115 protein-coding genes, 1 tRNA gene and 1 pseudogene (1 of these 117 running past the window's edge) are annotated in these 115,343 nt (G+C 32.9%); 71 read left to right on the plus strand and 46 right to left on the minus strand.

The genetic code is table 11. From position 1 onward, the window contains the following. Positions 1–25: 25 nt before the first annotated feature. The 20 genes and pseudogenes from pseA to CIGNP103_RS00540 all read left to right on the plus strand — a co-directional run. Positions 26–1,017, plus strand: a pseudogene (gene pseA, locus CIGNP103_RS00445) (pseudaminic acid biosynthesis protein PseA); the annotation flags it as partial. A 141-nt stretch (positions 1,018–1,158) separates the two neighbouring features. Further along, on the plus strand, positions 1,159–2,385 hold the full coding sequence (locus CIGNP103_RS00450; RefSeq protein WP_086232118.1) for an argininosuccinate synthase: 1,227 nt from the start codon (positions 1,159–1,161) through the stop codon (positions 2,383–2,385). 17 nt (positions 2,386–2,402) lie between these two features. Then, complete coding sequence (locus CIGNP103_RS00455) at positions 2,403–3,464, plus strand: tyrosine-type recombinase/integrase (RefSeq protein WP_086268387.1); 1,062 nt, start codon at positions 2,403–2,405, stop codon at positions 3,462–3,464. A gap of 9 nt (positions 3,465–3,473) precedes the next feature. Further along, positions 3,474–4,661 (plus strand): FtsW/RodA/SpoVE family cell cycle protein, encoded by a 1,188-nt coding sequence (locus CIGNP103_RS00460; protein WP_086235366.1) that lies wholly within the window; start codon positions 3,474–3,476, stop codon positions 4,659–4,661. Beyond that, positions 4,658–5,674, plus strand: a complete 1,017-nt coding sequence (locus tag CIGNP103_RS00465) for a UDP-N-acetylglucosamine--N-acetylmuramyl-(pentapeptide) pyrophosphoryl-undecaprenol N-acetylglucosamine transferase (protein ID WP_086268388.1) — start codon at positions 4,658–4,660, stop codon at positions 5,672–5,674. Before CIGNP103_RS00460 ends, CIGNP103_RS00465 begins: the two co-directional genes overlap by 4 nt. Positions 5,675–5,825: 151 nt before the next feature. Then, the gene (locus CIGNP103_RS00470) at positions 5,826–6,122 is read left to right on the plus strand and encodes an HU family DNA-binding protein (RefSeq protein WP_086224560.1); all 297 of its coding nucleotides are present in this window, start codon (positions 5,826–5,828) and stop codon (positions 6,120–6,122) included. A 100-nt stretch (positions 6,123–6,222) separates the two neighbouring features. Next, positions 6,223–6,468, plus strand: coding sequence for an RNA-binding S4 domain-containing protein (locus tag CIGNP103_RS00475; RefSeq protein WP_086224676.1), 246 nt, complete (start codon positions 6,223–6,225; stop codon positions 6,466–6,468). Next, entirely contained in the window at positions 6,452–6,850 is a 399-nt protein-coding gene (tsaE, locus tag CIGNP103_RS00480) for a tRNA (adenosine(37)-N6)-threonylcarbamoyltransferase complex ATPase subunit type 1 TsaE (RefSeq protein ID WP_086232114.1), read from the plus strand. The genes CIGNP103_RS00475 and tsaE overlap by 17 nt, the downstream gene beginning before the upstream one ends. Then, entirely contained in the window at positions 6,843–7,571 is a 729-nt protein-coding gene (lptB, locus tag CIGNP103_RS00485) for an LPS export ABC transporter ATP-binding protein (protein ID WP_086224558.1), read from the plus strand. The genes tsaE and lptB overlap by 8 nt, the downstream gene beginning before the upstream one ends. Then, positions 7,571–8,809, plus strand: coding sequence for an RNA polymerase factor sigma-54 (locus CIGNP103_RS00490; protein WP_086268389.1), 1,239 nt, complete (start codon positions 7,571–7,573; stop codon positions 8,807–8,809). The genes lptB and CIGNP103_RS00490 overlap by 1 nt, the downstream gene beginning before the upstream one ends. A 50-nt stretch (positions 8,810–8,859) precedes the next feature. Beyond that, positions 8,860–9,894 carry a 3-dehydroquinate synthase gene (gene aroB / locus CIGNP103_RS00495; RefSeq protein ID WP_086235364.1) on the plus strand — a complete coding sequence of 345 codons (1,035 nt, stop codon included), beginning with the start codon at positions 8,860–8,862 and terminating at the stop codon, positions 9,892–9,894. After that, entirely contained in the window at positions 9,891–11,444 is a 1,554-nt protein-coding gene (locus CIGNP103_RS00500) for a mechanosensitive ion channel family protein (RefSeq protein WP_086268390.1), read from the plus strand. Before aroB ends, CIGNP103_RS00500 begins: the two co-directional genes overlap by 4 nt. Next, the gene (gene mtaB, locus CIGNP103_RS00505) at positions 11,441–12,685 is read left to right on the plus strand and encodes a tRNA (N(6)-L-threonylcarbamoyladenosine(37)-C(2))-methylthiotransferase MtaB (RefSeq protein WP_086268391.1); all 1,245 of its coding nucleotides are present in this window, start codon (positions 11,441–11,443) and stop codon (positions 12,683–12,685) included. Before CIGNP103_RS00500 ends, mtaB begins: the two co-directional genes overlap by 4 nt. Beyond that, positions 12,672–14,345, plus strand: coding sequence for an AAA family ATPase (locus CIGNP103_RS00510; RefSeq protein WP_086268392.1), 1,674 nt, complete (start codon positions 12,672–12,674; stop codon positions 14,343–14,345). The genes mtaB and CIGNP103_RS00510 overlap by 14 nt, the downstream gene beginning before the upstream one ends. Then, positions 14,335–14,862 (plus strand): molybdopterin adenylyltransferase, encoded by a 528-nt coding sequence (gene mog / locus CIGNP103_RS00515; RefSeq protein WP_086268393.1) that lies wholly within the window; start codon positions 14,335–14,337, stop codon positions 14,860–14,862. The genes CIGNP103_RS00510 and mog overlap by 11 nt, the downstream gene beginning before the upstream one ends. 79 nt (positions 14,863–14,941) lie before the next feature. After that, positions 14,942–15,346, plus strand: a complete 405-nt coding sequence (locus CIGNP103_RS00520; protein WP_086238365.1) for an HAD-IIIC family phosphatase — start codon at positions 14,942–14,944, stop codon at positions 15,344–15,346. Then, the gene (locus tag CIGNP103_RS00525; protein WP_086268394.1) at positions 15,343–16,872 is read left to right on the plus strand and encodes a hypothetical protein; all 1,530 of its coding nucleotides are present in this window, start codon (positions 15,343–15,345) and stop codon (positions 16,870–16,872) included. Before CIGNP103_RS00520 ends, CIGNP103_RS00525 begins: the two co-directional genes overlap by 4 nt. A gap of 4 nt (positions 16,873–16,876) precedes the next feature. After that, positions 16,877–17,593 carry a glycosyltransferase family 2 protein gene (locus tag CIGNP103_RS00530; RefSeq protein ID WP_086268395.1) on the plus strand — a complete coding sequence of 239 codons (717 nt, stop codon included), beginning with the start codon at positions 16,877–16,879 and terminating at the stop codon, positions 17,591–17,593. A gap of 16 nt (positions 17,594–17,609) precedes the next feature. Next, a complete protein-coding gene (locus CIGNP103_RS08245) occupies positions 17,610–19,535 on the plus strand; it encodes a hypothetical protein (protein WP_086268396.1) in 1,926 nt (641 codons plus the stop codon). Between the two features lie 112 nt (positions 19,536–19,647). Next, positions 19,648–20,580: a hypothetical protein gene (locus CIGNP103_RS00540; protein ID WP_086268397.1), complete on the plus strand. Its 933-nt coding sequence runs from the start codon at positions 19,648–19,650 to the stop codon at positions 20,578–20,580. Positions 20,581–20,607: 27 nt separating this feature from the next. Here CIGNP103_RS00540 and CIGNP103_RS00545 read toward each other — a convergent pair whose 3' ends face one another. From CIGNP103_RS00545 to CIGNP103_RS00585, 9 genes are read right to left on the minus strand one after another with little or no spacing between them, the layout of a single operon-like run. Next, entirely contained in the window at positions 20,608–21,624 is a 1,017-nt protein-coding gene (locus CIGNP103_RS00545) for a bifunctional 3,4-dihydroxy-2-butanone 4-phosphate synthase/GTP cyclohydrolase II (RefSeq protein ID WP_086268398.1), read from the minus strand. 1 nt (position 21,625) lies between these two features. Next, positions 21,626–22,504, minus strand: coding sequence for a GTPase Era (era, locus tag CIGNP103_RS00550; RefSeq protein WP_086224545.1), 879 nt, complete (start codon positions 22,502–22,504; stop codon positions 21,626–21,628). Further along, on the minus strand, positions 22,501–23,823 hold the full coding sequence (hslU, locus tag CIGNP103_RS00555) for an HslU--HslV peptidase ATPase subunit (RefSeq protein ID WP_086268399.1): 1,323 nt from the start codon (positions 23,821–23,823) through the stop codon (positions 22,501–22,503). The genes era and hslU overlap by 4 nt, the downstream gene beginning before the upstream one ends. 3 nt (positions 23,824–23,826) lie before the next feature. Then, positions 23,827–24,363: an ATP-dependent protease subunit HslV gene (hslV, locus tag CIGNP103_RS00560; RefSeq protein WP_086224543.1), complete on the minus strand. Its 537-nt coding sequence runs from the start codon at positions 24,361–24,363 to the stop codon at positions 23,827–23,829. Beyond that, positions 24,363–24,806, minus strand: a complete 444-nt coding sequence (rplI, locus tag CIGNP103_RS00565) for a 50S ribosomal protein L9 (protein ID WP_086233174.1) — start codon at positions 24,804–24,806, stop codon at positions 24,363–24,365. Before rplI ends, hslV begins: the two co-directional genes overlap by 1 nt. A gap of 39 nt (positions 24,807–24,845) precedes the next feature. Further along, positions 24,846–25,592: a 4-(cytidine 5'-diphospho)-2-C-methyl-D-erythritol kinase gene (locus CIGNP103_RS00570; protein WP_086233175.1), complete on the minus strand. Its 747-nt coding sequence runs from the start codon at positions 25,590–25,592 to the stop codon at positions 24,846–24,848. Then, positions 25,589–25,816 carry a carbon storage regulator CsrA gene (csrA, locus tag CIGNP103_RS00575; RefSeq protein WP_086224540.1) on the minus strand — a complete coding sequence of 76 codons (228 nt, stop codon included), beginning with the start codon at positions 25,814–25,816 and terminating at the stop codon, positions 25,589–25,591. The genes CIGNP103_RS00570 and csrA overlap by 4 nt, the downstream gene beginning before the upstream one ends. Then, positions 25,804–26,631, minus strand: coding sequence for a tRNA pseudouridine(55) synthase TruB (gene truB, locus CIGNP103_RS00580; protein ID WP_086268400.1), 828 nt, complete (start codon positions 26,629–26,631; stop codon positions 25,804–25,806). The genes csrA and truB overlap by 13 nt, the downstream gene beginning before the upstream one ends. Next, on the minus strand, positions 26,628–28,676 hold the full coding sequence (locus tag CIGNP103_RS00585) for an ATP-dependent helicase (RefSeq protein WP_086268401.1): 2,049 nt from the start codon (positions 28,674–28,676) through the stop codon (positions 26,628–26,630). The genes truB and CIGNP103_RS00585 overlap by 4 nt, the downstream gene beginning before the upstream one ends. Positions 28,677–28,861: 185 nt before the next feature. Between CIGNP103_RS00585 and CIGNP103_RS00590 the strand changes: the two genes are divergently transcribed. Further along, complete coding sequence (locus tag CIGNP103_RS00590; RefSeq protein ID WP_236846210.1) at positions 28,862–29,728, plus strand: LysR family transcriptional regulator; 867 nt, start codon at positions 28,862–28,864, stop codon at positions 29,726–29,728. Here the strand turns inward: CIGNP103_RS00590 and CIGNP103_RS00595 are convergent. The 3 genes from CIGNP103_RS00595 to sstT are packed head-to-tail and all read right to left on the minus strand — an operon-like array spanning position 29,715 to position 33,112. Continuing rightward, entirely contained in the window at positions 29,715–30,188 is a 474-nt protein-coding gene (locus tag CIGNP103_RS00595; protein WP_236847401.1) for a hypothetical protein, read from the minus strand. The two genes, CIGNP103_RS00590 and CIGNP103_RS00595, sit on opposite strands and share 14 nt — an antisense overlap. Beyond that, a complete protein-coding gene (locus CIGNP103_RS00600) occupies positions 30,166–31,878 on the minus strand; it encodes a M3 family oligoendopeptidase (protein WP_086268402.1) in 1,713 nt (570 codons plus the stop codon). Before CIGNP103_RS00600 ends, CIGNP103_RS00595 begins: the two co-directional genes overlap by 23 nt. A gap of 1 nt (position 31,879) precedes the next feature. Then, on the minus strand, positions 31,880–33,112 hold the full coding sequence (gene sstT, locus CIGNP103_RS00605; protein WP_086268403.1) for a serine/threonine transporter SstT: 1,233 nt from the start codon (positions 33,110–33,112) through the stop codon (positions 31,880–31,882). Between the two features lie 317 nt (positions 33,113–33,429). Between sstT and metK the strand changes: the two genes are divergently transcribed. From metK to CIGNP103_RS00665, 12 genes are all read left to right on the plus strand, one after another. Further along, positions 33,430–34,623, plus strand: coding sequence for a methionine adenosyltransferase (gene metK / locus CIGNP103_RS00610; RefSeq protein WP_086244610.1), 1,194 nt, complete (start codon positions 33,430–33,432; stop codon positions 34,621–34,623). Between the two features lie 4 nt (positions 34,624–34,627). Beyond that, positions 34,628–36,400 (plus strand): protein-disulfide reductase DsbD, encoded by a 1,773-nt coding sequence (gene dsbD / locus CIGNP103_RS00615; protein ID WP_086243689.1) that lies wholly within the window; start codon positions 34,628–34,630, stop codon positions 36,398–36,400. 10 nt (positions 36,401–36,410) lie between these two features. After that, entirely contained in the window at positions 36,411–36,797 is a 387-nt protein-coding gene (locus CIGNP103_RS00620; protein WP_086267814.1) for a rhodanese-like domain-containing protein, read from the plus strand. After that, complete coding sequence (locus CIGNP103_RS00625) at positions 36,794–37,111, plus strand: hypothetical protein (protein WP_086268404.1); 318 nt, start codon at positions 36,794–36,796, stop codon at positions 37,109–37,111. The genes CIGNP103_RS00620 and CIGNP103_RS00625 overlap by 4 nt, the downstream gene beginning before the upstream one ends. Then, positions 37,104–37,718: an HAD family hydrolase gene (locus CIGNP103_RS00630; protein ID WP_086268405.1), complete on the plus strand. Its 615-nt coding sequence runs from the start codon at positions 37,104–37,106 to the stop codon at positions 37,716–37,718. Before CIGNP103_RS00625 ends, CIGNP103_RS00630 begins: the two co-directional genes overlap by 8 nt. A gap of 111 nt (positions 37,719–37,829) precedes the next feature. Next, positions 37,830–39,506 (plus strand): acetolactate synthase large subunit, encoded by a 1,677-nt coding sequence (locus CIGNP103_RS00635; protein WP_086268406.1) that lies wholly within the window; start codon positions 37,830–37,832, stop codon positions 39,504–39,506. 2 nt (positions 39,507–39,508) lie between these two features. Beyond that, positions 39,509–39,973: an acetolactate synthase small subunit gene (gene ilvN / locus CIGNP103_RS00640; RefSeq protein ID WP_086224528.1), complete on the plus strand. Its 465-nt coding sequence runs from the start codon at positions 39,509–39,511 to the stop codon at positions 39,971–39,973. Further along, positions 39,973–40,920 (plus strand): UDP-3-O-(3-hydroxymyristoyl)glucosamine N-acyltransferase, encoded by a 948-nt coding sequence (gene lpxD / locus CIGNP103_RS00645; protein ID WP_086244614.1) that lies wholly within the window; start codon positions 39,973–39,975, stop codon positions 40,918–40,920. Before ilvN ends, lpxD begins: the two co-directional genes overlap by 1 nt. Before the next feature lie 15 nt (positions 40,921–40,935). Then, the gene (locus CIGNP103_RS00650) at positions 40,936–43,026 is read left to right on the plus strand and encodes an RNA degradosome polyphosphate kinase (protein ID WP_086241311.1); all 2,091 of its coding nucleotides are present in this window, start codon (positions 40,936–40,938) and stop codon (positions 43,024–43,026) included. A 418-nt stretch (positions 43,027–43,444) separates the two neighbouring features. Beyond that, positions 43,445–45,706 carry a 5-methyltetrahydropteroyltriglutamate--homocysteine S-methyltransferase gene (metE, locus tag CIGNP103_RS00655; protein WP_086268407.1) on the plus strand — a complete coding sequence of 754 codons (2,262 nt, stop codon included), beginning with the start codon at positions 43,445–43,447 and terminating at the stop codon, positions 45,704–45,706. A 52-nt stretch (positions 45,707–45,758) separates the two neighbouring features. Next, on the plus strand, positions 45,759–46,709 hold the full coding sequence (locus CIGNP103_RS00660) for a methylenetetrahydrofolate reductase (protein WP_141031695.1): 951 nt from the start codon (positions 45,759–45,761) through the stop codon (positions 46,707–46,709). Between the two features lie 341 nt (positions 46,710–47,050). Beyond that, on the plus strand, positions 47,051–47,443 hold the full coding sequence (locus CIGNP103_RS00665; RefSeq protein ID WP_086241309.1) for a replication initiation protein: 393 nt from the start codon (positions 47,051–47,053) through the stop codon (positions 47,441–47,443). A gap of 38 nt (positions 47,444–47,481) precedes the next feature. Here CIGNP103_RS00665 and glnA read toward each other — a convergent pair whose 3' ends face one another. From glnA to CIGNP103_RS00680, 3 genes are all read right to left on the minus strand, one after another. Beyond that, positions 47,482–48,909, minus strand: a complete 1,428-nt coding sequence (gene glnA / locus CIGNP103_RS00670) for a type I glutamate--ammonia ligase (RefSeq protein WP_086224523.1) — start codon at positions 48,907–48,909, stop codon at positions 47,482–47,484. Between the two features lie 88 nt (positions 48,910–48,997). Continuing rightward, positions 48,998–49,777 (minus strand): histidinol-phosphatase, encoded by a 780-nt coding sequence (locus CIGNP103_RS00675; protein ID WP_086241307.1) that lies wholly within the window; start codon positions 49,775–49,777, stop codon positions 48,998–49,000. An 85-nt stretch (positions 49,778–49,862) separates the two neighbouring features. After that, positions 49,863–49,939, minus strand: a tRNA-Arg gene (locus CIGNP103_RS00680). A gap of 157 nt (positions 49,940–50,096) precedes the next feature. Between CIGNP103_RS00680 and CIGNP103_RS00685 the strand changes: the two genes are divergently transcribed. Genes CIGNP103_RS00685 through CIGNP103_RS00725 form a run of 9 tightly spaced genes read left to right on the plus strand, consistent with a single transcriptional unit; the run spans position 50,097 to position 57,274 of the window. Further along, a complete protein-coding gene (locus CIGNP103_RS00685; protein WP_086224521.1) occupies positions 50,097–50,834 on the plus strand; it encodes a chemotaxis protein in 738 nt (245 codons plus the stop codon). Continuing rightward, positions 50,831–52,102: a peptidase U32 family protein gene (locus CIGNP103_RS00690; protein WP_086268408.1), complete on the plus strand. Its 1,272-nt coding sequence runs from the start codon at positions 50,831–50,833 to the stop codon at positions 52,100–52,102. The genes CIGNP103_RS00685 and CIGNP103_RS00690 overlap by 4 nt, the downstream gene beginning before the upstream one ends. Next, a complete protein-coding gene (gene purE / locus CIGNP103_RS00695; RefSeq protein WP_086224519.1) occupies positions 52,103–52,609 on the plus strand; it encodes a 5-(carboxyamino)imidazole ribonucleotide mutase in 507 nt (168 codons plus the stop codon). It begins immediately after the preceding gene. Continuing rightward, positions 52,606–53,091: a DUF3972 domain-containing protein gene (locus CIGNP103_RS00700; RefSeq protein WP_086227032.1), complete on the plus strand. Its 486-nt coding sequence runs from the start codon at positions 52,606–52,608 to the stop codon at positions 53,089–53,091. Before purE ends, CIGNP103_RS00700 begins: the two co-directional genes overlap by 4 nt. Beyond that, entirely contained in the window at positions 53,088–53,942 is an 855-nt protein-coding gene (gene glyQ, locus CIGNP103_RS00705; protein ID WP_086227033.1) for a glycine--tRNA ligase subunit alpha, read from the plus strand. Before CIGNP103_RS00700 ends, glyQ begins: the two co-directional genes overlap by 4 nt. Then, entirely contained in the window at positions 53,943–54,668 is a 726-nt protein-coding gene (locus CIGNP103_RS00710) for a Nif3-like dinuclear metal center hexameric protein (RefSeq protein WP_086232091.1), read from the plus strand. It begins immediately after the preceding gene. A gap of 13 nt (positions 54,669–54,681) precedes the next feature. Then, positions 54,682–55,395: a zinc ribbon domain-containing protein gene (locus CIGNP103_RS00715; protein ID WP_086238342.1), complete on the plus strand. Its 714-nt coding sequence runs from the start codon at positions 54,682–54,684 to the stop codon at positions 55,393–55,395. After that, a complete protein-coding gene (waaA, locus tag CIGNP103_RS00720; RefSeq protein ID WP_086268409.1) occupies positions 55,392–56,507 on the plus strand; it encodes a lipid IV(A) 3-deoxy-D-manno-octulosonic acid transferase in 1,116 nt (371 codons plus the stop codon). The genes CIGNP103_RS00715 and waaA overlap by 4 nt, the downstream gene beginning before the upstream one ends. A gap of 2 nt (positions 56,508–56,509) precedes the next feature. Beyond that, positions 56,510–57,274, plus strand: a complete 765-nt coding sequence (locus CIGNP103_RS00725; RefSeq protein ID WP_179187530.1) for a pseudouridine synthase family protein — start codon at positions 56,510–56,512, stop codon at positions 57,272–57,274. A gap of 155 nt (positions 57,275–57,429) precedes the next feature. Here CIGNP103_RS00725 and tgt read toward each other — a convergent pair whose 3' ends face one another. The 6 genes from tgt to hsdR all read right to left on the minus strand — a co-directional run bounded on the left by tgt (position 57,430) and on the right by hsdR (position 65,656). Beyond that, positions 57,430–58,557, minus strand: a complete 1,128-nt coding sequence (tgt, locus tag CIGNP103_RS00730) for a tRNA guanosine(34) transglycosylase Tgt (RefSeq protein WP_086268410.1) — start codon at positions 58,555–58,557, stop codon at positions 57,430–57,432. Between the two features lie 291 nt (positions 58,558–58,848). Then, entirely contained in the window at positions 58,849–60,030 is a 1,182-nt protein-coding gene (locus CIGNP103_RS00735) for a restriction endonuclease subunit S (protein WP_236847402.1), read from the minus strand. A 38-nt stretch (positions 60,031–60,068) separates the two neighbouring features. Next, positions 60,069–60,353 carry a hypothetical protein gene (locus CIGNP103_RS00740; RefSeq protein ID WP_086268412.1) on the minus strand — a complete coding sequence of 95 codons (285 nt, stop codon included), beginning with the start codon at positions 60,351–60,353 and terminating at the stop codon, positions 60,069–60,071. Positions 60,354–60,484: 131 nt separating this feature from the next. Further along, complete coding sequence (locus tag CIGNP103_RS00745; protein WP_086235335.1) at positions 60,485–61,615, minus strand: Fic family protein; 1,131 nt, start codon at positions 61,613–61,615, stop codon at positions 60,485–60,487. A gap of 8 nt (positions 61,616–61,623) precedes the next feature. Further along, complete coding sequence (locus CIGNP103_RS00750) at positions 61,624–63,114, minus strand: type I restriction-modification system subunit M (protein WP_086268413.1); 1,491 nt, start codon at positions 63,112–63,114, stop codon at positions 61,624–61,626. An 88-nt stretch (positions 63,115–63,202) separates the two neighbouring features. Further along, entirely contained in the window at positions 63,203–65,656 is a 2,454-nt protein-coding gene (hsdR, locus tag CIGNP103_RS00755) for an EcoAI/FtnUII family type I restriction enzme subunit R (RefSeq protein ID WP_201790322.1), read from the minus strand. 289 nt (positions 65,657–65,945) lie between these two features. Here hsdR and CIGNP103_RS00760 point away from each other — a divergent pair, with 289 nt between their 5' ends. From CIGNP103_RS00760 to trmA, 3 genes are read left to right on the plus strand one after another with little or no spacing between them, the layout of a single operon-like run. Next, positions 65,946–67,367 carry a COG3400 family protein gene (locus CIGNP103_RS00760; RefSeq protein ID WP_086268415.1) on the plus strand — a complete coding sequence of 474 codons (1,422 nt, stop codon included), beginning with the start codon at positions 65,946–65,948 and terminating at the stop codon, positions 67,365–67,367. A 9-nt stretch (positions 67,368–67,376) separates the two neighbouring features. Then, positions 67,377–68,123: an SDR family NAD(P)-dependent oxidoreductase gene (locus CIGNP103_RS00765; protein ID WP_086252464.1), complete on the plus strand. Its 747-nt coding sequence runs from the start codon at positions 67,377–67,379 to the stop codon at positions 68,121–68,123. Positions 68,124–68,132: 9 nt separating this feature from the next. Next, entirely contained in the window at positions 68,133–69,230 is a 1,098-nt protein-coding gene (trmA, locus tag CIGNP103_RS00770) for a tRNA (uridine(54)-C5)-methyltransferase TrmA (RefSeq protein ID WP_086252465.1), read from the plus strand. An 860-nt stretch (positions 69,231–70,090) separates the two neighbouring features. Here trmA and CIGNP103_RS00775 read toward each other — a convergent pair. The 19 genes from CIGNP103_RS00775 to rpe form a co-directional block, all read right to left on the minus strand. Further along, complete coding sequence (locus CIGNP103_RS00775) at positions 70,091–70,570, minus strand: hypothetical protein (protein ID WP_086252466.1); 480 nt, start codon at positions 70,568–70,570, stop codon at positions 70,091–70,093. Positions 70,571–70,800: 230 nt separating this feature from the next. Continuing rightward, the gene (gene acpS / locus CIGNP103_RS00780) at positions 70,801–71,151 is read right to left on the minus strand and encodes a holo-ACP synthase (protein ID WP_086233198.1); all 351 of its coding nucleotides are present in this window, start codon (positions 71,149–71,151) and stop codon (positions 70,801–70,803) included. Continuing rightward, the gene (gene fliL / locus CIGNP103_RS00785) at positions 71,148–71,663 is read right to left on the minus strand and encodes a flagellar basal body-associated protein FliL (RefSeq protein ID WP_086252467.1); all 516 of its coding nucleotides are present in this window, start codon (positions 71,661–71,663) and stop codon (positions 71,148–71,150) included. The genes acpS and fliL overlap by 4 nt, the downstream gene beginning before the upstream one ends. A gap of 55 nt (positions 71,664–71,718) precedes the next feature. Further along, on the minus strand, positions 71,719–72,588 hold the full coding sequence (locus tag CIGNP103_RS00790) for a fumarylacetoacetate hydrolase family protein (protein WP_086252468.1): 870 nt from the start codon (positions 72,586–72,588) through the stop codon (positions 71,719–71,721). Next, positions 72,585–73,739, minus strand: coding sequence for an aminotransferase class III-fold pyridoxal phosphate-dependent enzyme (locus tag CIGNP103_RS00795; RefSeq protein ID WP_086268416.1), 1,155 nt, complete (start codon positions 73,737–73,739; stop codon positions 72,585–72,587). The genes CIGNP103_RS00790 and CIGNP103_RS00795 overlap by 4 nt, the downstream gene beginning before the upstream one ends. A 3-nt stretch (positions 73,740–73,742) precedes the next feature. Then, positions 73,743–74,366 carry a trimeric intracellular cation channel family protein gene (locus tag CIGNP103_RS00800; protein ID WP_086224500.1) on the minus strand — a complete coding sequence of 208 codons (624 nt, stop codon included), beginning with the start codon at positions 74,364–74,366 and terminating at the stop codon, positions 73,743–73,745. Between the two features lie 24 nt (positions 74,367–74,390). Next, positions 74,391–74,876 carry a flavodoxin domain-containing protein gene (locus tag CIGNP103_RS00805; RefSeq protein ID WP_086268417.1) on the minus strand — a complete coding sequence of 162 codons (486 nt, stop codon included), beginning with the start codon at positions 74,874–74,876 and terminating at the stop codon, positions 74,391–74,393. 122 nt (positions 74,877–74,998) lie between these two features. Then, positions 74,999–75,553: a 2-oxoacid:acceptor oxidoreductase family protein gene (locus CIGNP103_RS00810; protein WP_086268418.1), complete on the minus strand. Its 555-nt coding sequence runs from the start codon at positions 75,551–75,553 to the stop codon at positions 74,999–75,001. Further along, positions 75,550–76,395 (minus strand): 2-oxoglutarate ferredoxin oxidoreductase subunit beta, encoded by an 846-nt coding sequence (locus CIGNP103_RS00815; protein WP_086224497.1) that lies wholly within the window; start codon positions 76,393–76,395, stop codon positions 75,550–75,552. Before CIGNP103_RS00815 ends, CIGNP103_RS00810 begins: the two co-directional genes overlap by 4 nt. Positions 76,396–76,397: 2 nt before the next feature. Further along, positions 76,398–77,519 (minus strand): 2-oxoglutarate synthase subunit alpha, encoded by a 1,122-nt coding sequence (locus CIGNP103_RS00820; RefSeq protein WP_086224496.1) that lies wholly within the window; start codon positions 77,517–77,519, stop codon positions 76,398–76,400. A 9-nt stretch (positions 77,520–77,528) separates the two neighbouring features. Beyond that, entirely contained in the window at positions 77,529–77,834 is a 306-nt protein-coding gene (locus tag CIGNP103_RS00825; protein ID WP_086224495.1) for a 4Fe-4S dicluster domain-containing protein, read from the minus strand. 197 nt (positions 77,835–78,031) lie between these two features. After that, entirely contained in the window at positions 78,032–78,931 is a 900-nt protein-coding gene (locus CIGNP103_RS00830; RefSeq protein WP_086268419.1) for a lactate/malate family dehydrogenase, read from the minus strand. A gap of 3 nt (positions 78,932–78,934) precedes the next feature. Beyond that, a complete protein-coding gene (locus CIGNP103_RS00835) occupies positions 78,935–81,127 on the minus strand; it encodes an NADP-dependent isocitrate dehydrogenase (protein WP_086252472.1) in 2,193 nt (730 codons plus the stop codon). A gap of 98 nt (positions 81,128–81,225) precedes the next feature. Further along, on the minus strand, positions 81,226–81,711 hold the full coding sequence (locus CIGNP103_RS00840; protein ID WP_086252473.1) for a SixA phosphatase family protein: 486 nt from the start codon (positions 81,709–81,711) through the stop codon (positions 81,226–81,228). Further along, positions 81,708–82,496 (minus strand): ferritin-like domain-containing protein, encoded by a 789-nt coding sequence (locus CIGNP103_RS00845; RefSeq protein WP_086241284.1) that lies wholly within the window; start codon positions 82,494–82,496, stop codon positions 81,708–81,710. The genes CIGNP103_RS00840 and CIGNP103_RS00845 overlap by 4 nt, the downstream gene beginning before the upstream one ends. Further along, positions 82,493–83,020 (minus strand): rhomboid family intramembrane serine protease, encoded by a 528-nt coding sequence (locus CIGNP103_RS00850; RefSeq protein ID WP_086224487.1) that lies wholly within the window; start codon positions 83,018–83,020, stop codon positions 82,493–82,495. Before CIGNP103_RS00850 ends, CIGNP103_RS00845 begins: the two co-directional genes overlap by 4 nt. 9 nt (positions 83,021–83,029) lie before the next feature. Then, positions 83,030–83,650 (minus strand): NlpC/P60 family protein, encoded by a 621-nt coding sequence (locus CIGNP103_RS00855; protein ID WP_086268420.1) that lies wholly within the window; start codon positions 83,648–83,650, stop codon positions 83,030–83,032. 1 nt (position 83,651) lies between these two features. Continuing rightward, positions 83,652–84,464 (minus strand): 3'-5' exonuclease, encoded by an 813-nt coding sequence (locus CIGNP103_RS00860; RefSeq protein ID WP_086268421.1) that lies wholly within the window; start codon positions 84,462–84,464, stop codon positions 83,652–83,654. Positions 84,465–84,479: 15 nt separating this feature from the next. Then, positions 84,480–85,121 carry a ribulose-phosphate 3-epimerase gene (rpe, locus tag CIGNP103_RS00865; RefSeq protein WP_086224482.1) on the minus strand — a complete coding sequence of 214 codons (642 nt, stop codon included), beginning with the start codon at positions 85,119–85,121 and terminating at the stop codon, positions 84,480–84,482. Between the two features lie 129 nt (positions 85,122–85,250). On the opposite strand from rpe, the gene rseP reads away from it, so the two are divergent. Together rseP and CIGNP103_RS00875 are read left to right on the plus strand one after the other, a co-directional pair. Then, on the plus strand, positions 85,251–86,357 hold the full coding sequence (gene rseP / locus CIGNP103_RS00870; RefSeq protein WP_086268422.1) for an RIP metalloprotease RseP: 1,107 nt from the start codon (positions 85,251–85,253) through the stop codon (positions 86,355–86,357). A gap of 1 nt (position 86,358) precedes the next feature. Continuing rightward, positions 86,359–86,979: a YggS family pyridoxal phosphate-dependent enzyme gene (locus CIGNP103_RS00875; protein ID WP_086268423.1), complete on the plus strand. Its 621-nt coding sequence runs from the start codon at positions 86,359–86,361 to the stop codon at positions 86,977–86,979. 50 nt (positions 86,980–87,029) lie between these two features. On the opposite strand, the gene CIGNP103_RS00880 is transcribed toward CIGNP103_RS00875, so the two are convergent. Then, complete coding sequence (locus CIGNP103_RS00880) at positions 87,030–89,603, minus strand: ATP-dependent Clp protease ATP-binding subunit (protein ID WP_086268424.1); 2,574 nt, start codon at positions 89,601–89,603, stop codon at positions 87,030–87,032. 165 nt (positions 89,604–89,768) lie between these two features. Between CIGNP103_RS00880 and CIGNP103_RS00885 the strand changes: the two genes are divergently transcribed. From CIGNP103_RS00885 to CIGNP103_RS00920, 8 genes are read left to right on the plus strand one after another with little or no spacing between them, the layout of a single operon-like run. Further along, on the plus strand, positions 89,769–91,046 hold the full coding sequence (locus CIGNP103_RS00885) for a S41 family peptidase (protein WP_086229038.1): 1,278 nt from the start codon (positions 89,769–89,771) through the stop codon (positions 91,044–91,046). Between the two features lie 11 nt (positions 91,047–91,057). After that, the gene (gene purC / locus CIGNP103_RS00890) at positions 91,058–91,771 is read left to right on the plus strand and encodes a phosphoribosylaminoimidazolesuccinocarboxamide synthase (RefSeq protein ID WP_086227971.1); all 714 of its coding nucleotides are present in this window, start codon (positions 91,058–91,060) and stop codon (positions 91,769–91,771) included. A 20-nt stretch (positions 91,772–91,791) separates the two neighbouring features. Beyond that, positions 91,792–92,022, plus strand: coding sequence for a phosphoribosylformylglycinamidine synthase subunit PurS (purS, locus tag CIGNP103_RS00895; protein WP_086227970.1), 231 nt, complete (start codon positions 91,792–91,794; stop codon positions 92,020–92,022). A 2-nt stretch (positions 92,023–92,024) separates the two neighbouring features. Next, positions 92,025–92,690 carry a phosphoribosylformylglycinamidine synthase subunit PurQ gene (gene purQ / locus CIGNP103_RS00900; RefSeq protein ID WP_086241278.1) on the plus strand — a complete coding sequence of 222 codons (666 nt, stop codon included), beginning with the start codon at positions 92,025–92,027 and terminating at the stop codon, positions 92,688–92,690. Beyond that, positions 92,684–93,838 (plus strand): hypothetical protein, encoded by a 1,155-nt coding sequence (locus CIGNP103_RS00905; RefSeq protein WP_086241277.1) that lies wholly within the window; start codon positions 92,684–92,686, stop codon positions 93,836–93,838. Before purQ ends, CIGNP103_RS00905 begins: the two co-directional genes overlap by 7 nt. Further along, positions 93,822–94,505 carry a lysophospholipid acyltransferase family protein gene (locus CIGNP103_RS00910; protein WP_086268425.1) on the plus strand — a complete coding sequence of 228 codons (684 nt, stop codon included), beginning with the start codon at positions 93,822–93,824 and terminating at the stop codon, positions 94,503–94,505. Before CIGNP103_RS00905 ends, CIGNP103_RS00910 begins: the two co-directional genes overlap by 17 nt. A gap of 7 nt (positions 94,506–94,512) precedes the next feature. Then, on the plus strand, positions 94,513–95,115 hold the full coding sequence (locus CIGNP103_RS00915) for a DedA family protein (RefSeq protein ID WP_086235312.1): 603 nt from the start codon (positions 94,513–94,515) through the stop codon (positions 95,113–95,115). After that, positions 95,112–96,017: an AEC family transporter gene (locus tag CIGNP103_RS00920; protein WP_086268426.1), complete on the plus strand. Its 906-nt coding sequence runs from the start codon at positions 95,112–95,114 to the stop codon at positions 96,015–96,017. Before CIGNP103_RS00915 ends, CIGNP103_RS00920 begins: the two co-directional genes overlap by 4 nt. On the opposite strand, the gene fliP is transcribed toward CIGNP103_RS00920, so the two are convergent. From fliP to CIGNP103_RS00935, 3 genes are all read right to left on the minus strand, one after another. Then, complete coding sequence (gene fliP, locus CIGNP103_RS00925; protein ID WP_236844796.1) at positions 96,010–96,735, minus strand: flagellar type III secretion system pore protein FliP; 726 nt, start codon at positions 96,733–96,735, stop codon at positions 96,010–96,012. The genes CIGNP103_RS00920 and fliP overlap by 8 nt on opposite strands. A gap of 180 nt (positions 96,736–96,915) precedes the next feature. Beyond that, positions 96,916–99,285 carry an endopeptidase La gene (lon, locus tag CIGNP103_RS00930; RefSeq protein WP_086241273.1) on the minus strand — a complete coding sequence of 790 codons (2,370 nt, stop codon included), beginning with the start codon at positions 99,283–99,285 and terminating at the stop codon, positions 96,916–96,918. A gap of 8 nt (positions 99,286–99,293) precedes the next feature. Beyond that, positions 99,294–99,941 carry an outer membrane protein assembly factor BamD gene (locus CIGNP103_RS00935; RefSeq protein WP_086227963.1) on the minus strand — a complete coding sequence of 216 codons (648 nt, stop codon included), beginning with the start codon at positions 99,939–99,941 and terminating at the stop codon, positions 99,294–99,296. Between the two features lie 156 nt (positions 99,942–100,097). Here CIGNP103_RS00935 and fliW point away from each other — a divergent pair, with 156 nt between their 5' ends. From fliW to CIGNP103_RS00965, 6 genes are all read left to right on the plus strand, one after another. After that, positions 100,098–100,487 carry a flagellar assembly protein FliW gene (gene fliW, locus CIGNP103_RS00940; protein ID WP_086229044.1) on the plus strand — a complete coding sequence of 130 codons (390 nt, stop codon included), beginning with the start codon at positions 100,098–100,100 and terminating at the stop codon, positions 100,485–100,487. Between the two features lie 34 nt (positions 100,488–100,521). Further along, positions 100,522–101,079, plus strand: coding sequence for a hypothetical protein (locus CIGNP103_RS00945; protein ID WP_086224455.1), 558 nt, complete (start codon positions 100,522–100,524; stop codon positions 101,077–101,079). Next, the gene (locus tag CIGNP103_RS00950; protein WP_086268427.1) at positions 101,076–101,921 is read left to right on the plus strand and encodes a type II secretion system protein; all 846 of its coding nucleotides are present in this window, start codon (positions 101,076–101,078) and stop codon (positions 101,919–101,921) included. The genes CIGNP103_RS00945 and CIGNP103_RS00950 overlap by 4 nt, the downstream gene beginning before the upstream one ends. Further along, positions 101,918–102,385, plus strand: coding sequence for a type IV pilus modification PilV family protein (locus CIGNP103_RS00955; protein WP_086268428.1), 468 nt, complete (start codon positions 101,918–101,920; stop codon positions 102,383–102,385). The genes CIGNP103_RS00950 and CIGNP103_RS00955 overlap by 4 nt, the downstream gene beginning before the upstream one ends. 48 nt (positions 102,386–102,433) lie before the next feature. Next, on the plus strand, positions 102,434–102,961 hold the full coding sequence (gene hpf, locus CIGNP103_RS00960; protein ID WP_086227074.1) for a ribosome hibernation-promoting factor, HPF/YfiA family: 528 nt from the start codon (positions 102,434–102,436) through the stop codon (positions 102,959–102,961). 91 nt (positions 102,962–103,052) lie between these two features. Then, positions 103,053–104,222 (plus strand): N-acetyl sugar amidotransferase, encoded by a 1,170-nt coding sequence (locus tag CIGNP103_RS00965; RefSeq protein WP_086268429.1) that lies wholly within the window; start codon positions 103,053–103,055, stop codon positions 104,220–104,222. 458 nt (positions 104,223–104,680) lie between these two features. Here CIGNP103_RS00965 and CIGNP103_RS00970 read toward each other — a convergent pair whose 3' ends face one another. Beyond that, entirely contained in the window at positions 104,681–105,949 is a 1,269-nt protein-coding gene (locus CIGNP103_RS00970; RefSeq protein WP_086268430.1) for a M20/M25/M40 family metallo-hydrolase, read from the minus strand. A gap of 64 nt (positions 105,950–106,013) precedes the next feature. Between CIGNP103_RS00970 and CIGNP103_RS00975 the strand changes: the two genes are divergently transcribed. From CIGNP103_RS00975 to CIGNP103_RS00985, 3 genes are read left to right on the plus strand one after another with little or no spacing between them, the layout of a single operon-like run. Beyond that, the gene (locus CIGNP103_RS00975; RefSeq protein WP_086224448.1) at positions 106,014–106,193 is read left to right on the plus strand and encodes a hypothetical protein; all 180 of its coding nucleotides are present in this window, start codon (positions 106,014–106,016) and stop codon (positions 106,191–106,193) included. Beyond that, complete coding sequence (cmoB, locus tag CIGNP103_RS00980; protein ID WP_086268431.1) at positions 106,186–107,028, plus strand: tRNA 5-methoxyuridine(34)/uridine 5-oxyacetic acid(34) synthase CmoB; 843 nt, start codon at positions 106,186–106,188, stop codon at positions 107,026–107,028. The genes CIGNP103_RS00975 and cmoB overlap by 8 nt, the downstream gene beginning before the upstream one ends. Positions 107,029–107,037: 9 nt before the next feature. Beyond that, positions 107,038–107,523, plus strand: a complete 486-nt coding sequence (locus CIGNP103_RS00985) for a PaaI family thioesterase (RefSeq protein WP_086227078.1) — start codon at positions 107,038–107,040, stop codon at positions 107,521–107,523. Positions 107,524–107,586: 63 nt separating this feature from the next. Here the strand turns inward: CIGNP103_RS00985 and CIGNP103_RS00990 are convergent, their stop codons facing one another. After that, positions 107,587–108,177, minus strand: coding sequence for an MBL fold metallo-hydrolase (locus tag CIGNP103_RS00990; protein WP_086268432.1), 591 nt, complete (start codon positions 108,175–108,177; stop codon positions 107,587–107,589). Between the two features lie 87 nt (positions 108,178–108,264). Here CIGNP103_RS00990 and CIGNP103_RS00995 point away from each other — a divergent pair, with 87 nt between their 5' ends. The 7 genes from CIGNP103_RS00995 to CIGNP103_RS01025 all read left to right on the plus strand — a co-directional run. Next, positions 108,265–109,005: an NAD+ synthase gene (locus tag CIGNP103_RS00995; RefSeq protein WP_179186946.1), complete on the plus strand. Its 741-nt coding sequence runs from the start codon at positions 108,265–108,267 to the stop codon at positions 109,003–109,005. Positions 109,006–109,019: 14 nt separating this feature from the next. Continuing rightward, positions 109,020–110,153, plus strand: a complete 1,134-nt coding sequence (locus CIGNP103_RS01000; protein WP_086229051.1) for a DegT/DnrJ/EryC1/StrS family aminotransferase — start codon at positions 109,020–109,022, stop codon at positions 110,151–110,153. Next, positions 110,146–111,120 carry a tetraacyldisaccharide 4'-kinase gene (locus CIGNP103_RS01005; RefSeq protein WP_086240009.1) on the plus strand — a complete coding sequence of 325 codons (975 nt, stop codon included), beginning with the start codon at positions 110,146–110,148 and terminating at the stop codon, positions 111,118–111,120. The genes CIGNP103_RS01000 and CIGNP103_RS01005 overlap by 8 nt, the downstream gene beginning before the upstream one ends. Next, positions 111,114–111,956, plus strand: a complete 843-nt coding sequence (gene argB / locus CIGNP103_RS01010) for an acetylglutamate kinase (protein ID WP_086241264.1) — start codon at positions 111,114–111,116, stop codon at positions 111,954–111,956. The genes CIGNP103_RS01005 and argB overlap by 7 nt, the downstream gene beginning before the upstream one ends. Before the next feature lie 290 nt (positions 111,957–112,246). Beyond that, the gene (thrC, locus tag CIGNP103_RS01015; RefSeq protein WP_236845163.1) at positions 112,247–113,683 is read left to right on the plus strand and encodes a threonine synthase; all 1,437 of its coding nucleotides are present in this window, start codon (positions 112,247–112,249) and stop codon (positions 113,681–113,683) included. Then, on the plus strand, positions 113,680–114,408 hold the full coding sequence (kdsB, locus tag CIGNP103_RS01020) for a 3-deoxy-manno-octulosonate cytidylyltransferase (protein WP_086224431.1): 729 nt from the start codon (positions 113,680–113,682) through the stop codon (positions 114,406–114,408). The genes thrC and kdsB overlap by 4 nt, the downstream gene beginning before the upstream one ends. 89 nt (positions 114,409–114,497) lie before the next feature. Further along, positions 114,498–115,343 carry the 5' portion of a GGDEF domain-containing protein gene (locus tag CIGNP103_RS01025; RefSeq protein ID WP_179187527.1) on the plus strand. 126 nt of this gene lie beyond the right edge of the window, so the window shows 846 of its 972 coding nt (coding positions 1–846); its start codon is at positions 114,498–114,500; its stop codon lies off the right edge, out of view.

A 115,343-nucleotide genomic window follows, 5' to 3' on the forward strand; every position in this document is an offset into this window, starting at 1 on the left:
AAGTAGAAAAGCTGAATTATTATAGATTGTCAAAAAACATAAAAAGCACCCAATTTATGATTGTGTGATTGGCGTAAGTGGTGGCAAGGATTCTACTTTTCAAGTTTTAACAATGTTAAATTTGGGTCTTAAACCACTTTGTGTATGCTTTGAGCCGACTATTCCAACAAAAGTAGGTCGCAAAAATTTAAAGAATTTAAATAGCATAGGTGTAGATATCATCCATATAAAAAGAGATCCAAATGTCTATAAAAAACTGGCCAAAGCAGCTTTTAAAAAAACTGGAGATAATGAGTGGCAAAACCATCTTGGGATATTCTCTTGTGTGCCACGCATTGCTGTGAGTTTTGGAATTCCATTAATAATCTGGGGCGAAAGTCCGCAATTAGAGTATGGTGGCCCAGCTTCATCAAAGGATAATAATATCTTAGATAAGGCTTGGCTAGATAGATTTGGCGGCTTTTAGGAAGTAGTATAGAAGATATGATAGGTGTAGATGGCCTTACGCAAAAAGATCTATATTTTTACACTTATCCAAGTGATGACGAGTTAAAAAGGGTAAATGTAACTGGTGTATTCTTAGGATATTATGTAAAATGGAATTATAAAGAGAATTTAAGAATTGCCAAAGAGCATGGCTTTAGCTGTTCTGATCGCCCAGTAGAGACTACATATGAAAATTTTGAGAATTTGGATTGCTATTCTAATCATCTACATGACTATTTAAAATATTGCAAATACGGCTTTGGTAGAGCTACTGATAATGCGTGCATTGATATTAGATTGGGTTATATAGATAGAGAAGAGGGCGTAAGATTAGTAAATAAATATGATGGCAAACCACCTAAAAAGGCTATTAAAAAATATCTTGAGTATAGCGGATTTAGCGATGATGAGTTTTGGGAAATTGTAGATTCATTTACCAATAAAGATATATTTAAATGTGATGAAAATGGTAAATTTTTGCGTGATATAGATGGCTCATTAATCCGCAAAGAGAATACAATACTCAAATAATTTTATAAATTTGGAGCAACTCTAGCTCCAAATTTAACCAAGCTTCATAATAACTTAAATTCAAAATAACCAAATCATATAAAATATCAAATTTTAAGCATATTTTAGCTACAATACCCCATTTTATTTAAGGGAGCAAAGATGAAAGCAAAAGATGTCAAAAAGGTAGTTTTGGCCTATAGTGGCGGACTTGATACTAGTATAATTTTAAAATGGCTACAAGATGAGTATAAATGCGAAGTTGTTACATTTACAGCTGATATCGGTCAAGGAGAAGAGGTAGAACCAGCAAGAGCAAAAGCGATTAGCCTTGGTATAAAACCTGAAAATATATTTATTGAAGATCTTAAAGAAGAGTTTGTGCGTGACTTTGTATTTCCTATGTTTAGGGCAAATGCTATATATGAAGGTGAGTATCTTTTAGGCACATCGATTGCTAGACCATTAATAGCTAAAAGACTTGTAGAGATAGCAGCAAAGACTGGGGCTGATTGTATCAGCCATGGTGCTACAGGTAAGGGAAATGATCAAGTTAGATTTGAGATTGGAGCTTATGCTCTAAATCCAAATATCAAAGTTATTGCCCCTTGGAGAGAGTGGGATCTAGATAGTCGTGAAAAACTTCTAGCTTACGCTGCAAAACATGGTATAGATATTAGCAAGAAAAAGGGTAAATCTCCATACTCAATGGATGCGAATTTGCTTCATATATCTTATGAAGGGTTGATTTTAGAAAATCCAAATAACGCACCTGAAGATGATATGTGGCGTTGGACTACAAGCCCAAAAGATGCTCCAAATGAGAGCGAAATTATAGAAATTACATACAAAAATGGCGATCCAGTAGCACTAAATGGCAAAGAGTTAAATCCTAGCCAAATGCTTCAAGAGCTAAATAGACTTGGTGCTAAGCATGGTATTGGCAGACTTGATATAGTCGAAAATCGCTATGTAGGGATGAAAAGCCGTGGCTGCTATGAAACCCCAGGCGGGACTATAATGCTAAAAGCTCATAGGGCAATTGAGAGTATAACCTTAGATAGAGAGGCAGCGCATTTAAAAGATGAATTAATGCCAAGATATGCTAAATTAATCTACAATGGATATTGGTTTTCTCCAGAAAGAAAGATGCTTCAAGCTGCTATCGATGAGAGTCAAAAGCATGTAAATGGCGTAGTAAGAGTAGAATTATATAAAGGCAATGTTATAATAATCGGTAGAGATAGTAAGAGCGATAATCTATTTAACGAGGCTTATTGTACCTTTGAAGAAGATAGTGTATATGACCAAAAAGATGCAAATGGATTTATCAAACTAAATGCTCTTCGTTTTATCATCGCTGGTAAAAATGGTAGAAAAATTGATTAATAGAATTTAACCAAGCTATGAAGTATAAGTTAGATTGTAAAGATAATTTCAAAAACTCTATGCTATTTTGGCTTGGTAGGTTTGTAAAGTATAAGTTAAATTCTTTATCAAATAAAGAATTAAAAGATCCTAAAGCCCTAGCTAGTATCAATTTAGCTCTATCAAAGAATATAGATAATATTGATGAGCTTGATATTTTAGCAAAGGCTGCTAGAAATGCAGGATTAACAGGGATAAATACATATTTTAACCCACTGAAAAAAATTTACGAAACGCTATGTTATTATGAATTAGAAAGCATTACACAGATTGATGAGGATTTAATCAGTGAGGTGTTAGCTAGTTGCACTGGCTCACTAAGCGATGCAAGCAAGAAAAACTATAGAATAGCAGCTATAAATTTCTTTGGCTATTTAAGCAAACAAAATGAAGAAAATGGCAAATCTCATATATTTGATATTGAGCTTAAAAATTGGGGTGGAATTAGCGGAAGGCGTGGTGCTAAGCTACCTGAATTTATGGGTGAAGATGAAGTAAAGAGATTTATAGCGGCTATTGATACGGCTGAATTTAAGAGTAACACGCATAGAAATAGGCTAATTATAAAGATTATTATTTTTACTGGAATGCGTGTGAGCGAAGCTATAAATTTAAAACGAAAAGATATTAGCCAAGAGGGTGATTTGTATATTATTAGGATACGAGGTAAGGGTAATAAATATAGAGTTGTGATGGTCAAAAAGCATCTGATAGATACGCTTTTGGACTCTATAGCTATCAACTATATAAATCAAGATGGATATATATTTGTCAATCGCAATGGTGGGAAATTAACCCAAGCTTATGTGAGTAGAATAGTGGAGCAAATTTTGTTTCAAGCTGGCATTAGAAAGGGCAAAAATGGCGCTCACATGCTTAGGCACACATTTGCCACAATGCTATATAAAAAGCAAAAAGATCTAGTCTTAGTCCAAGAAGCGCTAGGTCACGCTAGTCTAGACACATCTAGAATTTACACACATTTTGATAGTGATAAGCTCAAATTAGCCGCCAAAGTGGCTGAAGAGTTAAATGATTAGGAGAGCTAAATGTATGAGGTAGATTCTAGGCTATTTTATGCTTGTATTGTGCTAATTGCTATTGGAATGATATTTTCGCTCTCATTGCCAGCTTTTACTGTGCTTTATTACGATTATTCTAGTTATCACTTTTTCCTTAGGCAGTTCGTGGTTGGATTTGTGGGGATTTTTATTATGTGGAAGCTCTCACAAATAGACCCAGATAAGCGTTGTATTGGTTCGCTTACAACATTTGAAGTAATTGGTTTTACGCTATTTTTTGGTTCATTTTTAGCAATGATTGTGATGCAATTTTTACCCACATCGCTTGTACCAGTTACTGGTGGGGCAAAGCGTTGGATACGGCTTGGTCCAATTTCTCTCTCTCCGGTTGAATTTTTTAAAATCGGTTTTGTGTTTTTTTTAGCATGGAGTTTTACACGTAAACTAGATCACAATAAAAAGCGTTTAAAAGATGAGTTTGTCTTACTTTTTCCATATTTTATTTTATTTGCTATTGCTGTTTTTTTGATCGCAATTTTACAAAAAGATCTAGGTCAAGTGGTGGTTTTGGCACTAACTTTGATAGTTTTGGCGACATTTGCTGGGACTAGTAAGAGATTTTTTGGTTTGTTTGGTTTAGCTGGGGTGATTTTAGTGTTTTTTGCTATTATAACCCAAGAGCATAGGATTAGGAGATTTCAGTCTTGGTGGGTAACAAATCAAGATTTTGTATTGTCATTTTTACCTGCTAGTATGGCTGATATTTTAAGAGTTAGCGGAGCAGAAGAGCCATATCAAATAGGCCACTCACTAAATGCAATTTATCATGGTGGGTTTTTTGGTGTGGGGCTTGGTAATGGGACTTTTAAGCTTGGATTTTTAAGTGAGGTTCACACAGATTTTGTGCTTGCTGGGATTGCTGAAGAACTTGGATTTATTGGTATTTTTTGTATTACTTTGATGATGATTTATGTAATTTTTAGAATACTTAAGATCTCTTCAAGAAACAAAAATAGAGTATATCATCTATTTGGGCTAGGTGTTGGTACGATTATTACTATGGCATTTTTGATTAATTCATATGGTATTACATCAATTACGCCAATTAAAGGGATTGCTGTTCCGTTTTTAAGTTATGGTGGTAGCTCTATTTTAGCACTTTGTGTAGGAATTGGAATGGTGCTTATGATTAGTAAAAAGGCAGATTTATCATGATTGCTATAACCGGTGGTGGAACTGGCGGGCATTTGGCTATTGCTAGAGCGCTTGGACGTGAGCTAAATTTGCGTGGCCTTAAAGCTATTTTTATTGGTTCAAGTAGTGGGCAAGATAGAATGTGGTTTGAAGATTCAGATATATTTGAAGCTTGCTATTTTTTAGATAGTAGTGGTGTAGTAAATAAACGTGGATTTGGCAAGGTATTATCTTTAGTTAATATTTTAAATTTAGCATTTAAATGTAAGCATATTTTTGATACTCATGGTATTAAAATGATAATTAGTGTAGGCGGATATAGTGCAGCACCTGCGGCTATTGGAGCGATTATATATAATAAAAGGCTATATATTCACGAGCAAAATGCAATAATTGGTAGATTAAATTTATTGTTAAAACCGTTTGCTAAAGGATTTTTTAGCTCATATTTTAAGCCAAAATTTGATTATCCAGTGGATGATAGATTTTTTAAAATTGCTAGAATTAGGCAAGATTTTAAAGTAATTTTATTTTTAGGTGGTTCACAAGGAGCTAATTTTATTAATACTTTAGCATTAAATTTAGCTCCAAATTTAGCTCAAAATGGTATAAAAATTATTCATCAATGCGGCCAAAAAGAGTATGATGCAATGATACGTAAATATCAAGAACTAAATATAAAAGCTGAAGTTTTTGCTTTTAGTAAAGATATTGAACATTATATGAATAGAGCTGATTTTTGTATTAGCAGGGCTGGAGCTAGTACTATTTGGGAGCTTTGTGCGGCTGGGTTACCTACGATTTTTATTCCATTTCCTTATGCGGCTAATAATCATCAATTTTATAATGCAAAATTTTTGTGCGATCAAGGTGCTGGAATGATTGTAAGTCAAGATGAGTTAAATTTAGATAGTGTAAAAGAGATGATTTATAGTGCAAATTTAAAAGAAATTTCTCAAAAACTATTAAATTTAATAGATAAAAATGGCTCAAAAATTATCATTAATGAGATTTTGAAAAATTGTAAAAAATAGTGATTTTATGGCTATTTATTTAGAAGTTTTAAATTTATATCAAAAAATTGTGTAAAATGGCTTAATTTTTATGTAAAAATGGTCTAAACCCTTGAATTTAGCGGTAAAATAGTGTAGAATTAGAATGTAAATTTCCACATAAGGATTAACAATGACAAAAGCAGAATTTGTAGGCCTAGTAGCTGCTAAAGCCAGCTTAACTAAAAAAGATGCAGAAGCTGCACTTGATGGTGTGCTTGAGACAATCAGCGAAGTGCTAACAAAAGGTGATAGCGTAACTTTTGTTGGTTTTGGTACTTTTAGTATATCAGAAAGAGCTGCTAGAACGGCTAAAGTTCCAAGTACTGGTAAAGAAGTTAAAGTTCCAGCTAAAAAAGTTGTTAAATTTAAAGTTGGTAAAAATTTAAAAGATGCAGTTGCTAGCTGCAAAACTTGTAAGAAAAAATAATCTTCTCCCTCTTCACTTGAAGAGGGCTTTATGTTATATTCCATCGTAAAATTTATAAATTAAAATCAAAATTCAGCCAAATTTAGCTAAAATAACTCTTATGAGAGTAGATAAATTTTTAAATACAGTTAATATTACTAAGCGTAGAGCCATTAGCGAAGATATGTGTAAAAGTGGCGTTGTGAGTATTAATGGTATTGTAGCAAAACCTAGCAAAGATGTTAAAATTGGCGATAAGATTACGATTAAATTTATTGCTAAAGAGGTGAGCTATGAGGTTGTAGCTATTCCAGCAACTAAATCAATTCCAAAAAGCGATCAAAATAGCTATGTTAAAGAGATTTAAGTTAGGCTTAAATGAGCTAGATGCTCTTATAAATGAGTTACCAAATAGTGGAATTATTGCCCTTAGAGGTAATCTAGCCAGTGGCAAAACAACACTTAGTAAAGCTATCATAAATAAGAATAATCCAGCTATTGTAACCTCTCCAACTTTTAGTATAATGCAAGATTATGGTCAAATTTACCATTATGATATTTATCAGGGCGGATTTGAGGCTATTAAAAGAAATGGTCTGTATGAAAATTTATATGAAGATGGTTTACATATTGTTGAATGGGCCGATGATGAGCTGCTTAAATTTGCTAACAAAAATGGGTTAGACATCTGTATTGTGGATATTATAGTTAGTGGCAATGAGAGAGTTTATGAGGTAAGATATGCATAGATTAGAAGTCTTAAATTTAAAGAAAAATATTAAAAAAACAAATATTATAAACGGTGTTTCGTTAGAGATTAAAAGCGGTGAAGTCGTAGGACTTTTAGGGCCAAATGGTGCTGGTAAAACTACGACATTTTATATGATTTGCGGATTAATCTTGCCTAGTAGTGGACAGATTATGCTAGATGGTAAAGATATAACGTCTAATCCATTACATAAAAGAGCTATGCAAGGTATTGGCTATTTACCTCAAGAAAGTAGTATTTTTAAGGATTTAACAGTTGAAGAAAATCTAACTTTAGCAGCACAAATAGTATATAAAGATAGCAAAAGCATCGATGCAAAGGTTGAAGAGATGCTAAATTTGCTAAATATAGAGCCGATTCGTTCTAGAAAAGGGCTTAGTCTAAGTGGCGGTGAGAGGCGAAGATGTGAAATTGCTAGAAGTTTGATGATTATGCCTAAATTTTTACTACTTGATGAGCCTTTTGCTGGGGTTGATCCAATTGCAGTAGCTGATATCCAAAGTATTATAAATGATTTAAAAAAGCTAAATATTGGAATCTTAATCACTGATCATAATGTGCGTGAAACTTTAGCAATCTGCGATAGGGCTTATGTAATAAAAAGTGGAACGCTACTAGCTAGCGGAAGCGCAAACGAGGTGGCAAATAATCAGCTTGTTAGAACCCATTATCTGGGTGAAGAGTTTAGATTATTAGACTAATGAAACTCTCTCAAAAGCTCACTACTAAAGCTAAATTAAATCAGACTCTACGTAGCTGGTTGCCAATTTTACAGGTTGCTAGTGATGAGTTAAAGGAGACTTTAGAACCATTTATCGAGAAAAATCCATTTGTACAGCTTGAGCCAAATCCAAAAAGTAGATCGTTAAATTTCTACAGCGATATCTATAAAACAAGTATTAGCGATACTATAGAATCTAGTATCATTTATAAAGAAAGCTTGTATGAAAAGCTAAGTTCGCAAATTGATGATAAATTATTTCCATCTAAAAAATCCAAAGAGATTGCAAATTTGATTATAGAGTGTATTAATAGTGAGGGTTATTTTGAGTGGGATGATGGAATTTTTATAGGATTTAGTAAAGATGAAGTTGAGCGAGTTCGTGCTAGATTTGCCTATTTAGAGCCTGTGGGTGTCGGAGCTGTGGATTATAAAGAGAGCTTTATATTTCAGCTTAATGATCTTTGCGATGATGATGAGATATATAAACTTTGTGTTGAGATTATTGAAAATTTTGAAAATATTAGTAAATTCACAAAACGCAAAAACTATGATATCGCTATGAATATAATCAAAAAATTTAAAAACCCTCCAGCTATTGAGTATATGGATAATGAGATGTTGGTAATACCTGATATATTTGTCTATGATAGTGATGGAGGGATTGAAGTAGCTATAAATGATGAATTTTATCCAAATATTCATATAGATATTGAAGGTATAGATGAAAAAAGTGAATTCGTCTCAAGTAAAATAAAAGAGGCAAAAGATCTAATTGATGCTTTAGAGATGCGTAAATCCACACTTCACAAGATTGGCTTAATGATAATAGAGTATCAATATGACTACTTTTTTGGTGGGGATATAAAGCCGATGAAATTAAAAGATATTGCTGAGGATTTAGGTAGAAATCCATCTACAATTAGCCGTGCTATCCAAAATAAATATCTAAGCTCAAAGCGTGGAATCGTCCCGCTTAAAAACTTCTTTGCAGCTGCAGCGTCTCAAGAGGTTTCAAATGCTGCTATTAAGGAATTTTTATTAAATTTAATTAAAAATGAAAATAGGGCTAAGCCACTTAGTGATGAGGCGATTTTGGCTAAGATTGAAGATGAATTTAATATCAAGCTAGTTAGAAGAACAATAACCAAATATCGCAAAATGCTAAATATCGCTAGCTCAAGCGAACGCAAAAAATTATACGCAATTCAAGGATAATTAAAGAGTAATTAAAGGTGAGTTGGATAAAATCAAAAAAAGGATAAAATATGCAAATTGATATAAATTTAGACAAAAATAGCTACAAAGTATATATAGATGAGCTTAATAAACTCAAATTTAAAGGCAAAGTCGCAATCATCACAAATTCCAAAGTCGGTGGATTATACCTAAATGATATCTTATCAATAGTTGAAGCTGATGAAAAGTATGTAATCACTATAGCAGATGGAGAAGAGTATAAAAATTTAGCTACAATCGAAGATATTTTAGAGCAGCTTTTTGTAAGTAGATTGGATCGCTCTAGCACTATAATTGCTCTTGGTGGTGGGGTAATTAGCGATATGAGCGGATTTACGGCTAGTATTTATGAGCGTGGGATTGACTTTATTACTATCCCTACTACTCTTTTGGCTCAAGTTGATGCTAGTGTGGGTGGCAAAACTGGGGTAAATAATAAATTTGGTAAAAATCTAATCGGTAGTTTTTATCAACCTAAGGCGGTCTATTGTGAGAGTAGATTTTTAAAGAGTTTGCCTAAGCGTGAATTTGCCGCTGGGATCGCTGAGGCGATTAAGATGGCTATTATGTTTGATAGAGAGTTTTTTGAATTTTTTGAGAGTTGTGATATAAATAATCAAGATGATTTAACCAAAATTATCAAACGATGTGTTGAGTTAAAAGCTATGGTAGTTAGCCAAGATGAGCGTGAAAAGGGGCTTAGAGCAGTGTTAAACTACGGACATACCTTTGCTCATGTGATAGAAAACGAGCTAAATTACAAGGGGCTTTTACATGGCGAAGCGGTGGCTATAGGGATGAATATGGCAAATAGATTAGCTCTAAATTTAGGGCTTTTGAGTGTTAAGGAATTTGATAGGATAGAGAATTTATTAATCAAATTTGATCTACCAACAAAGTATAAAATCAAAGATGAAAATGCATTTTATAACGCATTTAGTCTAGATAAAAAAAGTGAAAATAGCGTGATTAAATTCATCCTACCTAATGGAATTGGCAAAAATCTTATAAAAAGTGATATTTCTAAAGAGCGAGTATTAGAAGTTTTAGGGCTATTTAAATGAGTAAAATTATAAAAATTTTGCTATTTTTGGCTCTTGCTTTAATGGCTGAGGAGAGTCAAATTTCGATACTAAATGAGAATATAAATAGATTAGACGCAACTCTAAAAGGCAATATCTGGCTGATAAAATATGCCAATTACAACACATATCAAAATCTTCTTTTGGAGTTAGAACAGGCTCAAAATCAATTAAAAAATGGTAAATTTGAACAAAATAAAGATGAATTAAATAGCAGAGTTTCAAGCTTAAAAGAGCAGATTGAGTTATTAAAAGAGTATGAAAAATCTCCATTTCAAAGTATGCTAGCTGTACCAGATGTAGAAGAGGAGTATAAGATCACAAATCCGATTGCTATAATCGGTGGATTTTCGTATCTTAAGAGATTAAAAGGACAAAAAAGTGAGTATTATAGTCGCTTAGCTCAGCTTGAAGTAGCTGTAGATATTCTTAGCAAGAAGCAAAATTTGCTTCAAGAGCTATATGATTTAAATAAAACAGCAGCAAATTACGCAAATTTAGTTGAGATTAATAGAACTTTAAATGAATTTAATATCGCCAAAGAGATTGCCACAACTACATTTGGAGTATATCAGACTAGATTAGATGAGACAATTAGCCGTGCTACTGATAGCCTAACTTCACAGATCAAAGAGACATTAACTATATTTTTTACTATTATTATTGTGGTTTTGATTGGATTTTTACTTAAATTTACAGCCAAAAAATATGTAATTGATAATCAAAAATTCTACACTATAAATAAATTTATAAATGTTATAAACTTTACTATTATTATTTTTATTTTACTTTTTGCATATATAGAAAATGTTAGTTATATGGTTACGATTCTTGGTTTTGCCTCTGCTGGTTTAGCAATTGCTATGAAAGATATGTTTATGAGTTTACTTGGGTGGAGTGTGATTATATTTGGTGGGACATTTCATGTGGGCGATAGAATTCGTGTAAGATATCAAAATGGAGATTATGTAGGTGATATTATAGATATTAGCTTACTTAGAATGACAATTTATGAAGACATTACACTAACGACATATAAAGTAAATCGCAGAAGCGGCAGGATTATATTTATACCAAATAACTATATATTTACAGAGTTAATAGCTAATTATACTCATAGCGGTATGAAAACCGTATGGGATGGGATTGATATAATGTTAAGTTATGATAGCAACCACAAAAAAGCGATGCATATTATTAAAAATATTGCAAGAAAGTATTCAAAAGGCTATACTGATATAGCTAAGCAGCAGATGAATAAATTACGAGATCAGTATAATATCAAAAATACAAATGTTGAACCTAGGATATTTAGTTTTTTTGAGCCTTATGGGATTAATATTAGTGTTTGGTATATGAATAATTCTTATGGTACATTAGCTCTTCGTAGTACTATTAGTGCTGAGATTATAGAGGCTTTAAATGCTGAAAATGATATCAAAATCGCTTATCCGACTCAGACGCTATTTATGGGAAGACATACTGGTAAAATCGAGCAACAATTAGAATTAGATAAGGAAAATTTAGATTGAAAGTATATTTTAAAACATTTGGATGTAGGACAAATATCTATGATACTGAGCTTTTAAAAAGTTATGTTAAAAACTATGACATAACTAATGATGAGAGTATAGCTGATATTATTGTGGTAAATTCTTGCACAGTAACAAATGGTGCAGATAGCGGAGTAAGAAACTATATAAATAGTATGCGCAATAGCGGCAAAAAAGTAATCTTAACTGGTTGTGGAGCAGTTAGCAAAGGTGATGAATTATTTAAAAGTTCAGCTATTTTTGGAGTTCTTGGTGCTAGCAATAAGAGTAAAATCGATGAAATGCTAGGCAAGAGTGAGCCGTTTTATGAGCTAGGAGATCTAAATTTTATCGATAAAAATATAGTAAGTAACTATGAAAATCACACCAAAGCTTTTATTAAAATTCAAGAAGGATGCGATTTTGCCTGTAGCTACTGTATTATTCCAAGTGTTAGGGGATTTAGTAGAAGTATAGATGAGGATATAATATTAAAAGAGGCTAAAATTTTAGCAAGTAATGGCTATAGCGAGATAGTATTAACTGGTACAAATATCGGTAGCTACGGCAAAGGTGTTGGAACTAGTCTTGGCAGATTAGTAGCGCATTTGGGTAAAATTAATGGAATTAAGCGAATTCGTCTTGGAAGTATTGAACCAAGTCAGATTGATGAGAGTTTTAGGGAAATTTTACACGAGCCATGGTTAGAGAGACATCTGCATATAGCACTTCAGCATACCAGTCAACAGATGCTTACTATAATGAATAGAAGAAATAGAGCCTTAAGAGATTTAGATCTATTTTGTGAGCTAAGCTCAATGGGGTTTGCGCTTGGGACTGATTTTATCGTAGGGCATCCAGGTGAAACGCCGCAAATATGGAATGAAGCTATAGAGAATTTTAATAAATTTCCATTAACGCATATTCATGCCTTTATCTTTAGCCCACGAAATGGCACCAAATCAGCCACAATGCCTATGGATGTTGATTCTCAAATTGCTAAAGAGCGGCTAAAAACGCTTCAAAATATCGTAGCACAAAATAATCTAAAATTTAGACAAAACAATGCCGATAGACCGCTAGATGTGTTAGTAGAGAAGCAATCAAATGGAGATATCTATGAGGGTTGGGATCAATATTATAATAAAATCAAAATTAAAAGTTCTAAAAATATAGCAAAAGAGTGGATACATATAACAGATTATGAAATTATGCAGGAATCTAATTATGCTCAAATTTAGCCAAATAAAGCTACCTAAATTTAATAAAAAATCAGCCATAATCGCAGCTAGTATTGTTTTAGTATTGCTATTTGTAATTGCTATTTTTCGCTCGATGCCTAGTAAAATTACCCTATTAGAGTATGATAATTTTTTGCAAGCCGGAGCTATTCAAAATGCTATAATAGATGGCGATAGTGTGATAATTAAAGCATTAAATAGAAGTTATATAATTCCAAAAGAGATGATAAGCTTAAGCGAGTTAGGTCAAAGGGTCGCAGTAGAGAGTAGTGGCGATGGTGGCTTGATTTGGGTAATTTTGATTTTAATGCTTTTAGCTGTAGTGGTATTTGTGGTTATTAAATTTACACCATTTATTAAGGTGGCAAAAAAACCACAAGAAAAAAGTGAGTCAGCCAATCTACTTGAGGGTGTATCTAATCAGATAACTCCAGTAGTCTCAGATATCTCATTTAACGATGTTGCAGGGATTAAAGATGTAAAAAGTGAGCTAATTGAGATAGTAGATTTTTTAAAAAATCCAACTAAATATTCAAATTTAGGCATTAAAATGCCAAAAGGCGTGCTAATGGTAGGCCCTCCAGGTGTTGGCAAAACACTAATAGCCAAAGCAGTAGCCGGAGAGGCAAATGTGCCATTTTTTTACCAAAGTGGAGCAAATTTTGTCCAAATTTATGCTGGTATGGGGGCAAAGCGTGTCAGAGAGCTTTTTAGTATGGCTAAAACATATGCACCAAGTATAATCTTTATTGATGAGATTGATGCAGTAGGCAAAGCTCGTGGCGGCAATAGAAGCGATGAGAGAGAGGCTACACTAAATCAGCTCTTAACTGAAATGGATGGGTTTTTAAGCAGTAGCGGTGTAGTTGTAATAGCAGCAACTAATAAGATTGAGATGATGGACGAAGCTTTATTGCGTAGTGGAAGATTTGATAGGCGTATATTTGTAGGAATGCCTGATATTAGCGATAGAAATGATATACTTAGTATATATTTGCAAGGCAAAAGACACTCAGTAGATATTGGTTTTGTAGCTAGAAGTACAACTGGATTTAGCGGAGCAGCACTTGCAACACTAGTAAATGAAGCAGCCATAAATGCATTAAGAAATGGCAGAGAGATTATAAATAATGATGACTTCAAGGCAGTGGAAAATAGGGTAATTGATGGTAAAAAACATCTTCATAGTCTAAGTCAAAACGAAAAGAAAATCCAAGCTATTTATCAATCAGCTAAGGCGCTAATGGCTGAGTTTTGCGGTATTAATTTTAATCAAATTTCACTTTTAAATGATAAATTTGGTGCTAGCGATACATTTTTAAGCTCAAAAAGTGATCTTTTGGGGCTTATTAAAGTTCATTTAGCTGGTATTTGTGCGATGAATTTAATCACTGGTGAACTATATACTAATTCCAAAAATGATATAAAAATAGCTAAAAATATCGCTAGGGAACTAGTAATGGAGTATGGAATGGGGGATAGGATTATGCCTAGTGATGATGAGACTAGAGAGCTTTTAGAACGAATTCGCAGCGAAGTAAATGAGCTAATAGATAAGATGAGATCTGAGATAGATGCCTTGGCTAAATTTTTACTAGAGAATGAATTAGCAAGTAGAGCTGATGTAATAATGATAATACAAAGGATAAATAATGGCTAAAATAGGAGTATTAACACTAAGCGATAGAGCAAGTGCTGGAGTCTATGCAGATGAGAGCGGTGTGGCGATTCAAAATATACTAAAAGAGTGGGTAATAAGCGATTTAGAATTTATTTATAGGGTTATACCTGATGATTATGAGTTAATAGTAAATAGTCTAAAACAAATGTGTGAGCAAGGTTGTGATATAGTATTTACTACTGGCGGGACAGGGCCAGCACCTAGAGATGTAACACCTGAAGCAACTGAGGCTGTATGTGAGAAAATGCTACCAGGATTTGGTGAATTGATGCGAAGTAGTAGTTTAAAGTATGTTCCTACAGCTATTTTATCTCGCCAAACAGCCGGCATTAAAGACCAGAGCTTAATAATTAATCTACCAGGTCAGCCAAAAGCGATTAAAGAGTGTTTGGAACCTATTTTCCCAGCAATTCCATATTGTCTAGACCTAATTGGTGCGGCTTATATTGAGTGCGATGAGAATATTATGAAAGTATTTAGACCAAAGAAGAAATAGGTTATATTAAATAGTTTAAGGTAATTTATTATACAATCGTGTATAGAATTTTATAATAAATTACAATGTTAGGGTCATAATGAAGAATATAGTAATAGATTTAGATGGAACGCTTACTATAGATGATGAATCTGATTATAAATGTAAGCCAGCAAATGTAGAGATTATTAATCAATTAAAAAAATATAGAGCAATGGGATTTAAAATCACTATATTTACAAGTCGTAATATGAAAACATATAGTGGTAATATAGGTCAGATCAATGTGAAAACCTTACCAACTATTATAAAATGGCTTGATCAACACGATGTGCCGTATGATGAAGTTGTAGTTGGTAAGCCTTGGTGCGGAAATGATGGATTTTATATTGATGATAGAGCTATAAGACCAAATGAATTTGCTAATTTAAGCTATAATGAGATAAGAGATTTATTAGGAATTTCCTCAAGTAAAGAAGTAAATGGGGGGGGGTATAATCAATGATATTGATTACATCTGCCAAATATCTTCCCATAGAATTTCAAATAGAATTAGGAAAACTTTCTCCAGCATTTGTACCAATTGGCAATAAAAGATTATACGAATATCAAGTTAAATTATTTAATTCTTTAAATGAAAAAATAGTTTTGTCTTTACCGCAAAGTTTTGCGTTAGAACAAGCTGACAAAGATAGACTAAAACAATTATCTGTAGATATAATTTTTGTGCCAGACAATATAAGTCTTGGTGAGTCTATAATATATTGTTTAAATATGTTAATGCCACTCAATGAAAGTATTCGTATTTTACATGGGGATACATATTTTAATAATTTAGAATTTTATGAAAATTGTTTAGTTGTAAGTCAAATAGAGAATAATTATGATTGGGAATTTTTAAATAAAGGTTATCATTTTAATAATAATTTTATCTATAATGATAACACAGTCTTATCTGGATATTTTGAAATTGCTAAACCATATGATTTTATTAAATCAATTTTAAAATCAAATTTTTCATATACTCAAGGACTAAAACTTTACTCAAAACAATATCCTTTTACAATAGTAGAAAATCATAATTGGATAGATTTGGGGTCAGTGACTAGTTATTTTCATTTCAAAAAAAATATCACAACTCAAAGGGCTTTTAATGATCTAAAAAAAGAAAATGGATATTTTATTAAAAGTTCAGATATGCAATTAAAAGTACAAGGAGAAATTAATTGGTTTACAAATTTCCCATCGCTATTGGACTTAAAGTTGCCTAGATTTATTGCTTTAGATATAAATTCATATAAAACCGAATATCTTTATTTAAATACGCTTTCAGAACTTTTTGTATTTGGCAAATTATCAAGTTTTGTTTGGAAAAAGATATTTAATACTCTTAATAATTTTCTAGTTCAATTGCATTTTTATCGATCAGATAAAGAAAGTAAATTTGATTTTTTAACAAAAACTATATATAGGCTTCAAGATTTTATCTGTGACAAAGATTTTGATATGAAAACAATATGGAAATTTAAAGATATTGAGATATCACTAGACCAAATGTTAAAAGATCTAAATTTAGCAATTAAGCCAAATTTGGCTAATTCCTTTATTCACGGTGATTTTTGTTTTAGCAATATTATGTATGATTTTAAATCTGAAGATATTAAAACATTTGATCCTAGAGGAATAGATTTTGATGGCAATATAACTCCTTTTGGTGATGCTAGATATGATTATGCCAAGCTTTTTCATTCTTGTATAGGTTTATATGATTTTATTATTGCTGAATATTATGAGTTAGATATAATAGATAATAGAATTAATTTTTACATCAAAGCTCCAAGTTCAATTAGTTCAATACAAGATGAATTTTTAAATATATTTTGTAAAAGTAATAAAAAAGAACTTTATGCGATTACAATTCATCTATTTTTATCCATGCTTCCATTGCATTCTGATAATAAAAATAGACAAATGGCTTTATTTGCAAATGCATTTAGATTGTATAGAGATTTTTTAAATTTAAGGAGCTAAAGTTTTGATTATAATATTTCCTATGGCTGGATTAAGTAGTCGTTTTACAAAAGCTGGTTATGAGCTACCTAAATATATGCTTGATATTAATGGAAAATCTGTATTTTACCATGCTGTTAATAGTTTTAATAAATATTTTGATAATTGTCAATTTTTATTTATATATAGAAATATTAAAAATACAAAAACTTTTATCAAAAAAGAGTGTGAAAATATGGGTTTGAGATTCTACGATATGGTTGAATTAGAATTTCAAACCCAAGGTCAAGCTCATACTGTGGAGTTAGGTCTCCAAAAATCAAATTTAAACTTAAACGATAGCATTTTGATATTTAATATAGATACTTTTCGCCCAAATTTTACTTTGCCAAATACTTTTGATATTTCAAAAATTGATGGATATTTAGAAGTTTTTGAAGGTGAAGGAGATCAATGGAGTTTTGTAATGCCAAAAGGTATAGATGATGTGGCTAAAACAACCGAAAAAGATAGAATATCCTCTCTTTGCAGTAGTGGTTTATATTATTTTGGTTCAGCAAATGATTTTATGAATATATTTAAAAAATCATTTGAAACCGATAAAAGAGATAAAGGGGAATTTTATATTGCACCTTTATATAATGAACTTATTGCTCAAGGTAAAATTGTTAAATATTTTAAAATAAAAATAGATGATATTATATTTTGTGGCACCCCACAAGAGTATGAGAGATTAGTTTAACAACAGAAAGATTACAATGAAAGAAATTTATAGTTTAATTGATAATTTTGATATATGGTCAGCATTAGAGTTGTGCCAAGAAAAACATCCAGTTTATTATCAAAATATGTTGTTTGAATGTGGATTGTTAAATGAGCTGGTTTCATATTTGCATAATTCAAATTTAAAGCATCAATTCGAGAAAGAAAATATGGAGGTGGTAGATTATAATATACTCAAAAATCTAATAAAAAGCAAGATAAGTTCAATAACTAATAACAATATATTTTCTAAAATTCCTAAAGAAATTATAGAATTCTATATCATTAATTATAAAATCAACAATAAAATACTATCTATAGATGAAGCTATTAAATTTTTAGATAATATCCGTATTAATTTTGATAAATATAGTAGAAATTCTATTATATTTATTTTTGTTGAGATGTTTGAATATTTTGAAAGTCTTAATGAATGGAATTATTTTGCAAGAGCAAGGAGTAATATAAACCATATTTTAAAAGTGAGATTCGTTAATAATATTGGCTCACAAATTTATTATAAAAAATTCAGTCAAATATATAATAGTTATTGTTCAAAAGATATCAAAGTTGCCATCATGATAGTTGGAGCTTTTAGGGGGCATTATAAACATTGTTTAAGAGCGGCCATGAACTTGGCTGAATATATTAATGCAGATATATTTATTTCTTCATGGGATAAGGTATTTTGCTATCCAGGGCTTGGTGGAGCTGCAGGTAATTATGTAGATAGAAATTTCGCAAGCATAAAAAACAATTGTCCTGATTTTATAAATAATAAAGCCAAACTTCGTCAACATTTCCCAAATGTTTTTGCAGTATTAAATCAAGAGTATAATGAATCTTTAAATAAAAATCAATTTTTAAAATATAATAGCATTATTAAGGATTCTATATTGGAAAATGACGAAGATTTTCAAAGAGATATTGTAGATAGATATATAAACAAGATTAAAAACATCACAAAAGATCAATTAGATAATCATTTTGATGTTTATTTTACAAATGTATGCAAACAATTTTACTTGCTTGATAAGTGTTGTCAAATAATTAGAAATTATGAAAAGAAACATCATTTTAAATACGATTATATTATTAGAATTAGACCAGATTCTATTCCAAAGCTATTACACGCAAGTGAGCTATTAAAAGTTAAATCAAATGAAATAGCTCTTAATTGGATGGGGCAAACTGAAGTCGATGATCGGCTTATGTATGGTCGTAGAGATGAAATGTTAAAGTTTTTTAGCATCTATGATTTTAATAAAAGACAAAATTTTAGTTATTTTCTAAATATAGCTAATATGGGATGGGTTCATGGAATGCTTTCAAATTGGGTAATGCTAAATAATTTAAGTCCTGTTTCAATGAGATTGCAAGCGCCAGTAGAAAGTAAATATCATATATCTTATTTGCCAAATTTTGATCAAGAATTACAAAGTGATATTAAAAAATCTAAGTTAAATGAAGAACAGATTAGAATTTGTATTGCGTTTTTTGATCAAATGAAAAATCTAATCGATCAAAATAATATATATATGGAGCAACAAAATGATATAGGCAATAATAATGCCCAATTTCGCATTAAAAACCAACTCTCTTATAAACTAGGCCAAGCTATGATAGCAAACTCTAAAAGCATATGGGGATATATAAAAATGCCTTTTATCCTTGCAAATATTAGAAAAGAACATAAAAAAGAACAAATAGCCTATAATGAAAAAATTAAAGCTAATCCAAGCTTAAAACTCCCACCACTTGAGTCATATCCAGATTACAAAGAAGCCTTAAAAGAAAAAGAGTGCCTAACTTATAAACTCGGAGAAGCACTGATACAAGCTGATAAGAACTGGTATAAAGGTGGATATATCAAGCTATTTTTTGATATTAAAAAGATTAAAATGGAAAAAATGATAAAATAGGCGAAATTTGGTTATTATTGCTTTATTGCATGTGATTCAAATGAGAGAAATACGATATTTACATAGATCGATTAAAATTGATTTGAATATTTTTATATTTTAAGGAGATAAGATGAAAAATGCGTTGATGATACCTATACATACAAAGAAACTAAATTGGCTTAATTTATGTTTAAATTCCTTGTCAAATTGCAATATGGGGGGGGGGATAGATTTTGATATTGTTCTTTTGGTTAGCAACTTAGATGAAGAGATTATAATTTCAAGGGCAATTGAGTTTATATTTAAAACATCAGGTATTTCTAAAATATCACATCAATACAATATAATGCATAATATTAAATTTTTAAATATTCAACAATATATTAAAATTAATATGTGTAATGATAATTTATTAAAAAGATATAATGAAAATCAAGAACGATGCATTGTAAATTTAAAAAAATTTTTAGGATTATATTGGGCAAAAGATTATTACGATTTTATACTTTGCGTAGATTGTGATATTATTTTTTTAAATAATCTAGAGTTTATATTTAAAAAAGCATTAAAAAATTATAATAAAAATATTTATTTTGCAGGTTTTAGACCAAATCCAAGCGTATTCTCGGATATTTTACAAAATTGCGCATCTTTTATTGATAATTTTTCTTTATTAAAATTTCAGAAGAATGATGTAATTAAAAATAATACAAAAGATTTTACTCTATATCCTTGGTTTTTTGATATTCCAGCTTATAAGAGTAGTGATTTGGTAGATTTTTTCAAATATGTTGGTAATTTTTATGAGAAGATTACATGGCATTCTTTTGAACATATAATATTTATATTTTGGCGTATTGTAAAAGAAGATTCAAAATTAATTGATTATACTACAGAGTTGGGTATTACAAATGGTTCTGAAGGGCTAACCGCAAATGATATTTTAAATATCAATCTTAAATATGATTACACACCACTTTGGATTAGTTATAGAAGACTTTTAACTACAGATTGTCATTTGTGTTATGACATACCTATGGCCTTTCATGTTGATAGAATTTAAAAAGTAAAAAAAAAGGGGGGGGGTAATTTACCCCTTTTGCCAAAGAATATTTAACCCAAATCCACTAATAGCTACAAACTCTTTAAATTCGCTCGAACTTAAAATCTCAATATCGCTAGCACCGAAGTATTTTAAAATCTGCGCTCCTATACCATAGTTTTTAATAAGTCCGCTATCATCTTCATTGCCGGCTAAAAATATCAGTATTCCACCTTCACTATCTAGTAGTTCTATGTGAGATAAAAACTCATTAAATTTATATGAATTTAAAAGTTCTATATCATCTTTTATCTTATGAAATTTTACATTTGTTTTAGAAGCTATTTGACCAAAAATAAAGGCGTAATGTTTATTTCCAAGGTGATCTATTATGCTATACTTGATTGCTTTTTTACCAGCTATTTGCGACTCTCCTAGCTCATCAACACTAATTAATTTTTCATGATGTAGGCGATACTCTATAATCTCGGCTATGCTTACCATATTTAGATTAAATTTATCGCAGAATTTTTCTAAATCATCGCGTCTAGCCATCGTACCATCATCATTTACTATCTCGCAGATTACAGATACTGGAGCAAGACCAGCCAATCTACATAGATCTATACTGCCTTCAGTATGTCCAGTTCGCTCTAACACGCCACCACTTTTAGCAATTAGTGGAAATATATGACCTGGACGGACAAAATCATCAGCCTTTGTAGCACTATCTACTAACATTTTAATTGTCATATCTCTTTCATATGCGCTTACTCCAGTGGTCGCCTTTTTAGCATCAATGCTAATAGTAAATGCTGTCTCATGAGAGCTAGTATTTGCTCCAACCATAGGATATAGATCAAATTTATCAGCTAACTCTTTACTAAGTGGGGTACATAAAACACCTCTAGCGTGAGTGATCATAAAATTGACTTTTTGCACATCACTAAATGCTGCAGCAAATACTATATCACCCTCATTTTCTCTATCTTCATCATCTACCATGACTATCATTTTGCCATTTTTTATATCATCTATAGCTTGCAAAACTCTCTCAAAAGCCATTTTAATTTCCTTTTAAATCTAAATATTTTTTAATGCTATTTTCATTAGTATGCCAGTTTTTATCTATCTCTACATTTAATTTAATAAATACTTTTTGATTATTAAATTCACTTATAATTTTGCGAGCCACGATTCCAATACGCTTAATAGTAGCACCATTTTTGCCTATTAAAATTGCCTTATGGTGGGTATTATCTGTTATAATTTTAGCCTCGATTTCTAAGATATCGCTCTTTTGTTTTACCTTTGATACAATCGCATCAGAACTATATGGCACCTCTTGACTAACACACTCAAATATAGCCTCTAATATAAAATCTCTATAAATATCTTTTTCATTTGTTGTGGTGATAAACTCTGGATCATAGTAATGAGGATGCTCTGGAAGCAGGGGGGTAAGAGCATCTAAAAAAATCTTTCTATAGGCTTGTTTTTTAATAGTTATTGGGACTATAGCTTGAAAATTATTTGAGTATTTTTGATACTCATTTAACTTTTGAAATAGCTTATCTTGGCTCGCTTCATCTATCTTTGTAAGTGCGATTATATGAGGTAAAGTAGTATTTAAGCTTAAGAACTTTTCGTAATTTTCTAAACTATCAAAAATACTAGCTACAAATACTACTGCATCTGCATCACCTAAAGATTTAATAGCGCTTTGAACCATTAGTTTGTTTAATGTCTTAGCGCTATCATGAAGACCTGGGGTATCTATAAAGATTGCTTGGTCTTGCTCATTCATTACAATGCCTAAAATTTTTCGTCTTGTAGCATTTTGCTTATGTGAGACCATTGATATTTTTTGATCAAGCAAGTAATTTAAAAGGCTACTTTTACCAGCATTTGTTCTGCCTATTAAGGTTACAAATCCGCTTCTCATAATATATATTTTGCCCTATCTTCATCTTGGCAAATTTGCCCTAATTTTTCATCAACTAACTCTTTTGTTATGCTAAATTTCTGGCCTTTATATTCATCAGCATTAAAGCTAATATCCTCAAGTAGTTTTTCGATAACAGTATGAAGTCTTCTAGCTCCGATATCTTCTACTTTTTGATTGGTACTTTGAGTTAGTTTAGCAATTTGCCTTAAAGCATCATCACTAAATTCAAGTTCTACACCCTCTACATTAAGTAAGGCTTTATATTGATTTAAAAGTGAATTTTTAGGTTTTGTTAGAATTTCATATAGGGCATCTTCATCTAAGCTATCAAGACTTACACGCAGTGGAAATCTACCTTGAAGCTCAGGAATTAGATCGCTTGGCTTTGAGATATGAAATGCTCCAGCAGCTATAAATAGTATATGATCAGTTTTAATAGTTCCAAATTTAGTAGATACATCACTACCTTCTACAATAGGCAATAGATCTCTTTGGACTCCTTCTTTGCTAGGGTCTTGGCGAGATGAACCAGCACTACTTACAGCAACTTTATCTATCTCATCAATAAATATTATTCCTTCATTTTGAGCTCTTCTTAATGCTTCGGCTTTAATGCTTTCCATATCTAATATTTTCTCGCTAGCTTCGTTTTTTAGGCTCTCTTTTGCGTCTTTTACTTTTAGCTCTTTTTTTACTTTTTTATTTGTGATACCTATAACTTTGATAAAGCTTTCTTGCATAGCAGCCATATCAGGCGGTAAATTTGATCCAGCTTCAAAGCTTGCTTGGTCGATTTCTAGCTCAATAGTAAGGTCGTCAAGCTTGCCATCTTTTAGTTTTTGTTTCATCTTTTCATAGCTGATTTGATATTGCTCTTTTTTCTCATCAGTTGCGCCATTTGGTAGTGGTGGGAGGAGCTTTTCTAGAATTCTCTTTTCTATATACTCTTCTATTTTATCGCTATTTTTCTCACGATGTTCTTGCTTGACTAAATTTAGCGCCGCCATTGCAAGATCTCTAATCATAGATTCTACATCTCTACCTACAAAGCCAATTTCTGTATATTTACTAGCTTCGACTTTGATAAAAGGCAACCCAAATAGTTTTGAAAGGCGTCTTGCTATCTCAGTTTTACCTACGCCTGTTGAGCCTATCATTAAGATATTTTTAGGCACTATATCATCTTGAATATTGCTTGGTAATTGCATACGCCTATAGCGATTACGAAGTGCAATAGCGATAACTTTTTTAGCATCATTTTGACCAATTACATAATCATCTAAAAATTTTACTATATCTTTTGGTGTTAAGTTCATATTTTAATCCGTTAATGTATAAGTTTTTATATTTGTATTTGTATAAATACAGATCTCTCCGGCTATTTTTAGACTCTCTTTTACCAATTCCTCACTACTAAGAGATCCAAATTTATCTAAAGCCCTAGCAGCTGAGAGTGCGTAATTACCACCACTTCCGATAGCAGCTATCTTGCCATCTTCTGGTTCTACTACATCTCCAGTTCCACTTAGTAAAAATATATGATCACGATTTAGTACTAACATCATAGCCTCTAATTTTCTTAATACTTTATCTTTTCTCCACTCTTTGCTAAATTCAATTACAGCCTTAAGTAAATCACCCTTGACTCCATCAAGAATTCTCTCAAACATATCAAAAAGATTAAACGCATCAGCAGTAGAACCAGCAAATCCGGCTAAAATTTTCCCGCCATAAAGCTTTCTTATCTTAACAGCATTGCCTTTTAAAATTGTAGAACCAAAGCTTACTTGACCATCACCACCTATTACAGCAGCATCTTTGCCTCTATAAGCTAGTATAGTAGTAGCATGAAACATTACTCACCTACTACTTCTATTTTAAATTTAGCATGAATTTGGTGAGTTAATTTAACTGAAATTTCATGTTCGCCAATAGCTTTTATATTATCACATTCTAAAGATTTTTTATCTATTTCATAGCCTTTTTGCTCTTTTAATGCTTTTGCTATTTCATCTTTGGTAATGCTACCAAATGGAGTTCCATTGGCTCCTAACTTTGTTTTTATAGTGATTTTAACTCCAGCTAATTCATCTTTTAGCTTTTCATTTTGGCTAATCTCATACTCTTTGATTTGAGCTTCATTTCTTTTGGCTGCTTCCCATTGTCTTAGCACAGCGTCTGTAGCGGCCTTGGCATATCCTTTGCCTATTAAAAAATTATTGCCATAGCCATCTTTTACCTCTTTTACTTCACCAGCCTTACCTAGACCTTTTACATCTTTTATTAGTAGTACTTTCATTACTTTTCCTTTAAATTTGATTTGGGTTATTTTACTTTTTTATGTTAAATTTTTGGTTTTAAATTTAGTGCTTCCACTTCCACTTAAAAACTCATCGTTAGCAATATCTAGCTCACGATAAATCTGCTGACATGGTTTTAAAAGATCATTTAACTGTATATTTGTAAAATTTACTAAAATTTCGCTACTTTTTAGCTTTTTTAAATCTCTAGCTAAATTCTCATTAAATCCATTAAAATTAGCTCTATATTGGTTAAAAACTTTTGGAGTAGAGCAAAAAATAGAGCTAGTGATAATATCTAAATTTGGTATATCATCATCAAATTCTTCTACAATCTCGCCAATTCCACTTACATTTGCAGCTTTAAATTTGCTTACAAAAAATGCTACATCAGCACCAATTTTATGAGCTATTTGCATTAATTTTTTTTGTGAAATATTTAAATTTAATGTATCATTTACTAAGTGTAAAAAGGTTGCTGCATTACTGCTACCACCACCTAAGCCACCACCAACTGGAATATTTTTAATTAGACTTACTTGATGGAATTTAAAAAACTCTTCAAGCTGTTTGCTAAAACCAAGCGCTACTAAAGCATCATAAGCCTTAAAGATAATATTATCGCTAAATGGATTATCTATAATAAGACCATCGCTTATTCGTTTAACTAGTTCAACCTCATCATATAACCAATCACAAATAATAAATCTAGAGCTTAGTTCATGATAGTTCCCACGAAATCCAGTAATTTTTAAGAAAATATTAATCTTAGCAAAACTTCTCATTTAAATATCTTTTTGGCTAGAATTTCTAGCAAATTTTGCTTTGGCTCGCTAGCAACTGTGTTATTATCGGCAATCTCTCTTACTAACTCTTTGCGTAGAATTAAGATATCTTTTGGTGCTTGAATTGCTATTTTTACATTTTGTGTACCAATACCTAAAATTGTAATTTCGATATCATCTCCAATTTTGATTGATTCTGTAACTTTTCGTGTTAATATAAGCATTTTTCCATCCTATTTATCATATATTTTACTTCTTGATTTTCTATTTTAATTATGCTAAAAGTATCATCTAATTCAATTAGATACTCCCCATCGCTACTAGTTTCAAAATCACTACATTTAAGTTTTTTACCTAAAACTATATCTAAAATATCGCCTTTATAGCTATTTTTAGTTAAATTTAGATATTCTAATGGATTTAGTGGAGTTTCGTTTTGAAATTTAAATTTTCCTTCACTGATTCTTTCAAGCGCACTTAATGTACCTATTAATCCTAAATTTTTTGCTAGAATTTGTGCATAAGAGCGTATATATGACCCAGCTGAAACTGCTATATCAAATGTGATAAATGGGTGGCAATAGCTTATAAATTTAGTACTAAAAACTTCCATTTGACACTCTTTTAACTCAAATTCACTCCCAGCCCTAGCTAACTCATAAGCTCTTTTGCCATCAATTTTTTTAGCACTAAATTTTGGTGGTGTGTAGTTTATTTTGCCTTGAAGATTTTGTAAGGCGTTTTTTATCTGTGTTTCATCTAGAGTAGGTGGAAGGTGAATTTGGTTGATATTTTCATTATCTCCACTATTTGAACTAGCCCCTAGCCAAAGCGTAGCTCTATAAATTTTAGGTTCTAAGTTTAAGTAGTTAAAAAGTTTTGTATATGCCCCAAATGCTACAATCAAGCAACCACTCGCAAATGGATCTAAAATCCCAGAAAATCCAGCCTTTTTGACTCCATATTTTCGTTTAAGTATGCTTAAAAAGCGGTTTGATACCATACCTTTTGGCTTATACGCTACAAATAGCCTATTCATACAACCTTCTCTACAAAAGATGAGATAATATCTTTGATATTTCCACCAAAATTTATTTTTAGTTTAAATTCATTTTTGATTTTAGCCACCTCTACAACTCGCCCAATACCAAAAATTTTATGCTTGATTAGATCGCCTTTTTTAAACTCATTTTGGCTCTCTATCTTTAAAGAGCCTTCACAAAGGCCAGCTTCACTTAGAAATCTTGATCTATTTAGCCTTGATCTTTGGCCTTTGTAAAACCGTGAATTTGAGTATGATAAATTTAATCCCCTTTTAGCCCTAGTGATGGCTACATACGCTAGGCGTCTCTCTTCTTCTATATCGCTTCCATCGCCAAGAAGCGGGAAAAATCCCTCTTCAAGCCCAATTACAAATAGATGCTCAAACTCAAGCCCCTTGCTAGCATGCACACTCATAATAGATATAGCATCATCGCTAATTCTATCTTGCTCGCTCTCAAGCGCAAGCTCATTTAAAAACTCTTCTAAATCGAAATTCTCCGTATTTAATATATGATCTTTCAATAAAGCATAAAATTCATCAATATTTATAACCCTCTCAGCTCCATCAGGCAGACTCTCATAATATGCCTTTATCCCAAATATAGAGTCAAATCTACTTATCAAATCGTATGGTGCTAGAGTTGATAGCTCTTTTATATTGTTTGCTAGTTCAATTAATGTTTGGCTTAATTTCTTGCTCAATACATCCTCGCCAGCAATATATATCGCATTATATAAAGAAGTTTTGCTATCAAAGGCAAATTTCTCTAATTTAGCCAAGCTTACCTTGCCTAGACCCCGTTTTGGGCGATTGATAATGCGAGTTAGAGAGAAGTCATCATTTGGGTTTAAAATCAGCCTTAAATAGCTTATAATATCTTTGATTTCAGCCCTTTCATAGAATTTGACTCCGCCTACCATTTTATATGGAATTCTAGCTTTGTTTAACCCATCTTCTAAGCTTCTTGATAGAGCATTAACTCTATATAAAATAGCAATTTCGTTAGCCGATACGCCACTTGATAGGAGTTTATTTATCTTTGTAGCGATGTTTTTAGCTTCAGCATTTTCATCACTATGCTCTAAAATTTCTATAGGATTTTCATCTGCTAATTGACTGACTAGTCTCTTGCCAAGTCTTGTTCTATTGTGATCTATTAGCTCATTAGCAGCATTTAGTATAGATGGAGTAGAGCGGTAATTAGTCTCTAATTTGATTAGTTTGACGCTACTGAATTGATCTTTGAAATTCAAGATATTTTCTATCCTTGCACCTCTCCATCCATATATGCTTTGGTCATCATCGCCTACGACAACTAAATTTTGGTGATTATAGCAAAGCTGGCGAAGTAGTTTGTATTGTAAATCATTTGTATCTTGATACTCATCTACCATTATATACTTATATCTATCTGAAATTTGATCGCTCAAATCTGGATTTTTAGCCAAAATATTATAAGTCAAGCACAAAAGATCATCAAAATCAACTAAGTTATTACTCTTTAAATACTCTTCATATAATTTATAAGCTTTTGCTATTTTTTCGTAATTTGTCTTTGTGTATTGAGCGTCTAATTTGGAGCTATCCATAACAGCTTCAACGCTTAAAAGCATATTTTTGTATTTTGATATCTCATTTGCTACTATGGCGGTTTGGACTTCGCTCTCTATCTCTTTTATAATCTTTTTTTTATCATCAGTATCAATTATTATAAAGTTATTGCTTCTATCTAATTGATTTATATGAAATTTTAAAAATAATAGACCAAACTTATGAAATGTGCAAAGCAATGGATTTGTATTATAATTACCAAGCATAGCCATAGCACGCTGTTTCATAGTAGTGGCTGCTTTATTAGTAAATGTAAGCGTAAGAGTGTTTAGTGGATCTATGCCAACTTCACTTATTAAATAGGCTAGACGCGAAGTTATGGTTTTTGTTTTACCGCTTCCAGCTCCAGCTAAGATTAGCATTGGGCCATCTATATGGGTGGCGGCTATTTTTTGATTTTCATTAAGTGAATTTAATAAATTGTTCATAAATTACTCTTTTTTGTTAATAAAGCTAAGATTATATCAAATTTTAACTTAATAATAATACGTGTTACAAAAAGTTACAGATTAATTATTAAATATTAATATAAGTAAACATTATATAAAATTAAAATCTAGTTTAAGGATTAAATTAATAAAATTGAAAAAGTAAATTTACTAAAGGGGTTGTTTTGATAGATTTTAATAAAATATATACATTTATGACGATTGTTAAAGAAAAAAGTTTTTCAAAAGCTTCAGCCACTTTAGGCCTTTCTCAGCCAGCCGTTACTTTACAGATTAAAAAGCTTGAAGAAATGTTGCAAACTACGCTTTTAGTTAGGCGTAAAAATGGGATTGTTTTAACAAAAGAGGGGGATAGATTTTATAAATTATGTCTTAAATTTGAAGGAGCTATGTTTAGATTTAAAGAGGAAGCTCATAGAATAAAAGATGAGAAATTTAAAATCTCAGTTGCTACAAACTTACTTATAGCTCATGCTATTTTGCCATTTATGTTAGATAAAATTTGCAATGTTATAAATAGCGATTTAGATGTAAAAATAGCCGATACAAATAATGATCTAGTATCAAGTTTAATGGATAAAAGATGCGATATTATAATGACGCAAGAGAGATTATATAATGATCATTTGATATTTAAAAAGCTATTTGAGTATGAGATAATCTTAGTCTCAAATAAAGTCCCAAATCAAAAAATAACTCCAGCAAAGCTTAGTGAATTTAACTTTATCACAGATAGAACGAAGGCGTTTTTAAAAGGTTATTTTGAGCAATTTGGTGTAAATTATGATGATTTACACACTGTCTATACTCTTGATGGTGCTATAGCTACTAGGTGCGCAATGCTAAATAATAAATCTAGAGAGTATGTAGCGTTTTTGCCTAATTTTTTGGTGAAAAAATCAATTGCCAATGGCACTTTATTTCCAGTAGAAATTGAGGGTGTTAATATTATTCGTCCAGTATTTATAGCAGGACTCAAAGAGAATGAGTCCATACTAGAAAAGGTTAGTAAAATATCTATTGACCTTTAAAAATATCTCTATTTTTAGGGTTATTTAAAAATATCTGCTTTGAGCGCTCCTGTTTTGTTTTGGAGTCGCTTGGGCTATATGTAGCAAAATTTATTAATATAGGATTTTCATCTATACTAATTCTGATAATAGCACCAATTGGTATGTTTACTACGCTAGCAAAATTATCTGGCCCAAATCCAGCTTCAAATTTTATCTCGTCTTTAATAATTTCAACACTGCTTAGCGAATATCCAGCTAGACTAAATAAAATAACAGATGGATTAAAACTAGATTTGATCTCATCAGGCAATTCGGGATTAAAGCTTACAAATTTAGTATTTACTAAAATATCAAATGTAGCCCCTTTTTTTATCAAAAAATTTAATAAATCATAAACATTTCTATGCATCATAGATGCAAACTCACTATCTTTTAAAAACTCTTCAAGCATAAATTTACTCCCCTTGTATAAACTCATCTACCAAATTTGCTACTTGAGCAATTCCTACACTCCAAAACTTCTCATCATCAATATCAAATCCAAACATAGCGACAAGCTCTTTTGGACTCTTGCTACCGCCAAGAGATAAAAACTTAGTATATATCTCTATAAAATTTTCACATTTTCCACTTTTATATAGTCCAAAAAGAGCAAGCACTAAAAGCTGAGCGTATGAGTAGGCATAGCAATAAAATGGTGAGTGGATAAAATGCGGTATATAGCTCCACCAAATTTTATAATACTCATTTAATTCTAAAGAGTCGCCAAACATCTTTTTAGACTCTTCTAGCCAAATTTGATTTAGCTCATCGCTACTTATTTCGCCATCATAAGCATGAACTCGTCTTTCAAATGTAGTAAAATTAATCTGTCTATAAAGTGTAGCAAAAATATCTTCTATTTTGCCAGCTAGTAGGGCAGTTTTTTGCTCTTTTGGTAGAGTGTTTTTAATATATTCAAAAACCAACATCTCACAAAATACTGAAGCTGTCTCAGCAGTAGTAAGTGGAGTATGTGAGTTAAGATAGCCTACTTCATAGCTAAGATATTGATGTATGCTATGGCCTAGTTCATGTGCTAAAGTAAAAAGATCACGCCTTCTACCTGTGAAATTTAAAAGTACAAATGGATGCACATCGCTACTAGCAGAGTGAGAAAATGCTCCAGCTTGTTTATTTTTATCTGGATATACATCGCACCAATTCTCATTAAAAGCTCTCTTGGCCAAAGTGCCAAAAAGTGGATTAAAACTATTAAAAGCATCAATTACAATCTCTTTAGCCTCTTCATAACTTATCTGTTCATCGCCACCAAGAGGTGCGTATCTATCATAATCATATAGTTTATCATAACCTAATATTTGACGCTTTTTATTATAAAATTTAGCCACTAGATCAAAGCTATTTTCACTAGCTTTTATTAGCGCATCTACGCTAGCTTTTTCTATTTGATTGCTTAGGTGTCTACTTGATTCACCTAGCTCATATCCGCGTAACTCACAGCTATTTTTTAGATCTGTTTTTATCATATTATATATGTATGTTAGTAGGTGTTGCATCGGCTCTAAACCTTTGCTTAGTGAGTATGCAGCATCTTTTCTAACGCTTCTATCATCGCTACTAAGCTTAGATAAAATCTCCTCTTCTTTTAAGCTTTGCCCACGAAACTCAAATCTAGCTCTAGCCATACTCTCATCAAACAATCTGCTAAATGCACTAGCACCAGTATTTGCAGTTCTTAGTAAAATTCTCTCTTCTAAAAAACTCAACTGATGAGCTTTATTTTTAGCTAGATTTTCTAAGTAGTAGCTAAATTTAGGATTTATGGCTATAAAGCTAGATTGTCTATCTTTATCAAGCTCATTAAATTCAATCTCAAAAAATAGAATTTGCTCTTCAATCTTAGTACAAATCTCTTCATATTTAGCCAAAAACGCCCCTTGGCTTGTATCTTTGGCAAATTTTAAATACGCATAGCTCATTATCTTGCCAATATCAGCTAAAATTTGCTCATATTCACTTATTGCAGTTTTAAATTCATTAGGCTTTAATGAGTTTAGATTTTTATTAAATTTAGAATTAAACTCATTGGCATTTTTTTGTAAATTTAAACAAAATGTATCTAGCTCATCGCTACTAGCAAAAAATTTAGATAGATCCCATATCATATCATACTCCCTTAGTGTTATTTAATGCAATAGCAGTAAATAAAACATCTGTAGAGCTATTTAATGCAGTCTCTACTGAATCTTGAATCACTCCAATAATAAATCCTATAGCTACAACCTGTATAGCTATATCATTGCTAATTCCAAATAATGAACATGCCAATGGAATAAGCATAAGCGAGCCACCAGTTACACCGCTAGTACCACATGCTCCAATTGCTGCTATAATGCTAAGTAATAAGGCATTCCAAAATCCAACTTCAATCCCTAAAGTATAAACTGCACTAAGAGAAAGCACAGCTATGGTAACAGCTGCACCGGCCATATTGATAGTAGCTCCAAGAGGTATAGAGATAGAGTATAGGTCTTCATTTAGTTCTAATTTTTTACATAAATTCATATTTACAGGAATATTTGCAGCACTACTTCTGGTAAAAAACGCCGTAATAGCACTCTCTTTTATACATGTCATTATAAGTGGATATGGATTTTTTCTAATAACTATAAAAGCAATAACAGCATTTATCACAAAAGCCACAAATAGCATAGTCCCTACAAGAACAAATAAAAGCTTTGCATATCCACCAAGTGCGGCAAATCCAGTCTGAGCTACGCTGATGCTTACAAGACCAAAAATACCAAATGGCGCTAGACGAATTACAAATTTAACTATTCTTGTAATTGCTTCACTAATATCTTTAAATACTTTTTTTGTTTCATTGCTACAATGTCTAAGAGCCAAACCAGTTGCAATAGCCCAAGCTAAAATCCCAATATAATTACCAGTTGCAATAGCATTTAGTGGATTATCTACAATCTTATATACTAAATCTTTTAATACCACTGCTATATTACTAGGTGCTGTGCTCATAGCTACAGATGTATTTTGTAACACTAAAGTAGTAGGAAATATAAAGCTAACACACACAGCAGCCAAAGAGGCTAAAAATGTGCCAATTAGATATAATATTATCACATTTTTCATTCCATTAGTACGGCCAAATTCTCTAAGTACTATAGAGGCGCTTACTAACACAAATACTAAAACAGGCGCCACAGCTTTTAGCGCACCTACAAAAAGAGAGCCTAAGATCGCTGCTAAATCAGTTAAATTTAGAGCAAATGAATTACCACTATGAGCTATAAATCCTAAAATCCCACCAAAAACAATACCAACTAAAATTTGAATTATCAAATTCCCATCTTTATATCGCTGAGCAATATGTCTAATCATTAAAATCCTTTTTAATTAATAAAAACTAATATTATATTTGAAATTTAATTAAATTTGGCTTTACAAAACTTTAAAAAATACACTAAATTTTTAACTTAATTTTATATTGTTCTAAATACAATAAGCTACAAATTATTTTATATTTGTCGTATTATTTATATTGTTAATTATTTGAATATAGATTAACCTCATATTTAAATCTATGAAAAAGATATCCAAACCATTGCTACTATTAAATTTAGGGTATAGAATTAATATATAATTTACAAAAATTATGCTAGAATTGCGCCCAAAAATCAAATATAATAAGGAAAAATATGTATCTATTTACAAGTGAAGTTGTAAGCCCAGGACATCCAGATAAGTGCGCTGATATCATAGCTGATAGCATTGTTGATGCGATACTTTCACAAGATTCAAAAGCAAGAGTAGCTAGTGAGGTTTTTGTCGCTGGAAAGCATATTATAATTGGAGGCGAAGTCAACTCAAGTGTAAATTTAAGCCACCAAGAGTACAGATCTATAGTAAAATCAGCTTTAGCAAAAATCGGTTATAATGGTAATCCGCACTTTAGCAAAGCTCAATGTCTCCATCCAGATGATATTGAGGTAGATGTATTTTTAAACCAGCAAAGCCCAGATATCAATCAAGGCGTAGATCAAAGCAGTGGTGAAATTGGTGCTGGAGATCAAGGAATTATGTTTGGTTTTGCATCAAATGAGACAAGCAATTTTATGCCAGCAGCGATAACTTACGCAAGAGTGCTTTGTGATAAAGTCTATGAATACGCTCTTAAAAACCCTGATAAATTAGGCGTAGATATAAAGACTCAAGTTACAATAGACTATGGCACAAAATCAAATTTTGAAAATTGCAAACCAGAAAAAATCCACACAATAGTAGTCTCAGCCCCAAGCGTTGAAAGCTTAAAAATAGAAGAGGTAAGAGCCTTAATCCAAAGCTTAATAGACGACGCCGGACTACCAAAAGAGCTTTATGATAAAGATAAAACCATAATCTATATAAATCCAACAGGTAGATATGTAAATCATAGCTCACTTCATGATAGCGGTCTAACAGGTAGAAAATTAATAGTAGATAGCTTTGGTGGATACTCGCCAATAGGTGGTGGCGCACAAAGTAGTAAGGATTATACAAAAGTAGATAGAAGCGGTCTATATGCTGCTAGATGGATAGCTAAAAATATAGTCGCAGCAGGTCTTGCTAAAAAGTGTATAGTCCAGCTAAGTTACGCTATAGGTGTGGCAAAACCTGTTAGCGTAAGCGTGGATTGTATGGGTACAAATATAAATAGTGATGATGATAAATTATCTGAGTTTGTACATGATAAATTTGCCCTAACTCCAAAATGGATAACAGATAAATTTGGCCTAGATAAACCTAGCAAAGATACATTTTTATACGCTGATGTAGCAGCTAAAGGGCAGGTTGGCGATCCTAGTTATCCATGGGAGCAGCTAGATGCTATAGAGTTATTCCAGCAAATTTAAATCTATGAAAAATCTCTTATATATTTTTTTATTCTTTGGGATTTTGTGCTTTGGTGGTGTGCTAGATCCCAAAGATGCTTTTAAGCTTAATATTAGCGGAGATAATCAAAGTGGTATAATAGCTAAATTTGATATTGCAGATGGTGTATATTTATATCAAGATAAAATCAAGATAATGCTAGATAATAACGATATCACAAGACTTTTAAATATTCCTAAGGCGATAAAATATGAGGGCTATGATATTTATAGGAATTTAGAGATTTTTATCCCAGCAGGAATTGTGTTGGGTAAAAATAGCTTTAATCTTGATATCTATTACCAAGGTTGCAGCGATAGTGGCTTTTGTTATCAACCATTAAAGGATGGCTTTGGAGTTGAATTTGACTCAAGTGGTAGCGTTATATCTAGTAGATATCTAGTAGATTCTACAAACAAAACAAATTTAGCTACTAGAAATGATGAAGAATTAGTTAGCTTATCTAAAGATATAGCATCAGGCCAAAATTTGTCTAATCAAAAAACTCAAAATGAGCAGTCACAAATAGCTATAAATTTAGCAAACAATTCCATCTTTTGGGCAATATCAACATTTTTTATATACGGCGTTTTGCTATCTCTTACCCCATGTATTTTTCCAATGATTCCAATTCTCTCAGGCTTGATTGTCGCTAAAGGGGCTAAAAGTGCCAAAAGTGGCTTTATAATCAGCCTTATATATGTATTAGCTATGAGTGTTACATATGCTATAGCTGGAGTATTAGCAAGCTCTTTGGGTGCTAGTGTCCAAGGAATGCTTCAAACTCCAGTAGTACTGATTGGTTTTAGTATTGTTTTTATTGTATTAGCACTTTCAATGTTTGGACTTTTTGAGATAGAAATACCAAAATCATTACAAGCTTACCTAAATACTAAAAGTTCTAAATTTAGCGGAATGGGTGGTGTTATTTTTATGGGCGTAGCATCAGCTTTAATAGTAGGACCATGCGTGGCAGCACCGTTAGCTGGAGCGTTACTTTATATCGCAAATAGCGGGGATATTGTTATTGGCGGATTATCTTTATTTGTAATGAGTTTAGGTATGGGGCTTCCACTTTTAGCTATTGGGCTTGGTGGAGGTAGGGTTTTACCAAAGCCAGGCGAGTGGATGGTAAAAATTAAGATTATATTTGGCTTTATTATGCTTGCGATGGCACTTTGGATTATTTCACCAGTAATTGGCGATGAAATTTCGTTGCTAGGGCAGGGCGTTTTAGGTGTTATTTTAGCTGTGATTTTTGGTGCGTTTGAAAATGCTAGCAGTATAATTCAACGTGCAATAAAAGGAGTAATGCTTATAATCTTTGCTATTAGTATGGTGATAGTTATTGATTTTAGTGTGAGTAAATTTGGATCAAATTTAAAATCAAGTTTGCTAATTACGCAAGATAAAAGTAATATTAATTTTAAATATGTAACCAATTTAAAAGAGCTAAAAGAGATTATAAAATCTAGTCAAAAGCCAATTTTGATAGATTTTTGGGCGAGTTGGTGTGTTAATTGTAAAGAGCTTGAAAGTGATGTTTTGACCCAAAGCGATGTGGCTAAGAAGCTTAATGAGTTTATACTAATAAAGATTGATTTAAGCCAATCAAGCCCAGAAAATGAGGAGCTAATGAGAGAGTATCAAATTTATGGACCTCCAGTTTTATTAATATATAATAATGGTGAGCTAAAATCTCAAATTACTGGATTAATTAGTCCTAATGAGTTACTACAAAGGCTAAATCAAATTTAAGGCAAATTAAATGATAAAGGTGTTAATAGTGATGTTTTTGGCAACTTCGATGGCGATGGCTAAATATATTTCTGTAGATATTGATAAGAGTGTAATGAGTGATAATAGTATACAGATTATCGATATTAGAACTTCAAATGAGTGGAAGCAGGGCGTTTTAAAGGGTGCCATTTTAGTAAATTTAACTAATAACAATGGTGAATTTAATGAGAAATTTCTAGAAAATATCAAGGAGAAAATCGATCCAAATAAGAAAATTGCTATAATTTGTCGAAGTGGAGTACGTAGTCTAAGAGCCTCTGAATTGCTAGTTCAAAATGGCTATAAAGATGTGATAAATCTCTCTGGTGGTATGATACTAGCATCGCAAAAAGGATTAGATATAGTAAAACCATGAATGATAAAGTAAAGCGAGTTAAATACCTACGTGGGCTTGAAAAATTTGCTAAATTAGTTATAAGAAATCTAAAGCGTGATGACTATGATAGTATTAAATTTCGCACGCTAGTAGAAAAAAATGCAGAAATTTTAGTTAAAATAGAGCCAGTTTATCTTGATCAACCATATGCAAAATCACTTTGTGAATTTGTAAATTTAGTCATTGCCATAGATGATAAGGCGATGCTTTTAAAGGCTGCTAATTCACTCCAAAAGCTCAAAAATTCAAAAAGCTATAAAAAAGATAAGCATAAAGGTCAAATTTATGAGTAAAGTTATAATTTTTGATATGGATGGAACGCTAATTAATAGCACGCAAGCTATTTGTGAGACTATTAATTATATGCGCTTAGGGTTAAATTTAACTCCGCTTAGTTATAGTTATATTATCGAAGTTATCAACAATCCGGCAAAAAACTATATGATAGAGTTTTATGGTGTTGATAAAATCAGTAATAATATGATGAAAATCTTTGAAGATGAGTATCAAAAAAATTACTTTTTACATGCTAAAGTATATGATGAGGCTATGGCAGTTATGGAGTATTGCGAGGATAAAAATTATGCTATGGCAGTAGCATCTAATGCACCTAATTCTAGTCTAGAGATAATCTTAAAAAATACTAAAATTCTAGATAAATTTAAGATGATTATAGGTGCTAGTAATAAAGTTCCATGCAAGCCAGCCCCTAATATGTTAAATTTGATTATGGATAGCCTTGGTAAACGAGCTATTTTTATTGGTGATAGTTATAAGGATTCTATGGCGGCTAAAAACGCAAATATAAAATATATAAATGTAACTTGGGGTAGAGATATCCAAATTTTAGGTGAGATAAATTGTAAAAACGCTAACGAAGTTATAAAAAACATAGGCTAACTGTGTAAATTCGATACATTTAGAAATTTTATTTAACTAAAATTCATATTTTTAAACTTTATGATTAAAATTTAATGCTATAATCAAAGAATTTTAATTAAAGGTAAAAATATGAAAAAGCTAAATGGCTCGCAAATGATAAGCGAAGCGCTAAAACACGAAGGTGTTAGCGTTGTTTTTGGTTATCCTGGTGGCGCAGCATTAAATATCTATGATGAGACATATAAACAAGAGTATTTCACCCATATTTTAACTCGCCACGAACAAGCAGCCCTACATGCAGCCGATGGTTACGCAAGAGTTAGTGGCGAAGTCGGCGTGGCATTTGTAACTAGCGGCCCAGGATTTACAAACGCTATAACCGGTCTAGCTACGGCGTATGCTGACTCCATCCCATTAGTTTTAATTAGCGGTCAAGTTGGCCTACCATTAATCGGAACAGACGCATTTCAAGAGATTGACGCCGTAGGTATATCAAGGCCTTGCGTGAAGCATAATTTTTTAGTCAAAAGCATTGAAGAGTTGCCACTTATCTTAAAACAAGCTTTTTATATAGCAAGAAGTGGCCGCCCAGGCCCAGTCCATGTAGATATACCTAAGGATGTAACGGCTGCTATTGGCGATTTTGAGTATCCTAGCGAGATAAAGATGAAAACATATAAGCCAACCACAAAAGGCCATCCAAATCAGATTAAAAAGGCCTGTGAAGCCATCATGGCATCCAAAAAACCAATAGCCTATATAGGCGGTGGCGCTGTAAGTAGCGGGGCTAGTGATGAGATTAGAGAATTTATCCAAAAGACCCAAATTCCAGCAGTAGAGACTCTAATGGCACTTGGAGTTTTAACCCCTGTTAATCCTTTAAATTTAGCTATGGTTGGTATGCATGGTAGCTACGCTGCCAATATGGCATTAAGCGAGGCTGATCTGATCATCTGTCTTGGGGCTAGATTTGATGATAGAGTTACAGGCAAACTAAGCGAATTTGCCAAAAATGCCAAAATCATACATATAGATATAGACCCAAGTAGCATTGGTAAAATTGTCAAAGTAGATTATCCTATTGTTGGCGATTTGAAAAATGTAATGATAGAATTAAATGAGAAGATAAATTTAAATGGCGATGAATTTAGCGCTTGGAGAGATCAGATCGAAATTTACAAAAAGCTTCACCCGCTTAATTATAAAGATAGCGATGAAGTCTTAAAGCCTCAATGGGTAATAGAAAAAATGGGAGAAATTTTGCCAAAAGAGAGCATAATCGCCACAGATGTCGGCCAACACCAGATGTGGGTTGCGCAATTTTTCCCATTTAATCGCCCTAGACAGCTACTTACAAGTGGCGGTTTAGGCACTATGGGATATGGGCTTCCAGCTGCGATGGGGGCTGCTTGGGCTAGTGATGCGCCTGTTATTGCTGTTAGCGGTGATGGTGGATTTTTGATGAATATCCAAGAGCTAATGACCTTAGTAGCGAATAAAAAACGAGTGATAAATATCATCTTAAATAATAATTTCTTAGGTATGGTGCGTCAGTGGCAAACATTTTTTTACGATGAGAGATACTCTAATACCGATCTTAGCATTCAGCCTGATTTTGTCAAAATTTGTGAAGGTTTTGGTGGTAAGGGATTTGTAGCTACTACAAAGAGCGAATTTGAATCTGCTTTAAATGCCGCTTTAGAGTGTGAGTGCGTGAGTGTGATTGAGGTTAAAATAGATAGATTTGAAAATGTCTTGCCTATGGTGCCAGCCGGTGCGGCTATTTATAATATGATATTGGAGTGAGAATGAGAAGGGTTATTTCTGCAATTGTATTAAATGAACACGGGGTTTTAAGCCGTATAGTTGGGCTATTTTCAGGGCGTGGGTACAATATAGACTCTTTGACTGTAGCTCCTGTGCCAGAGAGTGAATTTTCTAGGGTTACGATCACCACAAGTGGCGATGCTAGAGTATTTGAGCAGATAGTTAAGCAACTTCACAAACTCATACCAACTTATAAAGTTATAGATGATAGTGGCGAATATGTAGAAAAAGAGATGGCGCTTATCAAAATTTCGCTAAATGAGGATTTTAGCGGACTTGATGCGATATTAAAATCATATAACGCTATAGTAGCTAACGCAAATGAACAATACATAATAGTAATGGGCTGTGATAACTCTGCTAGAATTGATTGTTTTATTAAAGTTATGAAAAAATATAACCCAATACAAATAGTTCGAAGCGGCTCAGTAATGATGGAAGTATGATGAAATTAAGTCAAATTTACTCTATTTTGGGATTAGAATTTAACGGTGATGATATCGAGATTGTCTCTCTTAGCTCCTTAGCGTTAGCTCAAAGGGCTCAAATGAGCTATTGCGATTCACCTAAAAATACAAAATATCTAGCTGATTGTAAGGCTGGTGCTGTGCTAGTGAGTAAAGATATGGTGGATATGGTAAAGAGTAGGGCGGTTGTGGTAGAAAATCCCCATCTTGCTTTTGCTATCTTATCAAAATACTTCTCAAAGCCATTGATTAGAGAATTCAAACCATCAAATATAGATGAGAGCGTAACTATAATGCCAAATGCCTATATAGGAAGTGGCGTAACTATCGGCAAAAATAGCCTAATAATGCCCGGAGTATATATAGGTGATAATGTAACAATCGGCAGTGATTGTATAATCCACCCAAATGTTACAATCTACGCTGATAGCGTAATAGGCAATGAGTGTATAATTAACGCAAATTCAGTCATCGGTAGCGATGGTTTTGGCTACGCACATACCAAAACTGGCGAACACATTAAGATATATCACAATGGATGGGTAATCTTAGAAGATTGTGTAGAAATTGGCGCTTGTACCACGATAGATAGGGGAGTTTTTGAGCCGACAATTGTGCGTAAATACTCAAAAATTGATAACCTAGTCCAAATAGGCCATAATTGTGAAATCGGCTATGGCAGTATCTTGGTCTCTCAAGTTGGTTTAGCAGGTAGCACAAAGCTTGGTCGCAATGTGATAATGGGCGGTCAAAGCGGAACCGCAGGGCATCTAAGCATAGGTGATTTTGCTAAGATTGCTGGGCGTGGCGCTGTATCAAAGAGTATTGAAGGCTATAAAGAGTATGGCGGATATCCACTTATGGAGCTTAAAGAGTGGTTTAAAACACAGGCTAGATTCTTGCGTGAATTTGGTAGCAAAAAATAGCAAAAAAGGTAAAATATGGAAAATAAGGATCAATTTATAAATCGTGAATTATCTTGGCTTAGGTTTAATTCTAGAGTTTTAGCACAATGTAGCAAGGATCTTCCACTACTTGAAAAACTTAAATTTATAGCGATTTACTGTACGAATTTGGATGAATTTTATATGATCAGAATCGCAGGACTTAAACAGTTATTTGCTGCTGGTATCGTAGTAAGCGGTAGCGATGAGATGACTCCACTAGATCAGTTAAGAGAGATTAGAAAATACCTAAAAGATGAACAAGAGGTACTAGAAAATTACTATAAAGATACAGTTAGCAAGCTTGCAGGACATGGATTATTTATCCAAAATTATGAAGAGTTAAGTGACGAGGTAAAATCTAGAGCAGATGAATATTTTTTCTCAAATATTTTACCTGTTATTGTGCCAATTGCTGTTGATCCTACACATCCATTTCCGCATCTTAATAACCTTAGCTTTGCTTTGGCAGTTAAACTTTGTGATGATGCTCACCCTGAGATTATTAAGTTTGGTATGATCAGAATTAGTAGAGTTTTACCTAGATTTTATTATGCTGGTGATGGAATTTATGTGCCAATTGAGAGTATAGTTCATAGGCACGCTGAAGAGATATTTCCGGGTTATAGATTGCTTAGTAGCTGTGCGTTTAGGGTTACTAGAAATGCTGATATGGTAATTGAAGAAGAAGAAGCCGATGATTTTATGATGATTTTAGAGCAGGGGCTTAAGCTTCGTAGAAAAGGGGCATTTGTTAGACTTCAAATAGATTCCGGATGCGATCCTGAGATTTTAGATTTTCTAAATTTACATATGAAAATCTTTTATAAAGATATCTATGAATATAATATTCCACTAACACTTGGAGCGCTTTGGCAAATTATTGGGGATAAGGAATTTTCTCATTTACTACTTCCGCCATACACACCAAAGACTTTACCGCCATTTGGGCAAAATATTTCTATGTTTGATGCTATCGATAAAGAAGATGTGTTATTATTTCATCCATATGAGAGTTTTGATCCTGTTACGCAGTTTATTAGAGAGGCAGCTAAAGATCCAAAGGTTATATCAATTAGAATGACCTTATATAGAGTGGAGAAAAACTCAGCTATAATTCAAGCATTAATAGATGCTGCTAATGAAGGCAAGCAAGTTACTGTAATGGTTGAATTAAAAGCGAGATTTGATGAGGAAAATAACCTTCATTGGGCAAAAGCACTAGAAAATGCTGGTGCACATGTAATATATGGTATTACAGGGTTTAAGGTGCATGCAAAGGTTAGTCAAGTTATTCGTCAAGTAGGGGATAAGCTAAATTTCTACATTCATTTAGGTACCGGTAATTATAATGGTAGTAGTGCTAAGATTTATACCGATGTAAGCTACTTTACCTCTAGAGCCGATGTAGCAAAAGATACCACAACATTTTTTCATATTTTATCAGGCTTTAGTAAAAATCGCCGCTTAAATGGATTGTCAATGTCGCCAATGCAGATTAAAGAGCGTGTGATTGCAATGATTAAAAACGAAGCCAAAATGGGTAGCGAGGGCAGAATCATAGCTAAGATGAATGCGCTAGTAGATAGCGATGTAATAAAGGCGCTATATGAAGCTAGCAACGCTGGTGTACAGATAAATTTAATAATACGCGGTATTTGCTGTTTGCGCCCTGGTGTGCCTGGAATGAGTCAAAATATCAAGGTTAGATCGATAATCGGTAAATACCTTGAACACGCTAGAATATTTTATTTTAAACACGCTAATCCTAAATTCTATATCAGTAGCGCTGATTGGATGCCAAGAAATCTTGAGCGTAGATTAGAGTTGATGACTCCAATTACTGATCCGGTATCTCAAGGTAAATTGAGTGAAATACTACGCTTGCAAGTTCAAGATAATGAGTTGGCATTTGAGCTAGGTAGTGATGGGGAGTATCATAGTATAATAAAATCTGAAGGCGAAAAAGTAGTAAATAATCAAGAGTTTTTTGAAGGTTATCTAAATAAAATTTTCAAAACAATGAAAAAATCTAGCGACCAAGACAAAGTTCAAATTCTAGCCTCAAAACTATTTAAAGAGAGTTAATAGCCCTTGCTTTATCAGGGCTATTTCAGCTAGTATTTATAAGATTTTTGCTAAAATTCCCGCCAAATTTTAAATTTTTTAAGGATATAAAGGCTATGAGCTGTCCCATGCGTACTTGCTTACCGTGCTATTTCTAAAGCTTTAAATAGTGATAAATTTACATTTTTAGCTAGATTACAGCTTTCATTTGTTAATGCTATATCCTATTTGGCTTTTGTGGTCACTTTTCCAGTGCATTGCAATTGTATATTTAAGCGAAAAACACGTATAACTCTATTAAAGCTAAAAAATTTCTATTGTAGTGATTTTAGTCAATTTTATAGATTTCATGGACTTCAACCGCCACTTGTTTTGTTTGAAATGTGCCATTCATACAGCCAGATCAAATAAATTTAAAAATATATAAAAGGATAATAAAATGTCAAAAAGTTTCGTAACAGGATTTCCAAGAATTGGCGAGCAAAGAGAGCTTAAATTTGCTCTTGAGAGTTTTTGGGCTGGTAAAACTAGCTTTGGTGAAGTAGAAAAAGTAGCTACTGAGTTAAAAAAACGCCATTGGAATTATCAAATAGATGCAAAAGTAGATTTAATTAGCGTAAATGATTTTTCATATTATGATTTAATGCTTGATAATATTGTAACTTTTGGTGCGATTCCTCTGCGCTTTGCTGGACTTAGCGGCTATGATTTATACTTCTCAATGGCTAGAGGAAATGCAAATAGCGTAGCTATGGAGATGACAAAATGGTTTAACACAAACTATCATTATATAGTTCCTGAACTTAGTCGCGATGTTAAATTTAATCTAGATAGCAGCAAGATTGTTGCTGAATATAAAGAGGCAAAAGAAGCTGGTGTAAAAAATGCAAAAATAAATTTAATTGGCCCTATAACATTCTTAGCTCTTAGTAAAACAACAGATGGTAGCAATGCGCTTGATCATTTAGATGCTTTAAGTAGTGAGTATGTAAAGCTAATTGCTGAACTTTCAAAGCTTGATAATGAGATTATTATTCAAATAGATGAACCAATTTTTGTAACAGATAGAGCAGCTGAGCTAGCTAGCAAAATTGTACCTATCTATGACACGCTTGCAAGTGTTGCAGATAATGTTAAAATCATATTTATGACATATTTTGAGCATGCAAATGAAGCTGTAGCTCAAGTAGTAAAGAGTAAAATTTGGGCTATAGGTTTGGATTTTGTCCATGCAGCTTGTCAAGAAGAGGCTCTAAAACTACTATCAAATAGCGATAAAGTGCTTTTTGCTGGATTAATAGATGGTAGAAATGTATGGGTAAGCAATCTAGATGCTAAAGCTGAAATTGTAAATAAAATCAAAGCATTTATCCCAGATGAACGCCTATATATCGGTACTTCATGCTCACTTCTACATGTGCCATATACTTTAAAATATGAAGAGAATTTAAGTATAAAAGAGTGGTTAGCCTTTGGCGTTGAGAAGCTTACAGAGCTTAGACTTCTAAAAAAATTGGTAAATGGTGGTGATTTTTGTGAGATTGGTAGCTCATTGATTGAGGCTAATCGCTCAGCAGTCGCTTCAAGAAAAACTTCAGAGTTAATCAATGATATAAATGTTCAAAATAGAGTAAAATCTCTAACTAAATTTGATAGAGATACAGCATATGAAGAGCGTATTAAAATTCAAAAAGAGGCTTTTAATCTACCTGATCTTCCAACTACAACAATTGGTAGCTTCCCTCAAACTCCAGAGCTTCGCCAAGTCCGCAACGCATATAAAAAATCTCTAATGACAAAAGAGTCTTATGAGAGCGAAATCAAAAAATATATTGATGATTGTATCAAATTCCAAGAAGAGTGTGGATTGGATGTATTAGTCCATGGTGAGCCTGAGAGAAATGATATGGTTGAGTATTTTGGCGAACAGCTAAAAGGCTACGCATTTAGTGCTAATGGTTGGGTTCAAAGCTATGGTAGTAGATGCGTTAAGCCACCACTTCTTTTTGGTGATGTAAGCCGCCCAGCGCCTATGACAGTTGATTGGATTACATATGCTCAAAGTCGCACATCAAAAATAATGAAAGGTATGCTAACAGGCCCTGTAACTATCCTAAATTGGAGCTTTGTAAGAGATGATAAACCAAGAAGTGAAATTGCTAAAGAGCTTGCACTTTGTATATATGATGAGATAGATGACTTGCAAAAAGCTGGTATTAAAATAATCCAAGTTGATGAAGCAGCATTTAAAGAGGGATATCCACTTCGTAAAGAAAATATCCCAGCATATGAAAAATTCGCCGTTGATTGCTTTAAATTAAGCGTTAGCGTAGCAAAAGCATCTACGCAGATTCACACACATATGTGCTATTCTGAATTTAACGATATTATTAAAACAATAGAAGCAATGGATGCCGATGTAATTAGCATTGAAACAGCAAGAAGTGGTAATGAACTTCTAAAAATCTTTAAATCTGTAGGCTATAAACAAGAAGTAGGCCCAGGTGTCTATGACATCCATAGTCCTAGAATTCCTACAGTTGAAGAGATTGCTGCACAGATCAATGCCTTATTAGAAGTTTTACCTATATCTCAACTATGGATTAATCCAGATTGTGGGCTAAAAACTCGCAAATGGCCAGAGGTAAAACCAAGCCTAGAAAATATGGTAAAAGCAGTCAAAATCATTCGTATGAGTTAATTTATTTATAGAGCTAACTTCGGTTGGCTCTCTTAAGTAAATTTGGAGTCATATGCTAAAAGATAAGATAAAACAAGGAAAATCTGGAATTGTTCTATATGGTCTTACACCGCCTAAGATTAGCTTAAGTCATGATGAGGCTAAAGAGATAGCACTTAGACAACTTAGTAGGCTTGATGGTATAAAGATAGATGGTCTTGTAATATACGACCTTCAAGATGAGAGTAATCGCAACTCTAGCAATAGAACATTTGAGTTTGTCCGTACAATAAAGCCTGAAATTTATGCTAAAGATTATTTGCAAAATCGATATGAAGCTGTGATATATAAAGCAGTTGGGAATTATGATAGAGATGAATTTAAGGATTTTTTGCTTACTTATAATAGTGCTATAAGCGTATTTGTGGGCGCAAGTTCAGCCAACGATACCCCAAAACTAAGCCTAAATGAAGCCTATAAAATGAAAAAGGAAATAGCTAGCAATTTAACACTTGGTGGTATATGCATTCCTGAGAGACACACTAAAAAACACGATGAAGATTTGCGTGTGGCATCTAAGCGTGTTAAGGGTTGCGAGTTTTTTATCACACAGGCTGTTTATGATATTGAAACAGCTAAGAAATTTTTAGATGATTTTGCCGCCTTAGGAATCAAAAATACTCCAATTATATTCACATTTACACCGTGTGGTAATATAAAGACTTTTGAATTTATGCAGTGGCTTGGTATTTCAGTTAGCGAGTTATCACGACATAGGATTTTTGATAGTGATGATGCACTAGAGAGCTCAGTCAAGCTTAGCCTTGATATGTTTGAGTTTTTATATAAATATGGCTTAGCTAAGGGCGTAAGTGTAGGGGCAAATATTGAGAGCATTTCTACTAGAAAGGTTGAGATCAATGCTTCGATTAGGTTATTAAAAGGGATAATTGCAATTATAGAAAATCATTCATTAGAAAATACAAAGAGTAAAATTCAAAGCGCTTCTAAATTTGATGAATAAATAATTTTTTTAAGATAGATATTATATAAAATCATTTAAATTTATTGGATGATTTTATATAATCTAATATTAATATTTAGTTTTGATGTTGTCTTATATTATAAGCTATTATGTAAAAAAGTATTTAATCTAATATAGCTTAAACTTTAATTTTAGCGATGTTTGAGAGTATTTTTAGCAAAATCAAAATAATAGCTTTTGTTTTACATTTTTTACATTCTTTTTTTATAGATTTTACAAACTTTAAAAAAATGTTTAAATGTTGATTAAACGGCTTTTAATTTTTTTTAATTCTCTTAATAATAAGATATATTATTAAAAAATTTATTAAGGAATTTATAATGAAAATAGAAGTTGAAAAAGGTGATTTGTCATATGCAAATGAGATGAATATGACTTTAGTATTTCCAGAGAGCTTTACTGCTTCGGACTTTAATATGTTTTTTACTTCGATAAAAGCTTATAGAAATAAACAAATATTATCATTAGAAGTAAATAAAACAGCTAAAGAATTTTTATTTAGTTTTAGTAGATACTTATATTTTAATCTACATGAATTTTGTGCTATTAAAAGCAAGTATTCAAAATCTGTTTTTAGAATACTTATTCAGTTTAAAAATGTAAAATCAAATTTTAAAGGTGAAAAAGAATTAACCTTGACTAAAAAACAATTTAGAAATTTATTATCTATTCCAATTAATTTTCTTAAAAGTAGTCAGATTTTAAAGTTATAGTATAAAATCACCCTTGAGCTTTGCCCAAGGGTGGTATGTTAGCAAGAATATACAGTTTTAAACTCAAATGGAGTAGGGCGTTGCTCATATGGCCATACTTGAGTCTCAAATTTATAGTGTTGATAAGTCTCTATAAAGTGTTCTGTCATAATCGCACTTAGATATTTATTGTCACGGATTACGGCTTCTAAGCTTCCTCTTAAAGTATGTGGTAATTGCTCAATTCCACGCTCTCTAATTTCATCAAGAGTTAGCTCAAATAGATCCTCATCCATTGGTCCTACTGGCTCAATTTTATTTTTGATACCATCAAGTCCTGCCATTAACATAGCTGCAAATGCTAGATATGGACAAGCGGTGCTATCAGGAAATCTAAACTCAGCTCTTACACTCTTTTCACCAGAGCCGTAAGGAATCCTACAACTAGCACTTCTATTTTGGCAAGAGTATGTAAGAATGCTTGGTGCTTCAAAGCCAGGAATTAATCTTTTGTAGCTATTTGTGCTTGGATTAGTAAATGCAGCTACACTTCTAGCATGTCTTAATACGCCACCGATATACCATCTAGCCATATCGCTTAAATTTGCGTATGTTCCAGCTTTATAGAATAGATTTTTGCCATCTTTCCATATACTTTGATGGACATGCATACCACTACCATTGTCGCCATATAGAGGTTTTGGCATAAATGTAGCCGTTTTGCCATTTAAATGAGCTACCATTTTGACTATATATTTGTAAATTTGCACATTATCAGCAGCCTCTACTAATGTCCCAAATTTAACGCCGATTTCGCCTTGGCCTTGAGCAACTTCATGATGAACAACAAAGGTTTCAAGACCAACTTGCTCCAATACATTTACCATTTCAGCCCTTAAATCCACCATTGAGTCAATCGGCTGAACTGGATAGTATCCACCTTGCGCTCTTGGGCGGTGGCCGCTATTATAACCATCTTTATAGTCTTTAGCATCATTCCATTCGCCTTCTTCGGTATCTACTTCATACATTGCGCAGTTTTGTTTGTCTATAATCCTGACATTATCAAAGACAAAAAACTCATTTTCAGGCCCGAAATACGCTACATCACCGATTCCGCTCTCTTTTAAGTGTTGCATAGCCTTTTTAGCAATTGAGCGAGGGCACTTCTCATATAGATCATTTTTATAAATATCATAAACATCGCATATTACAATGATAGTTGTATCAGCAGTAAATGGATCTAAAAACGCAGTCTCAACATCAGGTATAAGCATCATATCTGATTTATGTATAGGCTGCCACGCATCAATTGAGCTACCATCAAATGGAATCCCATTAAAAGAATCTTTATTAATTGCTTTTATATTATATGATACATGGTGCCATGTTCCTTTAAGATCAGTAAAGCGAAAATCTACAAATTTAACTTCATTTTCATCACAATATTCAAAAAATTCATCAACGCTATTAACAAATCTACCCATAGGCAAACTCCTTGAAAAATTAAAATTTTGAAATTATAGCATAAAATATCAATTTTAATTTTAAATTTATATTGAAATCCATACTATTTTAAATTTTTATCATCTTTTTATCACGATTTTGATATATCGCAACCTCATTATAGCCAAATTTTTTAGCTTTTTGTATAGTTTTATCCATATTTAAACCAACTTGCTCTACAGAGTGCGCATCGCTTGAAAGAGTGATATCAATCCCCATTTGAGCCATCATCTCTAATATCTCATCTCCGGGGTAAATTTCGCCTACTGGTTTGCGAAGACCAGCACTATTTAGTTCTACTGTCATACCGCTTTTTTTGATCTCATTTAAAGCATCTTTAGCGATAATTCTTATATCTGTTTTTGGCTTATAGTTAAATACCTTGATAAGATCAATATGACCAACAATATCAAATTTGCCAAATTTTGCCATCATTTTAATAGCGTCAAAATAATCAATATAAATTTGATCAATATCTCTATTTTTATATTCGCCTATAAACTCAGGATTATCAAATCCCCAACCATTTAAAAAATGTACCGAACCAATTAGATAATCTACATTAGCATTTAAGACTCTATCATCTATAAATCCAGGTAAATAATCAACCTCATAACCAAATAATATCTCCATTTTGCCTTTAAATTCAGTCTTTAAAATATCAATTGTCTCTTTATAGTCATCCATATCCTTAAAGCTCATTCTATATTTTTGATCAAAATTCATTGGTGCATGGTCGCTAAATCCATAATATTTACACCCTTGATTAAAAGCAGCTTTGGCATAATCTATTGGAGTACCTGTTGCGTGATTGCATAGTGGAGTATGATTGTGTAGATCTACGATCATGAAAAAATCCTTAAAAAATACAAAATTAATAGAAGAATTATATAAAATAAAAGATTAAATTTAAATTGAATCAATGATTAAATAGTGGTGCGCCCTAGAGAATTCGAATCTCTGACCTTTTGAACCGCAATCAAATGCTCTATCCAGCTGAGCTAAGAGCGCACTAAATTAAGTTAAGAATCGGAATTATACAAAATGATTCCTTAAAGTTAGCAAAATTTAAAAATATTTTTTGAAATATTAAATGATTTTTGTAATGTAAAGCAAAATTTATCTAAATTTAGATACAATCACGCAATTATGTTCCTAAGGAGATCTTATGACACAAGAAGAATTAGATGCTTTAATGGCTGAAGATTTAAGCGATTTAACTAGCAGTGTAGATAATACAGATACAGATAATGTAAGCGATACTAGTCTTGATGAGCCAGATTTAACCGAAGATGCTGATGCTGTGGTTCAAAATAGTGGCCATGTCGTTACGCACGATAACTATAGAGTAAGTTCAATAAGTGCGTGGCCACCACCACCACCGACAGATGATCATAAAGTCGTTAATCAACTAGATGATGTTACAAAGGATTCTGAAAAAAAAGCCACTGAGATGTTTGATAAGCTTGAAACCATTAGTGGATTTTGTCTAGATGCAGAAAACACATCAAATGATGCTAAAACTTGCATTGCAAGAAATATAGAGGTTTTTGAAATTTTGCATGAAAAATTTCCAAATGTTCAAACATTTAGCGAACTTTTAGAGCTTAATAAAAATCTAGACAATAAAATAGATAGTATTATAAGCAATGTTCAAATGGGACAAGATGAAATTATGATGACGATGGATATGATGCAATATCAAGATATTCATCGTCAAAAAATAGAAAGAGTTATCAATGTAATGCGTGCGCTAAGTAAATATATGAATAGCCTATTTGAAGGTAAAATTGATGATGAAAAACGTGTTGGTTCAGCTATGCATATTGAGGGCGATACAACAACTGAAGATGTTGTAAGTAATGCTGATATAGAAGCTTTAATCAACTCATTGGGTAAAAAGTGAAAAAGCCAGAACTTTTAAGCCCGGCTGGAAATTTAACTAAACTTCAAATTGCTCTAGCTTATGGTGCAGATGCTGTGTATGCAAGTGTGGGTAATTTCTCTTTGCGTCAAAGAAGTGCAAAGGAATTTGATCTTGAAAGTTTTGAAGAGGGTGTTAGACTAGCTCATAAAAGTGGAGCCAAATTTTATGCCACGATAAATGGTTTTCCATATAATACTCAGCTTGATAACCTTAAAAAACATATCAAAACAATTAGCGAATTTGGCGTTGATGCCTTTATAATCGCTACGCCTGGGGTTATGAAACTTGCTAAAGAGATCGCTCCAAATATAGAGATACATCTATCTACTCAAGCTAATGTAATGAATTATCTAGATGCTCAAATTTACCATGATATGGGCGCTAGTAGAATAGTAGTAGCTCGTGAGATGAGCTTAAAAGATGCTGTATTAATTAAAGAGATGATTCCAAGCCTAGAATTAGAGATATTTTGTCATGGCTCGATGTGTTTTGCATACTCTGGTAGGTGTTTGGTTTCGGCTGTCCAAAGCGGTAGATTAAGTAATCGTGGAAGTTGCGCTAATGATTGTAGGTTTAACTATGAATTATATGCTAAAAGTCCTGAAAATGGCGCTTTATTTCGTTTAGAAGAGGATGAGCATGGTACGCATATAATGAATTCCAAAGATCTAAATTTAAGTAAGCATATAGAGCGAATTCTTCAAACCGGTGCTGTAGATAGCCTAAAAATTGAAGGTCGAACAAAAAGCGAATACTACGCAGCTTGCGCTACCAAGGCTTATAGAATGGCTATTGATGATGCAATTGCTGGTAAATTTAATCCTAAAATTTATGCTGCAGAGTTAAATACACTTAAAAATCGTGGATTTAGCGATGGTTATCTTATTCATAAACCATATGAGAGAGATGACACGCAAAACCATACTACTAGTATAGAAGAGGGTACGCATCAAGTTCATGCTATTAGTCTAGATGGTAAAAGTTTTAAGACTAAATTTAAAATTGATACAAAGCATGAGTATGAGATTTTTGCTCCTGTAAATGCAGCGATAGATAGTGTAGAAAATGAGCTTGGTGCCATCTATAAAAAAGATGATAATAAGTATTATGTTAAATTTAAAAAGCTAGTAAGTACTAAAGGTAAGGAATTTGATGAAATTCATAGCGGAAATGAAAACGAGATCAATCTCCCTGCAAACTTGCCAGAATTTAGCTTTTTGCGTAAAGAGATTATAGAAGGAGAGTAGATGAAATTTGTAAGCATTATAATGGGTAGCAAAAGCGACTACGAGATTGTAAGCGAGACGGCTAAAATCTTAGAAGAATTTGATGTAAAATATGAGATGATTATCAGTTCAGCTCACAGAAGCCCAACTAGAACTCATCAATATGTCCAAGATGCCGATGCTAGAGGCGCAGCAGTATTTATCTGTGCAGCGGGTATGGCAGCTCATTTAGCCGGCGCAGTTGCTGCTTATAGTCTAAAGCCAGTGATTGGTGTACCAATGGGAGGTTCAGCAGTAAATGGCGTAGATGCGCTATATTCAACTGTTCAAATGCCAGCTGGTATGCCAGTAGCAACTCTAGCAATTGGCAAGGCTGGAGCTAAAAATGCAGCATATTTAGCAATGCAAATTTTAGCTCTAAGTGATGAAAATTTGGCATTAAAACTAAAAGAAGATAGAGAAAAACAGGCTAAATCACTTGAAATGGATTCTAAAAAAATCGAAGTTTTATTAGGTGGTGCTAAATGAAAACATATCTAGCCATTGATGAGTTTTGTCAGCTAGTACATCTAAAGCGTGAAGTTGTTGATGGTATGATTGAGCGTGGTGCATTAAATACAAAAATAGATAATGATATAATATATATAGAGGCTAACGAAGGCACAATGAGTGTTGTACCAGCGCACAATGGTGAGATAGTTGCTAGTACCGAGCAACATACTTTACCAGGTGAGAGCTTTGTCGAAAAGACAATTGGAACGATTTTAAATTTACACGAAAAAGTCCTAGATGCTAAAGATGAAACATTAGATGTGCTTAGAAATGAAAATCAATTTTTAAAAGAAGCGCTTTATTCTATGCAAGAGTTATATGATGAGGATAGAAAGACGGTTGAGACGCTTACTACTCAGCTTAAAAATGCTCAAGAAGAGGTTGAATTTTTAAAGCGTAAATATAAGTTGATGTGGAATAAGGCCATAGAGAATTTTAATAATAAAGGAAATTCATGACATTTAGTCAGATAATTTTAACCTTGCAACAATACTGGAACGAGCAAGGCTGTATTGTCGTTCAACCATACGATATGCCAGCTGGCGCTGGAACCTATCATCAAGCAACATTTTTGCGTTCATTAGGTGATAAACCATGGAATGTAGCCTATGTAGCTCCATCTCGCCGTCCAACAGATGGTAGATATGGCGAGAATCCAAATAGACTTGGAAGCTACTATCAGTTTCAAGTAATAATGAAACCAAGTCCAAAAAATATTCAAGAGCTATATTTAAAAAGCCTTGAAAGACTTGGCCTTGATCTTAAAAAGCATGATATAAGATTTGTAGAAGACAACTGGGAGAGCCCAACTCTTGGTGCATGGGGTCTAGGCTGGGAAGTTTGGTTAGATGGTATGGAAGTAACTCAATTTACATATTTTCAACAAGTCGGCGGAATTCCGTGCGAATTAATAAGCGCTGAAGTAACATATGGAATTGAACGCTTAGCTATGTATTTGCAAGATAAAGATAGCGTATATGATATCATATGGGATGATCATGATGGCAATGTAGTAACATATGGCGATGTGCATAAGCAAGGTGAATTTGAGTTTAGTAAATATAACTTTGAAATAGCTGATACTGCTAAACTCTTTGCATGGTTTGAATCTTATTCCAGTGAGTGTAAGGCGATTTTAGAGCATGGATTAGCACTTCCAGCATATGATTATTGTATGCTTGCAGCGCATACATTTAATGTACTTGATGCACGTGGAGCAATTAGCGTTACACAAAGGCAAGACTATATTTTAAAAATTAGAGAACTAGCTAAAGGCTGCGCATTAGCTTATAAAGAGAGTTTAAAATAGGTGAAAATATCTGAAATTTATGCTATGCTTGATAGCATAGCGCCATTTGATTTACAAGAGAGTTGGGATAATTCTGGACTTATAATAGGTAGTATGAATGATGAGTTTGATAGTATTACTTTAAGTCTTGATTTAGATAGTTCACTTATAGCTCAGGCTAAGCCTAGAACACTTTTTATAACACATCATCCGTTAATTTTTAAAGGTTTAAAAAGCATTAATAGCAGTGAATATCCAGCAAATTTAATCAAAGATATGATTAAAAAGGATATTAGCTTAATCTCTATGCATACTAATTATGATAAAGTGGTTTTGAATAAATTTGTATTAAGTGAGGTTTTAGGCTATAAAAATTATGAACAAGATAGTGAATTTGTGTTTAAATTTGAGGTAAATAAGAGCTTTGAAGAGTTTGTAACTGATATAAAATCCAAATTAAATTTAACTACTATAAGAGTAGTTAAAGGATGTGATTTTATCAAAACAGCAGCCATTTGTACTGGAAGTGGAAGTGAGCTAATTGGTAGTTTTAAAGCCGATTGTTTTTTAAGCGGAGATTTTAAATATCATACAGCACTTCAATCTTATGAAAATTCACTTAGTTTGATTGATATTAATCATTTTGAAAGTGAGCGGTATTTTGGGGAGTCTTTGGCGCTAAACTTGCAAAAGTTTAAAGTTTTTGCTACAATCACAAATTCAATAAACCCATTTGAATATAGATAACCAAAGGAAATCAATGAATAAGTATTTACAACAACTTGTGAATTTATCACAAATCGACCAAAAAATAGATAATTACGCACCAAGAATTGAGAGTATTAATAGAAATTTACAACTTAAAAAAGATGAAATAACAACTATAGATGAAAATATAGAAAAAGTTGATACAGAAATATCAGAGTTAAAGGCACAAATTGCTAATACAAATTCTCATATTAATGAATTTAATGCCAAAATCAAAGATATTAGCAAAAAATCTTCAGCTGTCAAAAGCGAAAAAGAGATAAAAGCTCTAAATTTAGAAGAAGACCTAGCTAAAGATCAACTTGAAGCAGCTAATGAAGAGATTGGCAGACTTGAGAGAATAATAGATAGCAAAAATGAGTTAAAAACTGAACTAGAACAGAAAAAATCTAATGCTCAAAGTGCATTAGATAGCTTAAATAGCGAAGTAGCTGATGAGTTAAAAGCTATTGAAAATGAAAGAAGCAAGATTTATGATCAAAAAGAGAAATTACTAGCTGATATGAATCAAAAAATACTTACATTTTATGAAAAAATTCGTAAATGGGCAAAAAATACAGCAGTTGTACCAGTTAGAAAGCAGGCGTGTTATGGTTGCTTTATGAAAATTAATGATAAAACATATGCTAATATTATTAAAAGTGAAGATATCACAACTTGTCCACATTGTGGTAGAATCTTATATAAAGAGACTATTGAGGAGTGATTTATACTCTATTTACGGCACTTTTGCTCGGAATTTGCTCGCCGTTTTTATGGCTTTTAAGTTTTAAGCAAAAGTTTGTCCGTAGCCTTAGGGCTAGATTTTTCTTATATCGCAATCCAAAGCCTAAATTTGCTAAATACCATTTTCATGCTTGTAGCTTTGGTGAGGCTTGTGCTATTGAGCCTTTAGTAAAAGAGTTAAAAGATTGTAGAGTAAGTGTAATTACCCAAACTGGATTTGATAAGGCTAAGGGATATGCAGATTGTAGGTTTTTACCATTTGAGTGCTTTTTGCCTTTTTGGTTAAGCAGATCAGATGTTTTAATAGTTTTTGAAGCAGAATTATGGCTAAATTTATTTAGAGTAGCTAAATCAAACGGCTCTAAAACCATACTTTTAAATGCTAGAATTAGCGATAAAAGTTATAAAAATTATTTAAGATTTAAATTTTATTATAAATGGCTTTTTAAATATGTTGATTTAGTTTTAGCACAAAGCCAGACAGATAAAGATCGTTTAATAAACCTAGGGGCTAAAAATATCAAAGTCGTAGGAAATATCAAATCAGCCAATCTACCAAAGCCATCAAAGCAATATAAAAAACCAGATAAAAGAGTGATAATAATAGCTAGTTCACATGAAAATGAAGAGAAAAATCTATTAGCTAATCTAATTCTTAAGGATAATGACCAGCTTTTTATAGTTCCGCGTCATCCTGAGAGATTTAATAGCGTTTATAATATTATTAAAGATAGTATTAAAAATATAAGCTTTGAGAGATTTAGTGATAATATGGGATTAAATTCGCAGATTATTCTTGTAGATACTCTTGGGGAGCTGGTTAATTTATATGTAATTGCTGATATTGTCGTGCTTTGTGGTAGTTTTGAAAAGGGCATTGGAGGGCATAATCCTATAGAGGCAGCTCAATTTAAATGCAAAATTTTAAGCGGAGAGTATATCCATAATCAAAAAGATTTATATAAAGCAGTAAGCGGGATTGAGTTTTGTTCATATGATAATGTGTGGCAAAAGATAAATTCAAATTTAAAAAACACAAAAATTATAAATATGTGCGATATGGATAAGATAATAAAAGATATAAAAGGATAAATATGCAAAAGGCTTATAAACTTCTAGCAATTCAAGAGGGCATTTCAAACAACGAAGCCAAGGAGTTAATAGACGCTGGACTAGTAAGTGTAGGCGGCCAAAGGCTTGTGCTTGCTAGAGGACTTTTAAAAGAGAGTGCTAAATTTAAGGTAACAAAACTAGCCAAACCAGTGAAAATTTTTGAAGATGAAAATATAATAGCAATCAACAAACCGCCTTTTATCACGAGTGAAAAGATCGCTGAAATATTTAAATTTCCACTTTTAAATCGTCTAGATAAAGAGACTAGTGGAGTGATTTTGCTATATAAAAATGAAGATTTTCAACAGCGTGCTATTAAAGAATTTGCACAAAATAGGGTAGGTAAAACCTATCTTGCAGTTGTTAAAGGTATAGTTTGTGAAAGCTTTACTATAAACCAGCCATTAACAACTATAAAAACAAAATCTGGAGCCTTTAGCAAAATCGATCTAAAAAGTGGCAAAACAGCTATCACGCATATCACTCCAGTAGCAGTCGAAGGTAAAAAATCACTACTAAAAATAGATATAGAAACTGGTAGAACTCATCAGATTAGAGTGCATTTAGCAAGTAGTGGATTTGGCATTGTCGGAGATGAAAAATATGCTAAAAGTAGCTCAAAAAGACTATATCTACATAGCTTAAGAACTAAGATTTTTGATTATGAGTTTTATGCTCAGCCTGATAGTGGATTTTTTGATCAAGGATTTGAGCAAATTGATAAAAATATTTTAAAAAATTTATAAGATTATATAAAATACCGCATTTTGTATATTTTACATTGCATAGATTTAAATTTAAAACTATTTTGAGTTTTTAAAATTTAAATCTATTTTATTAAGTTTTTAAAAGCTATAAAAAGTATTAAAAATTTTAGTGATACTCTAATTATAGTCTTTAGCTATTTAGTTAAAGCCCTTTTAGCATAAAATTCCATCTTAAACTCTATAAACTTATCAGCCATTATAGCCTCTCTCATCTGTTTCATTAAATTTAGATAGTAATGTAGATTATGCAAACTCGCAAGCCTAAAAAATGTAAGCTCTTTAGCCTTATATAGATGGTTTAAATATCCACGGCTATATCGTTTGCAAGTGTAGCACCCGCACTCATTATCTATTGGTTCATGATCGTTTATAAATGCTGCTGCTTTGATATTTAACTTACCAAAGCTAGTAAATAGCGTCCCATTTCTAGCATTTCTTGTAGGCATCACACAATCAAACATATCAACCCCACGACTAACATTTTCTACTAAATCCTCTGGAGTGCCAACGCCCATTAGATATCTTGGGCGATTTGGATCGATATAGGGCATTACGCCCTCTACTGTATCATACATTTGCTCATTTGATTCCCCCACGCTTAGCCCACCGATAGCTAATCCATCAAAATCCATATCACACAAGGCCATAGCGCACTCTTTTCTAGCGTTATAGTCAGTCCCACCTTGTATTATACCAAATAGATTTTGATTAACTCCAACTCCATTTGCTTTTTGGTTTTTATGATATATTTCAGCCTCTTTAGCCCATTTTATCGTGCGTTTTAGGCTTAGCTCTATGCGTTCTTTTGTCGCTGGAAGGGCGACCAAATCATCTAAAATCATCATAATATCACTACCCAAATCATACTGCGTATCTAGCACACTTTTTGGTGTGAAGTAGTGAAGGCTACCATCTATATGGCTTTTAAATTTAATCCCATTTTCATCAGCTTTAGAGCGGTGCGATAGAGAAAAAGCTTGAAATCCACCACTATCAGTTAAGAAATTGCCACCAAATTTACTAAATCCATGAAGTCCGCCAAATCCCCTTATAACCTTACTTCCGGGGCGTAAATAGAGATGATAGGTATTGGCTAAAATTATCTTAGCTTTTAAAATTTCACCCATATCAATCGCATCAAGACTCTTAATCGCCCCAAGTGTGCCAACAGGCATAAATACTGGAGTTTGTACAACTCCGTGAGCCATCTTAATAGTACAAGCTCTGGCGTTTTGGCTTATTTTATCTATCTTAAATTCCATATAAATCCTTATTAAATCGGCGTAATTTTAGCAAAATATTGCTTAGAATTTAGAATAATTAAACTGATTTAAAAAGCAAAACACAAGGTATTAAGATATATAATATTAAATTGCTTTATCAATATAATAAATTTAGAATATGCAAAATTTCTTATAGTTTTGAGTTTAAAAGTCTCATATAAAATATACTTTAAGTTTAAAGCAGAAGTTAGCTATAAAAAGGCTTTTAGATTATATTATTCTCTTTAAATATCTAAAATTGCTTTTCTTATTCTTTCATCAAAACTCATTTTATCCACCCAACTTCTCACACAAAGGCAATATCTGTTCAATTATTTCTACAATCTTTTCTTGTTCGGCAAGTGGCGGGAGTGGGAATAGCATTTCTTTTATTTTATTAATACTTACACCACCAATTATTCCATTAATATTATCTTTAAATGCATCTATAAAAACTGTACTTTGCAGAAAATAGAATAAAAACTTTTCAACTTCATATTTATATGGATTAAAACAACAAAGTTTATTTCCAAAACATACATCTTGATTTGTAAAAGCAATTTTTCTTCCAGCACTACCACCTTCAATACACATTAAAACCGTATTTTTAGGTGCAATGCGAAAAGTGTCTTTTTCAAAAGGAATTTTTATACCATTATCGTAGTTTATTGTTTGATCAAATCCTACATCTTTTGTTCCAATATAAACCCAACCATCTTTTATATTTGTATATTTAAGTTTTTTTTCAGTTTCATTAATGCTATTACCTGTATAAAGATTGCAGAGATTTGATAATCTACACCAACACCAGCTTTTAGGAATTTCAAAGGGGATTTCATCTTCTGTAATTTCACTTACGGCAATTGGAGTAGGCTTTTTGGCTTTTGGGTTTTTCTTTTTTGCTTCTTCCCAATCGGCTAGAAGTTTTGCGTTGCGTTCTTCTATAATTCTATCTAAAAGTTGTTTGCCACTTTCTTCTATTGTGGTAGTTTTTCGCCAAGATTTTGTGAGTTTGCCTTGTATTGCTTCTTGTAAAATAGCTTTTTTTACTTTATCTGGAAGAGCGGTTTTTAATTCCTCTTTTTGGAGAACCGCATTTTCGTAAGCATCAACCAAAGGCAGCACTTCTTCAAGTTTTGCAACAATTGCATTTTGCACGGCAAGTGGTGGGAGGGGGAAAAGCATAGGATAAATTTTCTTTCCCGATACAACTGGTTGTGCAGTCTTATTTTGTTGTTTTCCTAAGTCTAGTTGTCTTAATACAGTTATTAAATAATTCCGATTGAGATAGTTTTTTGAATAATTACTAATAAACGCATTATCAGTTACCCAAGCTTCTTTTTCTGTTAAGTGTACACTTCCGCAATAAAATCCAACACGTCCAATCACAATTGTTTCTTCGTGAATATTAGCATCATTGTGATATCCAGTTATACCATTCCCACCATAAACAGGAATCGAACCGTCTTTCATTTGTGTAGATGTTAATCCATCTCCTGATTTTATTTGAATCAAATCCCCCAACTACACCAACACCAGCTTTTAGGAATTTCAAAGGGGATTTCATCTTCTGTAATCTCACTTGCGACAATTGGAGCGGGCTTTTTGGCTTTTGGGTTTTTCTTTTTTGCTTCTTCCCAATCGGCTAGAAGTTTTGCGTTGCGTTCTTCTATAATTTTGTCTAAAAGCTCTTTGCCTGTTTTAGTTTCCCCTTCTACATTACTAATCAACTGGCCTGTTATGGCCGCTTGGAGAATTGATTTTCTTAAATTTGTATCTTTTTTTATCTTTGCCAATTTAGTTTCCTTTTTTATGTTGCCAAATTCATCAAATTGGGTACATAATGTCATCAATATGTACCCAAAAACAATATTTTGGGTACATATACGAATGAGCATGTACCCAAAATCGTTAAATTGGGTACATATTACGATTTTACAGATTCAATAGTTTCAACTTCTGATACAACTTTCCCCTGATTTAGAAATAATTCAAATAAAGCATTATTAATATAATAATTAGATGATCCTTTTTTCATTTTTGTCAAAAGTTTTAAATCTACAATCATATCAAGATATTTTGCTGCCGTTTTGCGTTGAACATTCATATCCCGTTCAATAAATTCAATCTTTGTATACGGATGGAAAAATAAATTATTCAAAAGTTCATGTTTATATGTTTTTCCAAATACGGGTTTTAAGATTGCTTTATATTGTGCCATTAATTGCGCAATACCATTTATTAAAATAATTGTTTCTTTAGATGTAACTTCTATTCCTTTAAGAATAAACATAACCCAATTCTGCCAATCCTTTATATCTCCATCATTATCACGGACAGCTTGAATCAATTTGTAATAATCGGCTTTATTACGAGTGATATAACGACTCAAATATAAAATTGGTAAATCCAAAAGTCTATTTTGTACTAAATATAAAACAGAAATAATACGCCCAGTTCTTCCGTTACCATCATAAAAAGGATGTATGCTTTCAAATTGGTGATGTATTATTGCTAGTTTAATCAATGGATCTAAATCAGATAATTCAGAATTGTTAATAAATTGTTCAAGATTTGACATATAATGTTCAACTTCATCTCCTGTTTTTGGAGGAGCATAAACAATTTCTTGCTTAGAATTTTGTAATGTTACAGCACTTGTTCTAAACCCAGCTTTATTTTTTTCAAGCTTTTCTTGAATATTTTTAATAATGTTATTTGTAAGAAGCATATTTTCTTTTACTCTTGAAAAGCCTTCAAGCATAGCTTCTCTATAATTCATAACCTCTTTTGCTGCATTGCTAACTGCATAATTACTTACAGAAAGATCTGCTTGAAAAATCTCATCATGGGTTGTTACTATATTTTCTACTTCGGAACTTTCCTTTGCTTCTTGTATAACAAGAGAATTAATCAAAACACCTTCATTTGGAATTGTATGAGCAACTCCTTTTAATTCTGCCAACGCTTTGTTTGCAAGATTAACTTGTTTGAGTATTTCTTTTGTTTCAAGGTCAATTCCAAGTGGTAATTTAGGAATAGTATAAGTCTTTGCCAATTTTTCTCCTACAATTCAATTCCAAGAATTTCAGTAATTTTTGCTAGTGTTACATTGATTTTTTCTTCTGCAGCTTCACTATGCTTTTTATAATTTATGATTGTCTCTTTTATGCTTAAGATTTCCTCTTCCTCGTGAGGATAACCACAAAGGTCAAGGTTATAGCCACCTTCTATAAGCTCGTAAGAAGTAAAGCATTTTGCCTTTGGATTTCCTTCTTCATCGGCTATTTCTTTACGGTCATTCCACCATGCAACACAATCATCAAAATCAGAAAGTTTCATCGGTTTAGTTTTAGAAAAGTATTTAATTCCATCTGGTATATCTACACGATAAAACCATGTTTTACCGGTTGGTTCTTCATTATTGAAAAAGAGAATATTTGTTGTAATGCTTGTATAAGGAGAAAAGACACTTTGTGGCAACCGCACCACGGTATGTAGATTATATTCTGTCAGTAGCTTTTTCTTGAGATTTATCTTTGCGTTATCATTGCCGAACAAAAATCCATCAGGAATAATGACAGCGGCACGACCGTTTTTCTTTAAGCGATACAAAATAACAGCTATAAAAAGATCTGCTGTTTCGCTTGATTTAAGGTCAGCTGGAAAGTTTTGCTTGATGTCTTCTTTTTCGCTTCCGCCATAAGGTGGATTCATAAGAATTACATCAAATGCATCTTTTTGCGTGTAGTCCAAAAGTTTTTTTGTAAGTGAGTTATCGTGAAATACTTTTGGATTGTCAATTCCGTGAAGTAACATATTTGTTACGCAAAGCATATATGGGAATTGTTTTTTTTCGATTGCGTAAATTGAATTATAAAGTTTTTCAGAATCTTCATTGCTGATTGATCCTTTTGCGTCTTTGATTGCTTCAAGTTCTTTTATCCAACTTGAAAGGAAGCCTCCTGTTCCACAGGCAAAATCAGCCATAGTTTCGCCAATTTGTGGTTTAATCATTTTTGCCATAAACTCTGTTACGGCACGTGGAGTGTAAAATTCACCCGCAGAACCTGCACTTTGAAGTTCTTTTAAAATAGTTTCATATATTTCGCCAAAGGCATGGGTTTCTTCATAGCTTCCAAAATCAAGCTCATCAATAATATTGATAATCTGACGGAGAAGCACTCCATCTTTCATATAATTGTTTGCATCTTCAAAAGTTGTACGCACAATACTTTGGCGAATTGGGGTATCTGAATTTATTTCAAGTTTTCTTAATGTTGGGAAAAGTTCATTGTTTACAAAATTCAAAAGCTGGTCTCCGGTAAGTCCATCATGTTGATTTTCTACATGAGCCCAATTTCTCCAGCGTAATTTTGGGGGAATTATAGATTCAAATTGTTCATCATCAAATTCCCAGTCTTCTTCTTTTGCGTCATAAACTTTTAAGAAAAGCATCCAAGTTATCTGTTCAATTCTCTGGGCATCACCATTTATACCGGCATCGTTCCGCATTACATCACGGACTCTTTTTACAAAACCACTTAAGTTGCTCATTTATTTATTCCTTTTATTTTGTTACACGGATTTTTGATTTCCTTTTTTCAGATTTTGTGTTAGCAAAATCCAATCCGTGTGACACACCTTACGCTATTTTATATAATTCATTTTCCAATTCACGAAGAGCTGTTCTATACTTATCATTTCCACCAAACAAGGCTGCAATCCGAGAAGGTTTCCCAAACTTTGTAAATGGATTCTGCTTGAGAATTTCGGTTGACTCAATGTCGTAAATGCCAAGTTCAGCATATTTATCTAGTAGCGCATTGATCACCTCTTTTGCAGTTGCTCCATATTTACCAAAAAGATCTCGTTTCTTTACCTTTTCTGCACGCTCACGACGAGTCAGGGGCTTTTGGTCAAATGCGATATGGCAGATAAAATCAAAGTCATCCACATCCATCATATTTTGATCTTTTTTAATGAGTTCTAAATCTATACCACGCTCTTTAAGCATATTGCGGATGACTTCTTTCTTCTGCTCTTCATTCCAGGTCTGGATAAAATTTTCAAGGGTTCGATATGTTCCAAGAATACTTTCTTTGGTGTAATCTTCGATGCTTTCCTGTTTTAGAAGTTTGCCATCTGTATCGTAGATAGAAACTAGTCTTTGTAGAACCTGTATAGTAACGCTGCCTTTTCCAACAAACTGAATTTCTTTCCTACCATTGTGGCTCCCCTTATCATCACTGCCATCTCCAAAATCACCCTTATATTCGCCTTCTGGCTGTGGATTTGGATTATAATCGTCATTTTGTTCAATCTCTCCATCCCATTCTGGGTCGGCAAACAAACGGCTTACACGGCGAAAATCCATTATTGTAAAATGAGTTTTTCCCTCATCATATCTCAGACGAGTTCCACGGCCAATTATCTGCTTAAACTCTGTCATTGAATTGATTAGCTCATCTAAAACAATGAGTTTTACCATTTTGCAGTCGCTTCCAGTAGAAAGCAGCTTTGATGTAGTTGCAATAACGGGATAGGGCTGCGAAACTGAAATAAAATAATCCAGCTTTTCTTTTCCATATTTATCACTTCCAGTGATACGGACAACATACTGCTCTTTTACATTGCCCTGATTATCTTTTAGAATCATATCAGTATTTAAATTGTTCAGTGCAACTCGCATGCGTTCTGCGGCATCTTCTGTGGGACAAAATACAATTGTCTTGGACATACGGTCTGTTTCTTTTAAAAATTTTGTAATTTCCTGGGCAACTTCATCAATTCTATCTTGGATGACAATATTATAGTCATAATCTGAAAGATTATATTCTTGGTCTTCGATTTCTACTCCGTTAATATCCTTTTGACCTAGTTTTGGTCTCCAGCCGTCATCAATACTAGTGCGAACATGTATTACCTTGAATGGAGCAAGAAATCCATCTTCAATTCCTTGTTTAAGACTGTAGCTGTAAACAGGTTCTCCAAAATAATCGATGTTAGAAATATATTTTGTTTCTTTTGGTGTAGCTGTCATACCAATTTGTGTAGCGCTGCTAAAATAATCAAGAATCTTTCGCCAGCGAGAATCAGCCTTTGCAGACCCACGATGGCACTCATCAACAATAATAAGATCAAAGAAATCTGGTTTGAAGAACTCTTTATATTTGGCAATTTCTGCTTCTATTTCAGCTTCTGTTTCTTCAACTTCCTCTCCTTGGTGCTTTGCGGAATCCAACTGTTGATAAAGGGCAAAATAGACCTGATATGCTGAAATTTTTGATTTATCTTCTTTTTGGAAATTGATTTTGTGGATTACTTTTTCTAAAGGCTTAAAGTCACCGTTAATAGTCTGATCTACGAGATTATTTCTATCAGCAAGATAGAGCACTTTCTTCTTTGTTCCTGACTCAAGGAGTCTCCATACAATCTGAAAAGCCGTATAGGTTTTTCCTGTTCCAGTTGCCATTACAATAAGAATTCGGGTTTGTTGTTGTGAAATTGCCGCAAGGGTTCTATTTACCGCATTTCGCTGATAGTACCTAGGGGGATAACAATTTGAACCAGAATAGAAAGGCGTATTCAAAAGATTTTCTTCAAAACAAAGTGGAACATCATATGCTTTTGATTCTCCATCCATCGCATATCGTTCTTGGTTTTCAACTTCTAGAATTTTTGTTGCATCAACACCTTTCCACCGGGCATAAAGTTCATCTGCAGTGGGAAACTCCGAAAGGGGAAATTCTTTTTCAAGCCCAGTTGTAAAATCGTGTTCAAAAAAGCTATCTCCGTTTGATGTATAGACAAAAGGAACATTCATCATAATTCCATAGGAAATGGCTTGTTGCATACCAAACGATGTTGAATGATTATTATCTTTAGCTTCTACAATCGCAAGTGGAGTCCCTTTATTATACCAAAGAACATAGTCACATCTTTTCCCTTTATCACGACTTGGAACATTTCCTTTAATAAGAACTTTCCCATCCGTGAAATTATTTACAGGAGCTGTCTCCATGGTGATTTTTTTAGTATCCCATTTTGTCAACAATGCTGGAGTAATAAATTGAAATTTAATATCTTCTTCTGTCATTTCCGATTTTGGTAATATGTGGTGAGTTTCCATACAATTATTCTTTCAATAATACAAATTATAAAAACATTATAACACATTTATAAGAATTTTACTAACTACGAAAAATCATAATATCTCTGTTTAAGAGTTTAATATTTCATACTTTTAAGTTATTATCATATTTTTAATTTTATTTGACTTTGTTTAGCTTTATAATAATGAGTTAGGTATAGATATTTAAAATCCACTTTTATCTATTTTAAATTTCAATTATGATAATATAAGGCCATATTTTTATGGAGAATTGATGAAAAATATCTTGATTATTGCTGATGGAATTTTAGCCAAAAATTTCTTAGAGCGACTATTTAATAGCAAAAATAACGCCTTACACAACTACACAGTAATCACCTATAATGAAGAGACAATCCCTAGCTGGGATGTGAATTTTGAGAATTTTATATTTTATAACTTTGACCCAACTAGCCTTGGCAAGCTTAAACTACATTTAAAGAGTGAATTTGAACAAGCTATGGTGATAATGCAAAATGAATTTGATATAAGATGCGTATGCGATAATCTGCGTCAAATTTATCCAAATTTAGAGATAGATGTGCTGGATTTATGGGGTATGGGAAGGCATTTTAAGGGCGATAATCTAATATCTATAATTGATGCTAGAAAGATTCTAAGCTCTAGATTTATGGATTTCTTGCCTGATGTGCCAGTAATTGCTGATAATATTGGCCTTGGGCTAGGGGAGATTATGGAAGTTCAAGTCCCACATGGTAGTAGCTATGCTTACCGCCATGTAGGTAATATCCGTAAAAAACGCTGGAAAATAGCTATGATATATCGCAATGGAAGTTATACAATAGCTACTTCTAATACACTAATCTTGCCAAATGATACTTTGCTAGTAGTTGGTGAGCCTAGAATTTTAGAAAATGTATTCCGTGCGATTAAAAAAGAACCTGGTCAATTCCCAAATCCATTTGGCAATAATATCTATTTAGCCTTGGATATGAAGCTAATGAGCAATAACGATATAGAAAGATTACTAAGCGATACATTAGAACTACATAAAAAATTAAATAGCAAAAAGCTATATATAAAGGTAGTAAATCCAACTCTTAGCAAAATTTTTAGCGATATTAAAGAGCTTAGATCAGATAGTATTTTTATCAAAATTGACTACTTTAGCGCTACAATATCGATTCAAAAATCTAAAATGAATGAGCTTGATATCGGTCTAGTAGTTACTAATGGTAGAGCATTTAATCTATATAAAAAGGGCTATGAAGCTCTAAAAGTTCCTGTATTAAAAATAGGCACAAGTGGATTAAATAGTGTTAAAAGAGGTGTAATTTTAGGCGATAAAACCGATGCTGAGAGCAACTCTAGCGTAATTATGGATTGCTGTAAGCAGCTTGATTTTAGTATATATTTTTACCATTTTGATAACAAATTTGATGATGATAGTAAAGAGCTAAGGGAGCATTTTGAGAGCTTATCAAAAATCTTTGATAAAAAGGTCAATATCGTAAATGATGGCACAAATCCACTACTAAAGCTTAAAAATAATGAAAATATTTTACAATTTTTAAGCTTTAGTAGCAAGATTATGGATGGTAAATTTGGAGCGATTTTTTCTAAAGATATTAATCGTTTGCACTATATTTTGGGTGATAGCTATCAACTATTTATCCCACAAAATGATAAAATTTAAGGATTAAAGATGAAAAATACAGCTTTTATAACTGGGGCTACATCTGGCTTTGGGGAGGCGATGGCTAGGGCTTTATCTAAAGATGGATATAAATTAATTTTGCTTGGTCGTCGCAAAGATAGATTGGAGAATTTAGCTAATGAACTTTTGAATTCTCACATAATCGCTTGTGATATTAGGGACAAAAATGCTCTATTTAAGGCAGTTGATGAGCTACCAAATGAGTATAGAGATATTGAAATTTTGATTAATAATGCTGGACTGGCTCTTGGGCTTGAGCGTGTAAATGAGGCTAGTTTAGATGATTTTGAAACTATGATAGATACTAATATCAAGGGGCTTTTGTATACTACAAAGGCGGTTTTGCCTATTATGACTAAAAGAAAAAGTGGATATATATTTAATCTTGGTTCTGTGGCTGGTCAGTGGCCATATCCTGGTGGAAATGTATATGGTGCTACTAAGGCCTTTGTAAAGCAGTTTAGCTTTAATCTTAGAAATGACTTAAAAGGCGATAATATACGAGTTACAGAGATAGCTCCTGGCATTGCTAAGACCGAATTTAGCCTAGTAAGATATAAAGGCGATGAGCAAAAGAGCGATGCGGTATATGATGGAACTGAGTATTTAAAGGCAGATGATATCGCTCAAATCGTGCTTGATTGTATAAATTTACCAAAACATGTCAATATAAATAGCCTTGAAGTTATGCCGACAACGCAGAGTTGGGCTGGATTTTTCTTTGAAAAAGAGTAGGGTATAAGCGTGGATTGTAGGTATTTAGGAGATTGTGGAAGTTGTGTTTTGACTCTTAGCTATTGTGATCAAAAGCAGCTTAAAATCGCTAAGATAAAGGAGCTTTTTAGCAAGTTTTGGAGTGGAGAATTTGAGTTTTTTGACTCAGATGAGAGTGGATTTCGCTCTAGAGCTGAATTTGGCATTTGGCATGAAAATAACGATATAAGCTACTGTATGCGTAGTCAGCAAAATACGAAATTACCAATACAAAGCTGCCAGATAGTAGATACTAAGATATCAAATATAATGCCAGAACTTCTAAAAACAATAAAAGAAGATAAGGCTCTAGTAGAGCGATTATTTGGCGTAGAGTTTATTAGCTCAGCCAAAAGTCTTATAGTAACGCTTTTATATCATAAAGATGTAAATAGTATAAAAGATAATCTAGCCAATATACAATCTAAGCTAAGAATAGGTCTAATAGCTAGGAGTAGGGGAGTAAAGCTAGAATTTGGCGATACAAAAATAAATGAGATTTTAAATATAAATGGGTGTGAGTTTAGCTATATTATGAGCGATACGGCATTTATCCAGCCAAATAAAAAGATAAATGAAAAAATGATTTCATGGGCTGTAAATGCAGTAGAAAATGCAGCAGATTTAATAGAGCTATATTGCGGACATGGAAATTTTACTATACCAATTAGTCTTAAATTCCAAAAAGTTTTAGCTACTGAGATATCTAAAAGCTCAATTGATATGGCATTGAAAAATTGCCAATTAAATAGTGTAAATAATATCAAATTTGCTAGACTAAGTGCTGCTGAGATAATGAGCGCAATAGCTAAGGAGCGAGAGTTTGAGAGATTGCGTGGTGTAGATTTAGATAGTTATATATTTAGCCATATATTAGTCGATCCACCAAGGGCGGGGTGCGAAGATAGCGTTTTAGATTTTATGAGCAAGATAGATAATATAATTTATATATCATGCAATCCACTGACATTGCAAAATAACTTAGAGATACTAAGTCAAACACATAAAGTGGTAAAATTTGCAATATTTGACCAATTTGTCCATACTAATCACATTGAATGTGGTGTAGTTTTAAAAAGAATCAAATAAACACTAGCTGCAATAAGTGACAAAATAAATTTATAATCAAGATTAAATTTAGCTTATATTAGTAATTTTTATCTTGGATGAATTATATATTTTTAGTTGTCATTTACTGCAGTATAGGTAAAATATATTGATTTATTTAGCTTTTATATCTTTTTATATTTTAATATAAATTTCAGTTTAATTCAAATTTTGGCTCAGTTTTTGCTTATACTAAATAGAATATAATTTTGATTTAAGTTAATTTCTTGGTTTATGTATTGTAAAATTTTACATAAAATAATACATAAAATTTCAAGAATAATTTTACTTATTATTTTAATGAAAATAATACATATTTTACTATGTATTATTATACATACATCCTATAAATAGTGGTAAAATGGGGATTTTTTAGTATCAAAAAACCCAAAATAGGTGAATTTATTTTAGTTTGAAAATTATAGTTTTCAATACTAAATATATAAAATAGTGCTTTTTATATATATTTTTAATTATTTTATAATAATTATAGCTTTGTTTGTCAGGCGTTTGTTTTCAATCATTTTATGTTTTTATTTAATCTTTACCAATCAACCATTGTAATATATGTAGAGTTATCATCTATGATAATTGTAGTGTAATTAAAAAAAAGGGGGGGGCTAATGAAGCAATAATACAGATGTAAAACTAAACAATAATAATTGTAGTTGATATATATGCTCTTACTATTTTAAATTTCAATAATTTAAATCTAAGATATAAAATTTACTTACCACCCTACTTTATTATATTTTTATTTAATATGTAAACAAATCACCGACTAAAACTTAGCCCATAAACACCCCAAAAAGCCAATTTAGATCACAACTAGCCTCACCAATTCACCCTTCAAACTCAATCTCAATACTATATCCCCTACTATTTAGCGTATGTCTTACGCTTGTTATGCTAAACTTTTTTAGTTCTATATCGCTGTTTGTATTTTTAAACACTATAGAGCCGCCAGTAATGATATTAGCCCCTGCTAGGCTACACCTACCGCTGATACCGCCTTTTTTAAGCTCATTTAGCTTTGCATTTGCTTTAGCGTATGCCTCGCCATCACTTTTAGGCTGGCTTATTCTCATATTGTAACTAGGCTCGCCACTACCAGCACGAAGATGGCGCATAGCCCCACTGCTAATATCTTGCCACTGCAAAACAACGCTTTGATATACATTTCTATAAGCTTCATTAATTTCAAGGTTATATAGCTCTTTTGTGTCTATTTCATATTTTGGCGCATTGCTTACTCCAAAATCTATCTTTTTAGCTATAATCAAGGTAGAGTTTTTAACTGCAAATGAAAAACAAAAACTCATAGTTTGATTTTGCTAAAAATATTCCCAAATAACGTTAAAATGAATCACTAATCTATTTTTATATCAATTATATTTATAAATTTAAATTTTTTAGTAAACTAATCAATTTGAATTTTATTAAGCAAATATTGATTTTGGTAATTGTATTATTATATATTTTCAGATTTTAATTTAATAAAATAAGGATTTAAAATTTAATTTGAATTATTTAATATTACAAATTATATGGCTTAATATCGCTCAATTATCACTGCAGCAATTGCAAATCCACCATCGTGAGTTATACTAAGAGAAGTATTTTTAATATTAAATTTATAAAGTGTTTCTGTATTAAATTTGATTTTTGGCGCACCTTTATTATCTTTATAAATTGTAGCATCACCAAATCCAAATTCAGCTCCGATACCACAACCAAGCGCTTTACTAATAGCCTCTTTAGCAGCCCAAAAACCAGCTAAAGTTTCATCGTTTTTAGCTAGCTCAATTTCACTAGGATTTAAAAATTTACGCAAAAAAAGATCGCCGTGCCTAGCCTTGGCTGCAGCGATCCTTTTAATACTGACAATATCAATACCTATCATTGTACAATAAAATCAGTAAAAAATACATTTTTGATATATCCATCTCTTAGGACTTCATTTATTCTAGTTACCAATTCATCTTTGAGACGCTCTTTGCCTTTAGCTGTGCTTACATCTTCATAAGTTTTAGCCGAAAGAGTTCTAATGATTATATCTCTAATTAGTGCTTGTTTTTTATCTATTTCTGGACTTAAAGTCTGTTCACTTAATTCCAAATTCATAGTAGTTTTTAGATATCTTGTACCACTCTCGCTAAGTAAATTTACTACATACTGATCCATTGGGTACATAGGGCCGATGTTAAAAAAGTCATTTGACCTCTGTTTTGGAGCCATATGTGATGCTGGTGTATCAGCTGCTTGAGACACTTGTTTATCATCTCCTCCGCTCATCAAAAGCATTGCAACAATTATTCCAATGATAAGTAAAAAGACCACTACGCCTATAATCGCTATTAGTACCACTGGACTCTTTTTACCTTCATTTTTTACATCTTCATCTGATGCTGCCATTTTTTCTCCTTTTTCTCTGTATTATATTTTAAATTTGCTTAAATATCCCAACTGTTTATTTGCCGACTATGTTTTTTAATACGCCAATCCCTTCGATTTCGCACTCTACAATATCATCTTTTTTGAGATATTTTGGTGGAGTAAAACCCATTCCAACACCACTTGGTGTACCTAAAGAAATTATCGTTCCAGCCTTTAGTGTCATTCCAGCACTTAAATCGCTTATTACATATGCTGCATCAAAAATCATATCAGCAGTATTTGCATTTTGACGCAATTCTCCATTAACTCTAGAATTTATTTTCAAATTTGATATATCTAGATTAGTCTCAATCCATGGCCCCATAAGCGTTGAGCCATCTAGGCTTTTACCATAATACCACTGCTTATATCGATTTTGGATATCTCGTGAGCTGATATCGTTTAAAATTGTATATCCAAAAACATATTCTAGCGCCCTATTTTGCGCTACATTAGTTGCGTCTTTGCCAATTATTAGTGCCAACTCAACCTCATAATCTAAAGTTTGTGTAATATGACTATGACTTGGGAATATTGCCCCATCACCTAAAATATAATTTGCTCGTTTTCCAAAATATACAGGAAATTCTCTTTTGCCATCAAATTCAATCTTTTTAAACCTATAAGACTCCTTAGCGTGTTCCATATAGTTAATTCCAAGACAAATAATATCTTGAAGAGGCGATAATATTGGTGCTAAAATCTCTACACTGTCATATGGTTCACCACCTGTTTTTGTACTAAGGTCTTCTAAAATTTGACGTTCATCTTGACTTAGTGTGATGATTAATTCGTTCATATCCTTTTTATTTATTCCAGCATAACTAATATCAATTATGCGGTTATTTGCACTTAATATACCAAGCTTTATATTTTCATCTTTTTTATAGGTGATTAGCCTCATTTTTTAGCCTTATTTATAGCTAATTTTAGTCTTATAAAGCCCTCTTTTAGCTCTTTTTTGCTTAAATTCAAAGGAGGTAAAAATCTTAATGTATCCTTACCAGATCTTAAAATCAACAGCCCACACTCTAGTGATTTAGCCACTATTTTAGCTAGAAATTCAACATCTTTTACTACTATACCTTGCATAAGGCCAATACCAACTCTTTTTTCAAAAATATCACTATTTTTACTGACTAATTTCTCTAAATTTTTTTCAAATTTAGCTATAGTTTTATTTAGTTTTCCACTACTCTTTAGTGTCTCTAACTCGCTTAAGACGAACTCAGCTACACTTGTAACCAAAAATCCACCACCAAAGGTGCTACCATGATCTCCTGGCGAAAATATAGATTTTCTAGTTGCACACGCACTAATTGGCACACCATTACCAAGCCCTTTGGCAAATGTGATGATATCGGGTGTGATATCATATAGCTTAGAGGTAACAAACTCCCCTGTGCGATAGACGCCACACTGGACTTCATCAGTAATTAGTAAGATATCTTTTTGATTTAAAATTTTAGCTAAATTTTGAACTTTATCCTTATCAAGTGGATTTATCCCGCCTTCACCTTGAACTAGCTCTATTATCACAGCTGCGGTATTTTCATTTAAATTTGCGATAATATCATCTATGCTATCATAGAATTTAAATCCATCTGGATAAGCACCAAATTCATCTGGATGAAATTTATCCTGCCCTGTCATCGCTAAAGTAGCGATTGTCCTGCCGTGAAATGAGTTTTTAAGGCTGATAATTTCGCTTTTTCTACCCTTGCTAAAACCAAATTTTCTAGCTAATTTTATCGCACACTCATTTGCTTCAGCACCACTATTAGCAAAAAATAGCTCATATCCACCACCAAGTAAATTTGATATCTTATCAGCAAGTTTAGCTTGCGGGGCGATATTATATAAATTTGAAGTGTGCAAGAGAGTTTTGGCTTGTTTTGCGATCACTTTCGCTACGCCTTTGTGGCTATGGCCTAAAGCACAAACCCCAATCCCACTAGCAAAATCTATATAATCTTTGCCACTATCATCCCATAAAATAGCACCATCTCCACGCACAAAGCCCACATCGGCTCTAGAATAGTTATTCATTAGCATAAATTAATCCTTATAGTGAATTTGCGGCAAATTCCAATTTCTATAGTATGCTACAAGCCGCCATGTAACACCAAATGTAAATAACACAAAAATACAATAAATATTAGTTAGTCCTGCTAGATGCATTAGATAATAAATCGCTCCAACACCCATACTAATCGTACCATATAATCCAGTTTTTAAAAACCACGGAACCTCATTTAATAGCATATCTCTTATAATTCCGCCACCAACACCATTAAAAAACGCCACCATAATCACGCCAAAAATATTAAGCCCAAATTCCAAAGATACAATAGCCCCAACAATAGAAAAGCTTACTACATCCACAGCATCAGTCATAATAAATATAAATTTTTTATCTAGATTATTTCTATCTTTTTGGTGAAATTTAAGTAAAAACGCCAAAATCATAACAGCCAATACAATACAAACAGGAATATAATGCGTAAAAGAATATGCAGGGCGACCCACGATAATATCACGAATTAATCCCCCACCAAGTGCAGTTAAAAATGCTGCTAAGAATACGCCTAGCCAGTCACAGCCTCTGCGTATTCCAAACAAAAATCCGCTCAAAGATGCTGAGGCTATACCGACATATTCTGCAAATAAAAAAGCTTCCATTGCTAACTTTGAGCTTTATAAGATTTAGAATTCAGATTTAATAGATTCAATCCATTTATCAGCTCTATCTTGCCAATCTTTGTCATTTTTATAATCAATCGCAAGACCAATAAATTTGCCATTTATAAATGATAATGAATTTTTAAACGCATATCCATCAATATCAGTAGCACCTACAAGCTTAGCACCACGAATTAATGGTAAAAACTCTACTAAACCATCAAGAAATGTCGTAGGATGTTTAACCTGTCCGCCTACACCTACTAAAGCTAGAGTTTTACCGCCAAACTCAGCCTCAGCTATAATATCCAATTTAGCTTTAAAATCTTTTTGTAGTTCTCCATGGCCATGTGTAGAAGCTGCGAAAATCAACTTATCATATTTGGTTAAAAAATCAATCGTAAGATCTTTTGCGTCAATTACTTCACTATCAAAACTCTGACCTATATACTCTGCTACAACTTTAGTATCTCCGGCATTTGAGCCATATACTATACCAACTTTTGTCATTTTATTTCCTTTAAGAGTTGAATTTAAAGGCTAAATTATATCAAAGCAAACTCTAAAATTTGCTTAATTGTATTAACATAAAGAGCAACCAAAGCCAATAATTAGGCTTTGGTTTGTGAAGATTATTGCATACATTTAGCAGCGTATGCAAGTCCTAGATCATAAGCTTTATTGTTTGCTTCTTTTACCTTATCTGGAACTGAGCTTAACATCTTATTTCTTACAATCTCTTCATCCATAACGCCTGTGAATTTAACAGCTACACCAAGAGCGACAACGCTTTGAGTAATCACATTTCCAACTTCATCTTTGGCAATTGAGATGATAGGAATTTCATGGATTTTCCAGCGTTTTTTGTCCTCTTCACTAGGCTTAACCAAATTTGGCTCTACTACGATTATACCGCCATCTTTGACACCATCTTTAAAGGCGTTATAGCTATTTTGAGCAGTTGCTAGCATAAAGCAAATTTCGCCCTCATTAGCATATGGATATTTGATCTCTTCATCGCTTAAAATTATATCAACCTTTGTTGGGCCACCACGCACTTGAGAAGTATATGTTGAGGCCTTGACTCCATATCCGCCAGCTTCAATTTTAGCCGCTGATAAGATCTCTCCAGCCAATATAACACCTTGACCACCAACACCAACAAATCTTAACTCTGTTAAACTCATATTATCTCCTCAAAATTCACTTTTGTCTTATTTTGAGCTGCTTCTTTAACCTTAGCATATGCTTTACAATACTCTATGCGATTTTCATCTTTAAATAGCACACCAGTAGGGAATTTACCTTTTTTCTCTTCATCGCTTAATACTTCAAATTTAGCCTTAGGTAGAGTTCTCTCATCTATCCATTTAACCATCTGAGTAGCTTCGCCCATTTTGTTTTTTCTACCTAAATTTATATGACAGTTAGAGAATATATCAAAAAAGCTATAACCCTCGTGTTTAAACCCTTCGATTAGCATTTTTTCTATTCTAGTTGGGTTAATTACAGTCTCACGACCGACAAATGTCGCACCGGCTGCTGTTGCTAATTTAGCAGCGTCAAAATTTGGATCTATATTTCCCCATTGAGCTGTAACAGTCCAAAATCCTTGTGGAGTTGTAGGGCTTGTTTGTGAGTTTGTAAGGCCGTAAATAAAGTTATTAATTAAAATGTGATTAATATCTATATTTCTACGACATCCATGAATTGTATGATTACCACCGATTGCTAAGCCATCACCATCACCAGTTATTACTATTACATGCTTATCTGGATTTGCTAGTTTGATACCTGTAGCATATGCGATCGCACGGCCGTGAGTTGTATGGACTGTGTTGCAATTAACATAGCTTGAAAAGCGTCCGCTACATCCGATACCACTTACCACGCAAACATCATCCATATTCCATCCCATCGCATCTATAGCACGGATAACACTTTTTAAAATTACACCATCGCCACAACCCCAGCACCAAAGTGTTGGCATTTTGCTTGTTCTTAAATAATTATCATAATTAAAAGCCATAATTAAAACTCCTTGACTTTGCTAATAATTTCACTCGGGCTAATCGGTCTGCCGTTTGCTTTTAATAGTGTTTTAAAATCATCTCTTAAAGCACATCTTTGTATCTCACCTAGATATTGCCCCATATTTAGCTCAGTTACTAAAATATTTTTAAATTTAGAGCATATCTCTTTGATTTTAGCTTCTGGGCTTGGCCATATAGTAATAGGTCTAAATATACCTACTTTTATGCCTTCATCTCGAAGTTTATCTACCGCTTCTTTAGCTGCTAAGCTCACACTTCCGTAACAAATAATACAAATATCAGCATCTTCTAGCTTATACTCTTCAAATTTTATCACTTCATCTAGGTGGGCGTGAATTTTATTAAATAATCTTTTGATATTATAATCAACTATTTTACCATCTTCTGTAGGGAATCCTGTAGGGCCGTGATGTAGGCCTGTGATGTGATAGCGATAACCTTTGAAAAATGGATTTAGCGTAGCTGGCTCATCCTCTTTGGCTTCATATGGATTATACTCTGCTGGATCGCCTTTAAATTCTCGTCTAGGCTCGATTACTAAATCCTTAACATCTGGTATAGTAGCCTTGCCTTGCATATGACCTATAGTCTCATCAAGTAGCAAAAATACAGGCGTGCTAAATCTATTTGCTAGATTAAATGCTCTTACTGTTTCAGTGTAAATTTCATCTAAATTTCCTGGCGCTACTGCAATAGAGCAAAAATCCCCATGGCTTGGGCTTTTAGCTTGTAAAATATCGCCTTGTGCTACACGAGTTGGAAGGCCAGTTGATGGGCCACCACGCATTACATTTGCGATTACCAAAGGAATTTCAGCGATAAATCCAAGGCCAATTTGTTCAGCTTTGAGCGAAATACCAGGGCCTGAGCTTGCTGTCATAGCCTTCGCTCCAGTCATACTAGCACCAAGTGCTACTGAAATACCGCCGATCTCATCTTCCATTTGGATAAAATTACCACCACTTTTTGGTAGTGCTACGCTTAATTCATGTGCGATTTCGCTTGATGGGGTAATAGGATAACCACCAAAAAAATTACAGCCACACTCGATAGCTGCTTTTGCTGCTAAAGCATTTCCTGTCGTTATTAACTCTCTCATTTTATATCCTTAATTAACTTTCCTAAAATGATTTGCCTTGATTGCGGCTGCTCTCTCCTTAGCTTCAGGGCTAAGTTTTGCGAATTTAAATCCCTTTTCAGCCACATAAATAGCAAAATCAGGACAGTGAAGCTCACAATCTCTACAGCCGATACATGACTCTGGATGGCTAACTTCTATCATCATTCCTTGAATAGCGTGGATATCTTCTTTCATATTTAAAACACCAGCAGGACAATAGCTTACGCAAATATCGCAAGCCTTACACCTACTCTCATCGACCCAAACAGCTGTATTAAGCGGTTGTTCTATCATTACTATCTCCTAATTAAATTTAAGTCTAACTTAAATCAAATTTCAAGCTACAATTGTAGCGACTCAATTACTTGAAAAATCAAGCATCCAAATACCTAAATTTTGCCAAACGCAAAACTAAATTTTAAAACTTTTTACGAAACTTTATCTGAAAAAAGTTAATAAAATAGATAAATAAAAAAACTAAAATTTTATCTTTAGCTAAAGTTAATATTAGCACCATTTATATTAAAATTTTTAATATAAATTATAAATTCTTCTATGCTTTTATCTAAAATTTCTCTATCTTTTGGCTTTAAATTCAGCTCTAAAATCTCTTTTACGCCATCTTTTGAAATTTTAACCAAACGACTAAAAGCTATCAAATTATCATCCAAAACCGAGCAACTAAGCACCTTAGAGTCCTCATTTATCAAGGCTTGACAGATATTTATAACCCCAGCTGCTGGCGCATAAAATGCAGATGTATTCATCAATTTAACTATTTTCGCTCCGCCATTTATGGTTTGAGATCTGATATTTTCATATTCATCTATACTTAAATTTTCATCAACCAAGCATATCATATTATCATTATGCATACCTATTACACAAGATTTTGAGTCAGTTACACTCGTGCCTAGATGATTTTTTAAAGCAAATTTAAGTCTAGCACTATCAAGTTCTCCGGCCATTCCAATAATCTTTTTTCTATTAAATCCACTAGCTTTAAATGCTACATATACCATTATATCAAGCGGATTTGTAACGACAATTATAGTGGAATTTGGGGCAAATTTGGCGATTTGACTAGATGATTGAGCTACTATATTAGCATTAATTTTAGCAAGTTCGGCCCTACTTTGGCCATCTTTTCTAGCTACTCCAGCTGTGATGATAACAATATCAAAATCACTTAAAAGCTTATAATCATCACCGCCAACTACCATAATATCCAAGCCCAAAGCAATCGACATTTGTGATAGATCAATTGCTTTGGCATTAGCTAAATTTTGGTTGATATCAATGAGTGCTATCTCATCACACATCTGCTTAGAAATGAGAAGACTAGCTATGCTAGCTCCTACATTTCCGGCGCCTATTATTGCTATTTTCACAACTTATTTCTTTAAAGATTCGTTATATATGGCACTTGGTCTCATCACGGCTGAAACCTTCGCATCATCAAAGATATAGTATCCGCCGACATCTACCTTGTTTCCTTGAGAGCCGTTTAACTCATCTGTAATTTTAGCTTTATTCTCATTTAAAGCAGCTGCTATACCGGCAAATTTAGGCGCTAGATCGCTTTTTGCTAGTTCATTAGCCCAGTATAGTGCTAAATAGAAGTGGCTACCGCGGTTATCATTTTCACCTACATTTTTGCGTGGTGAGTTGTCATTTTTAAGGTAGCTTACAATTGCTTTATCTAAAGTATCGGCTAGTATTGTGGCCTCTTTTTTACCGCTTACGCTAGCTAAATGTTCCAAACTCGCACCAAGAGCTAAAAATTCACCCAAGCTATCCCAGCGAAGGTGATTTTCTTCTATTAGTTGTTGAGCGATTTTAGGCGCACTTCCACCAGCACCAGTTTCAAATAAGCCACCGCCATTTAAAAGTGGGACTATTGAGAGCATTTTCGCACTCGTTCCAAGCTCTAAAATCGGGAATAAATCTGTCAAATAATCCCTTAATACATTACCTGTAACGCTAATAGCGTCTTTGCCAGTTCGTATTATAGAGATTGATTTTTTGATCGCTTCAGTTGGGGCTGCGATACTAATATCTAGGCCATTTAGTTCATAATTTTTAAGCTCTGAATTTACTATTTGGATCATACTAGCATCGTGTGCTCTAGCACTATCTAACCAGAATATCGCAGTTGAGTGTGTGGCTTTGGCTCTATTGATCGCTAGTTTAATCCAATCTTTAATCGCTTCGCTTTTTGCTTGCATAGCTCTAAATATATCGCCACTCTCAACTTCAAATTCCATTTTATCACCATTTGTGCTACTAAGTGTGAATTTGCCATCTTCGCTAGCTATAAATGTCTTATCGTGGCTACCATACTCTTCTGCTTTTTTCGCCATCAAACCTACATTTGATACGCTACCGATAGTTGCTGGATTTAGTGCTCCATTGGCTTTTAAATCATCAATTGTCGCTTCATAAATTGTCGCATATGTGCGATCTGGGATTACTGCTAGAGTGTCGGCTGTTTTGCCGTTTTTATCCCACATTTTACCGCTATTTCTTATCATTGCTGGCATTGAAGCGTCTATTATCACATCGCTTGGGACATGTAAATTTGTAATTCCTTTATCGCTATCTACCATCGCTAAATCTGGGTTTTTGTCTAAAATTTCATTGTATTTTGCTATGATTTTGTCTTTTATAGGTAGATTTTCTATTTTAGCAAATAGATCTTTTAAGCCGTTATTTGGTACCACGCCAACTGAATTTAGCTCACTTCCAAACTCATCAAATATTTCAGCGAAAAATACTTTCACAAAGTGGCCAAACATAACCGGATCGCTTACTTTCATCATTGTGGCTTTTAGATGGACTGAGTAAAGTAAAGACTCTTTTTTGGCTTCTTCTATGGTTTTAGCGATAAATTTATCTAGTTTAGCAACACTCATAAATGTAGCACTAATCACATCGCCAGCGGCTGCTTTTATACCATCTTTTAATACTTTTGTGTTGCCATTTTTGTCTGTAAATTCGATTTTAAATTCGGTTGGTTCTTTGACTATTACAGATTTTTCATTGCCGTAAAAATCCCCACTATCCATATATGCTACTCTTGTTTTAATAGTGCTATCCCAAGCACCATTTTTGTGTGGAAATTCTTTGGCATAAGCTTTGACGGCACTAGCACATCTTCTATCTGAGTTACCCTCTCTTAAAACTGGATTTACCGCACTTCCTAAAACTTTAGCATATCTTGCTTTGATATCAATCTCTTTTTCATTGGATGGATTTTCTGGATAGTTTGGTACATTAAATCCTTTTGATTGAAGCTCTGCAATAGCTGCATTTAACTGCGGAAGTGATGCTGAAATATTAGGGAGTTTGATGATATTTGCTGTTTTTTCTTTGGTCATTTCGCCTAGGATTTCTAGATAATTTGGAACTTTTTGATTATCTTTTAAATTTTCAGGGAAATTAGCCAAAATTCTACCAGCTAATGAAATATCCATAGTATCTATACTGATACCACCACGACTTAAAAACTCCTTAATAACAGGAAAAAGTGAAAAAGTAGCCAATGCTGGCGCCTCATCTGTGTAAGTGTAAATTATATCTGCCATTTATGTCCTTTATTTAAAATTTTTCTTATTTTATCAATTTTTAACTAAATTAAACCATTAAACTATAAATAATTTTTATAATTAATCTAAATTTAAGTTTATTCTATCTTTTTTGGGTAATCAAAGAGCAAAACTCTCCCAATTTTAGCCCTTATATCTTTAAACTCATTCACATCAAACTCAATACCAAAAACTCCACCCGTAGGGATATCGCCGATATGGCTATCGCTTAAAATCTCGCAAATTTGAGTTAAAGTATCGTTGTGACCTACGATGAATATGGTATTTAAAGAGCTATCAATATGATTTATGATATTTAGATAATCTTGCGTTGTGGCCTCAAAAAGTGAGTTTTCAAACTGAATTTTACCACTAAAATTTATATTTTTAGCGATGATTTTGGCGGTTTTGGCCGTTCGCTTAGCTGGTGAAGAGATGATAATCTCTGGTAAGATATTTTTGTTTTTTAGCCTAGTGGCCATCACTTTTGCAGCCTCTTTACCTTTGGGGCTTAACGCCCTATCAAAGTCAGTAGCGGCGACTTTTTTAGCCTTTGCGTGGCGAATAAAATATATAGTTTTCATGCTCTCTCCTGAAATTTTTGAATTCTATCAAGTTCAGCTTTGCTAAAACCTGCTAATAATCTATGCTCTATATCTAGTGCTCTTTTTGCTTCAAATGCCTTTGGATAGCATTTTCGTACTATTTCAATCCATGAATTTGGATCTACATTTGCTATTTTACAAGCGAATTTAAACCACTTATCACCCTTTTTGACATGTTCTATCTCCTCTTTATGAATTACTTTTAATATCTCTAAAATCCCATCTCTATCGCCATTTAAAGCTAATTTTTCCATCATAAAAAGATTAGCATCAAGACCATTGGCCTCCATATATCTAGGTAGAATCGCCATACGATTTATGAGTGAATTTTGGGTTTTGATTAGAGCGATAAATAATCCATCATGGACGATATAATCACCATATTTCACCCCTAAAGACTCCATCTTATCAGATATCATCTTAAAATGTCTAATCTCATCATTAGCCACTTCTAACCAATCAAGATAATACTCCATCGGCAAATTTCTAAATCTATAGCAAGCATCCAAAGCAATATCAATCGCACTATACTCTATATGAGCAATTGAGTGTAAAAAAGCCTCATTAGTGTGCTTTTGCTTTATCTCTTTCATAGATTTTATAGAGCAAATCTTAGAATAACTAGGTACACTAAGCTTAAAAATATCGCTATTAAAATTCATATCACAACTATGAAAATTGCTATAAATTTGGCTAAATTTAGAAAATTTTTGCTCCAAATCACAAGAGTTCAAGCACTCCCAAATCTCATCAAAAAATCTCATCTAAATACCTTTAAAAATCCAGCCAAATATCCCACGCCAAATCCTATCAAATGAGCATACCACGCTACACTAATCCCCATTAAAAGCGGCGCAAAACTAACTAATAATATAACTACTATAAGCCCTTTGCGATTAAATTTATCAATACAAGCTAAAAATCCAAGCAACACCGATATAGCCCCACTCGCACCGACTAAATTCACACTCTCAAAAGCTAGATATCCAAGGCTTAAAAATCCAGTTATAACCCCGCCAAAGATATATAAAATGCCAAATTTAATCCACCCCAAATATCTCTCTAATATCATCCCAAATTGATAAAGCACTATCATATTCATCAAAATATGCATAAATGAGCCGTGGATAAACATAGATGTAAGAATCTGCCAATATGCCCCAGCAAAAAATAGCTCATTAAGACCAAAAAATATACTAAATTCATAAGGATTATATACAAAATATTCTAAAAAATATATAGCACAATTTAACGCTATTACCGCTGCTGTAAATCCTAAATTTCTCATATCAACCCACTATTTCACCGCTATATCTTGGCTGATTTTACCAAAGCCAGAAAATCTATTTGATACTAAGCAATTTATATTTTTACAATTAGCTATTATATATGCATTTACTTTTTTACCATCAATTTGATGGGAATTTTTGTGATTTAAGTTCATCACGCTTAATATATTTTTACCCCTAAGATTGTGTAAAAAGACGATTGTTCCATCATCTTTTATCTTTTTTACAACTCCTATGTGAGTTATATTGTGGCTAGTTTTGTTTTTTGTGGATTTGGTTGTGTTGTTAAAAAATATTAGATCTCCAGGCGATGCGTTTTGATAATTTATCTGATTTTTACTCTTATAAAGATTATAGATAGCTTGAGAGCGACGACCATCCTTACTATAATGTGAGCTTAGATCGCTTAGAGAGTAGATATTATTGTTTTTTATATTTATAGTTGTAACTAATGATGAGCAATCGGCTGATTTTTTGCCTACATATTTGCTTAAATTTAGAGTATATTCACTCTTTTTAATACTATTTTCTCTATTAATATGAGTGATATTTTGAGTATTTTGTTCTAAAATTTTAAAGCCACATCCACTAAAAATCATAGCAAAAACGAATAAAATAGCAAATCTCATATCAACTCCTGAAATCTGTTTTAGGTGGATTTATCTGTTCTATTACATTTGGGGTTTTTAGCGTCTTTGCTGTTTTGCTAAATAGTATGAGATCTTCTACGCTTTGGACATGCCATGGCACCCTTTTGATACACTCTTTGAAAATCTCACACGCTGCGATTGCGTCATTTAATGCTCTGTGATGAGCGTTATCAATACCTAAAATTTGTTTAAGTGCATCTAGACCATATCTATTTGACTCTATCGTTCTTCTAGCTAGATCAATGGTACAAATCTTGCGATTTAAGAGCATTCCAAACCCAAGCTTTGCTAAGCTAATACTGATAAAATCATAATCAAATTTAACATTATGCGCTACAAATACAGAATCAGCCAAAAATAGCCTAAAGCTCTCAAGAGCATTTGCCAAATGTGGAGCATCTACTAAATCAAGCTGATAAATTCCAGTTAATTCGCTGATATTTTGCGGAATTTCACTAGCCCAAACTAGCGTTTCAAACCTATCAATCTCCTTGCCACATTTGATTTTAATTGCGCCTATTTCGATGATTTGACCGCTTTTTATACCACCATTTGTCTCGATATCAACGATACAAAACACTTGTTCATTAAAATCTCTAAATCTAGTCGGCATAACGATTTTGCCATTATCCAAACGCTCTAGCTCAAGACCCAAAAGCCGCCAATCGGCTAAATTTTTAGGCTCTATGATATCAGCTAATTCATCTATATCATTTGCTTTTTGTATAAAATCGTGATAATTAAGATTAGTTTTAGCTAATAAATCTATAAAATTATCTAATTTATTTTTCAAATTTGCTCTTTGTGATTAAATTTTTAACGCTTTTATCGCCCCAGCATAATCATTGCTACCAAAGACAAAGCTTCCAGCCACGACAATATCCACACCAGCAGCATCTAGATCAGCTACATTTAGACCATTTACTCCGCCATCTACTTCTATCATACATTTAGCATTTCGTGAGTCTATCAACTCTCTTAATTCCATAGCCTTTGATAAGACTGAAGGGATAAATTTTTGTCCGCCAAAACCGGGATTAACACTCATTAAAAGCACCATATCAACTTCATCTATGATATGTTTTAAAGAGCTAACAGGTGTGTGGGGATTGAGCACTATAGCGGGATTTACTCCATTTTTACGGATATGATCGATAAGCCTTAATGGATGCTTCTCTTCTTCTATATGAAAGCTTATAAATTTAGGTTTTAAAGGCAAAAATAGATCTACAAAAAATGGGACATTTTCTACCATTAAATGAATATCAAGTGGCTTTGTAGATGCCTTAGCTACTGCCTCTACTACAAGTGGGCCGATTGTAAGATTAGGCACGAAGTGGCCATCCATAACATCTATGTGTATCAAGTCAGCCCCAGCCTCACAAACAGCCTTAATCTCTTTAGCTAACTCTCCAAAATTCGCTGATAAAATACTTGGAGCTACATACATTTTCTACCTTTTTATTTGAGTGGGGTATTTTACTCAAATTTTAATAAAATTACCTTTATAATTGTATATTATTGTAGATTTTCTGTTATACTTACGCAATTTTCACATAATTTTTTATAAAGGTAGAATTTGAGAAGTTTGATCTTTGTTTTAATACTTTTAATAGCTAGTTTTTGGTATTGGGGGGTGCATTTTGGTATCACCATATTGTCGCTATCATTTTTAATATTTTTTCATGAGCTTGGGCATTTTTTGGCTGCTAAATACTTTGGTGTCTTTGTAAAGACTTTTAGCATTGGTTTTGGAGAGAAAATTTATAGCAAAAAATTGGGCGATACCATCTATTGTATAAGCGCTATACCACTTGGTGGATATGTTCAGCTAAAAGGCCAAGATGATACAAATCCAAAAGAGAAAAATTATGATAGCGATAGTTATAACACACTAAGCCCATTAAAAAGAATTATAATCTTATTTGCTGGGCCGTTTTTTAATATCTTATTAGCTTTTATACTATATATAATGCTTGGATTTATCGGTGTTGAGAGATTATCACCTGTTGTTGGTAGTACCTTAGCAAATTCAGCCGCACAAAGTGCTAATATAGAAAAAAATGATAAAATCCTAGCTATAAATGGGGTTAAAATTGAGGAGTGGGATGAGATAAAAAAGCATATAACAACTAATCCTACAGATATACTTATTAAGCGTGGTGAAAATGAGCTTCATATAACACTAACCCCGCAACTATCTCAAACCAAAAATATATTTGGCGAGAATATAACCACTCCATTAATTGGCATAACACCAAGTGGCGAGAAAACAACTATATATAATAGAGGCTTTGATAGCATTAAATTTGCCTATGATGAGACGATTAATGCCTCAACTCTAATCTATCAAGGATTAGAAAAGCTCATCACAGGCGTAGTCCCTATAGACCAAATGGGCGGTATAGTCGCAATGGCTGATATCACTACAAAAGCTAGCCAAATCAGCATATCTGTGCTTTTAATAATAGTAGCTTTGATATCTGTGAATTTAGGTATATTAAATTTGCTTCCGCTTCCAGTTTTAGATGGTGGGCATATAGTTTTTAATCTCTATGAGATGATATTTAAAAGAGCGGTAAATGAGCGTGTTTTTGTAGGGCTTAGCTATGCTTCTATGGCGTTGTTATTTGCTTTAATGATATTTACTATTATCAATGATATAGTTAGATTAGCAGGAGAGTAAGATGAGTTTAGATACTATTTTAAATCAGATTAATGGCAAGGCAAGATTAATCGCTGTAAGCAAAAATGTAACCCAAAATGAGGTAATATCGCTATATAATCAAGGTCTTAGAGAATTTGGTGAAAATAGAGTCCAAGAGCTAAAAAGAAAGAGCGAAATTCTCTCAAATTTAGATATCAAATGGCACTTTATCGGTCGCTTACAAAGTAATAAGATAAATCAGCTTATATCACTTCATCCATCTTTGTGGCAGAGTTGCGATGGTCTAGAAATAGCACTTGAAGTCAATAAAAGGCTAAATTATAAGCTTGATACCTTGCTTCAGATAAACTCAGCCAAAGAAGAGAGTAAGCAAGGTGTCGATCCTAGCGATGCTATAGAAATTTATAAAGATATACAAAATAGATGTGAGAATTTAAATTTAATAGGCGTGATGAGTATAGGCGCTAATAGCGATGATGAAAATAAGATTAAAAGAAGTTTTGAGATAACTAAAAATATATTTGATAAATTAAAGCCACAAGGAGCGCTAATCTGCTCAATGGGGATGAGTGGGGACTTTAATCTGGCTATAGAGTGTGGGTCTAATATGGTTAGGCTTGGGACAATTTTGTATAGATAAATTTATAGACTTTGTTAGATGATTTTTGTATCATCTAACAAGCTAAGATATTAATCTTTGGTTACGATGATTTGATTATCTTTAGCGTCAATTTTTATGCTATCGCCACTTATGATTTCATCTTTTAAGATCATATCAGCCACAAGGTCTTCTACAAGCTCATATAAGGCTCTGCGAAGTGGCCTAGCGCCATATACAGGGTCAAATCCAGCTTGAGAGATTAAATTTATAGCTTCGCTGCTAAGCTGCGATTTTATCCCACGAGCCAAAAGCTTACTCTCAAGCTCTTTAAACATTATTTTTACAATCTTGCTTAACTCATCTTGACCAAGTGGATTAAATATCACGCAATCATCTAATCTATTTAAAAATTCGGGTTTAAAATAATCTTTTAAAGCAAGTTTAACCGCTTCATCTCTCTCTTTACCATTTAATTCCATAATCGCCGATGAGCCGATATTGCTAGTTAAAATGATAATTGTGTTTTTAAAATCCACAGTTACGCCCTTGCTATCAGTAGCCCTACCATCATCTAAAATTCCAAGCAAAATATTAAATACATCCTTATGAGCCTTCTCAACTTCATCAAACAAAATCACGCTATATGGTTTTCGTCTAACTGCTTCAGTGAGCTGTCCGCCCTCTTCAAATCCCACATATCCAGGAGGCGCACCAAGAAGTCTGCTAACGGCGTGTTTCTCCATATATTCACTCATATCAAATCTTATCATCGCTTTTTCATCATCAAAAAGAAATTTCGCCAACGCCTTCGCACTCTCAGTCTTACCAACGCCCGTAGGCCCAAGGAATAAAAAGCTACCGATCGGGCGATTCTGGCTACTTAGGCCAGCTTTATTTCTCTTAATAGCCCTAGATAGTGCGTGTAAGGCTTCATCTTGACCTATTACGCTATCTTTGAGATGTTTTTCTATATTTAGATATCTCTCTTTTTCGTTTGTGAGCATCTTGCCAGCTGGGATTCCTGTCCATTTGCTTAAAATTCCAGCTACCATATCTTCATCTACTTCATTTTTGAGTAGCACTCCACCCTTTTTCATCTCTTTCCATTTTAATTCTAGCTCTTCAATGCTTTTTTGAGCTTGTGGAATTTGGCTATATCTTAGCTCGGCGACCTTTTCAAATTCACCTTTTCTTTGATACTCATCAGCTTGAATAGATAAAGAATCTATCAATTTTTTACTCTTGCTAATTGAGTCAAATACATCTTTTTCATTTTTAAATTTCATCTCTAATGAGCTTCTTTTTTCGCTTAAATTTGCTATCTCTTTTTCTATCTCACTTAATCTATCGCTATTTTTATCTTCACCCTCCATTTTTAAAGCCTCTTTTTCGACTATTAAAGTCTCAATCTCTCTTTTAGTCTTAGCTAGCTCAAAAGGCTCACTCTCAATTTGCATTTTTAACTCTGCGGCCGCTTCATCTATAAGGTCAATTGCCTTATCAGGCAAAAATCTACCACTAATATATCTATGACTTAGCTTTGCTGCTGCTACTAAAGCACTATCTGTGATGGTTACATTGTGATGGACTTCTAATCTATCTTTTATCCCACGAAGGATTTGTAAAGCTTCATTTACACTTGGTTCTGCTACATTGACAGGTTGAAATCTCCTTTGTAAAGCGGCGTCTTTTTCAAAATATTTTCTATACTCTTTTAGCGTTGTAGCCCCAACTGTGTGCAGCTCTCCACGAGCTAAAGCTGGCTTTAATATATTAGCAGCATCCATAGAGCCTTCGCTAGCTCCAGCGCCTACTATTGTGTGAATTTCATCTATAAATAAGATTATATTTCCAGCTTTTTTAACTTCATCAATTATCGCTTTTAATCTATCTTCAAACTCACCTCTATATTTGGCCCCAGCAATTAAAGCGCTCATATCAAGAGCTATTACTCTTTTATTTGCTAAGGTTGTAGGGACTGCCTTTTTGACAATTAGTTGAGCTAAGCCCTCTACAATAGCGGTTTTACCAACTCCTGGCTCACCTAATAATATCGGGTTATTCTTAGTTTTTCTAATTAAAATTTGCATCATTCTTGTAATCTCTTCATCTCTACCGATTACTGGATCTAGCTCACCGCTAGCGGCTTTTTTAGTTAAATCAATTCCAAATTTATTTAAAGAGTCTAAATTTTCATCAGCAGTTTGCGTATCGATACTCTTGCCGCCACGCATTAACTCTAACTCTTTTTTAATCTCTAATAGATCAATATATTTAGACAAAATTCCCTTCATAGGCTCACTATCTAAATTCGCAATTATCCAGCTATCAACAGCTATAAATTTATCCCCCATTCCAATCATTACAGCCTTAGCACGCTCAAAGCTATCTATTAATTCATTTGAAATTTGGATATTGTTTTTTGATACATTTGAGCTTTGCGGTAATTTATCAGCGTGGCTTTTGATATCCAAAACCAAGGCTTCTTTGCTCACATTTGCTTTGTTTAAAATTTGATTTAAGAGCGAGTTGCTATCAGCACTTAAAGCCCAAAGCATATGTAAAGGCACAACTTGTGGATTTTTGTTTCCGATAGCTAAGGATATTGCGCTATCGATTAAATCTTGACTCATTGATGTGAGTTCATTAAATATATTTGCCATATTTTTCTCCTTAAACTTTATATGAGTGGTATTATATAACTTTAGTCTATATTTGTCAAGGTTTGGCCAAATTTAATCCAATTTAGATTTAATTTGATTAATATTTTTTACTTTAAATTAATATATTTTTGGGTAAAATTATTGATTTTAATTTTTTGGAGTTATATGTTGAAAAGTAGTAAAATTTTACAACTATCTGGTTTTGTAAGCGTGATGGCTGCTAGTGCTATTGCCCTAAATGCTCAAACCTCCCAAGATAGTAGAATAGAAGCCCTATCAAAGCTAACCAAAACAATAGCCGTAGTAGAAAAATACTATGTAGATGATATAAATTTTACCCAAATCGTAGATAAAACCATATCTGGACTCTTAACAAACCTAGATGCTCATTCTGGATATTTAGATGAAAAAGCATTTAAAGATATGCAAATTCAAACTAAAGGCGAATTTGGAGGACTTGGTATTACTGTAGGAATTAAAGATGGAGCTTTAACTGTAATTGCACCAATAGACGATACTCCAGCTTATAAAGCCGGGGTGAAATCTGGCGATGTAATTTTAAGAATAGATGGCGAATCTACTATAAATATCACAATTGATGAAGCTGTAAATAAAATGCGTGGCAAACCAAATACGCCTGTACAAATAACTATCGTAAGACAAGGCGAAAAAAAGCCATTTGATCTAAATATAATAAGAGATATAATCACCGTAGAATCAGTTCAAGCCAAAATGATTGAAGATGAAAATATCCTATATCTAAGAGTTACAAATTTTGACCAACATGTAACCAAAAAAGCTAGAGAATTTATCAAAAAATATCCAAAAGCAAAAGGCATTATTCTAGATCTTAGAAATAATCCAGGTGGTTTATTAAATCAAGCTGTTGGGCTTACAAATTTATTTGTTGAAAGTGGCGTTATAGTCTCTCAAAAAGGTAGAGACAAAAATGAAGATGAGATCCACTCAGCACAAAAAGGCAACTTCATAACAAACGCTCCATTAGCAGTCCTTATAAATGGTGGAAGTGCTAGTGCTAGTGAAATAGTCAGTGGTGCCTTACAAGATCTAAAAAGAGCTGTAGTAATTGGTGAAAATAGCTTTGGCAAAGGAAGTGTCCAAGTCATTATGCCAGTAGATAAAAAAGAGGCTTTAAGATTAACAGTAGCAAGATATTATCTCCCAAGTGGTAGAACTATTCAGGCTGTAGGCGTTACACCAGATATAATAGTTCATCCTGGAAAGGTACCAAATGATGAAAATGAATTTCATCTAAAAGAGGCTGATTTAAAGCAACATTTAGAGAGTGAATTAGATAAAATTGAACCAAAAAATAAGAAAAAAGAGACAAATAACAAAAACATAATAACTCAAAAACAAATTTATGATGATATTCAGTTAAAAACTGCAGTAGATTCCATAAAAATTTTAAACATCAAGTAAGGAGAAAAAGTATGGAAAAATCAGAATTACTTTACGAAGGTAAAGGTAAAAAAATGTGGAGTGTTAAAGGCAATGATGAGCTATTAATAGCTGAATTTAAAGATGATCTAACAGCATTTAACGCTGAAAAAAGGGGTAACGAAGCAGGAAAAGGTGCGCTAAATAATAAAATTTCAACCGCTCTATTTAAACTTTTAAAAGAAAATGGTATAAAAACTGCACTTGTTGAAAGTATAAATGAAACTGAACAACTAGTCAAAAAATGCTCAATCATTCCATTAGAAGTAGTAGTAAGAAATATCGCCACTGGTAGTCTTAGCAAAAGACTAGGCATAAAAGAAGCTACAGTATTACCATTTACTTTAGTTGAGTTTTACTATAAAGATGATGCACTAGGCGATCCGCTAATTAATGATGAACACGCAATTTTACTTGATATCGTACAAAGCGAACAAGATTTAGCAACTTTACGCCATTTAGGTAGACAAATTAACTCTGTTCTTCAACCATTTTTTGCTTCAAAAGGGTTAAAACTTGTTGATTTTAAAGTTGAATTTGGTATTGATAAAGATGGAAATATCTTATTAGCTGATGAGATTAGTCCTGATAGCTGTAGATTTTGGGATGTTGATACTGGTGAAAAGATGGATAAAGATAGATTTAGACAAGATTTAGGTAATGTAAAAGTAGCCTATGAAGAGGTTTTGCGTAGAATATTATCATAATTAAATTTAAAGGATAAATGATGAAAGTAATTGTAAATGTATATCTAAAAAATGGCGTATTAGACCCAGCAGGTAAAGCTACTAAACACGCTTTAGAAAGTCTTGGTTTTAATGGCGTAGATGATGTAAGAATTGGCAAACAAATTATCTTAGACCTAAGTGATAACACTACCAATGAGCAGATTAAAAATATGTGCGAAGAGCTACTAGCAAATACAGTTATAGAAGATTATGAGATTCTAAAAGGCTAAAAATGAGAGTAGCTATCATTAATTTCCCTGGTACAAACTGCGAAAGAGATACTAAATACGCTTTTGATTTACTAGGATTTGACTCAGAGATTATCTGGCATAAACAAACAGATTTTAAGGCTGATTTGATAGTATTGCCTGGCGGATTTAGTTATGGTGATTATCTTAGAACTGCTGCTATTGCTAAGTTTAGCCCAGCAATGCAAACAGTAATAAATCACGCTAAAAACGGCGGATTGCTACTTGGAATTTGTAATGGTTTTCAGATGCTTTTAGAGAGCGGGCTTTTACCTGGCGCAATGAGAAGAAATGAAAATATGAGCTTCATTAGCAAATTTAACCATTTAAAAGTAATATCTAATAACAATAAATTCTTATCAAATTTTAACAACTCTGATCTAATAGATATCCCTTTAGCTCATGGTGAGGGCAACTACTATGCAAACAGCGATACAATTAAAAAATTATATGATGATGATTGCGTACTATTAAAATATTGCGATAAAGATGGCAATGAGATTAGCGTAAATGGTTCAGTAGATAATATAGCTGGAATTTGCAATAAAGATAAAAATATATTTGGCCTAATGCCTCATCCAGAAAGAGCTGTAGAGAGTATTTTAGGTAGCGCTGATGGAGCTAAAATGCTTAAAGGATTTCTTTGCTAAGGGCTATTTTTGCGCTTATTTTGCTAATTAGCGTAGGTTTTAGCGAGCCTACGCTAATTGGACAACGCATCACTAATGAGCAGATGCAAGGTATAGCTGATACTGATGAGGTTATAGATATTGATCCATCGTTAATTTATCAAAATATTGATCCAATTGAGTTAGTTCTCACAAGCCAAATAAAAGAAAAATCAATATATATCTATCAGCCTTTTACCTTAAATTTAACTGCTAATACAGATAAAGTTCTAGATTTTGATATGAATCTTACTATGCGCTCTACTGATATAACTTGGCTAAATCCAAAGCCGCTATGGAAAAAAAAATCCGCTGGAATTTACGAAACTACAATCCATCTAATAGCTAGTAGCGCTCAATCTAATATTGATGCTCTAACGCTCACGCTAAAAAGAAATGGAATTTTTGTTCAAAATAAAACAATAAAGCCTGATCTTCCAAAGATTAAAAATATTCAATTACGAACTGATTTTGCCAATTTTGTCGGAGAAAATTTAGAGATAAAGATGGTAAAAAGTTCAAAATTTAATGAATACTCAAATTTAACTACCATAGAACTAGCAAGTAAAAATGGAAATTTAAGTCTATTCCAAATACCAGGAGAATTTCAAAAGCAAGGTTTTGATAGCCTAAAAGGCGACTATAAAAATCAAACTGGAATTTATTTTATAATAAGTGATAATAATAAAACTAATATAAACTTTAGTTACTACGATTACACTCAAAATATTTTTAAAGAGTTAAATTTAGATATCAAAGTCCAAGATAATGATTTAAGTACTCAAGTACCACTTAATCCTAAAGAGGGTGAGTTTCGACTATATAAAGAACTTAGTATTTATATTGCAATTATATTATTTTTACTACTTTTTATCTGGAAAAAGAGTTATTACTCCTTTATTATTGCAGTAGCATTTATAGCTTACGCAATCTATGATAATAAACCTTTTAGCGAAGCAAAACTTAAAGCAAATAGTAAAATAAGAATCTTGCCTATGCCAAATTCAACTATTTTTGCTATTGCAGCTAAAGAACAAAATGTCAAAATTATTACCAAAAATGAAAATTTCACCAAAATTATCCTACAAAATGAAACTATAGGCTGGGTAGAAAATGAAAGTATTAAATAAGATAAAAAGTTGGCTTTACGCCATAGAAATCACCATAAGCGTAATTATCGTGGTGCTGATATGTTTAATTGCACCATCTAGCAATCTATGGATAAGGCGAAAATGGACAAAAATGCAAAGGTTTTTAATCGGTTATAAAATTGATGTAATAGGTAACCCAGACCCACGTGCAAATATGATAATAGCTAACCATCAAAGTATGCTAGATATAATGGCACTTGAAGAAATTCATCCAGCTAATATCTGTTGGATTGCTAAAAAAGAGATAGAGGATTTACCATTTTTTGGAAATATCATTCGGGTACCAAAAATGATATCAATAGATCGCAAGGACCCAAGATCACTACCAAAAATCATAAAATTAGCTAAAGAGAGAATTAGTGAAGGTAGAGTCATAGCTATATTTCCTGAAGGCACTCGTAGTAATGGTGATAAAATTTTAAAATTTAAAAGTGGCGCAAATATCATAGCTAATAAGCTAAATTTAGTAGTTCAACCAGTACTTATAATTGGCTCAAGAAAGATTATAGATAGTAAGACTATTAGCGTAAATTCCGGGTCGTTTAAGGTTATCTATATGGATATTGTGGATACTAGCGATGAAAATTGGCTTGAAAATACAAGAGCAAAAATGCAAACTTTATTAGCTCAAAATTTAGATAAATAGGCTAGATATGTTAGAAAATATCATTAATTATCTAGTGAGTTTAGTCGCTGATTGGGGATATTTGGGGATATTTTTATTAATGGCTTTGGAGAGTAGCTTTTTCCCTTTTCCTAGTGAAGTTGTGATGATACCGGCTGGATATTTGGTATATACTGGGCAGATGAATTTATATCTAGCATTTGGTGCTGGGACATTAGGTAGCCTTGCTGGAGCGATATTCAACTACTATTTATGCTACTTTTTTGGTAGAGCCTTTATATTAAAATATGGCAAATACATAGGAATCACAGATGAAAAGATGGCGAAATTTGAGAGATTTTTTAACAAATATGGCGAAATCTCTACATTTAATTGTCGCTTAATCCCAGGAATTAGACAATATATCAGCTTGCCAGCAGGACTAGCTAAGATGAATATCTTTACTTTTAGCCTTTATACCACGCTTGGAGCGGGGATTTGGGTGGCGATTTTGATCGCTATTGGGTATTATATCGGCGATCAAAAAGAGCTTATCAAAGAGTATTTAGCTCAAATCACCATCTGTTTATTGATAGCTGTAGCTATAATTACAATTATATATCTATACATACAAAAAAGGTTTAAAAAATGATAATATACTCTCTATTTTCGATGTTTATACTACTATTTAGCGGATATGTAGCTAAAAGATTAAGGATCATCTCGGCAAATAAGGCTATTGTATTTTTGGATTTTGTTTTGTGGTTTGCTTTGCCATCTTTGATTTTTGATAAAGTCTATCATTTGGTTGTGGATTTAAATTTGATTAGTATGGTATTTGTAGGACTTATCTCATCAGTGATAGCTGCTTTTGTAGCTGTAGCAATGGGATTTATGCTTAAATTTTCAACCGCAACTTTGGCTAGTGTAGCGCTCCTTAGTATGTTTGGCAATACCTTATTTATCGGAATTCCTATTGTTCAAGGATTATATGGCCAGAGTGCTTTGAGTATTGTTATTTTATTTGATCAAGTAGTTACGGCTCTGCCTATTAGCATTTTTGGGCCATTGATTTTGGGTTTTGGGACATCTAAGAAAAGCTCAATAATCCAAAATAGCCTTAAAATTATCAAATTTCCGCCATTTATCGCACTGGCTTTGGCTGTGATACTTAAAAATTTTAATCTACCTGAAATTATATTTGAGCCTTTAAAAATGCTATCTAATAGTATGGTGCCGGTGGCTCTATTTGCTGTCGGACTTAGACTTGGATTTAATAGTATTAAAAGCTCTTATAAGGCCTGTTCTGTGGTGATCTTTGCTAAGATGATATTAGCGCCAATTATATTTCTATCAATCACTAAGATATTTGGTATAGAGCTTAGCAAAGAGTGGATAATAGGATTGATAGAAGTCGCCACTCCACCGATGGTATTAGCAAGTGCTATGATATTAAAAGCCAATCTAGATTCAAATTTGGCTATCTCAAGTGTGGCTATAGGTATGATAACTATCTTTATTACAATGCCTATTTTATACTTTGTAGCTACTTGAAGCTTTGGACTAGATTACCTACTAGCAAATTCCATCCATCTACTAAGACAAAAATCAGCAATTTAAATGGCAAAGATATCATAACAGGTGGTAACATCATCATACCCATAGCCATCAATACAGAGCTTACTACCATATCGATAACTAAAAATGGCAAATACAACAAAAATCCTATCTCAAATGCGGTTTTAAGCTCACTAATTATAAAAGCGGGTGCTGCTATAGTCAAAGGGACATCATCTATAGTTGTTGGATTAGGAAGCTGGCGAATACGATAAAATAAGGCCAAATCTTTCTCTCTAGTGTTTCGTATCATAAATTCCTTAAATGGCTTTGCCCCTTTATCAAAGGCCTCTTGATAGCTGATTTGCTCATCTAAATATGGCTTTATGCCTTGCTCATAACTCTGCTTAGCCACTGGTTCCATAATAAAAAATGTAAGTATCAAAGCTATAGATATAAGCACACTTGTAGGTGGCATCTGCTGAGTACCCATAGCTTGACGCAAAAATGAAAATACAATAACCAATCGCAAAAAACTAGTCATTATAAATATCAAAGATGGTGCCAAAGCTAATATAGTTAAGACTACTAAAACATTTAAACTAGTTACTAGTTGTTGTGGTGTATCTGGTGCGCTCAAATTAAGATTCATAGTAGGCACAGTAACCGTATCAGCACCAAAGGCAGAAGCAAAAATCAAAAATATCAAAGCCAAATATCTCAAAAAAATCCCCTTTAAATAAGGATAATTCTACATTAAATTTAATTAAAGGCTAATAAAATATATTAAATTATCATTATAAATCATAGCTAACATATTGGTTTTAAGAGCCTAAAATGACTCTTAAAATAAAATAGTTTAATACTATCCTTCTTAACTTCGTATAAGCAATATTTATTTGACTAAAGCAACTTTTAAAACTTCAGTAATATCTTCAACACCAATTATCTCCATATTATCTCTTACTTGTTGTGGGATATCTTTTAAGTCTCGGTCATAATTTTTAAGCGGTATTATTGCTTTTTTTACTCCAGCTTTATATGCAGCAATTAGTTTCTCTTTTAAGCCGCCAATTGGTAACACCTTGCCACTTAGTGTAATCTCACCAGTCATTGCTACATCGCTATAGATTGGCGTATCGCTTAAAATTGAAGCAATTACAGTAGTCATTGTTATTCCAGCACTTGGTCCATCCTTTGGCGTAGCACCCTCTGGAACATGAATATGCAAATCATAACTATCATAAACTGCCATATCTATGCCATCTTTATCTTTTTGAATTAAATTTTTTGAAATACAAATTTCACCCTTATCTATAAGGCTTTTTACAAGGCTAAAAGCTATCGTAGCAGACTCTTTCATTACATCGCCAAGCTGACCTGTAATTTGCATAGCGCCCTTACCTTTTATCTTTAATGCTTCAATTTTTAACACATCTCCACCTACGGCTGTCCAGGCTAATCCATTTGCGATACCAATCTCATTTTTGCCACTTATAACTGTGATTTCAAAAACCTTTTTATCTAGATAATTTTCTAAATTTTTAGTAGTTATAGATATCTTTTTTGTCTGTTCTCTCAATATTTCAAGCGCGGATTTACGCAAAATATCAGCTATTCTATGGCGTAAATTTCTTACCCCGCTCTCTCTGGTATAGTCGCTAATTAGTAGATTTAAAGCATCCTTTTTAATTACTACTTCGCTACTTTTTAACCCATGTTTTTTAAGCTCATTAGGCCATAAATATCTCTTTGCTATCTCAAATTTTTCTTGTGGCGTATAGCTATTTAGCCAGATAAATTCCATTCTATCACGAAGTGGAGCCGGTATAGCACTAGCATCATTTGCTGTTGCTATAAATATTATCTTACTTAAATCTATATGAAAATTTAGATAATAATCTCTAAATTTACTATTTTGTTCAGGATCTAATATCTCAAGTAATACAGCAGTTGGATCACCCTTATATGAGCGTGCTACCTTGTCAATCTCATCTAATACTACCACTGGATTCATACTTTTGGCTTCGATTAGACCCTGAACAATTCGCCCAGGCATTGCCCCTATATATGTTCTGCGATGACCTCTTAACTCATTAACATCTTCAAGCCCACCAAGTGCAATTCGCACTAATTCCCTTTTTAAAGCATTTGAGATTGAGTTTGCTAAGCTTGTCTTACCAATTCCAGGAGGTCCTACAAAACATAAAATTGCTCCTTTATTATCTTCAAGTCCCCTACTATGCAAAAGCTCCTTAAGCCCAAAATACTCCACAATTCTGCTTTTTGGCTTTTCAAGTCCAAAATGGTCGCTATCTAACTCTTTTTGAACATCTTTTACCGTGAGTTTTTTGGTACTAAATTTACCAAATGGCATATCAAGCGCCCAGTCTAAATAGCTACTAGTCATACTAGATTCTGCACTATCAGTATGCATTTTACTTAGTTTTGAGATATTTTTTTCTATCTCTTTATAAGCATCATCACTCATAAATTTACGCCCAGCCTCAAGCTTATTTCTATACTGTGTTATTTGAGCCTCTTTATCTAAATCCATTCCTAGCTCACGCTGAATTTCTTTTAATTGCTCTTTTAAGAAATACTCTTTATTTGCCCTATCTAGCTTGGAGCTTACCTTGCTTTTTATCTCTTTTTGAAGTTTATTTGTTTCAATTTGCGCATTTAAATATTCTATGATATCTAGTATTTTTTGTTCTAAATTTAGCTGGGTAAAAAACCCATATGCTATATCCTTTTTAAGATGCAATGCACTACAAACCAAATCACAAACCCTACTAGCTTCATTGCTATCATCAATAGCACGAAGTAGATCAGGTGGAAAGAAGTGATTTAGCAAGCTTAAGCTTTTTACGCTCTCTTTTAACACATTTAGACCTGCTTCGATTTTACTTGATTCAAACTCTTCTAATCCAACGTTTTGGATTTGAGCAATTAGCGGATCGCTGCTTATATGTTGTGTAATCTTGCCACGGCTTAATCCTTGAAATAAAATTTTCACTCTGCCATCAGGCATTGCCACACGACGCATTACATTGCCAATTACTCCATATTCATAAATAGATTCAAAATCTCTCTCTCCAGAATGTGCGAGCTTAGAACACACTACCATAACCGCACTACTATCATTAATTGCCATATCTAACGCTTTTATATTTTTTTCATCACTTAAAAATATTGGCGTAATCATAAATGGGTATAAAAATAGCTCATCTTCAACTATAATAGGTAAATTTGCCAAACTCATACTCTCTCCTACTCAAATGGCGTCATATACCAAGGCAATTTGGCTTTAGTTGAATTAATATCATTTAGTGGTGAAATATCAATTCTATCTTGATAAATTGCTGCTGAATCATCTTTATCTAATCTATTGTATAGTTCATAAATATCAATATTTAAATAGTATTCAGCCAGTCTAAATTTAATCAACATAGTCTCTAATAGTGGCTTATATTGAGTATTTGGATAGTTTGTTAAGAATTCATTAATCTGCAAAATACTATCTTGAATCAACTTTTGATTGCGATTTGGCTTGCTAAATGAATCAAAATTTGCTTTTATCTTTAGATATTGGATATATTCTATGCTATCTTTTGTACCATATTTTTTGATATATTCATCTAGGTAGAAGTTAGCCATCTTATACTCTCCTTCATCTACATGAGCATTTGCCATAATTACTAAAACTTGCTCTAAATACGGGCTTGCTACATGCTCACTAGCAAATGATATATAGTGCTTATCTGCTGATTCTAGGTCTGCATCTTTGATATCATTTAAAATTTGATTATACCATTGATCTGGAGTGAGATTATATAGTTCATTATCTTTTTTTGCACCACAACCTGCTAACAAAGCCAAAGACAAAGCTAAAATAGCAGATTTGAATTTTATATTCATTAATTTTCCTTCATCTGATTAAAATTTGGTGATTATAGCAATATTTTGGTAAATTTATGCGTTATAAGAAAAAATTTTATAAATTACGCTCAAACCCTATGAATTTGGAACAAAAAATGCTACAATACGACAAACCCAATTTTTAAGGAGAGTAAAGTGAAATTTTCTGTTAAAAACCCTATCCCTGGATTTGAAAACATCAAAGAGGTTGAGATAACTAAAATTGATGATTTCTTTGTTAAAATGCAAGATGTAGATAGCAAAACATCTTTTACTATGATTAATCCATATGCGCTTCGCCCTGATTATGAGTTTGATATCCCAACTCCATACAAAAATCTACTTCAAATAGATGATAACTCTAAATTAGAGCTTTATGCGATTGTAGCTATCAGCAGTCCTATCGAAGAATCTACTGTGAATTTCTTAGCACCAGTACTTTGCAACACCACTGCTGCTACGCTAGCACAAATTGTCTTAGACAATCGCTACTATCCAAATTTCGGTCAAGCAGAAAAAATCAGCGCTTATGTCCAAAAACAATAAATCCTTGTAGTGGCTCACACGAGCCACAATATCTATGCGTTACGCCTTTTCATCTTTGGAGCTTATTTTATCAATTATTATTGTAGCTATTGCACTATCGTCGCTTCCATCAATTTTGCAAATTTCAGTTAAAAGTACAAATGATGCTATATTATCTGAGGCGGTTACAGCTAGCTATACTAAACTATCAAATATTATTGCCCATCCATGGAATGATGCTATTAGCCCTAGTTTAGCTCAGCCGATTTATTATAGTAGTGAGTTACCATTAAATTCTCTTACTAGTAGAGTAATATCTAAAATTACGCCAAATAAAATCAACACTGCCAAAAATAGCATTAATGGCTTTAATGGTGATAGTGGGTTATTAAAACCTGGAGTAGATTCAAAAAACTTATTAAATTTAGAGTATGCTATTAGTGTTGGATTTATAAATAATTTTAAATTTACTACAAATACTACAAATAATCCAACTGATGCTATTGCTATAAAGCTTACAACCAAAGCAAATACTAAGCCTATTATATTTTATAGTTATAGCTATAATATTGGCGAACCGCTAATAAGAAGCTTAATAATCCCATCGCCATGAAATTTAGCTTTATTAAATTTAACCATAAAATATCTAATTACGCCAAGTCAAATACTATTACATTTAAAAGCGCATTTAGCCTACTTGAGATGAGCTTTGTTATTGTTATTGGCGGGATTTTAGCTGGAATTATGATACAAATCTATAGCTCTTTACATACTAATTATCTACAAATATCAGCCACAAATCAACTAGAATCTACTGCTACAAATACTATGCTAATCATAAATAATTATCTTCAACAAAGCATAAAAGAGTCCATTTCCACTAGAAATGGCTCTGAAATTCAGCCACTCTATAAAAGTGCGAGCGCTAGCGAATTTATCTGGTTTAGTAAAAGCTTTGAGACGCTACAAAATAGCTCTAGCTATCATCAATGGAGTGGATTTATTGATATCTTAAATATACAAACAACAAATGACACAATCACTCTGCACTCGCCACTAAGTAAATTTGATACAAGTAAAAATGATAAAGTGTTAAACAATTTAAAACTTAACGATATTAGAATTATATTTAAAGGAAGTGATGAAATATACTCAAATACGCATAAAATCATAAGTGCCAAAGATGAACTAATAACCATCAAACGACCAAATCGCCCTATTTTTATAAGTGAAATTTACTATCTAACTCACGCTCTAATCTCGTTAAATTTGCAAAATAACACATTATATTTAAATGAATTTAAACTAAATAATTTAAATAAAACTATTCGTTCCAACCCAATTGCTCGCAATGTGAGTTCATTTAATATCAAACAAAGTGGCGCAAATATTATCTTTCAACTTTGCTTAAAAGAGTCAAACGGTATAGAACTTTGCAAAAGTAGTAGCCTATGAAAAAACAAGCAATAAATCGTTTAAAAAGTGGTTTTAGCTTGATTTTAGCAGTAGCGTTTATCATTGCTATAAGTGCCTTAGCACTAAATACCATCACGCTTAGTTCTACTGCCACTATTAGTATTAATCATCTCTACCTTCACTCTCAAGCTAAACTAATAGCCATTTCAGCTACCCAAAACGCCATTGCTCAAATTCAGCGAAATGATTTTAACCAACATTGTCCAAGTAAATTTAGTCTATTTTATCCAAATAGTAGTGATTATATTTTAAAATCTGAAGTTGTAATTATGCGCTATATAGGCGGTAAAATACCTCCAGCATGTAATGATAAAATTTGGAAAGAAATTAATGCTACCACTCCAAATATAGACGCAGCTATAATGCATACCATAGTCCAAACCAATCCAAATCTAGCTATAACTCCTATAAAAATAAGCAAAATAACCACCCAAAAGCCCTAAATAAGGATACTTATGCTAAAATAACACAAATTTTTAAAGGAGAATGCTATGAATACAAGTATAGTAGGCAGACAGTTTGAATTAACTGAATCTATCAAAAGTTATTGTGATAGCGCATTTGATGCACTTAGCAAGTATAATCTAGATATAATCTCAGCTAAAGCCATAATCTCAGCTGATGAAAGAAATGGCAAAAAAGGCTTTGATGTAGAGTTTGCTATTAACTTGGCTAAAAAAGATACAATAGTAATCCGTCAAAAAGATAAAGATTTATACGCTGCAATTGATTTAGCACTTGATAGAGCTAGCAAAGTACTTCGCAGACATCATGATAAACTAGTAACTCATAAAAATAGCGATGAACTAAAAGAGTCTAGAATCATAGTAGATGAAGTATCAATCGAAGGTGCTGATGAGATTGTACCAACTGAACTTGAATTATACAAACCAATGGAAGTTGAAGAAGCTTTAACTAAATTAAAAGATAGCGGTGCGCAATTTTATGTATTTAATGATATGGATGCTAAAATGCGTGTTTTATACAAAAGAAATGATGGTAAATTTGGCCTATATTAATCATATAAAACTTTCTAAAAAAGGGAGGTAGTCCATCTACCCCCCCCCACCCTCCTTTTTTTATTTTAATTTAATTTTATAGAGATATATAATGGAATATTGCAGCAGATGCCTGCAGACAAATACTCGCCCGGGGGTAGTTTTTAAAAATGGAGTTTGCGGTGCGTGTTTATGGGAAGAAGAGTCTAAAATAATCAACTGGAGTGCTAGAGAGAATGAGCTAAAATCAATTGCTGAGAATGCTAAGACTAAATCCAAAGGGGCATATGATTGCGTTATTGGTGTTAGTGGCGGCAAGGATTCTACATTTCAAGCATTTTATGCTAGAGATATTTTAGGGCTTAGAGTTTTACTAGTCAATTGCGAGCCGATGGATATCACGCCAATTGGAAGAGCAAATTTTGAAAATTTAAAGCGTCATGGTTTTGAGACAATATCTATAAATCCAAATAGAAATTTAGCAAAAAAGCTGATAAAAAAAGCATTTTGGGAGTATCTAAATCCCGTAAAATCTCTTGAATACACGCTTTATGCCTCAGCATATATAATTGCTGATATGTTTAATATCCCTATGATATTACAAGGTGAGAATGCTGCTCTTACCCTAGGTGCTAAAAATAACCTACAAGATAGTAGTGGAAACGCTCTAAATATCGTAAATTCAAATACTATTAAAGACAATCCAATAGAAATCTATATGGATGAAGAGACTGAACTAAAAGATCTATTTTTATACAAAGTTCCAGTAGATGAACTCACCAAAAAGGGCGTAACTGCTGTATGGCTAAATTATTATACAAACAAATGGAGTATGCAACATAATGCAAAATTTGCTATTGAGCGAGGTCTTAGCATATATCCTAAAGATGTCAATCCATATGACCTAGGTACATATCGCAGATGTTTTCAATTAGATACATATATGACCATTGTTAATCAATATTTTAAATATATTAAATTTGGATTTGGACAGTGCAGCGACCATGTAGCATATGATTTAAGAAGCAAAAACATCACTAAAGATGAAGGTAAATATCTACTTCGTGAGCTTGATGGCAAATATGGTGAATTTTATATGCAAAAGATGGCCTCTTATCTAGACTTAACACCAAGCCAAGTGTTAGAGTATTGCCAAAAATTTAGAGGCGATATGTTTGAACAATGCGAAGATGGCTGGAAGCTTAAAAACCCAATTTGGGAGCTAGAACCAATCCAAAACAAACATAATATCAAAGATATAATGAATAGACTTGGATTTTAATATAGTTTTATATTAGCTTTATTGTGGCTGTATTGCTTTATCTTTTTATTAATTTTTGATTGGCTTAGATAATTTATTTATAATCACGATGAACTAGTTTTTTAATGGCGTAAAAATCTACGCCTAAGAATCCAAGCATCAAAATTTTTACATAAAATACAGCGTAGATTTAAATTCTATGTAGATATTATTTTAATATTTGTAAATAAATTATTGAACATCTCATAATCTAAGCCAAAAATAATTCTTATCTATATTACTTATACTTTAAATTATTAAATATGAATTATGCTCATAGGGTTAGCTTCCCTATGGCAAATTTGTCTCCATAAAAAGGTAGGATATATATTAAAAATTGCATTTACTGTAATTATATTGCTTTTATATAATTCTTATCAAAGCTTATTAGCTTTTTCCAACAAAAGCATAAGCGCAATTCCTCTAAGCTACATAATTATTTACTTTTGATAATATGCTACTATTTTTTCTACCACTTTAGCTATTTTTTCTAGTGAGTCAATCTCTAAGTGTTCATTTATACTATGTGGAGAGTAGATATTTGGCCCTATTGATGCAGCTTCTAATCCATTTTGCTTAGCGACAAATACGCCGCACTCAAGCCCAGCATGAACAGCTTGAAATTTAACCTTAGGATTATTTTCTTGCATAAATTTCAAAACAACATTAGCAAATTCACCAATTTTTGGTGTCCAAGCCCCACTTCTCTCAAAAAAGCTTACCTCAAATCCTGCTAATTTTGCTAAGCTTGCAGTCTCAAATTTAAGCTTCTCTAGCCCATCTTCACTCATCGAACGAGCAAAAAACTCCAACTCTATAACGCTATCATTACTCTTAATCCTTGATAAGTTTATACTATCACGCACTATTTTTAGATTCTCATCATAGCTTCGTACTCCTTGAGAAAAGCTATTAATTAATGCTAAGATATTATCTCCAAATTCTAATATCTCCTCTCCAACGCCAAGCTCACGCACCACTACCCTATCATCACTATGTATTATCTCATCACAAATTACTATCCCTTTAGCATTTGCAGGAATTGAGTTGCTACGCTCACCGCCATTAATATCTACAATTTTGCCATTATTTTTAGCAATAAATTCAGCTAATATTTTAATTGAATTTGGAATATCCTTAATAATCTCTAGTCCGCTATGACCGCCTGGTAAATTTAAGACACTTAGTTCATAAAGCCTATTATTAGTCGGCACTTTACTAGCTTTAATCCTAGCATGTATTAGCTCACCAGCAGCACAACCTATAAACACACCATCTTCATGTTCGCTATCAAGATTTAAAAGCCTACCACTTATAATGCGCCCATTAAAGCCATTTGCACCAATCAAGCCAACCTCTTCATTAGCACTAAATAACACTTCAAGATTTTCAAATTTCTCCATCATATCCATCATAATTGCTACGCCAATTCCATTATCAGCGCCCAAGCTAGAATTTTTAGCTCGTAAAATTTTGCCATCATCTATTAACTCAATATTTGGCGCATCTCCTACACAAACCATATCATAATGTGACTGCAAGCAAATTTTTGGCTCACCTTTAATAGCGTAGATATTATCAAATTCATCAATCCTAACGCTAAATCCGCTCTTTTTAGCAAAATCAACTAGATAATCTCTAAGCTGCAAAGCATCAAAACTACAATGCGGAATAGTGCAAATTTCTTTAAATTTATCCAAGATTTCCATATTTTACTCCAAATTTTTATAAAATTATATCAAAATTAAACAAAATAATGGTAACATTATCACCATGAAAAATTTGATTATATTTGTGATTTTGGCACTATTTTTACAAGGGTGCCTTTGGATAAATAAACGGGGAATTTCAGACAAATACTACAACAGTTGTAAGGAGTATTACGATGCAGCTGGTATATATCACAAAAAGTGTGATGAGAATTTAGTAGATTGGAAAGAGATATATGAATAATAAAGCTTACGATGAGCTTTTAAAGCAAATTTTGCAGCTGCCTAGCGATAATTGTGAACTTACATTAGATGAAAGTGTGCGGATTCATATCCCAAATTTCACTAAAGAGATTAAAGAAATTGCAGTTGCGCTTAAGCCGTGGCGAAAAGGACCATTTAATCTAAATGAGCTTTTTATAGATAGTGAATGGAGAAGCTTTGTTAAGTTTAATATTTTAAAACCATATCTAAATTTAAAAGGTAAAAGTATCGCAGATGTGGGGTGTAATAACGGCTATTATATGTTTAAAATGCTCGAATTTAATCCAAAAAGTATAACCGGGTTTGACCCTAGTGAGCTAGCATTTTTGCAATTTAGTTTTATTAATCACTTTATTAAAAGCGATATTGAGTTTAAAACTGCTGGTGTAGAGAGCTTGCCTGAATGCGGAAGTAAATTTGATACAATATTTTGCCTTGGAGTTTTGTATCACAGAAGCGACCCAATAAAATGCTTAAAAGAGCTAAAATCAGCAATGAATCCAGGCGGTGAGGTATTTATAGATACAATGTACATCGAGCGTGATGATGAAATGGTACTAAGCCCTAATGGTAGCTACTCTAAAATTCCAAATATTAGCTTTATTCCAAGTGTTAAAGCTCTTAAAAACTGGTGTCAAAGGGCTAAATTTAAAAGTTTTGAAATTTTAGCTACTAAGGAAACTGACTTGTTTGAACAGCGCAAAACAGAGTGGATAGATGGGCAAAGTCTTGGTGACTTTTTAGACCCAAATGATGACTCTAAGACAATAGAAGGTTATCCAGCACCAAAAAGAATTTATATAAGATTAACTTAAGGGTATATTATGAATGAGTATGATGAGAGTTTGCAAGATATTGGATTAATTGATAGTGCTGAGATTTTTCAAGGGCTTTTAAATATACCAGCTACTATCAACTCCACTTTATGCGGCGGGATAGTAGATATGAAGCCAAACTATGCCAAAACTACGCTAATGACTAGCAATGAAATGGTTTTTGATGATGAAAAGCTAGTTCATGGTGGATTTATATTTGGTGCGGCTGAGTGGGCTGCGCATGTAGCTATAAATACGCTCCACTCTGTAACTATAGGCGCAAAAGTAAATCTATACGCACCAGCCAAAGTTGGCGATATGGTAGAATTTGAGGCGCACGCCTACTACGAAGAGTCTAAAAAGCGTGAGGTTAAGGTCATAGGCACAATCAAAGAGATTAAAATCTTTGAAGGCACCTATCAGATAGTTGTACTAGAAGAGCATATATTTAGACTTCAGCAACGTAAAATGACAAGCGATGAATCGCAACAATAAGGCTAGTATTAACAAATCTTGATTTGTTAATAAATTTAATCCATCTTATATAGGCGCAAAAGGCTAAATTGCCTGCGCCCATCTAATTAGCGAATTTCTCTCAGCATCTAAGCTTGTTGGTTCACCATGCCCTGGGTAAATTTTATAATTTTTTAACTCTACAGCATGTTTTAGACTCTGTCTCATTAATTTACCATCACTAAAAGGAAAATCATACCGACCAATTGAATTTTTAAATATAAAATCCCCGCTAAACATCACATCACCAGCCGTTATTACACTACATCCTGGAGTATGCCCTGGGAAATGGAAAAAGGCAAATTTAACTCCACTAAAATCAAACTCTTCTCCATCGCTTACTAAAATATCAGGGTTAAATTTATCCTGCAAAAGTCCAAACGGGTCATTTTGACACAAAAATGCATCATCTTTAGGTATATAAATATCCACACCAAATTTTGCTTTAATAGCATCACAATCATAAACATGGTCAAAATGTCCATGCGTACAAAATACCGCTAATGGATTTTTGCACACACGCTCAATCCACTCTAGCGCACCATCGCCTGGATCGATTATAATCTCTCCATCACTTAAAACTACTACATAACAATTGGTTCCATAAATTCCAAAAGCTCTTGAAATAATCTGCATTTTTACTACCTTTTTTAAGTTTTTTTTCTAATATTCTAAGATAGATTTTACCATAATCTAGATATAATTTTGTATTATTTTTAATGGATGATATTAGTGGAAAATTTTAAATTATTAGAAAATAAGCTTCTAAATTTTCTTGATTCTTACCTAAAAAGCTCTGGTGCTAAGGGTTTTGTCCTTGGACTAAGTGGCGGCTTAGACTCTGCGGTTGTGGCTACACTTTGTACCAAAGTCGCTCCTACAAAAGCACTCATAATGCCAACTTCTAGCTCAAATAAAGCAAATTTAAACGATGCTTTAGAGCTATCTAGTAAGCTAAATTTGGATTACCAAATTATTGATATTAGTGATATTTTGGCTAGTTTTTTACCTTTTAGTGATACAAATGATAAGCTAAGAGTTGGAAATATTGCTGCTAGAATCCGCATGATTTTACTCTACGATCACTCTAGTTTGCTTAATGCACTTGTTGTTGGTACAACAAATAAAAGCGAGAAAATGCTAGGATATGGTACGATTTATGGCGATATGGCGTGCGCACTAAATCCACTAGCAAATATCTATAAAAGCGATCTCTTTGAATTTGCGAGCTACCTTGGTGTTAATCACAAAATCATAGCCAAAGCTCCAAGTGCCGATCTATGGCAAAATCAAAGCGATGAAAGTGATATCGGATATAGCTATAAAGAGATTGATAAACTGCTAAAAGCTATAGAAAATGGCGAAGATTTATCTAAATTTGATAGCGACTTTAAAAATAAAATAACTGCTAGAATCACCAAAAATAGCTTCAAGCAAAAACTACCAGCAACACCAAATATATAAAATTAGGAGATTTGATGAGAGATATACCATTTTTTCGCCCGTTAATTACCGATAGAGAGCATGAACTTATCAAAGAGACCTTAGAAAAAAATGCAAACTATATGGTTGAGAATTTAGAAAATAATATAAAAGATTTCTTCGGTGCCAAACACGCTATCACCACAAATAACGGCACCGCCGCTATACACCTAAGCTTATGTGCGATGGATTTAAAGCGTGGAGATAAGATCATCTGCTCTGTTAATGCCTTTCCTAGTATCGCTCAAGTCATTAGGCATTTTGACGCTGAGCCGATCTTTGTCGATATAAATGAAGATGATTTTAATATAGACCCAAATGAACTAGAAAAAATCCTAAAAACTCAAAAACACAAAAAATTAAAAGCCGCATTTATAACCCATGTAGCTGGTCAGAGTGCTGATATGGATGCTATATACGCCCTTGCTAATGAGTATGATATAAAGATTATTGATGATGCTAGTAGAGCGATGGGCGCTACATATAAAGGCAAATTAATAGGCAATATGAGCTCATATATGTCTTGTTTTCAGATCAATCCCCAAGTCCAACACGCAGTAGCAACAACTGGTATTATAGTTACAAATGATGATGAGATGGCTAGTCGTGCTAGACTAATTCGAAACCACGCTATAATAAATGATAGTTTTGATAAAGATGGCAATCTAGGATATATGTATGATGTAATTGATATTGGGCAAAAATATGATCTAAATTCACTCTGTGCCGCATATGGAATTGCTCAGTTTGAAAAACTTGGAATGTTTATCGCACGCCGCAAGGCAATTGCAGCAATATATAATGAAGAGTTAAAAAATTGCCCACATATCACTACGCCACTAGCTAAGCGAGATCACATATATAACCAATATATTATTAAAATCGATAAAAATCGTGATAGTTTTGCTAGAGAACTAAAAGAGATGGGAATTAGCACTAGCTTGCACTACCGCCCTATGCATCTATTAAGCTACTATAAGACTAAATATCACCTACGGGTAAATGACTTTCCTAAAGCGCTTAAAACCTATCAACAAATTTTATCACTGCCAATATATGCCGCACTTAGTGATGAAGAAGCGCTTTATATCTGCAATGCAGTCAAATCAGTAGCACAAAGTCGTGTTTAAACGCAAATTTCACGCTTGGCTAGAGAGATATTTTTACCAGCCAAGCGTTTTTGATATTATTGTTAGCGCCCTACTTTTACCGCTATCAGCAATTTATTATTGTATAGTTTGGATTAAATTCAAACTATCTAAGGCGCAAAAATTTCCAATCCCAATAATTAGTATTGGTAATCTAGTCCTAGGCGGAAGCGGAAAAACTCCATTAACTAAAGCAATTTTTAATGAGTTTAATCACGAATTTAAAACCTTTATAATCCTAAGAGGCTATAAAAGAGAGTCAAAAGGTATGCAAATTGTAGCACTAAATGGTAATATAAAATGTGATGTATCAACTAGTGGCGATGAGGCAATGGAATATGCTACAAATTTAAAAAATGCCAATATAATAGTCTCAAACGATCGCAAAATCGCTATTAATGAAGCCATTAATTTAGGGGCTAAGCTTATTATTTTAGATGATGGATTTGGAAAGGCTAATATTTTTAAATTTAATATTTTACTACGTCCAGCCAAAACCCCGCGACTAAATTTCACCATCCCAAGCGGAGTTTATCGCTATCCAAGTAGCTTTTATTGTCTAGCTGATTTCATCCCAAGCAGTAGCGATATAATCAAAAAAACGACTATCATAAATCCGCAGCCAAAAATGGTTTTAATGACTGCTATTGCCAACCCTTCAAGATTAGAGTTTATATTTAAAAAATGTATTGGATATGAGTTTTTTAGTGATCATCATAAATTTAATAAATTTGAGTGTGAAAGCATACTTAAAAAATATAATGCTAACTCCCTTTTAGTAACACAAAAAGACTATGTAAAAATCAAAGATTTTGGATTAAGTGTTTCAATTTTGGACTTAAAAACAACGATTTCTCCAAATTTTGCAAATAAAATCAAATTATTTATCAAAAACTACCAAAATTCAGATAAAATATATCAAACAAATCAAGAAGGAAAGATATGTTAAAAAGCAGTAGAACGGCTGAAGTCATCCTTAGTGCTTTGCCATATATCCAAAAATTTAGAGATAAAATTTTTGTTATCAAATATGGCGGAGCAGCTCAAATAGATGAGAAGTTAAAAAACAACTTCGCTAGAGATATTGTACTTTTACAGATTGTTGGCATTAAGGTTGTTTTAGTCCATGGTGGTGGCAAAACTATTAACTCATTTTTAGATAGACTTGATATTAAGAGCGAATTTATTGATGGGCTTAGGGTTACAGATGCAAACACTATGGAAGTTGTAGAGATGGCACTTAGCGGCCTAGTAAATAAAGAGATCACTAGTATGCTAAATAAGCATGGCGCAAGAGCCATAGGCGTTAGCGGCAAAGATGATAATATGCTAAGAGCTAAGGTAATGGATAATGGCAAATACGGCTTTGTAGGCGATATCACTAGCGTAGATGATAGGCTTATTAATTCTCTTTTAGATGATGGGTTGATACCAGTTATTGCGCCAATTGCTATTGGTGAAAATTACGAATCATACAATATCAACGCTGATTTGTGTGCTAGTGCGATAGCTAGTAAATTAAAAGCTAGTAAGGTTATATTTTTAAGCGATATTAGAGGCGTGTTGGATAAAGAATCAAATTTAATTGGCAAACTAGATAAAGATAGCATTGAAACACTTAAAAAAGATGCTACAATCAGCGGTGGAATGATTCCAAAAGTTGATGCTTGCTTAGAGTGTATTCAAAATGGCGTAGGTGCAGCCCACATAATAGATGGCAAAATTCCACACTCATTATTATTAGAAATTTTCACAGATGAAGGTATAGGGAGTATAATCAAATGAAACTTTTAAGCATAATTTTAAATCAATTCGAAGTAACAAATTTAGCCAAGGAGCTAGCAAATCATAAATGCGTAAGCCAAATTCACAATCTAAACCCAATAAATGCAAAATCGTGGGCAAATAAAGAACTAGCTGCTAATCAAGCAATGCTAGTTGTTGTCGGTAAATTTAAAAAAATCAAGGCTATTTTAGGTGAATTAGACCCAAAAATATGCGAATATCTCTCCATTGAAAGGTTAAGCGAGATAAATTCAAAACACCTAGAAACTCTCCAAGCACTAACTGCCCCAATGCTAGTAGGCACTAGACTTCAAAGTGGTGATGAATTAAACGAATCAGTAAATTTAGATACTGCATTGCTAAATCCAGCAGCCAAATATGGCGGATTATATGCACCAATAAATTTACCACTAATTAGTAAAAAAGAGTTTAAAAAATTAGCTAGATTAAATTATGAAGATTTTGCGCTAGAGATTATTAAAAAATTTAACTTTAATATTAGTTTGAATAAATTCAAAAAAGCACTTAGTAGATATGAGAAGTTTGATAAAAGCGCTGTTGAGATTAAAAGAGTTCATAAAGATCTATATATTAACGAGCTTTGGCATGGGCCAACTAGAGCCTTTAAAGATATGGCACTTCAACCTTTTGGAGAGCTTTTAAGCTCTATTTCTCATGGTCAAAAACAGCTAATAATGTGTGCTACTAGCGGCGATACTGGCCCAGCTACACTAAGCTCATTTGAAAATGCCAAAGATATAAAAGTTGTCTGCCTATATCCAAAGAATGGTACCAGCGAGGTTCAAAGACTTCAAATGGTAAATCAAAAAGCACCAAATTTAAAAGTAATCGGAATTGATGGCAACTTTGATGATGCTCAGCAAGCACTTAAAGAATTATTAAATGATAGTGAATTTAAAGCAGTTTTAGCTGAATTAGGCTACAATCTTAGTGCTGCAAATTCGGTCAATTTTGGCAGAATTTTATTTCAAATTATCTATCATATCTATGTCTGCGTAAGTATAAACAATAATAAAGAACCAATTGATATAATTGTTCCAAGTGGTAATTTTGGTAATGCACTTGGCGCTTACTATGCTAAAAAAATGGGTGCAAATATTGGCAGAATAAAAATTGCTTCAAATCAAAATAATATCTTAACTCAACTTTTTACCACTGGTATTTATGATTTAAATAATAAAGAGTTAATTTCAACAATCAGTCCAGCAATGGATATTTTAGTTAGTTCAAATGTTGAGAGATTGTTATTTGATAAATTTGGTGCAGTTAGAACCAAAGAGCTGATGGATAGCCTAGCAACAAATAAAAAATACGAACTAACAAACGATGAGTTAAATGCACTAAAAGCTGACTTTGATGCGGCATTTTGCACTGATGATGAGTGTATAGAAAATATCTCTAAAATGGCAAAATCAGGTATATTAATTGACCCGCATACTGCGACTTGTCTAAATTTAGTTAATGATGAAAATATAACCGTGATAACTTCAACTGCTCAATGGGTTAAATTTACTCCAAGTATGATCAAAGCGCTAAAAAATAGAACCAGCACCGATGAACTTGCTGATATGCAATTACTAGCTAGCAAATATCATGTAAAGCTTCCAAAAAGTATAATCAAACTATTTAAAGAAGAGGCTATCCATACTGATATAGTCAAAAAAAATCAGATAAAATCAAATATTATAGAGTGGATAAAACAATGATAGTAATACCTGCACGACTAGCCTCTACTAGATTTGTCAATAAGATCCTTGCTGATATCGGCGGGGTTCCTATGTTTGTTAAAACTGCTCAGTTAGCAAATAAATGCGATGATGTTGTCGTGGCTTGTGATGATGAAGATATCCTGCAAATTGCACAAAAATTTGGAATAAAAGCGATAATGACTAGTAAAGCTCATGATAGTGGCACTGATAGAATTAATGAGGCGGTCAAAAAGCTTGGATTAAAAGATGATGAGATTGTAATAAATTTACAAGCAGATGAGCCATTCTTTGAGGAGAAAAATCTAAGCAAATTTAAAGATTTTACCTCTCAAAGAATAAATGATGGTGCATTTATGACGAGTTGCTTAAAATTTGCTAGCTCAGAAGAGGCTCAAAATCCAAATTTAGTCAAGGTAATCACAGATATAAATGATTATGCTATATACTTTTCACGCTCATTAATTCCATATCCAAGAAGTCGCTGTGATCTGTATAAAGCGCATATTGGAATCTATGGTTATAGCGTTAGCACATTAGCACAGTTTTGCGCACTTACAACTAAAGAACTAGAAAACATAGAAAAGCTCGAACAGCTTCGTGCTATCTCAAGTGCTAAAAAAATTGCAATGCTAGAGATAAATAGCCAAAGCATCGGCATAGATACTATTGATGATTTACGAGTCGCTGCTAATAAATTTGGATTTAAATCTACCCTGCTATGAGTGTCATTACCAAAGAGCTAAGATCATATCCTAAGATCTATCATAAGCTACTATTATTATACATTATCATCTTAGCCGTATATGGCTCAATGTTTGCATACTCAGGAATATTTTTTTTATTTATAAATTTTGCCATATGTTTCTTTGTATCAATGGCGCTTTATATAGATTTTAACGAACCTAAATTTGAAAAAATTATAAAATTATGGATACAGCTTAGTGCTACGTATATCATGGTATCATCTATTTTGGTTTTAGGGTGGGGTTATGGATTTGAGCTATTTTTACTTGAACTTATAGCTATTAACTACGCCTCGCCTCTTAAGAATTTAATCTTAAAAATTACGCTTCCACTATTGCAGCTTACGCTATTTATTATTTTATATTTTACCTTTAGCGGACTTGATGTAAACTATGGCTCTGAGACTATTAAACATATTAGTTTTATCTTTTGTTTTTGTATGATTGCGGTGAAATTTTTTGTATTACAAGATAACACTAACACCATCTCGACTCTTGATATAATTGCTACACAAAAGCAAAATATCAGCTATAAAAACATTGCTGAGATTGACTATCTAACTGGTCTTTATAATAGAGCACCAATGAATGAAATTATCTCTAAGCATTTTAAAATGCTCTCAAATCATCAAATTCGTTCTTTAGCTATCATTTTATGTGATATAGACAACTTTAAAAATGTAAATGATACTTATGGACATATCTTTGGAGATATTGTTTTATCAAAAGTTGCTGAGATTTTAAATATTAAAATATCTAAATTTGGTAAAATTTGCCGCTGGGGTGGTGAGGAGTTTTTAGCTATTATTCCAGCACAAAACTTCAAAAAGTGTATCCAAATCGCAGAATCAGCCAGAATCGCTATCCATAGCGCTAACCCTGATAAAGTTCCTATCAGCGCAACATTTGGACTA

The organism is Campylobacter sp. P0103 (assembly GCF_002139545.1).
GTDB lineage: Bacteria > Campylobacterota > Campylobacteria > Campylobacterales > Campylobacteraceae > Campylobacter > Campylobacter devanensis.

What these genes read in the sequence shown, in the direction of transcription:
- lon (WP_086241273.1), bottom strand. Translation starts at nt 99,285, where the DNA reads ATGAGTTTGGCAAATTTACCTATTATAGTTGAAGATGAGCTATTTTTA.
- fliL (WP_086252467.1), bottom strand. Translation starts at nt 71,663, where the DNA reads ATGGCAGCATCAGATGAAGATGTAAAAAATGAAGGTAAAAAGAGTCCA.
- CIGNP103_RS00750 (WP_086268413.1), bottom strand. Translation starts at nt 63,114, where the DNA reads ATGAGCAACTTAAGTGGTTTTGTAAAAAGAGTCCGTGATGTAATGCGG.
- CIGNP103_RS00715 (WP_086238342.1), top strand. Translation starts at nt 54,682, where the DNA reads ATGAATAAGTATTTACAACAACTTGTGAATTTATCACAAATCGACCAA.
- lpxD (WP_086244614.1), top strand. Translation starts at nt 39,973, where the DNA reads ATGAAATTAAGTCAAATTTACTCTATTTTGGGATTAGAATTTAACGGT.
- sstT (WP_086268403.1), bottom strand. Translation starts at nt 33,112, where the DNA reads ATGATTAGACATATTGCTCAGCGATATAAAGATGGGAATTTGATAATT.
- CIGNP103_RS00570 (WP_086233175.1), bottom strand. Translation starts at nt 25,592, where the DNA reads ATGAGAAGTTTTGCTAAGATTAATATTTTCTTAAAAATTACTGGATTT.
- CIGNP103_RS00545 (WP_086268398.1), bottom strand. Translation starts at nt 21,624, where the DNA reads ATGGCTTTTGAGAGAGTTTTGCAAGCTATAGATGATATAAAAAATGGC.
- CIGNP103_RS00450 (WP_086232118.1), top strand. Translation starts at nt 1,159, where the DNA reads ATGAAAGCAAAAGATGTCAAAAAGGTAGTTTTGGCCTATAGTGGCGGA.
- CIGNP103_RS00595 (WP_236847401.1), bottom strand. Translation starts at nt 30,188, where the DNA reads ATGAGTTTATACAAGGGGAGTAAATTTATGCTTGAAGAGTTTTTAAAA.
- CIGNP103_RS00855 (WP_086268420.1), bottom strand. Translation starts at nt 83,650, where the DNA reads ATGAGATTTGCTATTTTATTCGTTTTTGCTATGATTTTTAGTGGATGT.
- CIGNP103_RS00825 (WP_086224495.1), bottom strand. Translation starts at nt 77,834, where the DNA reads ATGATAGAACAACCGCTTAATACAGCTGTTTGGGTCGATGAGAGTAGG.
- dsbD (WP_086243689.1), top strand. Translation starts at nt 34,628, where the DNA reads ATGAAAAATCTCTTATATATTTTTTTATTCTTTGGGATTTTGTGCTTT.
- CIGNP103_RS00975 (WP_086224448.1), top strand. Translation starts at nt 106,014, where the DNA reads ATGAAAAATTTGATTATATTTGTGATTTTGGCACTATTTTTACAAGGG.
- CIGNP103_RS00920 (WP_086268426.1), top strand. Translation starts at nt 95,112, where the DNA reads ATGATAATATACTCTCTATTTTCGATGTTTATACTACTATTTAGCGGA.
- CIGNP103_RS00475 (WP_086224676.1), top strand. Translation starts at nt 6,223, where the DNA reads ATGAGAGTAGATAAATTTTTAAATACAGTTAATATTACTAAGCGTAGA.
- CIGNP103_RS00795 (WP_086268416.1), bottom strand. Translation starts at nt 73,739, where the DNA reads ATGCTAATGAATAACTATTCTAGAGCCGATGTGGGCTTTGTGCGTGGA.
- CIGNP103_RS00950 (WP_086268427.1), top strand. Translation starts at nt 101,076, where the DNA reads ATGAAATTTAGCTTTATTAAATTTAACCATAAAATATCTAATTACGCC.
- csrA (WP_086224540.1), bottom strand. Translation starts at nt 25,816, where the DNA reads ATGCTTATATTAACACGAAAAGTTACAGAATCAATCAAAATTGGAGAT.
- CIGNP103_RS00880 (WP_086268424.1), bottom strand. Translation starts at nt 89,603, where the DNA reads ATGGCAAATATATTTAATGAACTCACATCAATGAGTCAAGATTTAATC.
- CIGNP103_RS00820 (WP_086224496.1), bottom strand. Translation starts at nt 77,519, where the DNA reads ATGAGAGAGTTAATAACGACAGGAAATGCTTTAGCAGCAAAAGCAGCT.
- CIGNP103_RS00790 (WP_086252468.1), bottom strand. Translation starts at nt 72,588, where the DNA reads ATGAGGCTAATCACCTATAAAAAAGATGAAAATATAAAGCTTGGTATA.
- purS (WP_086227970.1), top strand. Translation starts at nt 91,792, where the DNA reads ATGAAAGTAATTGTAAATGTATATCTAAAAAATGGCGTATTAGACCCA.
- CIGNP103_RS00660 (WP_141031695.1), top strand. Translation starts at nt 45,759, where the DNA reads ATGCTAAAAGATAAGATAAAACAAGGAAAATCTGGAATTGTTCTATAT.
- CIGNP103_RS00460 (WP_086235366.1), top strand. Translation starts at nt 3,474, where the DNA reads ATGTATGAGGTAGATTCTAGGCTATTTTATGCTTGTATTGTGCTAATT.
- tsaE (WP_086232114.1), top strand. Translation starts at nt 6,452, where the DNA reads ATGTTAAAGAGATTTAAGTTAGGCTTAAATGAGCTAGATGCTCTTATA.
- CIGNP103_RS00835 (WP_086252472.1), bottom strand. Translation starts at nt 81,127, where the DNA reads ATGGCAGATATAATTTACACTTACACAGATGAGGCGCCAGCATTGGCT.
- CIGNP103_RS00765 (WP_086252464.1), top strand. Translation starts at nt 67,377, where the DNA reads ATGAAAAATACAGCTTTTATAACTGGGGCTACATCTGGCTTTGGGGAG.
- hslV (WP_086224543.1), bottom strand. Translation starts at nt 24,363, where the DNA reads ATGTTTCATGCTACTACTATACTAGCTTATAGAGGCAAAGATGCTGCT.
- argB (WP_086241264.1), top strand. Translation starts at nt 111,114, where the DNA reads ATGTTAAAAAGCAGTAGAACGGCTGAAGTCATCCTTAGTGCTTTGCCA.
- era (WP_086224545.1), bottom strand. Translation starts at nt 22,504, where the DNA reads ATGAGAAGCGGATTTGTAACCTTAATAGGCAGAACAAATGCTGGTAAA.
- kdsB (WP_086224431.1), top strand. Translation starts at nt 113,680, where the DNA reads ATGATAGTAATACCTGCACGACTAGCCTCTACTAGATTTGTCAATAAG.
- CIGNP103_RS00815 (WP_086224497.1), bottom strand. Translation starts at nt 76,395, where the DNA reads ATGGCTTTTAATTATGATAATTATTTAAGAACAAGCAAAATGCCAACA.
- thrC (WP_236845163.1), top strand. Translation starts at nt 112,247, where the DNA reads ATGCTAGTAGGCACTAGACTTCAAAGTGGTGATGAATTAAACGAATCA.
- CIGNP103_RS00845 (WP_086241284.1), bottom strand. Translation starts at nt 82,496, where the DNA reads ATGAGATTTTTTGATGAGATTTGGGAGTGCTTGAACTCTTGTGATTTG.
- CIGNP103_RS00510 (WP_086268392.1), top strand. Translation starts at nt 12,672, where the DNA reads ATGCTCAAATTTAGCCAAATAAAGCTACCTAAATTTAATAAAAAATCA.
- CIGNP103_RS00840 (WP_086252473.1), bottom strand. Translation starts at nt 81,711, where the DNA reads ATGAAAACTATATATTTTATTCGCCACGCAAAGGCTAAAAAAGTCGCC.
- CIGNP103_RS00935 (WP_086227963.1), bottom strand. Translation starts at nt 99,941, where the DNA reads ATGAATATAAAATTCAAATCTGCTATTTTAGCTTTGTCTTTGGCTTTG.
- metE (WP_086268407.1), top strand. Translation starts at nt 43,445, where the DNA reads ATGTCAAAAAGTTTCGTAACAGGATTTCCAAGAATTGGCGAGCAAAGA.
- CIGNP103_RS00800 (WP_086224500.1), bottom strand. Translation starts at nt 74,366, where the DNA reads ATGGAAGCTTTTTTATTTGCAGAATATGTCGGTATAGCCTCAGCATCT.
- CIGNP103_RS00850 (WP_086224487.1), bottom strand. Translation starts at nt 83,020, where the DNA reads ATGAGAAATTTAGGATTTACAGCAGCGGTAATAGCGTTAAATTGTGCT.
- hpf (WP_086227074.1), top strand. Translation starts at nt 102,434, where the DNA reads ATGAATACAAGTATAGTAGGCAGACAGTTTGAATTAACTGAATCTATC.
- CIGNP103_RS00665 (WP_086241309.1), top strand. Translation starts at nt 47,051, where the DNA reads ATGAAAATAGAAGTTGAAAAAGGTGATTTGTCATATGCAAATGAGATG.
- CIGNP103_RS00970 (WP_086268430.1), bottom strand. Translation starts at nt 105,949, where the DNA reads ATGGAAATCTTGGATAAATTTAAAGAAATTTGCACTATTCCGCATTGT.
- ilvN (WP_086224528.1), top strand. Translation starts at nt 39,509, where the DNA reads ATGAGAAGGGTTATTTCTGCAATTGTATTAAATGAACACGGGGTTTTA.
- rpe (WP_086224482.1), bottom strand. Translation starts at nt 85,121, where the DNA reads ATGTATGTAGCTCCAAGTATTTTATCAGCGAATTTTGGAGAGTTAGCT.
- CIGNP103_RS08245 (WP_086268396.1), top strand. Translation starts at nt 17,610, where the DNA reads ATGAAAGAAATTTATAGTTTAATTGATAATTTTGATATATGGTCAGCA.
- CIGNP103_RS00520 (WP_086238365.1), top strand. Translation starts at nt 14,942, where the DNA reads ATGAAGAATATAGTAATAGATTTAGATGGAACGCTTACTATAGATGAT.
- CIGNP103_RS00985 (WP_086227078.1), top strand. Translation starts at nt 107,038, where the DNA reads ATGAATGAGTATGATGAGAGTTTGCAAGATATTGGATTAATTGATAGT.
- hslU (WP_086268399.1), bottom strand. Translation starts at nt 23,823, where the DNA reads ATGAACTTAACACCAAAAGATATAGTAAAATTTTTAGATGATTATGTA.
- CIGNP103_RS00540 (WP_086268397.1), top strand. Translation starts at nt 19,648, where the DNA reads ATGAAAAATGCGTTGATGATACCTATACATACAAAGAAACTAAATTGG.
- CIGNP103_RS00470 (WP_086224560.1), top strand. Translation starts at nt 5,826, where the DNA reads ATGACAAAAGCAGAATTTGTAGGCCTAGTAGCTGCTAAAGCCAGCTTA.
- CIGNP103_RS00735 (WP_236847402.1), bottom strand. Translation starts at nt 60,030, where the DNA reads ATGAAAGACGGTTCGATTCCTGTTTATGGTGGGAATGGTATAACTGGA.
- CIGNP103_RS00490 (WP_086268389.1), top strand. Translation starts at nt 7,571, where the DNA reads ATGAAACTCTCTCAAAAGCTCACTACTAAAGCTAAATTAAATCAGACT.
- CIGNP103_RS00760 (WP_086268415.1), top strand. Translation starts at nt 65,946, where the DNA reads ATGAAAAATATCTTGATTATTGCTGATGGAATTTTAGCCAAAAATTTC.
- purE (WP_086224519.1), top strand. Translation starts at nt 52,103, where the DNA reads ATGAAATTTGTAAGCATTATAATGGGTAGCAAAAGCGACTACGAGATT.
- CIGNP103_RS00455 (WP_086268387.1), top strand. Translation starts at nt 2,403, where the DNA reads ATGAAGTATAAGTTAGATTGTAAAGATAATTTCAAAAACTCTATGCTA.
- glnA (WP_086224523.1), bottom strand. Translation starts at nt 48,909, where the DNA reads ATGGGTAGATTTGTTAATAGCGTTGATGAATTTTTTGAATATTGTGAT.
- CIGNP103_RS00685 (WP_086224521.1), top strand. Translation starts at nt 50,097, where the DNA reads ATGACACAAGAAGAATTAGATGCTTTAATGGCTGAAGATTTAAGCGAT.
- CIGNP103_RS00775 (WP_086252466.1), bottom strand. Translation starts at nt 70,570, where the DNA reads ATGAGTTTTTGTTTTTCATTTGCAGTTAAAAACTCTACCTTGATTATA.
- CIGNP103_RS00620 (WP_086267814.1), top strand. Translation starts at nt 36,411, where the DNA reads ATGATAAAGGTGTTAATAGTGATGTTTTTGGCAACTTCGATGGCGATG.
- CIGNP103_RS00635 (WP_086268406.1), top strand. Translation starts at nt 37,830, where the DNA reads ATGAAAAAGCTAAATGGCTCGCAAATGATAAGCGAAGCGCTAAAACAC.
- CIGNP103_RS00885 (WP_086229038.1), top strand. Translation starts at nt 89,769, where the DNA reads ATGTTGAAAAGTAGTAAAATTTTACAACTATCTGGTTTTGTAAGCGTG.
- aroB (WP_086235364.1), top strand. Translation starts at nt 8,860, where the DNA reads ATGCAAATTGATATAAATTTAGACAAAAATAGCTACAAAGTATATATA.
- CIGNP103_RS00525 (WP_086268394.1), top strand. Translation starts at nt 15,343, where the DNA reads ATGATATTGATTACATCTGCCAAATATCTTCCCATAGAATTTCAAATA.
- hsdR (WP_201790322.1), bottom strand. Translation starts at nt 65,656, where the DNA reads ATGACAGAAGAAGATATTAAATTTCAATTTATTACTCCAGCATTGTTG.
- CIGNP103_RS00945 (WP_086224455.1), top strand. Translation starts at nt 100,522, where the DNA reads ATGCGTTACGCCTTTTCATCTTTGGAGCTTATTTTATCAATTATTATT.
- CIGNP103_RS00725 (WP_179187530.1), top strand. Translation starts at nt 56,510, where the DNA reads ATGCAAAAGGCTTATAAACTTCTAGCAATTCAAGAGGGCATTTCAAAC.
- CIGNP103_RS00965 (WP_086268429.1), top strand. Translation starts at nt 103,053, where the DNA reads ATGGAATATTGCAGCAGATGCCTGCAGACAAATACTCGCCCGGGGGTA.
- CIGNP103_RS01000 (WP_086229051.1), top strand. Translation starts at nt 109,020, where the DNA reads ATGAGAGATATACCATTTTTTCGCCCGTTAATTACCGATAGAGAGCAT.
- CIGNP103_RS00600 (WP_086268402.1), bottom strand. Translation starts at nt 31,878, where the DNA reads ATGATATGGGATCTATCTAAATTTTTTGCTAGTAGCGATGAGCTAGAT.
- rplI (WP_086233174.1), bottom strand. Translation starts at nt 24,806, where the DNA reads ATGAAAGTACTACTAATAAAAGATGTAAAAGGTCTAGGTAAGGCTGGT.
- glyQ (WP_086227033.1), top strand. Translation starts at nt 53,088, where the DNA reads ATGACATTTAGTCAGATAATTTTAACCTTGCAACAATACTGGAACGAG.
- CIGNP103_RS00915 (WP_086235312.1), top strand. Translation starts at nt 94,513, where the DNA reads ATGTTAGAAAATATCATTAATTATCTAGTGAGTTTAGTCGCTGATTGG.
- lptB (WP_086224558.1), top strand. Translation starts at nt 6,843, where the DNA reads ATGCATAGATTAGAAGTCTTAAATTTAAAGAAAAATATTAAAAAAACA.
- CIGNP103_RS00875 (WP_086268423.1), top strand. Translation starts at nt 86,359, where the DNA reads ATGAGTTTAGATACTATTTTAAATCAGATTAATGGCAAGGCAAGATTA.
- CIGNP103_RS00500 (WP_086268390.1), top strand. Translation starts at nt 9,891, where the DNA reads ATGAGTAAAATTATAAAAATTTTGCTATTTTTGGCTCTTGCTTTAATG.
- tgt (WP_086268410.1), bottom strand. Translation starts at nt 58,557, where the DNA reads ATGGAATTTAAGATAGATAAAATAAGCCAAAACGCCAGAGCTTGTACT.
- CIGNP103_RS00630 (WP_086268405.1), top strand. Translation starts at nt 37,104, where the DNA reads ATGAGTAAAGTTATAATTTTTGATATGGATGGAACGCTAATTAATAGC.
- CIGNP103_RS00990 (WP_086268432.1), bottom strand. Translation starts at nt 108,177, where the DNA reads ATGCAGATTATTTCAAGAGCTTTTGGAATTTATGGAACCAATTGTTAT.
- CIGNP103_RS00810 (WP_086268418.1), bottom strand. Translation starts at nt 75,553, where the DNA reads ATGAGTTTAACAGAGTTAAGATTTGTTGGTGTTGGTGGTCAAGGTGTT.
- CIGNP103_RS00910 (WP_086268425.1), top strand. Translation starts at nt 93,822, where the DNA reads ATGAAAGTATTAAATAAGATAAAAAGTTGGCTTTACGCCATAGAAATC.
- CIGNP103_RS00650 (WP_086241311.1), top strand. Translation starts at nt 40,936, where the DNA reads ATGGAAAATAAGGATCAATTTATAAATCGTGAATTATCTTGGCTTAGG.
- metK (WP_086244610.1), top strand. Translation starts at nt 33,430, where the DNA reads ATGTATCTATTTACAAGTGAAGTTGTAAGCCCAGGACATCCAGATAAG.
- CIGNP103_RS00955 (WP_086268428.1), top strand. Translation starts at nt 101,918, where the DNA reads ATGAAAAAACAAGCAATAAATCGTTTAAAAAGTGGTTTTAGCTTGATT.
- purC (WP_086227971.1), top strand. Translation starts at nt 91,058, where the DNA reads ATGGAAAAATCAGAATTACTTTACGAAGGTAAAGGTAAAAAAATGTGG.
- CIGNP103_RS00675 (WP_086241307.1), bottom strand. Translation starts at nt 49,777, where the DNA reads ATGATCGTAGATCTACACAATCATACTCCACTATGCAATCACGCAACA.
- CIGNP103_RS00700 (WP_086227032.1), top strand. Translation starts at nt 52,606, where the DNA reads ATGAAAACATATCTAGCCATTGATGAGTTTTGTCAGCTAGTACATCTA.
- CIGNP103_RS00625 (WP_086268404.1), top strand. Translation starts at nt 36,794, where the DNA reads ATGAATGATAAAGTAAAGCGAGTTAAATACCTACGTGGGCTTGAAAAA.
- CIGNP103_RS00805 (WP_086268417.1), bottom strand. Translation starts at nt 74,876, where the DNA reads ATGACAAAAGTTGGTATAGTATATGGCTCAAATGCCGGAGATACTAAA.
- cmoB (WP_086268431.1), top strand. Translation starts at nt 106,186, where the DNA reads ATGAATAATAAAGCTTACGATGAGCTTTTAAAGCAAATTTTGCAGCTG.
- CIGNP103_RS00995 (WP_179186946.1), top strand. Translation starts at nt 108,265, where the DNA reads ATGATATTAGTGGAAAATTTTAAATTATTAGAAAATAAGCTTCTAAAT.
- truB (WP_086268400.1), bottom strand. Translation starts at nt 26,631, where the DNA reads ATGAATAGGCTATTTGTAGCGTATAAGCCAAAAGGTATGGTATCAAAC.
- CIGNP103_RS00585 (WP_086268401.1), bottom strand. Translation starts at nt 28,676, where the DNA reads ATGAACAATTTATTAAATTCACTTAATGAAAATCAAAAAATAGCCGCC.
- CIGNP103_RS00465 (WP_086268388.1), top strand. Translation starts at nt 4,658, where the DNA reads ATGATTGCTATAACCGGTGGTGGAACTGGCGGGCATTTGGCTATTGCT.
- acpS (WP_086233198.1), bottom strand. Translation starts at nt 71,151, where the DNA reads ATGATAGGTATTGATATTGTCAGTATTAAAAGGATCGCTGCAGCCAAG.
- purQ (WP_086241278.1), top strand. Translation starts at nt 92,025, where the DNA reads ATGAGAGTAGCTATCATTAATTTCCCTGGTACAAACTGCGAAAGAGAT.